We start from the raw sequence: 114,243 nt of genomic DNA on the forward strand, positions 1-114,243 counted from the left end.
GCTGCGTGACGAAGCGGGACTGGCCCGGGCGGCGCTTGTCGAGTTCGGCCTGGATTTCATCGCGCGTGAAACGGATACCCGGCGGACAACCATCGACCACGCAGCCGAGCGCCGCGCCATGGCTCTCGCCCCAGGTGGTGACGCGGAAAAGATGGCCGAACGTGTTGTGAGACATGGAAAGTGCCCTGCCCGGCATCGAAACCGGCTGAAGCCAGCCTTCTATTGGCGTTTTCCACAGTGGTCAAACTGTGATCCGACGGATTTAGTTTTGACACATTCGGTTGGTTTCTGCTCTCCTCCATTCGCCGTTGAGGATCCGCCGCCACCCAGGCCGGCGCAATGACCAAAGAGGACGATGATGCGTACCCTGATTGGCGCTGTTGCCGCCACGCTGCTGCTCTCCACCGCCGCCTTTGCCGGGCAGACCGAAGGCCTGATCAAGAAGATCGACAAGGACGCGCTGACACTGACGCTGGACGACGGCAAATCCTACAAGCTGAATGCCGAAACCGATCTCGATGCGCTGAAGCCGGGGATGGACATCGTCATTGCTTACGATGTGACCGATGGCGAAAACGTCGTCACCGACATGCAGCTGCCGGGTGACAGCGACACGAACTAGGAGTTGGCGTCACCGGGCGAGCCACTCCAGGCTCCTGCCTTCAAGTTTGAGCACGCGATCCTGCGGTATCTCCAGGTTCGCGGCCTCGTCCTCGGCCATATCGAGCACGAAGCGAAACAGGGTGCGCATGACGCCCCCGTGCGTCACGCAAATCGTCTGCCCCCGAAGCTCATCGAACCATGGCTTCACCCGTTCGAGCAGCATCTGGTAACTCTCCGCGCCTTCACCTGGCGGCTGAAAATTCCACTTGTCCAGTGCGCGGGATCGGCTCGCGCCGGGCGACTGCCTCTCAAGCTCGGCGAAGGTAAAACTCTGCCAATCGCCGAAATTGACTTCAATCAGTCTGATATCGGTTCGATAGGCGAGCGGATCGAGCCTCATGGCGGCGCGGATGCGTTCCATCGTTTCGCGCGTGCGTCTCATCGGACTGGCGACGAAGTCGAATTCCTGGGGAGCGCCGACGAGTTCGGCCAGCCGATGCCCGTTTGCGCTCGCCTGTTCGCGGCCGAGAGCATTGAGATCGGTATCGGCCTGGCCCTGAAGCCGGAACTCGGCATTCCACGCGGTCTGGCCGTGGCGCACGATATAAACCAGCGGGTACATCAGCTCTTCCGGAGATCGGGCCAGGGCCTGGAAGGAGGAAAGGCGGGGAGACCTAATCCTTGACCGTCGAAATATCTGGAGCGTCGACCGCTTTCATGCCGACGACGTGGTAGCCGGAATCGACATGGTGCACTTCGCCGGTGACGCCACGCGACAGGTCGGACAGGAAATAGACGCCGGAATCGCCGACCTCTTCCTGCGTGACCGTCTGCTTCAGCGGCGAATTGTATTCGTTCCACTTCAGGATGTAGCGGAAGTCGCCGATGCCGGAGGCGGCAAGCGTCTTGATCGGGCCGGCCGAGATGGCATTGACACGAATTTTCTTGGCGCCAAGGTCGACAGCGAGATAACGCACGCTGGCCTCCAGTGCCGCCTTGGCGACGCCCATGACGTTATAGTGCGGCATGACCTTCTCGGCGCCGTAATAGGTCAGCGTCAGCAGCGAACCACCCTCGGTCATCAGCGCTTCGGCGCGCTTGGCGATGGTGGTGAAGGAATAGACCGAAATGTCCATGGTGCGCAGGAAATTGTCGCGCGTCGTCTCGACATAGCGGCCGGTCAGCTCGTCCTTATCGGAAAAGGCAATGGCGTGCACGAGGAACTCGAGCTTGCCCCAATGCTTGGCGACATTGGCGAAGACCTCGTCCAGGCTCGCCGGATCGGTTACGTCGCAATGGCCGGCGACAAAGGCGCCCAGTTCCGCCGCCAGCGGCTCGACGCGCTTCTTGAAGGCTTCGCCCTGATAGGTCAGCGCTATCTCGGCGCCGTGATCGACGCAGGCTTTGGCAATGCCATAAGCGATCGACCTGTTGTTGGCGACGCCAAGAATCAGGCCGCGCTTGCCGGCCATCAGGCCCTGTCCACCCGCCATATGCGTGTTCTCCGCAAGATATCTGCTTTGTGGAGTGCCTATCGCACAGGCACAGAGCCCCTTCAAGCGTTCAAACCGGACAGTTCGGGGGACAAAAGCTCACGATCAGCCTTTTTGGCCGCGCAACAGCGATTCCAGCGCGCTGTCGCCGCCTTCCGGCAGCATGATGCGCACATGGGCATAGAGATCGCCATGGCCCCCGGCCTTCTCCGGCAAGCCCCTGCCCTTGAGCCGCAGGACCTTGTCCGAGCTCGACCAGGCGGGAACGTTGACCGCAAGCCTGCCTGTCGGCGTCTCGACCGGCACCTTGGCGCCCAGCACCGCATCGGCCAGCGAAACCGGCAGGTCGGCGTGCAGGTCACGGCCTTCGATGCGGTAACGTGGATGCCGGCGGATATGGATCTTGACCAGTGCGTCGCCGGGTTGGCCCGGTCCCTGCTCGCCCTGGCCCTTCAGCCGGATGGTCTGGCCATCCTCGACATAGGCCGGCAGCTTGACCGCAACCTTGCGGCCATCCGGGAACATCGCCGTCACCTTCTCGGCATTGGCCGCTTCCTCGATGGTGACGTCGAGCGTGACGTTCAGGTCGGCTGCTGTCGCCGTCTGGCGGCGGTCGCCCGCGCCTGGCCCGCGCGCGCCTGAAAAGGCATCGCCGAAGATCTGGCTGAAGATATCGCTATTGCCGTCGAACGGATCGCCGCCCGGACGGCCCGAGCGGAACTCGAATCGCGAGCCTCCGGCGCCCTGTTGCTGGCGGCGGAACCCGGCAAAGGGGTCGCCACCGCCCGCCGCGCCTTCAAAACCCTGGAAACGCGGCTTGCCGTCGGCGTCGATCTCGCCACGATCGAAAGCCGCACGGTTCTTCTCGTCGCCGATGACCTCATAGGCCTGATTGGCCGCGGCAAAACGGTCCTTCGCCTTGGGATCATTCGGATTCTGGTCCGGATGATGCTTCTTGGCGAGTTTCCGGTACGCCGATTTTATGTCCTTGGCCGATGCGTTCTTTGCAACGCCCAGCACCTCATAGGGGTCGCGCATGCTTCCTGCCCTGGAAATGAGTTGAGTCCATACTTGCCCCCTATATGCGCTCGCATAGGAACAAATTCCAGTAGCGGACCTTCATATCGACGGCGGAAAATCAGAGTGCCTTGAAGCCCTGCATGCGCCAGCCGCCGGCACCGGCAAGACAGAGTTCGCCCTGGAACATGGCAACGCCGTCAAAGCTTTCGCGCGAAACCTTGAAGCGGCGGCAGGTCTGGCCGCTGTCCTTCAATTCCGCCAGTTCGGTGATGGAGCCGCGCGAGCCGGTGCCGGTGTTCGCCCACGGCACCGCCTGGCCGCCGAGTTGCTCGATATCGGCGGACGATACCGCATTGCCGATCGTCGTCTGGTCGGAGTCGCGATCCGAATCGGCCGGCTTGGGCGAAGCCGATGTGCTGCTGGTCAGGATCGAGCGGTCGACTTCGGCCTTTTCCAGGCTAAAGCCACCTGCACCGCAGGCCGCGAGCGGCAGTGCGACTGCCACGATCGCCGCTTTCGTGCTGGCTGAAGCGATAACGCCCCATTGCCTGCTGTCAAAAGCTTGCGCGATACGCGACAATCGGCAACCTCCCTGGTCTCGTGACAATTTGAGAAAAACTATGAGTGACACAGAGTTAACAAGCAGTGACTTTACCGAGGCGGCCGAGCCGTTTCGCCTCTTTGCCGCATGGCTGGACGACGCTACCAAGAGCGAAATCAACGATGCCAATGGCGTGGCATTGGCGACCGTCGATGCCGAGGGCATGCCGGACGTAAGGATGGTGCTGCTCAAGGGGTTCGATGAAAGCGGCTTTGTGTTCTACACGAATTTCGAGAGCGCCAAGGGCCAGGAGATTCTTGGCAGCATGAAGGCGGCGATGTGTTTCCATTGGAAATCGCTGCGCCGCCAGGTGCGCATTCGCGGTCCGGTGGAGCTCGTCAGCGATGCGGAAGCCGACAGCTATTACGCCACGCGGCCACGCGGCAGCCGCATCGGCGCCTGGGCGTCGAAGCAATCGCGCCCGCTGGAAAGCCGCTTCGCGCTGGAAAAGGCGGTCGCAGAATACACGGCGCGTTATGCCATCGGCGAAATCCCGCGACCGAAACATTGGTCGGGCTTCCGGATCGTGCCGAAGACGATCGAATTCTGGCACGACCGGCCGTTCCGGCTGCATGACCGCGTGGTCTTTTCACGCAACGCGGCAGGCGGCTGGGACAAGGCCAGGCTCTATCCCTGAAAAAACCTTCAGCCCTTTTTCCTGGTCATGAATGCCGTGAGAGCGGCGCGCGCCTCGTCGGATTTCAGCCGCTCGCGGAAATGCTCGCTCTCTATCCCGATGCGGGCAACCAGATCGTCGCGTGAGCCACGCATCAGGTCGCGCGCGATCTTGAGCGCTTGCGGTGGCTTGGCCGCGATCTGGCCGGCCGCTGCAAGCACCGAAGCCTCCAGCCCACCTTCCTCGACCACCTCGTAGATCAGCCCGGCGGCCTTCGCGCGCTCGGCCGAAAAGCCCTCACCGAGACCGAGCAGGGCGAAAGCACCCTGCTGGCCCAGGATGCGGGGCGCCAAAAGGCTCGACCCTGCCTCGGGCACGAGGCCGAGATCGACGAAGGGGGTCCGAAACACGGTGCGCGGCGTGGCGAAAGTCAGGTCGCAGTGCAGGTTGATCGTGGTGCCGATGCCGACCGCGATACCGTCGACGCCGGACACGATGGGCTTTTCGACCCCGGCCAGGGCGATCAGGAAATCCCAGACTTCCGTGCCGCCATCGCCGCCGGTGGCCACGACCATGAAATCGGCAAGGTCGTTGCCGGAGGAAAAGGCGCCCGGCACGCCGAGAAAGACATTAACGCGGACCGCCGGATCGGCGTCGCCTTCGGCAAGGGCCGCCGACATTTTCGCATACATGGCACGCGTCAGCGCGTTCTTCTTGTCCGGCCGGTTCATGCGGATGATCTGGATGGCGCCCTGGCGGTCGACGAGAATGTGGTCTGTCACGGTGTTTTCCTTGTGAAGGTCAGGCGGAAATCAGTGCCTCGGCGGCAGCAGCCAGGCTGACGGCGCCATCGATGACGCGCTCCTTCAAAGCGCTGGCTTCGCCAAGCAGGTTCTCGGCGAAGAAGCGGCAAAGCGCGATGCGGCCTTGGTCGGCAAGAGCGGCCCGCGCCAGATAAGCGCCGCCGGCGGCAAGCGAGATCAGCCGGAGATACGGTGTCGCGCCAGCCAGCGCCTCCTCCGTCCGGCCCTCGGCCGACAATTTCTGCAGGAAACGCGTCGCTTGCGTCAAATCGGAGAGCGCCTGATCGAGAGTGTCGGCGGTGCGGCCAAAACCTTCGAGGTTCGACGTTCGCACCGCATTCGCGATACCGGCCAGTTCGTCGATGTAGCCATGCACATGCTCGCCGCCGCCAAGCGGCAGTTTTCGGGTCACCAGGTCGATCGCCTGGATGCCGTTCGTGCCTTCATAGATCGGCGCGATGCGCGCGTCGCGATAGTACGCGGCCGCACCCGTTTCCTCGACGAAGCCCATGCCGCCATGCACCTGGACGCCAAGCGAGGCGACTTCCACGCCGACATCGGTCGAAAACGCCTTGGCGAGCGGAGTCAGCAAATTAGCACGGTCGCGCCAATGCATCGCCTCGCCGCCAGACGACACGCGCGCCATGTCGATGGCATGGGCACAGGAATAACTGATCGACCGCGCGATCTGGGTTAGCGCCTTCATGGTCAGGAGATTGCGCTGCACGTCGGGGTGATGGACGATCGGCGCCATGCCGGCGCCGGCGTAATCCGCCGCCTTGCCCTGGCGGCGTTCATTGGCATAGGCAATCGCCTTCTGGGTCGCTGCTTCCGCGACCGCGACACCCTGCATCCCGACAGCAAGACGCGCATTGTTCATCATGGTGAACATGCAGGCGAGGCCCTTGTTCTCCTCGCCGACCAGCCAGCCGATGGCGCCAGGCCTGGCGCCTTGAAAACCGTCGCCATAGATCATGGTGCAGGTCGGCGAGGCATGGATGCCGAGCTTGTGCTCAAGGCCGGAACAGAAGACGTCGTTGCGCGCGCCGAGCGAGCCATCGTCGCCGACCAGGAATTTCGGCACCAGGAACAGCGAGATGCCACGCGTTCCGGCCGGCGCATCGGGAAGCCGCGCCAGCACCAGATGGATGATGTTGTCGGTGAAATCGTGCTCGCCGTAAGTGATGAATATCTTCTGGCCGAAGAGGCGGTAGGTGCCGTCGCCGGCGGGCTCGGCGCGGGCGCGCAAGGCGGTGAGGTCCGATCCGGCCTGCGGCTCGGTCAGGTTCATCGTGCCCATCCATTCGCCGGAGACGAGCTTTGCCAGATATGTCGCCTTGAGTTCCTCGGAAGCGTGCTTGTCGAGCGCCTCGACCGCGCCCATGGTCAGCGTCGGGCCGATGCCGAAGGCCATGGCGGCGGAGTTCCACATTTCGAGTGCGGCGACGCCGAGCATGGTCGGCAGCGCCTGGCCGCCATACTCTTCCGGCCCGGAGAGCGCATTCCAGCCGCCTTCGATCCAGCGGCGATAGAGTTCCTTCCAGCCCGGCGGCGTGGTCACCGCGGCATCCCTGAGCACGGCGCCATGTTCGTCGCCGATTTTATAAAGGGGGGCCACCTCCTCGGAGGCGAAACGGCCCGCCTCGCCAAGGACGGCGTCGACCAGATCCTCGCTGAGATCTCCGAACGCTCCCGCATCGATGGCGGATTTCATGCCGGCCACATGCTTCAGGGTGAACGCGATATCCTCGACCGGTGCCCGATACATGCCGCTCGATCCTCCCTTATGCATCGACCCCGCCGACCCTAGAGCCAGTGCCGCCGCAAAACCATCCGCCTTTGGGCGGTCTCCCACCGCCTTTTTACGTAAACGTCAAATTTTTTCACGCTGATTTTGCAATCAGGCAGGGCTGTATTAAATTCGACAGATGCCGGACCAAATCGACCGGCGACAGAAAACCAGCGACCGAACATTCCCATGCTTGCCAGACCTGACGCCTATCGCTGCATCGAATGCGGTTTGCCCTATCGGGCAACGGGGTTTTCCTATTATCACGGGGACCTGGCAAACGGTGCCGCCTATTGGTCGGATCGCGGCATATTGTGCTCGCCGCGGTGCTCGCTTGCCCACCACCGCAAACGCGCCGCCGAAGGTACGCTGCAACAGGAGCCCGCGCCCGACCCGTTCGAAGTTCAACCGTTCAACCAGCGCTAGCTTATCCCGCAACAGCGTCCGAGAAGCATTTTCTTAACCATAGCGGTCCAGGATTTGCCTTTGATCAACGGGGATTCCCTGTTTTGAAAAGGACGGCGCGCCTCCTTCGCCGCACGGCGCTTCTCGCTTTCGCGGCAGCGATTGTGCTGGGCACGGCGGCAAAGGCTTCGGACTTCTCCGAGCCGTGGAAGAGCGCTAACCGCGCGCTCGTCATCGACGCCTACGAATACAATTCCATCGACTGGGCCCAGCTTGCCACCGACAAGCGCATCGTCGCCTTCATCAACAAGGCTTCCGATGGCATGCCGCCGCCCTATTTCTGTTTCGGCGGCGACACCGACGTGAAACTGTGCAAGGCACTGTGGAAACGCCACGCGGTGACGCGCGAATTGTTCCAGACACGCAGGGTCGTGGCCAAGGCGCTCGGCATGAGATGGGGCGCGTATCATCTCGCCCGTCCCGGCAATCCGGTCGAGCAGGCCAACAATTTCCTCGATTTCGCCGACCCCGCGCCGGACGACCTCATGGCCCTCGACATCGAGGGCATCGATCCCTCGCAATGGATGTCGCTCGACGATGCCGAGGAGTTCGCCCGCCAGGTGCATCGGCGCATCGGCCGCTTCCCGGTGCTCTACACCAACGGCAAGACCGCCCAATATATCGCCGACAACCGCTACAAATACCGACTCTTGTCGCGGCTGCCGCTTTGGTACGCGCGCTATAAGCCTGACATCGACGTGCATTTTCCGATGGGCAACTGGCAGGGCTACGCGCTCTGGCAGTTCTCGGCGCAGGCCAATTGCGGCCGCTTCCGTTGTCCCTACAGGGTTGCCGGCACACCCGACAACATCGACGTCAACGTGGCGCCCACGGATGCCGTCACTCTGCGCCAGCAATGGCCTTTCGGTGGCCTGATCGACGTGCCTGCCGATTATCTTGCCAGCGTACCAGTGCCGCTCTCGCGGGAAGCCGCGCTCGCCGGCAAGGCCACCATCATTTATGCCGATGTGGCGACGCCGCCGACCTTCGAGGAAATAGTCGCCGTGCTTGGTTCGCGCTGGTCAAAATTTCGCGACGGGTTCCGCATGCCAGTCGTGAAGACGGTGCCGCGACGGCCGGGGTTCGGCATTGTCCAATATGTGGCCTGGAAGCGGGGCGGGCAGCGTTCCCCCGAACAGCTTGACGCCGCCTTTGCCGCGGCCGACCCGGTCAGCACCGCTTCGACAACCCTCGACCGAGGTCAGCGATAGCCGCCACCCGGTCGGAGCTTCAGCCGGCCTGCTCGCGCGCCACGGCCTGCCAGCCTATGTCGCGGCGGCAAAACCCGTCCGGCCAGTCAATGCGGTCGAGGGCGGCATAGGCCCGCGCCTGCGCCTCTCCGACCGTGGCGCCGCTCGCCGTGACATTGAGCACACGGCCGCCGTTGGCGACCAGCGCACCGCCATTGATTGCGGTGCCGGCATGGAAAATCTGGACGCCTTCACCGGCGGCGTCCTCGACGCCGCGGATGACGGAGCCTTTCTCCGGTGTGCCGGGATAGCCCCTGGCCGCCATCACGACGGTCAGCGCCGCCTCGTCACGCCAGCGCACCGACATATGCGCGAGCTGGCCATCGGTCGCGGCATTGAGCAGCACCAGCAGGTCATCCCTGAGCCGCATCATCAGCACCTGGCACTCGGGATCGCCGAAGCGGGTGTTGTATTCGATCAGCTTCGGCCCGCTTTCCGTGATCATCAATCCGGCGAACAGAATCCCGGCGAAAGGCGCGCCAAGCTCGGCCATGCCGCGCATCGTCGGCTCGATGATCTCGCGCATGGTGCGCTCGATCATGTCAGGCGTCATTACCGGGGCCGGCGAATAGGCACCCATGCCGCCGGTGTTGGGACCGACGTCGCCATCACCGACGCGCTTGTGGTCCTGCGCGGTGCCGAAGGGAAGCGCCGTGGTGCCGTCGCAGAGGCAGAAGAAACTCGCCTCCTCGCCGGTCATGAATTCCTCGACCACCACCTCCGCGCCGGCAGCACCAAAGGACCCGTCAAAGCAGGAAGCGAGTGCCGCCCGTGCCTCGTCCATCGTCATGGCGACGGTGACACCCTTGCCAGCTGCGAGCCCGTCGGCCTTGATGACGATCGGCGCGCCTGTCTTCTCGACATAGGCCTTGGCCGAGGCCAGGTCGCCGAACCGGCCATAGGCGGCGGTCGGAATGTTGTACCGGGCGCAGAGGTCCTTGGTGAAACCCTTCGAGCCTTCCAGCCGCGCGGCGGCCTTCGAAGGCCCGAAGACGCGGATGTTTTCGGCGCGCAGATCATCGGAGATGCCGGCGACGAGCGGCCCTTCCGGGCCGACCACGACGAGATCGATTTTTTTCTCCCGGCAGAAGGCAACGACCGCGGCATGATCGGTGATATCAAGCTTAATCAGTTCGGCCTCGCTGCCGATGCCCGGATTGCCGGGGGCCGCGTAGAGCTTGGTCAGCAGCGGCGAAGCGGCGATCTTCCAGGCCAGCGCATGTTCACGGCCGCCGGAGCCGAGAAGAAGAACGTTCATGGCCACCTCTTGATGCCGCCTATCCCATAGAGAGAACAACCCGCTATTGCTCTCTGGGCGACGGGTCAAGGCATCAGGGTGGATTGCGCACGGGAACGTTATCCCTGTCGAATAGGGCGCCAGCCACCGCCGCCCCCTATTCCGGCACCCGTTCAGCCCTGAAAGACCACCGGAAACCAATCCTCGCGCAGCTTCTGTCCCGGCTGCATGCCATGGCCGTGATAGGGCGGCGAGGTGCGGCCCGGTCGCTCGACATAATGGGCATCGTCGCCGACCCAGCGCAGCGACAACGCCCGGCGCCGGGCCGCGGTCATATTGCCGCGCGCGCCGTGTGCCGTCCTGAAGTCGAACAGGATGGCGTCGCCCGGCTCCATCTCCCATTCGATAACTTTCATCGACGGATCGGTGTCGGGATCGGGCACCGGACGGTAATCGCCCTCGGCGGCGTAAAAATTGCCATCGTCCAGCCAGCGTACCGGCAGGATCATCTTGTCCCATTTGTGCGAGCCGGCGATCAGGCGCAGCGTCGCTTCCTTCACCGGATCGATGGGGATCCAGAAGCTCACCGTCTGCTGGCCGTCGACAAAATAATAGGGGATGTCCTGGTGCCACGGCGTCGGTTTCTGCGTACCGGGCTCCTTGACCAGCACATGGTCGTGGAAGAACTGCGCGGTGCGCGACTGCATCACCGCGGCCGCCAGTCGCGCCGCCGGCGAATTGCGCACGACATCGACGAATTCAGGGATGCGCTCCCAGTTGCAGTAGTCGTCGAAGAAGCTGCCCTTGCCGCCAGCGATGTCGGACGCGGTGGCGCTGCGGCTCCGCATGTTGCGCTCGATGCCGGCGGCAATCGTGTCGACCCAGCCCTTGAAGGCGCCGCGGATGCAGACCGCGCCGTCACGCTGGTAGTCGGCGATTGTCCGCGCATCGATGATTTCGGTGTCGATTGGCTGCGCTGCGGTTTGGGAAGCCATGGTGTCCTCCTCTCAGGATCGAGGCCACTATCGCAATCTCCTCTCATTCAGTAAAATAATAACTTCTCATCTGACACATAGGTTTTGGCTATGAGCCTTACGCTCACGCAACTCCGCTATCTCATTGCCGTCGCCCGCCATGGCAGCGTTACCGGCGCGGCGCGGGCGATCAACATTTCGCAGCCGTCGATTTCAGTGGCCATCGACGCCATCGAAAGGGATTTCGGCCAGAAGCTGTTTGTGCGCCAGCGGGGAAGCGGCGTTTCGCTGACCTCGTTCGGCCGTGTCGTGGTAGCGAAGGCAAAGCAGGTCCTTGCCGAGACCGACGAACTCATGAGCCTGGGTTCGGGCAATTCAGCCATCGGTGGCGAGCTGGTGCTCGGCTGCTTCGAGGATCTGGCGCCCTTCTTCGCGCCGGGCCTCATCCGCGCCTTCTCCGAACGTCATCCAGCGGTCGCGGTTGTCGTCCGTGACGAGACGTTCGAGACGCTCGGGCGACGCCTGGCGGATGCTACCGTCGACCTCGGCCTCAGCTACGATCTCGGCCTGCCGTCGCATTTCGCCCGCATCCTGTTGCACGAGCTTCGGCCGCATGCGCTGCTGCCGGCGGGCCATGCACTGGCGGGCCGCCCCGAGGTCAGCCTGGCGGATCTGGCCGCCTACCCGCTGATCACGACCGACCAGCCGCATAGCTGGCAGCATATGCTCGACCTGTTCCGCGGCCGTGGCCTGTCGCCGGTGGCCGACATGCGAACAAGTTCGTTCGAACTCCAGCGCAGCATGGTGGCCAACGGCTTCGGCGTCGCGGTCAGCTATACCCGCCCGCATGGCGACCGCAGCTATGACGGCTTGCGCCTCGTCTGCAAACCGCTGTCGGATCCGCTGCCCATGCAGCGCATCATTCTCACCCATGATACGCATCAGCGCGTGTCGAATGCGGCGCTGACTTTCATCGCGGTGGCGAAAGTCTGGTTTTCCACACGCGACATCTTCGCGTCGTGACGGTTGGCGGGCCGCCGCTCCTCCGCTTGCCGCTTGACGGTTTCCGCCGCTGCTGCCACTCCATGCCGATGGAACCTGTCCAGTCGAAAGCGGCCCAGGGTCGCGTCGCCGATGCGCCGAACCGCCATTGGGTCTATCGCGTGCTGCCGCGCGCGATCTGGCCCTATGCGCAGCTGGCGCGGTGGGACAGGCCGATCGGCTGGCAGTTGCTTTTGTGGCCATGCTGGTGGTCGGCGGCACTTGCGGCGAGCGCCTATCCGCGCCCAGGCGACCCGCTGCTCTCGCTGCTGCCGGCGCCCTTGTACCTTGTGCTCTTCCTGATTGGCGCCATCGCCATGCGTGGCGCCGGGTGCACCTATAACGACATTGTCGACCAGGACATCGATAACCAGGTCGAACGCACCCGCTCACGCCCGCTACCGTCCGGTCAGACCACGCGCCGGCGGGCCTGGCTGTTTCTTGTCCTGCAGGCCCTGGTCGGCTTGGCGGTGCTCCTGCAGTTCAACAGCTTTGCCATTCTGCTCGGCGTCTGCTCGCTGGCGATCGTCGCCGTCTATCCATTCATGAAGCGGATAACCAACTGGCCGCAACTGTTTCTCGGCCTCGCCTTTTCCTGGGGCGCGCTGATGGGGTGGGCGGTCGAGTTCGGTGATCTCGATGGCCCCGCCATCATGCTCTATATCGGTTCGATCCTGTGGGTGATCGGCTATGACACGATCTATGCCCACCAAGACAAGGAAGACGACGCCATTGTCGGCGTGCGTTCGACCGCGCGGCTGTTCGGCGACAACACCAAGGCATGGCTCGCGGGGCTCTATGGCGGTACGCTGATCTGCTTCGCCATCGCCTTCGCCTCGGCGCAAGCCCCGGTGGTGGCACTGGCGGGATTGATCGCCGCCGGCGCCCACATGGCGCGGCAGATCGCGGTTCTGGATATCGACGATCCAGACCAGTGCCTGCGGCTGTTTCGGTCGAACAACCAGGTCGGCTGGCTGATTTTCCTCGGCCTGATCGGCGGCGCGCTGTGGGTGACGCTGAAGCCGCTGATGTAGCGGCTTTCCTTCTCCCCGTCTCTATACGGAGAGAAGGTGGCGGTGTCCGGAAGAGGGGCAGCGCCTACCTTTGGAGGCGAGGCGAGGGCTCATCGACGAACCAGCGCACACGCAATTAAGGCCAAAAAATCATGCCAGCGCTGCCCCTCATCACCCTGCCGGGCACTTCTCCCCGTATAGTGACGGGGAGAAGAACGCTAGTCTCTTGAAATGATCTCCTCGCCGCCGATCACCAGCCTGAGGCCGAGGTCACCGGCTCTGCGGCGGGCAAGGAAGCGGGGGCGGCGCATATTGGAAACGCGGCCCTTGCGGCGCTCCCGCGGCGGCAATGTCTTGATGGCGGCGCCGAGCGATTCTTCCAGGGTGCGGGCGACGCCATCGGATTCGATCAGCAGCATCGGCAGACGGTAGGCGTCGGCCCAGGCGCGCCAGTCGGCGGCGACGTCTTCGAGATCGTCGGCCACCAGCAGCGGCACCGACAGCATCGGATCGTTGTGCAGGAGTTCCAGGGTCACCGTGACATTGCCTTCCGGATCCTCCATCGCACGGGCAGCGACGCCGCGAAATGCATTGGCGGGCAGCACGATGATCGCCGGCAGGCCGCTCATCTCGAGCAGGCGGCGGATCACGGCGCCGCGCTGGTCGATGGTGAAGGTTACGTCGCCATAATCGTCGCGCGTGGCATAGCTCACCACCTGCGGCAGGCGGAATGGGTCGAGACGCATGTTGCGTCCCGCCCAGACTGGCTTCAGTCCAGTGTTCACGTTCATAGAGCGCCTTCCTGTCTGTCTCCTGAGAGCCGGTGTCCGGTTCTCTCCGGGCCAGTTTTCCCGGCCTCGTTATGGGGAAACAGTAGCGCCGGCTCCTTACCGCCGCGCTTAAGAAAGTCGGTTAAATTTTGCTGATCTCAGGGATGGTTATCGGAATGCCACCAGCCACAGGATGTTGAAAGGATCAGATAACCTTACCAGGATTCATGATGCCCGCCGGATCGAAGGCAGCCTTTACCCGGCGCATCAGATCGATGGCCATCGGCGGCGCGGTGGCGATCAGTTCGTCGCGCTTCAACTGACCGATGCCGTGCTCGGCCGAGATCGAACCGTGCAGGCTGCGCACCACGTCATGCACGGCCTTGTTCATCGCATGATAGAGCGCCAGGAACGCCTCGTCGTCGCCGTCGACGGGCCGTGAGATGTTATAGTGGAGATTGCCGTCTCCCATATGGCCGAAGCAGACCACGCGGGCGCCGGCGCTCACTGACGCCACCGCGGCGGCGGCCTCCGCGATGAAGCGCGGTATCGATGCGATCGGCACCGAAATGTCGTGCTTGATCGAAGCGCCTTCCGGCTTCTGTGCCTCGGGCAACAGCTCGCGAAAATCCCAGAAGGCATCGCCCTGCCCGAGGCTGGCGGCGATGACGGCATCGCCGACGAATTCCTGCTCTAGACCCGCCGAAAGCACATCCTCGATCAGCGCCCGAGAATCCTCCGCTGAGCGGCCGGACGATATCTGCATCAGCACGTACCAGGGCCAGTCTTCGGCCAGCGGCCGCACGACGCCCTGGGCGTGCGCAAGGGTAAAGTCATACGGGCGCTTGCCGATCAGTTCGAAGGCCGTGAGTGCGGCCCCGGCGCGGTCCATGGCCAGGCTGAACAGGGAAAGGGCGGCTTCGGGCGACGACAGGCCGACGAAGGCGACGTCCCTCCCCTTCGGCTTCGGGAACAGTTTGAGCACGGCGGCGGTGATGACACCGAGCGTGCCTTCGGCGCCGACGAACAGGTCCTTCAGGTCGTAGCCGGTGTTGTCCTTCTTCAGTTTGCGCAAATCGTCGAACACCTCGCCGGTCGGCAGCACCACCTCGACGCCGAGGCACAGTTCGCGCGCATTGCCATAGGCCAGCACGCCGGTGCCGCCGGCATTGGACGACAGGTTGCCGCCGATCTGGCAGGAGCCTTGCGCGGCGAGCGACAGCGGAAACAGCCGGCCGGCGGCATCGGCCGCTTCCTGCAAGGTCTGCAGGATGACACCGGCCTCGACCGTGACCGTATTGGACAGCACATCGATCTCGCGGACGCGGTTCAGCCGCGATAGCGACAGGACGATCTCGCGACCGGATCTGTCCGGCACCTGCGCGCCGACCAGCCCGGTGTTGCCGCTTTGCGGCACGATCGGCGTTCCGGTCTCTGTCGCCAGCCGCATGATCCGGCTGACCTCGTCGACGCTGCCCGGCCGCAGCACCAGGGACGTCGCGCCATGCCAGAGGCCGCGTCGCTCGATCAGATAAGGCGCGATGTCCTGCTGGTCGCGCAGCGCATATTTGTCGCCGACGATCGCCGCGAAACGATCGATGAGAGCGGGATTGAGTGTCTTTGCGGTCGCGGTCATCTGGGAAAACTACGTTGTGGGCTGTGCGTTGTCACGAGGAGCGGCGGCACGGGAGAGCCGGTCGTTGATGGCCTCGCCGAGCCCGTCAAAGGGAATTGGCTCGACGGCGATAATCCGCGCGCCGCTACGGTCCAAATCCTGCATGTAGGCAAAGAGATTGCTTGCCGCTTCACGCAAGTCACCTGACCGGGAGAGGTTGAGGAAAGCGGTTGCGCCGCGCCAGCCTTCCGCGCGCTGGTCGCCGAAGGCAAGCAACGCTTCTCCTTCACCAACCGTGCCGGCATTGAGCCGAACAGCCGCGCCCGGTGCGTAGTGCGAGGCAAGCATGCCCGGCGCCTCGACGCCGGCAATGCCGCCGCGCAGCAGCTCCATGCGGATGGCCGCCACGATCTCGTCGGCGGCAATGCCGCCGGGCCGAAGCAGGCGCAACCTTTCGCCTTCGGCCTTGACGATGGTCGATTCCAGCCCGACCGGCGTGGCGCCACCATCGACCACCAGTTTGATGCGCCCGCCTAAATCCGCAGCCACCGCCTGCGCCGTCGTCGCGCTGATCTTGCCGGATGAGTTGGCGCTGGGCGCGGCAAGCGGTCGGCCAAGCCTGGCGATCAGGTCGCCGCCAAAACCCCTCGGCATGCGCACGGCGATCGTGTCGAGCCCGGCCGTGACCAGCGGATGAATGCTGTTGCCGGGGCGCTGTGGCAGTACCAGCGTCAGCGGACCCGGCCAGAAGGCAAGCGCGAGCTTCCTAGACAGCGGATCGAACGAGGCGATGCGCTCGGCCATCGCCATGTCGGCGACATGGGCGATCAGCGGATTGAAACGCGGCCGCCCCTTGGCTTCGAAAATGCGCGCCACGCCAATGCCGTTGGTGGCATCGCCGGCAAGCCCGTAGACGGTTTCCGTCGGGATGGCGACGACATCGCCGCCCAGGAGCAGCGCCAACGCCGGTTCCATCGCTTCGCCGACGGCAAGTATTTCAGCCACTCTCGTCACCTCGCGGATGCCGGCTGCGTAATACGACGGGGCCGCCGGGGCAAGCGGGCATTGGCAATTCATCAATTCCTAAAATGCTATCTTTCCACGAAAGCCGGCATCAATCGCCGAGTACTATCGTGCGGCTTCTGGGCAATGGGAGCTATGTCGGTGTCTGTTCGTATCTGGGGAGCGCTTGCCATCACTTTGGCCTCAATGGGTGGCGGGGCTCAGGCCTCGTCGCTGGTCTTTCCCGGTGCGCCGGCCTCGACACCCTCCATCCTTGCGCTGAAGGCGGCCGACGGCAAGGCGAGCGATGTTGTGTCCGTCGTTGTGCTTGGCGAGCCTGACGTCACCTACGAAAAGGTCGCGGCAATCCCCGGCAAGGCCGAGGCGAGCCACTCCTTCGCGCAGAGCCCGATGATCATTAGGGGCGGCGTCGTCGGCGGCGCTTTCTCGACACCCGTGCAGGCCAAGGTGCCGGCCGCGGCAACGGCCCCAGCCACCCCAACCGCCCCCGCCACGGCGACAGCCTCGGCAGCCCCCGCGCCGGCAGGGCACGGGAAAGCAGCGGCACCGGCGGCAGCCGCGCCGCCTCCGCCAGCCCACCAGCCTGCTTCAGGAGCCGGCAAGGTCAAGTAGCGACCACGCAAACCGGACGGGCAAAATGCGCAGCGGCTTGACGGCGGTCTGGCGTCCTGCGCACCACTGTCCGGCGAATTTCGTCTAGAGTATCTTGCTGGCGGCCCTGCGGCTGATTTTTCGCCAAGTGGCTCCAGCGGACGCAATTGCATCGTTCAAGGCAGAGGGGGTTGCTCATGAAAAATTCGAAGACCGTTACCGTGGCAGGGCTTCTGCTGGCGTCATTGCTTGGTGGCGTGGCCCAAGCGGACGACATGCTGGGATCCTACGTCGCGCGCATTTCCGATCGCGATCACCAGGCGAGCGACGGCTATGCGCTGGATGGCGCCGCGCAGATGGTGCGGCAAGACCGCGCCAACTGGCACAAATTCCATCGCCGCGACGGCGACGACGAGGGCGACGCCTGGTTTAGGACCAACGACCAGCGCGCCGACCTGCAGCGCATGCTGGAGCGCCCTGGCGCGATGAGTTCCTCGACCAAGCGCGCCATCGTCAATGGCGAGCCGCTGATCCAGGTCGACGTCTATGAAAACAGCGTGCGCGTCAGCATCCTGGAGAACTGATCAAATCAATTTGGGAAGACGGCGGAAGGGGGGCGCGAAAGCGCCGCCCTCGAGAACCTGTTAACTGAAAAATCAGGCTGCTTCTTCCTTGTCGTCGTCGTCTTCGGACTCGCCGTCTTCGGATTCTTCGGCGTCATCGCCTTCGGCCTTCACGGTGTCATCGGCGTCGTCTTCGTCAGACTCTTCGCCGTCTTCATCGTCGCCTTCCTCGTCATCGCCATCTCCGTCTTCGTCAGACAGATCAGCGGCTTCGACCGTGATCGCAGCGGCGTGATCGAGGGCGGTTTCGGAAGCGGATTCAAGCGGCTCGGCAGGAGCCGAGGTTTCTTCTGTCACTTCGATTTCGTGATCGGAATTCATGGAAGCCTCCGTTGGGGTGGGGAACACGCCCCTTTTGCCACGGAGAGATCATCGTCATATGACTGTAAGCCGGCTCGAAGGGCCGGCCGGAACATATTTTTCCAGGGGCCTGAGGCCCCTCTATCCCGGCGTGATCTCAGGACAAACGGAAACCGTTTGTCCTGAGAAAATCGGTGCCGACTTTTCGGAAAAGTGCTTCTCAACCAGCGATTTTCGAGAAATCCGCGACCTGACCGGTAGCCGTGCGAATGCGCGCGAGCAGCGCCAGTCGGTTGGCACGCACGGACAGGTCCTCATCATTCACGAGAACATGCTCAAAGAATGAATCAACGGGTTCACGCAACACGCTAAGCGCCAGCATGGCAGCCGAAAAGTCTTGGTTTTGAATCGCTTCGCCGGCTTGCTTCTCGGCCTGATTCACCGCGGCAAACAGCGACTTCTCCGCATCTTGCTGGAACAACGCCGGCTCGACGGTTTCGGCGACCGCCGTTTTCTTCTTCTCCTCGGCCGCCAGAATGTTGGCAGCACGCTTGGTACCGGCGAGCAGGTTCTTGCCGTCCTCGGTGTCGAGGAAAGAGCCGAGCGCCTCGACGCGGCGCACGATCTGCAGGAGGTCATCGGACTGTGGAGTAATGACCGCATCGATGAGGTCGTGGCGCGCGCCCTGGTCGCGAAGGTAGACTTTCAGGCGATCGTGGAAGAAGGCGAGGAGGTCTCGATCCACAGACTTCCCGTCGCCGACTTGCCCGCGCCCGTGCGCATGGTCGCCGCCTGACTCGGCCTGCTCCCTGGCGTGCCTTTCATCGATCTGGTCAACAGTGGTCTTTCGATGTTTGGCCATGGTGGAAAGAAGCGATAGCGGTGTTCCATTCTCCAGAGTCAGCCTCACCATCCCAAGCGCGGCTCTGCGCAATGCGTAGGGGTCCTTCGACCCAGTCGGCTTTTCATCGATGATCCAGAAACCAACCAGCGTATCAAGCTTGTCGGCGAGCGCCACGGCGACCGACACTGGATCGCTCGGCACATAATCGGACGGCCCTTGCGGCTTGTAGTGCTCCTCGATGGCCGCGGCCACGGATGGATGCTCGCCCTGCAGCAGCGCATATTTGCGGCCCATCGCCCCCTGCAATTCGGGAAACTCGCCGACCACTTCGGTGGTGAGATCGGCCTTGGCGAGAACCGCCGCACGGCCCGCGAGCGTGGGATCGGCGCCAACGACCGGCGCCAATTCCTCCGCCAATCGCTTGATGCGCTCCACCCGCTCGCCCTGCGTGCCGAGCTTGGCGTGAAAGGTCACGTTGAGATGGTCGAGCCGGGCCATGCGCTGGTCGAGCGGCTTTTTCAGATCGAGCCCGAACTTTTCGGCCGATGCCTGGAGTTGGTCAAGGTCCGGCAAATCGCCCTGGTCGGTGGTCCAGAAATAGAGCGCATCCGACAGGCGGGCGCGCACCACCTTGCCGTTGCCGTGCGCGATTTCCTTGCCGCCGTCACTGGCTTCGATGTTGGCGGTGAGAATGAAACGGTTGGAGAGCGCATCGCTTTCCCCCTGCGGCCGCGTCACAAAGCATTTCTGGTTGGCGCGGATGGTCAGGCGGATCACCTCCGCCGGAATGGCCAGGAAAGCCTCTTCGAACTCGCCCATCAGCACGACAGGCCACTCGACCAGCCCCGACACTTCTTCAAGCAGCCCCTCATCCTCGACCAGGTCGAGCCCGTTGGCGAAGGCGAGGTTGCGGGCGTCGGCGAGGATGATCTCCTTGCGACGGTCGGCGTCGAGCACGACCTTGCCCGCCTCCAGCTTGCCCACATAATCGTCGAAGCGGCGCACGGTGATTTCGCCGGGCGCGAGGAAACGGTGGCCGTAGGTGATGCTGCCCGAACGGATGCCGTCGATCTCGAAATCGACCACCACCGGCTCCTCGGTCTCGGGGCCGAAGGTGCACAGGATCGACTGCAGCGGGCGCACCCAGCGCAGCGAGCCCGGCTTGGCCGAGGCCGGTCCCCAGCGCATCGACTTCGGCCACGGAAAATCGCGGACGATGTCAGGCACCAGTCCGGCGATGATCTCTTCGGCCGCCCTGCCCGGCTTCGAAATATGGGCGACGTAGAAGTCGCCCTTCTTCGGGTCGGAATGGACATGCGCCTCGGCGATCGAAGACAGGCCGGCCTTGCGCAGGAAGCCCTGGACCGCCTGTTCTGGCGCCGATGTCGACGGACCCTTGATTTCCTCGTGAATGTCTTTTGAGCGCGCGGTGAGCCCGCGTATATCGAGCGTAAGGCGCCGGGGCGTCCAATACTCACGCGCCGCCTCATAGGTGAGACCCGCCTCGACCAGGCCGTCGGTGAGCATCTTCTTCAAATCGCCCGCCGCCTTGCGCTGCATGCGGGCAGGAATTTCCTCGGAACGAAGTTCAAGAAGCAGGTCAGGCATCGGGGTCAGCTCATGCGGGAGAGTGGTCCGGGCGGGGCATAGCAACTCGGCTGGCCGCTGTCACCCTTTCCAGAAATTTTGGCCACTCTGTCGGGACGAGCCGAACCCGCCCGTCCTTGGATCAAAGATTTCCATGAACCGAAAGCTGCGCTGAAGCGACCCACGCTCAGGCAGGGAACTATTGGCTGAACGACGATGAAAACGGCATCCAGACTTCTTCAGATCCTTGCGCTCAGCGCCTGCTTCACCGCGCAGGCCCACGGCGCCTTCTCGATGCCGGGCGTGCGGCAGGCGCTACGGACAATGGCTGGCCAGAGCGGCCAGATCCTGCCGCCGATCCATGCTTCCCTCGGAATGATCGAGGACGCTTGAGGCTCAGGCCGCCAATCCACCGGCCTGCGTCTTCAAGAACGCCTCGCCGCAGGCCTTCGCCAGATTGCGCACGCGCAGGATGTAGCTCTGGCGCTCGGTGACAGAGATCACGCCACGCGCGTCCAGCAAATTGAAGACATGGCTGGCCTTGATGCACTGGTCATAGGCCGGGAAGACCATCTTGTGCATCGGCAGATTGTCGTTCGACGCCGGCGCGCCGGCCTCGAGCAGCGCCTTGCACTCGGCCTCGGCGTCCTCGAAATGCCTGAGCAGCATCGCCGTGTCGGCGTATTCGAAATTGTGGCGCGAATATTCCTGCTCGGCCTGCAGGAACACATCGCCATAGGTCACCTTGTCGGCGCCCTCGCGGCCGTTGAAGTTGAGGTCGTAGACATTGTCGACGCCCTGCACATACATGGCCAGGCGCTCCAGGCCGTAGGTGAGTTCCCCCGCCACCGGCGCGCATTCGATGCCGCAGACCTGCTGGAAATAGGTGAACTGCGACACCTCCATGCCGTCGCACCAGCATTCCCAGCCAAGCCCCCAGGCGCCCAAAGTCGGGCTTTCCCAATCGTCCTCGACGAAACGTATGTCGTGCAGCAACGGGTCGACGCCGATTGCCGCCAGCGAGCCGAGATAGAGCTCCTGCAGATTGGGCGGATTGGGCTTCAGGATCACCTGGTACTGGTAGTAGTGCTGCAGCCGGTTTGGATTCTCGCCATAGCGGCCGTCCTTGGGACGGCGCGAAGGCTGGACATAGGCGGCGTTCCAGCCCTTGGGGCCTAGCGCGCGCAGCGTCGTTGCCGGATGAAAGGTGCCGGCGCCGACCTCCATGTCATAGGGCTGGAGGATGACGCAGCCATAAGCCGCCCAGTAATTGTGCAAAGTGAGGATCAGCCCCTGGAACGAGCGGCTGGGATGCATATGGGCTGGGATTTCAATCGTCACGGTGGCCTCGGCGACACAGGCTAGCTTGCGGCCACGTCCTAGAGACACGGCGGCGAAGCGTCAAGCAAGGCGCGCGCCCGCGACCTTTGCAGGACCGGTCGAAAGCTTTGCGAGCGGCTGGCCCATTGCCGGACGTGGCGACCTGCGCTCTCTTCGAAGCCCTGTATCACCCATGTCAACGACGACAGGTCAAGCCATGTCCAACCCCGTCACCATCCGCCCCGTCACGCGCCAGGATTTCGACCGATGGCTGCCGCTGTGGGACGGCTACAACGCTTTCTATGGCCGTTCGGGCGAGACGGCGCTGGCAAGCGACATCACGGCAATGACGTGGTCCCGCTTCTTCGACGCCTATGAGCCAGTGCATGCGCTGGTCGCGGAAAACGAAGGCGAGTTGCTTGGCCTCGTCCACTACCTGTTCCACCGCAGCACGACGGCAATCGCGCCGAACTGCTATCTGCAGGATCTTTTCACCAACGAAGCCTCGCGCGGCAAAGGCGTCGGCCGGGCGCTGATCGAAGGCGTCTACGAGCGCGCCCAGGTGGCCGGTTCCGGCCGAGTATACTGGCTGACGCATGAAACCAATCACGCGGCGATGAAGCTTTATGACAAGGTCGGCGAACGCTCTGGCTTCGTCGTCTATCGAAAGATGTTCTGAGCGCGTTCTGAGCAGACGGACATCAAAACGAAAACGGGGCTCCGAGAGCCCCGTTCGGATTCCAAAAAGGCGTCTCACCCCTTCGGGGCGGGAACCGGCTCCGGCTTGACCTTCGGGGTCTCCTGCGCCGTGTTGGACTCGATCGGCGGCAGGCCCTTCATCAGCTTCTGTTGCAAGGAGGCAAGCACGTCGGGATCCGGCTTCAGGTCGCGGGCCTGGTTCCATTGGAAGGTGGCTTCCAGCTTGCGGCCGACGCGCCAGTAGGCATCGCCGAGATGGTCGTTCAGAACCGGATCTTCCGGCTTCAGCGAGACCGCGCGTTCCATTTCGCGCACCGCGTCATCGAACCGGCCGAGGCGGAAATAAGCCCAACCCAGGGAATCGACGATGTAGCCGTCGCTCGGCTTGAGATCGACGGCCTTCTGGATCATCTCCAGGCCTTCCTTCAGGTTGGTGTTCATGTCGACCCAGGAATAGCCGAGATAGTTCAGCACCTGCGGCTGGTCTGGCTGCAATTCCAGCGCCTTGCGGAAATTCGGCTCGGCCTTTGGCCATTCCTTCAGCCGCTCATAGGCGATGCCGCGCTGGTAGAAGATGTTCCAATTGGCGGCGGTCGGTGTCTTCAGCACCTCGACGGCCTTGTCGTAGAGATTGGCGGCGGAGCGGAAATCCTCCTTCGAGGAGTAGACACCGCCGAGCGCCAGATAGGCGCGCATGTCGTTGGGATGAGCTTCGACGAAGGCCTTCAGATGCGTGATCGCCTCGTCATGGCGGTCGAGATCGGCAAGGTTGAGGCCAAGCTGCAGGTCCGAAATCTCCTTCAGCGGCGAAGAGTCGGGGATGCGCCGATAGAGCGCGATGGCGCCCTCGCCGTTCTTCAGCTGTTCGGCCACGGCGGCGAGTTGCACGAGGGCAGCGTCGCTGTCGGGCTTCAGGGCCAAGGCATATTGCAAATAGAGGCGCACGAATGGCTCGCCGCCGCCACGGTTGAGCGCGGTGGCAAGATCGAGCAGGATTTCGGAAGCACCGTCGGACGGACCGGACACGAAGGGCGCGATCTTGTCGCCCTTGCTGATCCTGTCGCGCAAGGCGACGATTTCCAGCTTGCCCGGCGAGAACGCCTCGGCCTGGTCGAGAACCGACATCGCCTTGGCCTTGTCGCCCTTACGGGCCAGGAACGAGGCATAGGCCTGCGCATTGCGCATCCAGGTTTCAGGCGCCGCACCGCCGGCGGTGGTGTCCTGCATCGTCGCGGCATAGATAGCCTCGGCCTTTTCAGGCATACCAGACGCATCGGCGATCAGGGCGCGGTGGAAGGATTTGAACAGGCCGAACCAGTCCGGCCCCTGCAGCTTGTCGATCGAAGCCATCGCTTCGCTGGCCTGGCCGGCACCTTGCTCGGCCCAGCCGGACATGACGCCGGAGATCAGCCGATCGAGATCGGATTCCAGCGACAGCTTGAGCCAGTACTGTGCCTTGGTGAAATCCTTCTTGTGGAAGGTGTCGACCGCCAGCGCCAGGCGCGAGAAGCGCTCGACATCGGGCACTTCCTTGAGCTTGTCGGCATAGACCAGCGATTCGTCGAAGCGGCCTTGAGCGATCAGCGACAGCATCAGGCTCTGCTGCAGGGCTGTGTCACCAGGATTGAAGGCCAGGGCTTGCTTGTAATAGGCGATGGCGCTGTCGAGGTCGTTGTCGCCCTCGGCGATCCTGGCAGCCAGATAGGCGCCCGAGAATGACGAGATCTTGACCGGTTCGGTGGATTGCTTGGCATAGGCCGGCAATGCCGAAATCGCCATGCCCGTCACAATTGCCAGCCTTGTCAGCCAGCGCGCACGTCCTTGCTGCATCATATCCCTTTCAGCCAGGCGCCATCTCCGCGTCAGCGGATCGACCCAGACTCGATCTTTCCAGGCAAAGCATGGCCTTTTTGGGGTCGCGCTTCAATCCGCCTGAAATTCACAATCGGGTCACCCGATTAACAAACCATGGCTAAATGGGACGGTTTTGCGCGTCAACAGGCCGCCGCAGCCGCGTATCGCGATAGCCGCCGCTTGCCACCGCGCCGCACAGCCCGATCCATTCGCAGCCGCCGCACGCCTTGCGCACGTGGCCGGTCGAAAACGCCTGCCGCAGCCTTGTCAGGATGGCGGCATCGAGATCGAGGCGGATGCCGTGCCGGATCGGCCGAGCCAGCAGCGCTTCCACGTCTTCCGCGGCCTGCCGGTCCCGTCCGGCCGCACTGTCACGCAGGCAGTGCGGTTCCGGCTCGCCAAGCAACGGAGCGCAGATGTCGTCTGGTCCGGAAACGAGGAGGATGTCCTCGCCCCGGCTCAAGCGCTCCGCGATCCCGTCATAATTGGCGGTGAAAGCGGGGCTGTACCCCTTGCCCACATAGGTGAGCAGGCAAAGGAGATGGTGGGCGCGCAGCCTGACCGTCACGGCTTGGGCAAGTTCATCTTGCCGTGCGGGAGCGCCATCAGCGTCGCGGCGCCAAGCGCCGATTTCAGCAACCCGCCGACGATGAACGGCACGAAGCCGAAGGTGATGGCCTTCTCGGCGCCGATCATGACGGCAAGCCAGGCTGTGCCGAGAGCCAGGCAGGCAAGATTGCCGAGCAGCATGGCGGCGAAGGCAGGCAAAACCCTGTTGCCGTTCCAGCCGCGCTCGGCCAACCAGCCGACCAGTGCGCCGGTGACAGGAAAGGTAAAGAGATAGCCACCCGTCGGGCCCACGAAATGCTGAATGCCGGCAGCGCCGCCGGCCAGGACTGGAAAGCCGACAGCACCTTCGACCAGCCATGCCGCGATCGTCACCGCGCCAAGCCGCCAGCCATAGAGTGCGCCAATCAGCGTCACGGCGAAGGTCTGCATGGTCACCGGAACTGGCACCATCGGAACCTCGATGTAGGAGGACAGCGCCAGCAACAGCGTGCCGAGCACGACGGCGCCGGCCCGCCAACCGAGCGATCGCTGCTGGAGACGCAGCGGGCTGAAGGACGGTCTGGCGGACGAGAATGCGAGGTTGGTCATAGGCTTCCCTTCGGTCGATCCGAAATTATAGATAATTTTTGCCTTCGATCTATTATCGAATCCACATTTCTGGAGCGATAGCAAGCCTAGGCTTGGGAAAAGATCGTTCAACCCACGATCGCGAAAGCTTCGCGCGTGGCGCCGGAGGCTGTCCTGACCGGCTTGCGGCCAATCCATTGGACATGCCGTCCCAATGTTGTCGCGGCCGATTCGGTGTTCCCCTGCCGCAAGGCGGTGAGGATCGCCCGGTGGTCCTGGTCGGTGCGCGTCTCCCACTCCGAGCGCCAGGCCGCGAACAGGAAGCGGGCGCTCGCCGCGTGCAGGTCGTCTATGGTGGCAAGCAGGCGGGGCATGCCACAGGGCGTCAGGATCAGCCGGTGAAAGGCGCGATTGGCCTCCTCCCACGACCTGACGTCATGGGATTTGTCGCCGGCTTTTGTCGCCTCCTCGGCCTGGTCGAGAATGGCCGAGGTCAGATGCGGCGCGGCTTGGCGCAGTGCCAGCACTTCGAGTGCGGCCCGCATTTCGGCGACCTCCTTGACCTCGCCCAGATCGAAGGCCGCGACACGCACGCCACGACGCGGCTCACTGACGGCGAGGCCCTGCGCCTCGAGTCGGCGAAAGGCCTCGCGCACGGGAACGTGGCTGGTGTTGAATTCCTCGGCGACATGATCCTGCCGCAACCTCGCCCCTGGCTCGATCGCGCCGGAGATGATGCGATCCGCCAAAACCTTGCCGATGCGGACCGCGATGGTGTCGTCAGTGCCCTTGGCCATGTTTTATAGATAATTTGCGACTGGGCTGCTTGTCGAGACGGCAGGGCGAATTCACAGGCGTCTTTTCACTGACGGCCCCGGTAGCAAGCCGTCAGGCGCTCAGTTCACGCGGCTGATGCAGAAGTCGATGACGTCGATCAGCGCCGATTTCTGCGGCGTCTCTTCCAGCGGCGCCAGCGCGTCGCGGGCGATCTCGCCGAAATGGCGAGCGCGCCCGATCGTGTCGGCAATGGCGCCGTGGCGGGTCATCAGGCCGATCGCCTTTTCCAGCCCGGCGTCGTCGGTGACATTGTCCTCGATGGCGCGCTTCCAGAAGGTGCGTTCGGCCTTGCTGCCGCGCCGGTAGGCGAGGATGACCGGCAAGGTCACCTTGCCCTCGCGGAAATCGTCGCCGACATTCTTGCCCAGATCCTTGCTGGTGCCGCCATAGTCCAGCGCATCATCGATCAGCTGGAAGGCAAGGCCGAGATTCATGCCGTAGGAACGCAGCGCCGCACGGTCGTTGCGGGTCGCCTGGGCGATGACCGGGCCAACCTCGGCGGCGGCCGAAAACAGCGCGGCGGTCTTGGCCTTGATGACGGCGAAATGCTCGTCCTCGGTGGTTTCGAGGTTCTTGGCGGCGGCCAGCTGCATGACCTCGCCCTCGGCGATGATCGAGGCTGCGCTGGACAGGATGTCGAGCGCTTCGAGCGAGCCGACATCGACCATCATTCGGAAGGCCTGGCCGAGCAGGAAGTCGCCGACCAGCACGCTGGCCTGGTTGCCCCAGATCATGCGGGCGGTCTTCTTGCCGCGCCGCATGCCGCTTTCATCGACCACGTCGTCATGCAGAAGCGTGGCCGTATGCATGAATTCGACCGAAGTGGCGAGCTTGACGTGGCCCTCGCCGGCATAGCCGAACATCTGCGCCGCAGCCAGCGTCAGCATTGGCCTGAGCCGCTTGCCGCCGGACGAGATCAGGTGATTGGCGACCTCGGGGATCATCTCGACGTCGGAGCCGGCCTTGGACAGGATCAGCTCGTTGACACGTCCCATATCGGCAGCAGTCAGATCGATGAGATCCTTGATGGAGGCGGGCTCCCGCTTCCCGTTTTCGATGTTGAGAACGACACCCACGACAATCACTCCCGTCTTGGTATAACGCGTGCGACGGCACCCTTAGTCCCGACAAGACTCTAGGGCCGCTGGCACGGCCACGGCAAGTGGCGAATTGGCGCGGCGGCGGCGACAGCGTGTCAAGGCAGGGAAATGCGGGAATGCGGCCGCACGTTTACATGCACGCCGCAACCTGCGAGTTTCTTGCGATGATAGAGCTCATCCGCACCAACGACGCCGTCATCATCTCCTTTGTCGAATCGCTGATGCGCGATGCCGGGATCGGCTGCTTCGTCGCCGACCAGAACATGAGCGTGCTCGACGGCTCGCTTGGTATCCTGCCGCGACGCGTCATGGTCGATGCCGACCAGGCCGACGCCGCGCGCCGCATCCTGACCGATGCCGGCATCGCCAACGAGATCCGGGGGAAATAATGTCGGCCGCGCCAGCCGCCCTTGTCCCGGATACGCCGGCCCACACGGTCGATGCGTTCCACCGCGGCCGGTTCTGGCTCGTGCAGCCCAAGCATGGCGGCCATCGCGCCGGGATGGATGCAATGATGCTGGCCGCATCCGTACCATCCTCGTTTGGCGGCCGGCTCGCCGATTTCGGGGCCGGCGCCGGTGCTGCCGGTCTTGCGGTGCTGTCGCGCTGTCCGGGTGCCCAGGCTGTGCTGGTCGAACGCGCGCCTGAGATGGCGGCCTTCGCGGCAGCCACGCTTGCCCATCCGGGCAACGCGCACCTCAGCGATCGCGCTGCCGTGCTCGTCGCCGATGTCACCGTGTCGGGCCGCGCCCGGGCCGCCACCGGCCTTGCCGACAATGATTTCGACTTCGTCATCATGAACCCGCCTTTCAACGCCGCCCGGGACCGCGCCACTCCCGAGCCGCTAAGAAAGGAAGCGCATGTCATGGAGGACGGACTGTTCGAAAGCTGGATCCGCAGTGCGGCGGCGGTTGTCAGGCCGCGCGGCGGGCTTGCCGTCATCGCCCGGCCCGAACAGCTCGGCGCCATTCTCGACGCGATTTCAGGCCGCTTCGGCGAAGCCGAGATGCTCGCCGTGCACCCTCGCCCGGACGCGGCCGCAATCCGCATTATCGTGCGGGCAGCACTTGGGGCACGAGGAAAGCTCGCCATCCGTCCGCCCCTGATGCTTCACGCGCGATCGGGCAACGGCCCCGACGAGCGCAGCGAAATGATCACCAACGGGCTCGCCTCGCTGTTCGGAGACTGAGCTGTTGGCGGCCTACACATTGCCGTTGGCCGGGAAATCCCTACATGCCTGCAACCATCGCCGGAGACCACGCCATCGTGAAACGTCTTTTCAACCGCCTGCTGCCGAAGTCCTGGCGCTCCTCCGTCGTCACCGTTCCGGTCATCCGACTGCACGGCACCATCATGGCCGGCGGAGGCCAGTTCCGGCCGAGCCTGTCGCTTGCTTCCACCGCCGGACTGATCGAAAAGGCGTTTTCCTTCGAGGCGCCGGCGGTCGCGATCTCGATCAATTCGCCGGGCGGCTCGCCGGTGCAGTCGCGGCTGATCTTCAAGCGCATCCGCGACCTTGCGATCGAGAAGAATAAAAAGGTCCTGGTCTTCGTCGAGGATGTCGCGGCGTCCGGCGGCTACATGATCGCGGTCGCCGGCGACGAGATCTTCGCCGATCCCTCCTCCATCGTCGGCTCGATCGGCGTGGTGTCGGCCTCGTTCGGTTTCCCGGAACTGATGAAGAAGATCGGCATCGAGCGCCGTGTCCACACCGCCGGCCAGAACAAGGCGGTGCTCGATCCGTTCAAGCCCGAGAAGAAGGAAGACGTCGAGCGGCTCAAGGTGCTGCAGCTCGAAGTGCACGAGACCTTCATCGATCTGGTCAAGGAGCGCCGCGGTACGAAGCTGGCGGACGATCCGGACCTGTTCACCGGGCTGTTCTGGACCGGCAAGCGAGGCCTGGAGCTCGGCCTCGTCGATGCGCTGGGCGACATGCGCACGGTGCTGAAGAACCGCTTCGGGCCGAAGACCCAGCTCAGGCTGGTGGCGCCGCCGCGCGGTTTGTTCGGCCGCTTTGGCCTGTTCGGCTCGAGCAAGGGCTTTTCGGCGCCCGATATCGCGGCGGCTGCCGCCAGCGGCGTCATCAATGCGGCGGAAGAGCGCGCATCGTGGGCGCGCTTCGGGCTTTGAAAAAGCCATGAAAGCGTCTAGCATGGTTGCCCGAAAGACCCGACCGGCCGGTCTTACCGGCCCAGCGTGGTAGGAGTTTGACATGCCGCAGCTCATTTTTTTCGCCGTCGTCGGCGTCGCCGCCTATTTCGGTTACCGCACCTTCGTGCGCGAGGCTGAACGCGTGACGGCCAAGGTGCGGCGCACCGAAAAACAGGCGGCCAACGGCGCGATGGGAACGCTGGTCAAGGATCCGCAGACCGGCGAATACCGGCTGGCCAAGGACTGACCCTCATTTCACTCGCAATCGAGACTGCGGAATCGGGTCAGCGTGTCCGGACATGGGCCGCACCCGCCAAGATAAACCTAGCTTTGCACGTCACCGGCAGGCGCGCCGACGGCTATCATCTCATCGAAAGCCTGGCTGTGTTCACGCGCTTTGGCGACAGGATCGAGATCGCGCCGGCCGACGCCGATGAGTTCAGCGTGTCCGGCCGCTATGCGGCGGACGTACCGCTCGATGGCGGCAATCTTGTGCTGAAGGGCCGCGACGCCCTGCGGCAGGCCGCCGGCGTTCGGAGCACGCCGCCGGTAAGCATCAGGCTCGAAAAGAACCTTCCGGTCGCATCCGGCGTGGGCGGAGGGTCGAGCGACGCGGCGGCCGTGCTGCGCGGGCTGACCGAGAGCTGGGGGCTGGAGCTCGATAGCGCCGAACTGGCGCGGATCGGTCTTTCGCTTGGCGCCGATGTGCCGATGTGCCTGGCGGCAAAGCCGCTGGTCGCGCGCGGCATCGGTGAGGAACTGTCGATGGTGCCGGATTTTTCAGCACTGGGTCTCGTGCTGGTCAACCCGGGCGTGCCGGTCTCGACGACGGAAATCTTCGCCGCACTCTCCCGTCGCGATAATGAGCCGCTGCCGCCGCTGCCGCGCAGCATCGATTTTCACAGCCTGCGCAACTGGCTGGAAATCACCCGCAACGATCTCGAGCGGCCAGCCCTTGCGATGCAGCCCGCCATAGGCAGGGCGCTTTCATGGCTTGATAAGGCCGGATCGGGCTTTTCACGAATGTCCGGATCGGGCGCGACGTGCTTCGGCCTGTTCGAGACCGGCAATGTCGCCAAGCGCGCGGCGGCCGAGATCCGCGACCGCCAGCCCGACTGGTTCGTCGCGGCAACGCGCAGCATGGCGTCGGAGGCTGGGCGAGATGGCCAGAATTGACGAGAGCCGTGCCTTCATTCCGGTGCGCATCGCGGTGCTGACTGTTTCCGACACACGCAGCCTGGCCGACGACAAATCTGGCCAGACACTGGCCGATCGCATTACCAAGGCCGGCCACATCCTGGCCGCCCGCGATATCGTCACCGACGACCGCGAAAAAATCCGCGACGCCGTTCTGGCGTGGTCGCGGGACAAGGCCATCGACGTCGTGATCACCACTGGCGGTACCGGTTTTACCGGACGCGATGTGACGCCCGAGGCGCTGGAGCCGATCTTCGAAAAGCGCATGGACGGATTTTCGGAAGTGTTCCACCGCATTTCCTATGACAAGATCGGCACCTCGACTATCCAGAGCCGGGCGACCGGCGGTGTCGTCAACGCCACCTTCGTCTTCGTGCTGCCGGGATCGCCCGGCGCCTGCAAGGACGCCTGGGACGGCATCCTCGAGCCACAGCTCGATTACCGGCACATGCCCTGTAACTTCGTCGAGATCATGCCGCGCCTGGACGAACATCTGCGGCGCGGCAAATCGGCGTCGTAAGCAACGCCACGCAGAGCCGTTGCAAAAATCACCCCCCAGAGCGGTGCTGCTGCTTCGGCTGCGCTGGCCAGATTTCGGCGTCGAGCCGTCTGGTCGCCAGCCCGCGCGCTAAGGCCTCGGCGCTGCCGGCATTCTTGGACAGCGATGCCGCCTGTCGCTTGCTGATCACCAGTCCGTCGGCGAGCGCGCGGTTTGCCGAAAAGACCCGGGCCAGGAACGGTGGACGGCTGCCCCGCGCCCGCGAGAACCGGGCCGCTATTGTCTGCCTGGCCGTATGGGCGACGACGGCGTCGATCCAGCCCTCCACCAGCCTCGCACCCGGTTCGAGAAACAGCAGCCAGTCACCCTTGGCCTGGCGGATGCCGGCGGCGATGCCCCCGCTCCCCACATAGTGGCAGCCGGCATGCTCGGCGACGCGATGGGTCTGGTCACTGGAGCCCGTGTCGCAGACGACAACCTCACGCACCACGCCCTCGACCGCGCCGCCAATCAGCGTCGCCAGCGTACGGGCGAGCCCCTCCTCGTCATTGTGCGTTTCAATCAGAACACTGAGCATGATTAGCCGAATAGCGGAAAGCGTTGGTCGGCGCCAGTTTTTGCAGCGCACCATAGAAAGTTCTTGATTTGTTCTCATCGATAAAATAGGAATAATTTCATGAACAGAGCGATTCGACACAACATGGACAGTCCATGGGAGCGGGCGAAGATGGAACCGATCATGCGAGCCGACATTGCAGCCTTCGGAGCAGGGCGAGCCGAAATGGCCAATGCAATGATCGAGCAGAGCGGCATGCGGGTCCGTCCGGACCGCAACCGCGGCCGGTCGGCAGGCATCAATCCGTCCGGCCGGTTCGAACCTGTCAGCCGGCATGTCTTCGACGACGGCTGGAGTTCGCTGGAGGAACTTCCTCCCTTCAAGACCGAGGTGCAGGTGGAAAAGCCGCGCACCATCATCACCCGCAACGAATCGCCCGACATCTCCTTCGACCGGTCGATCAATCCCTATCGCGGCTGCGAACACGGTTGCGTCTATTGCTTCGCGCGGCCGACACACTCGTTCATGGGCCTGTCGCCGGGCCTGGACTTCGAATCCAAGCTGTTCGCCAAGCCCGACGCGGCACGCCTGCTCGACAAGGAATTGTCAAAGGATGGCTACCAGCCGCGCACCATCGCCATCGGCACCAACACCGATCCCTACCAGCCGATCGAGAAGCAGTACCGGATCATGCGCGAAATCCTCGAAGTGCTGGAGGCGCGCGGCCACCCGGTCGGCATCGTCACCAAGTCAGCCCTGGTCGTGCGCGACATCGACATTCTGTCGCGCATGGCGGAGCGGGGCTTGGCCAAGGTGGCGCTGTCGGTGACGACGCTTGACCGCATGCTGGCCAGGACGATGGAACCTCGGGCATCGACGCCGACCAAGCGGCTGGAGGCGATCAGGCAGCTTTCGGATGCCGGTATCCCCGCTTCGGTGATGGTGGCGCCGATCATTCCGGGCCTGACCGACCAGGAGATGGAACGCATCCTCGACTCGGCGCACCATGCCGGGGCGCGCGAAGCCGGCTATGTGGTGCTGCGCCTGCCGCTGGAGGTCAGCCCGATCTTCAAGGACTGGCTGCTGCGCCACTATCCCGACCGCTATCGCCACGTCATGTCGCTGGTCCGTTCGATGCGCGACGGCAAGGACTACGATTCGGAATGGGGCAAGCGCATGAAGGGCGCCGGACCCTATGCCTGGCAGATCGGCCGGCGCTTCGAAATCACCGCAAAGCGGCTCGGCCTCAATGCCGAGCGGCGTACGCTGCGGACCGACCAGTTCGTCGCTGCCGGCAAGGACCAGGAGCAGTTGATGCTGCTCTGAACCGAAAATCGCCTCGGCTGTTCATTGCCGCCGTGGCAAAGAAATCCCGTCCGGCCTGCCCCGGCCTGCAGACGGTGCCCTCCCGGTCCGGCGCCCCACCCGACCCGGAGGGACTTGCGGAGAATCGGAGCCGATGCGAACCTCGCCGCAACATGGCTCGCGCGCGTTCTGATTCTCCGCCTCTCTTCGAAATCGTCGAGAAACCCGATTTCTCCTTCGAGACGAAGGCGATGGCCGATGGTTTGTGGCCGGTCGCCGGGATGGACGAAGCCGGCCGCGGCCCGCTCGCGGGTCCCGTGGTCGCGGCGGCAGTGGTGCTCGACCCCGCCAATATTCCCGAGGGTCTCGACGATTCCAAGCGGCTTAGCCACCTGCAGCGCGAAGCGCTGTTCCTGCACATCATCGGCTCCGCTCTCGGCGTCTCGATGGCGTCGATCAGCGCCGAGGGCATTGATGGCACCAACATCCTCAAGGCGAGCCTCGAAGCGATGCGCCGCGCACTGGTCGGGCTGCCGGTGCAGGCTAAGCTCGCGCTCGCGGATGGGCGCGACGTGCCGCCGGGATTGCCCTGCGAGGGGCGCGCGCTGATCAAGGGCGACCAGCGCTCCCAATCGATCGCCGCAGCCTCGATCGTCGCCAAGGTCATGCGCGACCGCATGATGCGCGGCTGCGGCAACCATCACGGCCGCTACGGCTTCGAAGTCCATATGGGCTACGCCACGGTCCGGCACCGCACGGCGATCGAGGCGCATGGGCCAGTGGCTCGGCTGCATCGCACCTCGTTTGCGCCGTTCCGGCTGGGCGGGACTGAAGTGGTTGAGGAAGAGAGCTTGGCCGGGCTGGAGTAAGGCGACGGCAGTGGCAATTCCGATCTTCCCCACGAGGGCGGAGATTGGCCGCTTTGACGCGCCGCTTTCTCCCAAACAAAAAAGCCGCCAGGTTGCCCGGGCGGCTTCGTGTCAGCGACTGAAGAACGCTCAGTTCAGCTTGGCCTTCACATCCTGCAGCGCGGACCTGAACAGGTCGGCTCCGGCCTTGGCGTCAACCTTGGCGGCGAGCAATGCGCGTGCCGCCTCGACGGCTATATCGACGGCGCTGGCCCGCACTTCGGCAACCGCGTCACGCTCGGCTTGGCCGATCTTCTGCTCGGCAAGCGCGGTGCGCCTGGCAACGTAGTCCTCGGTCTTCTTGTGGGCGTCGGCAGCCAGCAGTTCGGCCTCACGCTTGGCGGCCGCGACAATGTCGGCGGCCTCCTGCTCGGCTTCCTTGCGCTTCTTCTTGTATTGGCCGAGCAGTTGCTGGGCTTCGTCGCGCAGCTTGCGGGCCTCGTCGAGCTCACTGCTGATCCTGGCGGCGCGGGCGTCGAGCGCCTTGGCGATCATGCCGGGCACCTTGATGTAGATGGCGATGGCCAGGAAGATGATCAGGGCAATCGTGGCCCAGAGCGTTGCGAGAGATGTAGCGTCCATGATGCGCTCCTCACCGGGCCACGGATTTGACCGCGGCCGCGATCTCGGCCTTGCTGGCCTTGCCGCCAACGAGTGCCTCGACGATCGCCGAAGCGGTATCCTCGGCGATGCTGCCGACTTCCTTCATGGCATCGGCCTTGATGGAAGAAATGCGTGCCTCGGCCTCGCCAAGCTTCTCATCGAGCGCGGCCTCGATCTTCTTGCGCGCGGTGTCGGCTTCCGCCTTCGCCGCATCGCTGGCCTGCTGGCCGATCGAGTTCGCGTTCTTCTTGGCTTCCGCCAGTTCCTGTTCGTAAGCGGCAACGGCGGCGTCGGCCTCGCCCTTCAACTTGGCCGCCTGGTCGAGATCCTGGCTGATGCGGTCGTTGCGGACATCGATGATGCCGCCGACGCGCGGCATCACGACCCGCTTCAGGAACAGGTAGAACAGCCCGAACGTGATCGCCAGCCACAGAAGCTGCGACGGAAACGTCTCCGGATTGAATGGCGGAAACGTGCCGTGCGCTTCGGCAGGCACGCTGGTGCCGGAATGCGTGTCTCCTCCGGTCGCAGCGTGGCTGGTGTCGGCTGATGGCGCGGACTCTTGCGCGAAGGCAGATGTCACGAACATGGACTATCCCCAGATATCAGGCCCGCCGCTTGCGCGGCCGACCTGTCCAATCTTCTCAGTACTCAGCCGAACAGGGCCAGCAGCGCAATGAGAAGCGAGAAGATGCCCAGAGCTTCGGTCACGGCGAAGCCGAAAATCAGGCGGCCGAACTGGCCGTCGGCGGCCGACGGATTGCGCAGCGCGCCCGAGAGGTAGCTGCCGAAGATGTTGCCCAGGCCAATGCCCGCGCCACCCATGCCCAGGCAAGCGATGCCGGCGCCGATGTACTTTGCTGCTTCTGCGTCCATTTGTTCAACTCCTTTGGATCTGAAAATTCCGTTGCTATTCCATCCGGCGTCGTGCCGGAAACCTGATTAGTGCGAAGGATGGAGGGCGTCGTTGAGATACATGCAGGTCAGCACCGCAAAGACATAGGCCTGCAACAGCGCCACCAGCAATTCGAGCGCCGTCAACGCCACCGCCATGGCTAGCGGCAGGATCGATCCCGCAATGCCGAGCGCACCCAGCGCACTGAGGCTGACCACAAATCCCGAAAAAACCTTCAGCGTGATGTGGCCGGCGAGCATGTTTGCGAACAGACGAACCGAGAGGCTGACCGGGCGCGACACGAAGGAAATCACCTCGATCGGAACGACAAGCACCATCATCAGGAGGGGCACGCCCTTCGGCACGAACAGCTTCAGGAAGCCAAGGCCATGCTTCATGAATCCATAGACGATCACGGTGCCAATCACCATGATGGCCAAACCGAAGGTGACGATGATGTGGCTGGTGATGGTGAAGAAATACGGGAACAGGCCGAGCAGATTGGCGACCAGCACGAACATGAACAGCGAGAACACGAAGGGGAAGAATTTCATGCCCTGCGTGCCGGCGGCATCGCGCAGCATGTTGCCGACGAATTCATAGGCCATTTCGGAGACCGACTGCAGCCGGCCGGGAACCAGGCTGCGGCTCGACGTCGTCAGGTACAGGAAGGCCGCGGCAATGACCACGGTCGCGACCATGAACAGCGCGGAATTGGTGAAGGACAGATCATAGCCGCCGATCTCGATCGGAACCAGCTTGATGATATGGAACTGGTGGATCGGATCGACCTTGTCAGCTGCCACGTTCAAACCCCGTCAATGCCGCGCACGGCTAAATTACCATTGCCGCGCCAGGGCGGCTATTTGCTGTCGTCTCGGTCAGGACGCGATTTATCGCCCTGTCCGAATTCCGCCACAACGCCAGCTGAACGCATGACATTGAGCACGCCGGCGCCAAAACCAAGCAGCAGGAAAACGATCAGACCCCACGGCGATGTCCCCGCCATACGGTCGATGATCCAGCCGATGCCGGCGCCTACCACCACCCCGGCGATAAACTCGCTGGATAGTTTGATCGCCTGACCGTATCCGGTCACTGGTTTCGCGTCGTCTTTCCCCTCGAGCCGGTTCGGCAGCCTTGTCGCAAGCGATGCTCCAAGTTCACGCCGACGTCGCTCAAGATCGTCGTCGCGGATTTCGGGGTCATGCTGCTTGCCGCGGCCGGTTTCTCCGGTTCCGTCTGGCCTGTTTTTCTCGGCCATCGCAACCCCCCTGCCCGGGCAGACCGTCACCGTCCGTCCGCTTCTAAAGTCGCCGGCAACATAGTTAGAGGGTTTGCGCCCGTCAAGCCACGGAGGGAAGTTCCGCGCTGTGTATTTTAGGTAGTAAAATCAGATAGTTGCAAAGGTGCGACATCGTGCCCTTTGCGATCGGCGGGATGCGCCGCGCGAATCCCCCCGACAATGGCTCTCCGATCGATCGTGCGACCGCGCGACAAGACGGGCGGGCGGCGGACCGTTCAGCTCCAGCCACCACCATAGGTCCGGTAGAAGATATGCAGGCCGATCTTGGTCATCTTCTGCATCGTGCGGGCCCAGCCGGGATGGACGTAATTGGCATAGTAGTGGGTCGACGATCCCACTTCCGGAATGAAGATCTTGCCAGCGGTGACGGCCATGCCGACATCCTGAGCGGTCTTGTAGGCGACCGGATTGTCGATGCGCTTCTTCCTGCCGTCGCAGGCGAAGGAGAACTGGCAGCGGTTGAACCAGCTGTCGTTCTGGTAGACGACGCCGCAGATCGAATTGGGATAGGCGGGGTTGCGGACCCGGTTGAGGATCACCTGGGCGACGGCGGCCTGACCGCGCACGGCTTCGCCGCGGGCCTCGAAATAAATGCCGTTGGCCAGGCACTTCTGCTCCGGCTTGGAGAAGACGCTGGCCGGAAGCGGATTCTGGATCCATGAATGGTCGCCCTTGGCCATCGGCGGAATGAAGCGGCCGCTGTTGGGCTCTTCATCCTGAAGCAGGGCTTCAAAGGGCGAGGCCTTGGCATAGTCCGGCGCGGATTGCGCATAGGCGGTCGCCAGCACATCGGGATGGTCGTTGTTGACCAGGGCCGCAAGCATGGCCGGCACGCCGGGATCCGGCTTCTTGTCCTCACGCGCATGGAATGCCGCGGCGATCTGGATTTCCTTGCCTTTGATCCGCGGCTTGGCGAAGGCCATTTTCAGATCGCCGTCCATGCTCGGCCGCATCAGCGAGGAGGTCCGCTGGAAGATCGAGCCGGCATTGAAGTTCTTCGGTGGCGCCACGGGAGAGACCTGGACGATGCGGCCCTTCTTGTCGGCGCGCACGACGCGATCCTCGTCGGGCGACCCGCTGACCTTGCCGCCCTTGCCGCGAAACGAGACGGCGCCGACACCGGGAAGGCGAACACCGGAACCCGAGATCGAGCTGGTGACGTCGGAATCGACGAACGGCATCTCGGCGGCGTGGACCGAACCGGCGACGGATTTCTCGACATAGGAATTCCAGCGCGTGGTCGGCGATTCAAGGCCGGAAACGAGGCTGGTCATGTCCTGGTAGGCAGCGACGGTCGGAAAGCCGATCCAGATACCGAGACCAATGATGAACGGAGACACAAGGCTGCGTTTCTCACCGGCGGCGGCCATCAGCCGCTTCAACACACGTCGATGCACGGAACTCTCTCCAGGAACGCAACTGACCCCACTGGAGAGCAAAATGATGCATTAACCTTGATGGGACGTTAACGAGGTCGGTCAGGTTTTCTCGGTCGGCTAGAGGTCGTGGGTTCGAAGTCGGGCGATTTTGCGGCGGCTCAGGCCCGCCGCAGGAAGATCGGCCAGGCGACCAGGGCGCAGGCGGCTGCCGACAGCCACACGCCAGGCCATGACCAGAGGTGCAGCAGCCCTGGAATGGCCACCGGAACCAGGAAGAAGCCGACGAAGACAAAGCTGTTGGCAAGGCTGAGTGCGGTTCCGACATGGCCTGCACCGGCAAGCGTGGCAAGCTCGGTATAGGCAACGCCGTGCCAGGCGGAGACCGAGATGCCGGCAACGACAAGCACCAGGGGCAGGACAGCGATCAGGAAGGATTGGCTGGCAGGCATCGTGGCAGCGGCCAGAACCAGCAGCCAGAGCACCACGAAGGCCAGTGCGCTCAGCGCACTGCACAAGCGAAGAAATTGACGGCGGTTGCCGTGGCGGTCGGTAAAGCGGCCGCTCCAGACGCGCATGACCATGGCGCCGAGCTGTACAACGGCGAGGCTGGCGCTGATCGCCGTCGTGCCAAGCCCGGCGAAGTCGTGCAGGAACACCGACGCGAAAGTGAGGACCGCCACCTGCGGAAAGCAGAGCAGGCCGATGGCGGTCGAGATGCGCCAGACCTCGATGTTGCGCAACGGTGCCGGTCCGGCCACATCAGATGAGACGGCGTCGCCCGCCATCGGCGGTTCGTGCAGCCAACGCCAGGCGAACAGGGCGGAGAGAGCGGATGCCGCCGCCAGAAGCCCGAACACCGCGGCGAAACCGAAAGCCAGGGCAAGCGAAGGCAGGACGAGCGCGCCAAGGCCGCCACCAAGCGGCACCGCCGTCTGCCGGATGCTCATGGCAAAACCACGCTCATTCTGCCGGAACCAGGCCATGATGGCGCGGCCGCTCGAGCCATTGACACTGCCGCCGAGCAATCCCGTGACGAGCAGGCTTGCCGCCAGCAACGTGACATCGGGAATGCTTGAGCTTGTCGGCACGACGAGCATCGCCATCGCAAGCAGCCAGGCCGCCGTTGCACCGAGGCCGACCAGAAGCACGCGACGATCCCCCCAGCGGTCGGTGAGCAGGCCCCATGGCAACTCACTGAGCGCAACCCCCAGGCCAAGAAGACCGAGCGCCAGGCCAAGCTCGGCATTGCTCAAGTGATAGCCTTGGCGAAGCACGACCGCCGTTGCCGGTATGCCGGAGAAAGTGGCCGAGAAACCGGCATTCGCGGCAACCCCGATGCCCAGGACCTTCCAGCGGTGGTTGGGGCCGAAGGTCCGGCCGGCCGCGGTCGTGGCGATGCCTCGCCCGGATAGCTGGCAATCGTTGCGAATGACGGTGGCAGACATGATTCCATTCCCGTGACGCCGGCCAAGCGGCCTTGACGGGAGGCATATAGCGCCATAGCTTCATCCATAAAATCAGGAAGATTTTGATCGATAATCCTGAAAAAAAGGACGATCTTATGCGCCGCGTCACATTCGATCTCGACGTGCTGAGGACTTTCGTCATCGGCATGGAACTGGGAAGTTTTGCCAGGGCAGCTGAGCGGCTTGGCCGCTCGACCTCCGCCGTCAGCGCGCAGCTGAAGAAACTGGAAGAGCAGGCCGATACGCCGATCTTCCGCAAGGCGGGGCGCGGCCTGTCACTGACCGAAGCCGGCGAGACGATGCTCGGCTATGCGCGGCGCCTGATTGAGCTCAATGACGAGGCAGCCCTGGCGATCCGCGACGTCGAACTGGAGGGCTGGGTGCGGCTCGGCCTGCAGGAGGATTTCGGCGAGGCCGTGTTGCCGGAAGTGCTCGGTCGCTTCGCTCGCGCCCACCCTAAGGTTCGGATCGAAGCACGGATTGGACGCAGCCACGAATTGGCCGAGCGTGTCCTCTCCGGCAACCTCGACATTGCGCTCGCCTGGCATGATGGCACGACGCTGCCGTATAGCCGGCATGTCGCCGACGTGCAGGCGCGCTGGATCGGCCCCTCGAAACCGATGGAGGCAGGTCCCCACGATGGCGAGGCGCTGCAGCTGGTCGTGTTCGAGGCGCCTTGCCTGCTGCGCACCGTGGCGACCGAGACGCTGGATCGTGCCGGGCGGCCCTGGCGGATGGCGTTCTCCAGCCCCAGCCTTGGCGGCATATGGGCGGCGGTCGCGGCGGGCCTCGGGCTGACGATCCGCACCGATATCGGCCTGCCCGCGAATGTCCGGGCGCTCGCGCCCGGAATGCTCGGACTGCCGCCGCTGCCGAAGATGGCGCTGCATCTGCATCAGAAAGACGCCGAGCTCGATCCGGTCGCGGCGCGGCTGGCCGGCATCCTGCTGCAATCGGCGTTCGAAGCGTTGCCCGAGGGTGCCGAGATCAAAGAAAACCTGCTGAAAGTCGCTTAGCCGCAGCTCTCGGCGGAGGCGGTTGCCACCCTATCGTCAACGCTTCTTCGCACGGCCGGCGAACGGATTGTCCGAAGTGCGCAGCGCGATGCGGATCGGTACGCCCGGCATGTCGAAGGCTTCGCGCAGGCTGTTGGAGAGATAACGGATATAGCTTTGCGGCATCGCGTCCGGCCGCGAACACTGGACCACGAAGCCCGGCGGCCGGGTCTTGGCCTGGGTGACGTATTTGACCTTCAGCCGGCGCCCGGCGACGGCAGGCGGCGGGTGATGCGTCAGGATGGCTTCAAGCCAGCGGTTGAGCTTGCCGGTCGAAACACGGCTGTTCCAGACCTTGTGCGTCTTCAACACCGCATCCATCAGCTTGTCGAGGCCGCGTCCGGTCTCGGCCGAGACCGGCACGGCCTGGATGCCGCGCGCCTGCGGCAACAGCCGCTCGGTCTTCTCGCGCAGTTCGGCCAACAGTTCCTGCGGGTTGTCGATCAGATCCCATTTGTTGAAGGCGATCACCGGTGCCCGGCCCTCGCGGATGATCAGATCGGCGATTTGCAGGTCCTGCTTTTCGAAGGGAATGGTGGCGTCGAGTACGATGATGACGATCTCGGCGAAACGGATGGCGCGCAGGCCATCCTGCACCGACATCACTTCCAGCTTTTCGTGGATCCTGGCCTTGCGGCGCATGCCGGCGGTGTCGAACAGTTTGATGCGGCGGCCGCGCCAGTCCCAGTCGACCGAAATGGAATCGCGGGTGATGCCGGCTTCCGGTCCGGTCAGCAGCCGCTCCTCGCCGATCAGCGCGTTGATCAAGGTCGATTTGCCGGCGTTCGGCCGGCCGACGACGGCGATGCGCATCGGCTTGGTGTCGTCATAGGATGGCTCGGCGTCCGGATCGGCGATGTCTTCGCCGATCAGCACCTCGCTGGCGGCGGCCTCTTCGTCGTCTGTATCCTCGTCTTCACCGAAGGCGCGCGCCTCGCCGAGCGCTTCGATCACGGCGTCGCGCAGGTCGGGCATGCCCTGGCCGTGCTCGGCAGAAACCGGGATCGGTTCGCCAAGGCCAAGTTCCCAGGCCTCCAGCATGCCGCCCTGGGCGCCCTTCGCCTCGGCCTTGTTGGCGACCAGCACGACCGGCTTGCCGGATTTTCGCACGATCTCGGCAAAGGTCCTGTCATCCGGCAGCAGGCCGGACTTGGCGTCGATGGTGAAAAAGATCAGATCCGCCTCGCGGATGGCGATTTCGGTCTGCGCGCGCATGCGGCCTGGCAAGGTCGAAGCGCCGGCGTCCTCGAAGCCCGCGGTATCGATGACATCGAAATGCAGATCGTAAAGCTTGGCGGCGTGGACGCGGCGGTCACGGGTCACGCCCGGCGTGTCGTCGACGAGCGCCAGCTTTCTTCCCACCAGCCGATTGAAAAGCGTCGACTTGCCGACGTTAGGTCTGCCGATGATGGCGACTTTGAATGTCATCCGACCCTACATCTTCCACGCATGTCGTGGTGCCAAACCGCTGCGCGCCTTGGGCAAGGGGTCACGATGCACTGCCCGACCCGCGGATCAGCTCGGACATCAAGGTCGCCCGCTCGCGCGTGTTGCGCGGGGCGCCATCATCGGCGGCGATCTGATCGAACAGCTTCAGCGCATCCTGGGTCTTGCCTTCCTTCCAGGCGGCAAGGCCAAGCGCCTCGCGCGCGCTGTGGCGCAGCGTGTTGGTGTCCGACGTCAGCGCCTCGACGCGGCTCGACACGTCGGCGAAGGAGCCATGATCGACGAGCAGGAACGCCGCCCTCAGCCGCGCCATGTCGCGCAGGCCCTGGGGAATGGCGGTGTCGGCGGCGACATCGTCGAAGTCCTTGACGGCGGCATCGACGTCGCCCTTGTTGGCCTTGACCGTCGCGGCACGCATGCGAGCGAGCAGCGGATAGGCGCCGTAGCCATCCTTTTCCAGCTGATCGAGCGCGGCCAGCGCGTCATCGTTCTTACCGTCATTGGCGAGCTTCAGCGCCTGCGAGAAGGCATCGCCGGAGCGATTGGCGCGCGTCTCGTCCCAATAGCGATAGCCGACGAAGGCCGCAGTGCCGAGCACCACAAGCACCGCAATGACAAGCAAGGCCGGGCCAAAACGGTCCCACAGCTTCTGCGCCTGCTCGCGACGCATCTCATCATTGACTTCGCGAATAAAACTGTCGTCGGACATCAATCAAACCATTCCTGCCCCGGGCCGGGGCGGTTCATGAGCCCGCGTTTTAGCGAAATTTTGTCGGCATGGAAGGGGTTCGGCCGGAAAATCGGCTATTCCTGGGGCAAACAAATGTTTGTCCCCGGGGCAAACCAATGTTTGTCCCCGGAGCAAACCCACGAAATCCCCAATCGCACAGGCGCCACATTTGCGCGATAGCCGGCTTGCCGACATCCGGAGCCCGTGAATTTGCCAATGCCTTGTTTGTCCCGCGTTGTTTTGTTCTCGCTTGCCTCACTCGCCACCGCCGGCGCGGCCCTGGCCGATCCGCCCGCGCCACCAGCACCGGCAAGGCCGAAGCAGATCGTGATCATCTCCTTCGACAGCGCGCGCGACATCTCGCAGTGGAAGCGCAGCCGGGCGCTGGCCCAGCGCACCGGCGCGCATTTCACCTATTTCCTGTCCTGCGTCTTCCTGCTGTCGCCCGAGACACGCGGCCAATACACCGCGCCTGGCAAGACGGCGGGCAAATCCAACATCGGCTTCGCCGCCTCCAGGCAGGACGTGGCCGAGCGGCTGGAACAGATCGGCCTCGCCGCCCAGGAGGGTCACGACATTGCCAGCCACGCCTGCGGTCATTTCGACGGCAAGGACTGGAGCAAGGCAGACTGGCTGAAAGAGTTCGCCTCCTTCGAGCACATTTTCGAGAACGCCTATGCGATCAACGGCATTGCGCCCGAACCCGAGGGCTGGCGGGAATTCGCGCGGCATGCGGTGGCGGGTTTCCGGGCGCCGTATCTGTCGACTGGCAAAGCGCTTTACGAGGCACTCCCGGCAGCCGGCTATCGGTTCGACGCCAGCGGCGTTTCAATGGGTCCTGCCCTGCCGCCGACCGTTGGCGGCGTCACCCGCTTTTCCCTGCCGCAGATTCCGGAAGGGCCGAAATCACGGCCGGTGATCGCCATGGACTACAATCTGTACGTCCGCCATTCCGGCGGCTTCGAGCGGCCTAGCAACGCCGGCGAGTTCGCGGACCGGACCTATCAGGCGTTTCGCGCCGCCTTCGACGCGCAATATCGGGGCAAGCGCCTTCCGCTGGAACTCGGCTTCCACTTCACGCTGATGAATGACGGCGCCTACTGGAATGCGCTGGAGCGTTTTGCCGGCGAAGTCTGCGTCAAATCAGATGTCGAGTGCATCAGCTTTCGAGATTACATCTCGCGGCAGGATGGCGGCCAGGAGCAGGCGCCGGTTGGCGGCTGAGCCGCCAACCGGCGTTTCGTCAGAGCATCCCTAGGCCGGATCCCCGGCCCCTTGCCTTGCCAGATAGCGCTGGTCGATATCGGGCAACGGCTCGCCTTGCAGCGTCGCCTCGAAGGCGCGCAGGCGTTTGTGCACCGATTGCAGCTCGACGATGGTCGACCATGAGGTAAGCAGGAACTGCAGCGAACCCGTCACCTTGCCGAACGCGTTCGATATCTGGTTCAGCGCGCCGAAGGTTATCTTGTGCGCGACCAGCGACGGGCCCAGGATCAGCAGCGAGAAAATGTTGTCGGCCTGAAGGTAGGTGTACCGGACGACGTTGAAATAGATGTAGTGGAAATAGAGCCGGAAATAATTGTGCCGGACATTGGCGAACAGCTCGGCGGTGGTGGCGGGTTGCGCCCTGTCCGCATGATCCTCGCCATAGACCAGCTCCTTGCGGTAAGCGGCTTCGACGCGCTGGTTGCGGAACTGCAGGCCGGGAAGCTTCATGCCGGCAATCATCACCGAGATCGTGCCGAACAGACACCAGGCAAGTGCCGCGACCACCAATGGCTGCGGGATCGCGCCGATGATCGGCAGTTCGCTGATGTGGGCCTGCAACTGGATCATCACCGGCAGGAAGGCGATCAGGGTCATGATCGACTGGACAAAGCTGGAACCGAGATCCTCCATGATCTGCGAGAACCGCATCGTATCTTCCTGGATGCGCTGCGAAGCGCCCTCGATATGGCGCAGCCTGCTCCAGTTCTCGATAAAGTAGTTGTTCATGGCTGTGCGCCAGCGGAAGATCCAGTGGCTGACGATAAAGGCGTTGACCACCTGCACGTTCATGCCGACCAGGGCCAGCCATGAGAAGTCGGCCAATCCGGTGTAGAACTCGGCGTTCGTCGACTTTCCGGTCCCCGACATCAGCCCCTGTACATAGTCGAAGAACGGGCCGTACCACGCGTTGACGGCGACGCTGACCTGCACGTTGAAATAGATGAAGAACAGGATGACCGCCGTCATCAGGATCGACCAGCGCTGCCATGGGTGCGGCGAATACCAACTCCAGAACGCGTAGAAGATGGCCACGCAAAGCGTGAAGTAGATATAAAACCAGAGGAATGGCTTCGATACGAGAATGGCGATGCCGATGATGGGTGGCGCTCCGGGAGCAGCAGGCGGCATGCCGAAAACCGCCCCCAATTGCTCCCCGCCGAAAAACCAGAACAGGATCGCCGCAAGGCTCCAGATGGCGGCCGAAGAGAAGAACAGCTTCGGCTGCGGGAAGAAGGATACGAACACTGTGGCGAATTCCTCGATCGATGCGCAAATCAGCAGGTTTGAGCCGGCATAAGGTCACACATTAGGGGGAAAGAAAATGCCTGCCCGATGCCGGTGCAGAGCAAGACCACAAATCATGGCGATTTTGGCGCAGCGGACCACGTGACGGCGCCGGAGGCGACCAGGACGGCCGCGGCGACGATCGAGGCGAGGAAGAAATCGCCCGATGCCTGCGCTAAAAGCCCGGCCGCGATCGGGCCGATGATCTGGCCAAGACCGAAGGAGGCGGTCATCAGGGCAAAGATGCGCCGGGGCGACGCAGGGGCCTGCTGCCGGGCGGCGTGCAGGCCAAGTGCCGTGATGGCAATGAACGTGCCGCCGAGCAGCACGCCGCCAAGCAGCGGCCCCATGCGCCCGCCGGTGGCGACGCTCGCGGTAACGCCGACAACTTCGACGAAACATCCCAAGGCATAGGCGGCATAAAGCCCGATCCGCGCCGCTATCTTCTGCCACAGCCAGACCGAAGGAAAACCGGCAAGACCGGCAACCATCCACACCATGGCCTCGAAGACGCGGCTGCCGCCGCCTTGGCGGACGATGGCGACGAGGAAGGTCGCCGTCACCACATAGCCAAAACCGAACAGGCCATAGGCGACGATCACCTTCATCAGCGACCGATCTTTCGGCAGCGCCGGTTCACGGCCGACCTCGCCATTGATGAGCGGACCCTGGTTCACCAGCAGCGCCACGGCGACGAAGCCGCCAGCCGAAATCGCCCCCGACCACAGCCAGCCCTGCGCCCAGCCGGCATGCTCGGTGACCAGCACCGTCATCATCGCCGCCGATATCGCTATGCCGAGGCCGACGCCGCCGAAATGCCAGGCCTGCAGGTCGCCGCGCCCGGCGGCCGCGATATGGCTGAAAACGATGCTGGCCATGAACACCATGACGAAAGCGCTCGCCAGACCGGCCAGAAAACGAATGGCGACGAAGGCGGCCATAGCGTCGGTCAGCCCCATCGAGGCGGCCAGCACGGCGCTGGCACCGAGGGCGCCCAGCATCAGCAAACGCTCGCGTCCATGTGCCCAGCTGCCCGCCGCCGCCAACGCGCCAACGAGATAGCCTAGATAATTCGCCGAGGCGATCCAGCCGGCATTGGCCGGCGACAGATGCAGTTCCTCCATCATGCCAGGCAGGATCGGCGTGTAGACGAAGCGGCCGATGCCCATGGCGACGGCCATGGCGATCATGCCGGCGAAGGCGTAACGCAGCGCTGTCGATTGGGGCGAAGTCATTGCAGTGCACAATAGATGTGCGAGCGGGTGAAACAATCCGCCTCGTGTTGGGCCAGTGCCCTGATCGCGATCGCGCGCTCAGCAGCGATCGCCGAAACCGGCGCTCGGTGAAACGGTCTCATACGCGGTCCGGCGCGCCGTCAACCGGAACGGCACATCACCGAGTTCGCGCTCCGACATCACATCCAGCGCGGGGTGGGCAAGCGGATCGGTCAGCCAACTCAGCGTATCGAAGTCGCAGTCCGTGTCATCCGGCGAAGTGGCCGCGACCAGGGCCTTCAGCAACATGCTCAGCATTTCCGGCTCCATGGGCCTGTTTCCACCCATAAGGTCTGCCGTTTCGATATCCGTTTCAATTGAGATTTCGGCCGGATCGGTTTAGAAAATCTCAAATGGCCATGCTCAACCGCGTTCATCTCAACGGCCTTCGCGCCGTGGAAACCGTCGCCCGTCTCGGCTCGCTCGCCGCCGCCGCCGGCGAACTCAATGTTTCCGTCAGCGCCGTCAGCCAGCAGATCAGCCGCACCGAAAAACAGCTCGGCCAGGCACTGTTCGAGCGCACGACCAGCGGCCTCGTCCTGACCGAATTCGGCGCCGTCTTCGCGGCCCGCCTGGGCACTGGATTTCGCGAGCTTGCCCAGGCCGTGGCACTGGCCGACGAAGCCAGCCAGTGCACATTGGTCGTTTCGGCGGCACCGGCCTTTGCCTCCAAATGGCTGCTGCCACGGCTGTCGCGGCACTTCGACCGGCATCCCAACGTGCTGCTGCGTATCGACGCTTCAGTGCGGCTGGCCAATCTCGATCACTCGGACGTCGACATTGCCATCCGGCTTGGCGACGGCAAATGGCCGGGTGGAAAGGCGGAGCTGCTTTTGGCGCAGGAAGTCTTCCCGGTCTGCGCGCCCGGGATTGCCAGAAAACTTACGTCGATCTGCGACCTCGCCCAGACCTGCGCCATCACCGACGAGCGGGCCATGATCAACTGGGAAAGCTGGTTCGCGGCCGCCGGCGTTCAACCCGTTACCTTCCAGAAAGGCGCGAGCTTCACCGACCCGATGCTGTGCCTGGAATCGGCGATCGCCGGCCATGGCGTGATGCTCGGCTGGCAATTGCTGACGGCCGATGCGCTGGCCGACGGGCGCCTGGTGGCGCCGTTCGGAATTCGCGCCCAGAGCGGCCTCGGCTACTGGCTGGTGACCTCCGCCACCAAGGCCGAGAGCCGCAAGGTCCGGGACTTCATGATCTGGATCAAGGAAGAGATCGCGGCGACGATGGCGCGGTTCGGATCGTCGGTCGCGGAGCCCAGCGGCACGATCACGGTGGAAAGCACCGCGGCACCGGTCTATGTTCAATCGAACATCCCAAGACGACAGGCAGGATCATGACCACACATTCGCGCGGCGTTTCCGCAACGATCGACCCGGTGAAGCTCGACAGGCTGGCGGAAGTCGCCATCAAGGTGGGGCTGCAATTGCAGCCCGGACAGGACCTGGTGCTGACATCGTCGATCGCGGCCCTGCCGCTGACCAGGCGCATCGTCGAACACGCCTACAAGGCCGGTGCCGGGCTGGTGACGCCGATCTTCAACGATGACGAGATGACGCTGGCGCGCTACCGCTTCGGCGCCGATGCTGGCTTCGACCATGCCGCCGGCTGGCTCTACGAAGGCATGGCTAAGGCCTTCTCCAACAACGCAGCCCGGCTTGCCGTGCGCGGCGAGGATCCGTCGCTCCTGTCGGCGCAGGATCCGGCGAAGGTGGCGCGCGCCAACAAGGCCAATTCGATGGCCTACCAGCCGGCGCTGGAGAAGATCACCGGCTTCGACATCAACTGGAACATCGTCGCCTATCCGGATCTGGCCTGGGCCAGGCAGGTTTTCCCCGGCGATGCCGACGATGTGGCGGTCGCGAAGCTCGCCGACGCCATCTTCGCCGCCTCGCGGGTGGATGTGGAAGACCCGATCGGCAACTGGACGGCGCACAATGCGGCGCTGCGCGGCCGCACCGAATGGCTCAACAGCCATGATTTCCATGCCCTGCATTTCGCTGGACCGGGCACCGACCTGACGGTCGGGCTGGCGGATGGCCATGAGTGGATGGGCGGCGCCTCGACCGCCAAGAACGGCATCACCTGCAATCCCAACATCCCGACCGAGGAAGTTTTCACAACTCCGCATGCGCGGCGCGTCGAGGGCCATGTCTCCTCGACCAAGCCGCTGTCCTACCAAGGCACGCTGATCGACGACATCTCGGTGCGCTTCGAGGGCGGCAGGATCGTCGAGGCCAAGGCGTCGAAAGGTGAGGACGTCCTGAAGAAGGTGCTCGACACCGACGAGGGCGCGCGTCGTCTGGGCGAAGTGGCGCTGGTGCCGCATTCCTCGCCGATCTCGGCCAGCGGCCTGTTGTTCTTCAACACACTGTTCGACGAAAACGCCGCCTGCCACATCGCGCTCGGCCAATGCTATTCGAAATGCTTCGTCGACGGCGCCTCGCTCAGCCCTGACGAAATCGCGGCGCGCGGCGGCAACAAGAGCTTCATCCATATCGACTGGATGATCGGGTCGGACAAGATCGACATTGACGGCGTCGCCAAGGATGGCAGCCGCGTGCCGGTGATGCGCAAGGGCGAGTGGGCCTGAGGGGTTCGGCGTAGGGAGGTCGAATGGCTTTCGACCTGATGGTCAAGCGGATTTACGAACCGCCCGCTGCCGATGACGGGCAGCGGGTGTTGGTTGACCGCATCTGGCCGCGCGGCGTCAGCAGGGAGCATGCCGCGCTGGCACTGTGGCTGAAGGAGATCGCGCCGAGCGACGACCTGCGGAAGTGGTTCGGGCACGAGCCGGCACGTTGGGCGGAATTTCGGAAGCGGTACGGGGCTGAGCTCGACGGGAATGGTGAGGCGGTTGCGCAGCTGCGCGGCTTGCTTGGCGAGGGCAAGGTAACGCTGCTCTACGGCGCGCATGATGAGGCGCACAATAATGCGGTGGCGCTGGCGGAGTATTTGAGCGCGGGTTGAGGCGCTCGGACCTTCGCAAACAGGCGGGACAGCGCCCCCCTCTGTCCTGCCGGACATCTCCCCCACGAGGGTGGAGATCGGACGTCGCGACGCTTCCGCCTACTTCCCCACCGTCTGCTCATAAACCTCCGGCTTGAAGCCAACCACCACCCGATCGCCGATCTCCAAGACCGGCCGCTTGATCATTGTCGGCTTGGCCAGCATGAGCGCTTTCGCCTTCTTCTCGTCGAGGCCTTGCTTGTCCGCCTCCGGCAGTTCGCGAAACGTCGTGCTGCCCTTGTTAAGCAGCTTTTCCCAACCGACCTTGCCGACCCAGCCATTCAGCTTGCCCGCCTCGATCCCTTCTGCCCGATAGTCGTGGAAACGATAGGGAAGGTCATGGCTCTCCAGCCAGACGCGCGCCTTCTTGATCGTGTCGCAATTGGTGATGCCGTACACGGTGATGGTCAAAGTGCTCTTCCCTTGGGCTGACAGTCGAATCCGTTTCGCAGCCTAAAACCGCCCTTCCCGCTTGGCCAGCAGCTTGGCCAACATTGCCGTAAATTTGCGCTTGCCAACACTAAGGAAATTACCTAAGTGTTTTCGACCGCTTTGACAACCCGGGGACCGATCGATGACCAGCCTCCAGAGTAGAAATCCAAGCCTCCCGCCGATCGACGGCATTTTTCGCGCGCTTGCCGACCCGACGCGACGGCGCGTGGTCGAGCGGCTGAACAGGAGCCCTGCTTCGGTCAGCGAACTGGCCCAGCCTTTCGAGATGGCCCTGCCATCCTTCATCGACCATCTCAAGATTCTCGAAGGCTGCGGGCTGGTTCGTTCGCAAAAGACCGGACGGGTCAGGACTTACGAGCTTGCGCCTGAACCGTTGAAGCTCGCCGAAAGCTGGCTGGCCGAACAGCGTACAGTTTGGGAACGCCGCCTCGACCAGTTCGATGCCTATGTCATGACCCTCAAGGAGACAGAAAAATGAGCTATCCGTTCAAGCCGGATCCTAGACTGGACCTGACGCTGGAGCGCGTAATCGATGCGCCGCGCGAATTGCTTTGGCGAGCCTGGACGACACCTGAGCATGTCAGGCAGTGGTTCACGCCGAAGCCGTGGCTGATCACCGACTGCGAGATCGACCTCAGGCCGGGCGGCCTGTTTCGGACACGCATGCAGTCGCCCGACGGCAAGGAGGTCAGTGACCGCCACTGCTGCTATCTGGAAATCGTGCCCAACGAGCGGCTGGTGTGGACGGATGCGCTGCTGCCCGGCTATCGACCCTCGGGCGAGCCTTTCATCACCGCGGTCATTTCGCTCCATCAGGATGGCCAGGGTACGCGCTATACCGCCACAGCCATTCACCGTGACCAAGCCACCCGCGACAACCATGAAGAGATGGGTTTCTTCGACGGCTGGGGCACGGTGGCCGATCAACTTGCGCAGTATGTGAAGACGATTTGAACGCTCCCAGCGGCCAGAGGATCGCTCTGGCCGCCGTGCAAATTTTCAACCTTGCCGCAAAGAGAGCAAAGCTGGGAAGACCGATTTCCGGCCTCAGTAGTAAAAGCGCTCTTCGGTGATCTTGCCGTTCTTGACCGTGTACAGGCCAACCTCATCCATGGTGACACGCTCGCCGGTGGCCTTGGGCGTTATGTCAAAGGTGAAGCGCACCGCGAATTGATCGCCGTTGACATAAGGGCCCTCGACCGAGCCGCCATGCACTTCGTGGTTCTCTTGCCACCACTGGCTTTTCTGCCTGAGGGCCTCCTTGCCGTGACTGACGGCCATCGGTCCCTCCATCGCTTCGTAGCTGATGATATCGTCCGCATTGTATTTTTCGGCAGCACCTTCGTTGTTGCCCTGCTTGAGAAGTTCGGTGAACTCCTTGGCGATTTCCGTGACGGTCATTTTTGTTCCTCCTGTTCAGACGCATTGCAAGTAGGGAACCGCTTGCGGACCTGCCATCGCGGACAGGTCGATAGCTGACATGACCCTGTCAGGATGGGGTGTCGCGCGAACCAGCGCGTCCTTCGTTACATCGCAATCAGCGGCCAACGTTCCAGAAAGTCATATTGCGTCAGCCCGCGCAGGCTGTGCACGAGAATGAACTCCCGCGCCACGAAGCTGATCGGCTCGATCGGCAGTTGTGGGATAAGTTTCTGGTCATAGGCAAGGGTCATATGAGGGACGAACCCGTCTGACGCCTTCAGGCCTTCACGCAGCATTTCGGCGCCGAGATTCCCGCTCAGTTCACAAACCGGTCCGTCATCGGCCACAAGCACGAAGGGATGCTTGGCCGGTCGGCCTGTTGTCGCCGGGCGGCCAGGAAAGCTCCTGGCGTGGCGAAAGGTGATCTCAAAAGCAGGCATCTTGACGCGCTGCCCCGATCGGGTGGCCGCAAAGATGATCTTCGACCGCAGCCGCTTGTAGTCCCCGACATGCTGCTGGCTGACATGAAAACGCTCCGGTATCAGCGGTGAGCCGGCTATGCCACATTTGTCGCATAGCCGGCTTTGACAATCAGCAAACCGAAAATAATCCCCTGCCTGCAGAAACACGCCGAAGAAGACACGATCGGGCTTTTTGGGCCGCCTTGGCGGTTCTGGAATTCCGAAATCTAGTTCGCCTTGGTACATTACCTATACGCTCGCCAAGGAACGCCTCCGTTCTGTTCTGGCGCCCAGAACAAAACACGAACAATTCTCTGAGTCAAGTTGGAGTAACCGGACCCTAAGCCCGGTGATGTCCTTGACATCCGGACATCGTGGATGACCCAGTCGGCATATTCGCGGCCACCGCTCGACTGCTTGGATGGGATAGACCTTTGAATGGAATCCGGCGAAAGTGCCGCGCCGACCGGGCCAGCATTTTCGATTCAACGAGGAACCCAACTCATGACCAACCCGACACATCTGCCCGCTGAAGGCTTGTTTGTCGGCCGCGCCAGGAGCGGCGATGCCTCGCACCCCCTGGTCGTCACGGTGCGCGACGGCACCGTCTTCGACATCACATCCAGCGCGGCGCCCACCGTGCGTGACGTCTGCGAATTGGCCGACCCGGCCGGCCATGTGCGCTCGGCCACGGGCAAGCCGATCGGTTCACTCGACGATATCGCGTCCAACAGTTTCGAAGCCACGCGCGACCGGGCAAAACCCTTTCTGCTGTCGCCGGTCGACCTGCAGGCGATCAAGGCTTCCGGCGTCACCTTCGTCGTCAGCCTGCTCGAACGGGTGATCGAGGAACAGGCGCGTGGCTCGGCTGATAAGGCCGACGCCATCCGCGCCGACATTGCGGGTCTGATCGGCCATGATCTTTCGAAGCTCAAGCCCGGTTCGCCAGAGGCGATGGAGATCAAGGCCAAGCTGATTTCGCGCGGCGCCTGGTCGCAATATCTGGAAGTGGGCATCGGCCCCGATGCCGAGATCTTCACCAAGTGCCAGCCGATGGCCTCGGTCGGCTTCGGCGCCGATGTCGGCCTGCATCCGGTTTCGACCTGGAACAATCCGGAGCCGGAGATCGCCATGATCGCCGCCTCGAGCGGCAGGATCGTCGGCGCCACCATCGGCAACGACGTCAATCTGCGCGACGTCGAGGGGCGTTCGGCGCTGCTGCTCGGCAAGGCCAAGGACAACAACGCCTCGGCCTCGCTTGGCCCCTTCATCCGGCTGTTCGACGACACGTTCTCCACCGCCGACGTGAAGCAGGCCGTCGTGCGCCTGAAGGTCGAGGGCGAGGACGGGTTTTCGCTGGAGGGGGCAAGCTCGATGGCCGAGATCAGCCGCTCGCCGGAGGAGCTGGTTGCCGCGGCCATGGGCCCGCATCACCAGTATCCGGACGGGCTGGCGCTCTATCTCGGCACCATGTTCGTGCCGTCGAAGGATCGCGGCGAAAAGGGCAAGGGGTTCACGCACAAGGTCGGCGACATCGTCACCATCTCGTCGGAAAAATTCGGCGCGCTGGTCAACCGCGTGCGGCTGTCGCCCGATTGCCCGCACTGGACCTACGGCGCCAGCCATTTGATGCGCGACCTGGCCAAGGCCGGCCTGCTCTAAGCGGCTCTTTGGGGGCTTTCGCCCTCAGAGACCGCCCAGACGTGATCGGGATAGTCCGCCCGGCTGAGCTCTCGGCGACAATCATCCGACTGCCCGGGAAAAATCATCCCGACTGATGCGATCTGATGGGGTCGCTGATGGCGCCGCGTCAGGCGCCAACTACATCTGCAGATGGAGGCTTGCCATTCGTCGAAAAAGGGAATGCTCTTAGGCATCCGAGCGGCGCTGGCAAAAAGACGCAATCCGGCTGAAGCCGGAACAAGGGACGGATCATCTTCAACCGGGAGGAAATCAAATGCTGACGAGACTAAGACTTGTGCTCTACGGCCTGCTGATCGCGCTGACGGTCATTCCGGCAGCCGCGCAGGCCAAGACGTTCTACTGGATTTCACATGGCGGGCCGGCCGACCCGGTCTGGACCTACTTCCTCGCCGGCGCCAAGCAATGGGCCAAGGACACCGGCAACACCGTCAACACGTCGTTCCACAATGGCGACGTCGCCTCGCAGCAGGAGGCGGTCCGTGCCGCCCTCTCGGCCAAGGCCGACGGCATCGTCACCACCAGCCCCGATCCGGGCAGCCTGGTCGAGATCGTCAAGGAAGCGCGCGCGGCCAACGTCCCGATCATCAACTTCAACACGCCCGATCCCAAGGCCAATTTCAACGCCTATGTCGGCGGTGACAACGTCACTTTCGGCAAGCACTGGGCGCAGTATCTGGTCGACAAGGGCCTGGTGAAGAAGGGCGACTTCGTCTGGATGCCGGTCGAGATCCCCGGCGCCACCTACGGCGTGCAGGAAGAAGAAGGCATCAAGAGCGTCTTCGGCCCGCTCGGCATCACCTATGAAGTGACCGAAGCGACGCTCGACCAGGCCGAGGTGATCAACCGCATGGTCGACTACCTCACCGCCCACAAGGGCAAGGTCAACGCCATCATCGGCCTGGGCGACCTCGTAACCGGTTCGATCAAGCGCGTGCTCGACCAGGTCGGCGTCAAGCCGGGCGAAATCCCGGTGGTCGGCTGGGGCAACTCGCTCGACACCACCCAGGAAGTGCTGAACGGCTATGTCAATGCCGGCCAGTGGCAGGATCCGCAGGCGACCAGCTATGTGGCGCTGTCGCTCGCCAACATGGCGGCCAGCGGCATTCCTCCGGGCTTCAACGTCATCACCGGCGCGCTCTATGAGAAGGACACCGCGGCGGTCTACGACAAGATCCTGTCCGGCAAATAATCCGCGATCCCCTGGCGCCGCGCGTTTTCGCACGGCGCCAGATATCTTCCTGCGCCGTGGCATGCCACCCGATGCGGTGGAGCTCGCGGCCCGTCCCAACCATGTCGCGGGTTCCCAGTGGAAAATCATTCGCTCATCCAACGCCTGATCGCGCGGCCGGAATTCGGACCTTTCATTCTGCTCATCGTGGAGATCGCCGTTTTCTGGGGTTTCAACCACGACTTCCTGTCGCCGCAGAACATCTCCAACACGCTGGCCTTCACGGTCGAGCTCGGCCTGATCGCGCTGGCGATGACGCTGTTGATGACTTCGGGCGAATTCGACCTCTCCGTCGGGTCCCTGTTCGGCTTCTCGCCCGTGCTGATGTGGACGCTGTTCAATGCCGGCGTCACCTCGCTGGAAATGGGCTTCCTTGTCGCGCTGGTGGTTGCCGCCTTGATCGGCCTGGTCAATGGCTGGTTCGTCACGCAGCTCAAGATCCCGTCCTTCCTGGTGACGCTCGGCATGCTGCTGGTGGTGCGCGGCAGCGCGCTTTTCATCACCGACGGGTTTCCGCAGCGCACCTGGAGTGCCGAAGGCAGCTGGCTGGCGGAGGCTCTGGTCGGCGACTTCTTCATCGGGCCGTTCCGCATCTACATGTCGCTGTTCTGGTTCATCGCCGCGGCGATCGCGCTCGGCTATGTCCTGACGCAAAGCCGGACCGGCAACTGGATCCAGGCGGCGGGCGGCAATCCCAACGCGGCGCGTGCCCGCGGCGTCAATGTCAATCGCGTCAAGGTCGGCCTGTTCGTCCTGTCGTCGGTCATGGCCTCGCTTGCCGGCGTCATCTCCTCGCTGCGCACATCCGCCGCCAACCCCAACAGCGGCACCGGCTACGAGCTCGAGGTGATCGCCATGGTGGTGATCGGCGGCACCGCACTCACCGGCGGGCGCGGCACCATCATCGGCACCGTGCTCGGCATCCTGATCCTGCGCGTGATGCGCAACGGCATCGTGCTGATCGGCGTGCCCGGCCTTGCCTACAACATCTTCATCGGCGCGATCATCCTTGGCATGATGGCGTTGCATTCATGGCTGGAACGCCGACACCAGGCGGGGACTTGAACCATGGCCGAGCCATTGATCCGCATGCACAACATCCGCAAGTCCTATGGCCGCGTGCAGGCGCTGGTGGACGCCAATTTCCATGTCAACGAGCGTGAGATCGTCGGCCTTCTGGGCGACAATGGCGCCGGCAAATCGACGCTGATCAAGGTTCTCTCCGGCGCGGTGCCGCTGACCAGCGGCGATATCTTCATCCGCGGCAAGAAGGTCACCTTGCGCGATACCAGCGACGCCATCGCCCACGGCATCGAGACCATCTACCAGGACTCCGCCCTGGTCACGCAATTGTCGATCGCGCGCAACCTGTTCCTGGGTCGAGAACCGATCAAGCCGCCGCGCTTCCTCAACCGCATGGACCAGGACGCCATGAACACGGTCGCCCGCGATCTGCTCAAACAGGTCGGAATCTCCAAGAACATCCCGCCGACGACACCGATCGGCTCGCTCTCCGGCGGCGAGCGGCAGGCGGTCGCGATCGCGCGCGCCATGCATTTCGACAGCGACCTGATCATCCTCGACGAGCCGACCAACAATCTCGGCGTGGCCGAGACCCAAGGCGTGCTCAGCTTCGTGCGCAACGCCCGCGATTCCGGCCACTCCTGCATCTTCATCGCGCACAACATCCACCATGTCTTCCAGGTGGTCGACCGCATCGTCGTCATGCGCAGGGGCAAGGTGGTCGCCGACGACATCGATCCGAAGACGACAACCGTGACGGAAGTCGAGCGCATCATCACCGGCATGTCGGACAAGGACATCCGCGACGCCCTCGCCGACGGCAAGCCGGCGCACTGAGGACGTACGAAGCGACGTGTAGGGTTGCGGCATGAAGGCTACCGTCTCCGACATCGCCAGGAACTGCGGGCTGTCGACCGCGACGGTCGACAGGGTGCTCAACAACCGGCCCGGAGCGAGTGCCGCCAACCGGCAACGCGTCATGGAGGCCGCCAAGCAGCTCGGCTATCTGCCGGTCGCCGACCAGGTGACGCTTCCCTCGAGGCCCGCAAACCTGGAATTCTTCCTACCGATCGGCTCGAACGACTTCATGCACGACCTGGCAAAGCACATCGAGGACTACGCCTCGCGCCTGCCGCTGGTGGCGTCCTGCCGGATTCACAATCTCGCCGGTATCTCGCCCAATGCCTTGCAGACCGCGGTCGAAAAGCTGTCGCTGCGCGCCAACGGCGTCGGTGTCATCGCGGTCGATCATCCCAGGACGCGCAACATCCTGCGCGACATGGTCGAGGCCGGTATCCGGCTGGTGACGCTGGTGTCCGATATTCCGGCCGCTCCCCGCTCGGCCTATGTCGGCATCGACAACCGCGTGGCGGGACGGACGGCGGCACTTTTGATGGGACGCTTTCTCGGCGGCCGCGAGGGGCAGCTGGCGATGGTCGTCGGTTCGCGTTCCTATCGCGGCCATGAAGAGCGCGAGATGGGCTTCCGCTCCGTGCTTGGCGAGGAGTTTCCCAACCTCACCGTCAGCAGCGCCGTCGAGATCAATGACGAGCCCGACGCCAGCTATACCGCAACCATGAAAGCGTTGCGCAACGAGCCGGAACTGCTCGGCATCTATTGTGTCGGCGCCGGGCGCTCCGGCATTGCCAAGGCGATCCGGGAAACCAGGCCCAACCGCAAGCCGGTCTTCATCTGCCACGACCTGACCAGGGAGACACGCGGCTACCTCGTCGACGACCTCGCCGACGTCGTCATCGACCAGAACGCCAGGCTGATCGCGGAGCAGTCGGTGATCCAACTGCTCGGCTCGATCGCATCATCGGCGCCCTATCTCACCCGCAAATTCATCGAGCCGCGACTGATCTTCCGGGAAAACGTACCCGTGCAGTGAGATCCCGCATCTCCTGGGGAACCTGACCGCCCCTGCAAATCTGCACAGCAGCTATGCACAATTCATTGTTGCCGAATCATTGGGCAACTCGTACGTTCTGGTTGTCGGCCATCTACTCCTCCCAGATGCGATGCCGACGCTGAATGGGGTGCACCTCCTCCCGCGCCACATTCGAAATCGAGCCCGCTGCCACCTCCTCCCGGCAGCGGGCTTTTTTCGTTCAGTCAACGGGAAATAGCGTGCTGCCTATAGGGCAGCAGACATCGTTTCGGTCACGCGACCGCAAAATCACCAGCAGCCACGGCAATACTTAACCGGCGGCAGTGCCCCGGAAGGAAACGATCAGCCCTTCAGCCATCCGCACGAACTGCGTGCTCGGGCCCTCGGCACCGACGGTCTGCACACTGACCCGCGCACCTTCAAACAGCAGCGACAGCGTATCGGCGAGAAGCTCGGCCTGGCCGATGCCGGCATCCCGGCAGAGCCCGACCAGGCGTTCGCGCTGGGCTTCCTTGAGTTCCTTGATGACGCGCCTTGCCGGATGATCGGGTTCGGTCAGCTCGGCGGCGGCGTTGGCCATGTCGCAGCCACGGCCGTCGGTGTTGAGCATGGCGGCGGCCTTGCGAACCCAGGCATGAAGTTGAGCGAGTTTGTCGCCCGGATGCTCGGCCTCGAACGTTTCCCACATCGCGCCGGCTTTCAGTGCGTTGGCGCGCAGGCATTCGACGATCAGTTCGTCCTTGGATTCGAAGTGACGATAGAGCGTCATCTTGTTCGTGCCGGCAGCCTCGGTGATGGCGTCGACGCCGACGCCCTTGATGCCGTGCTTGTGGAACATGTCACGCGCCGTCTCCAGAATTCGATCCCGGGGACGAGAGCGCTCCACGACGCCGTCTGTCATCATGATCTCCTTTCGTTTCCAAAAAACCCCTCGGCCACCTCTTGACTAGGGTGTTACCGGTCTGTAACTTCCTGAATGTTACTTACTGGTAACACCTATATCGTCCGTCGTCAATAACAAGGTCGTGAACTGGTCCTACCAGATCGAGATGGACGAAAAGATTGCCAATCATGCGGCCTCGGCCGGTGAAGAGATGAAAAACGGTTCGTGAGCACGGGCTGCGAATCGACAGACAAGGAGCCGGCCAATGCCACAGCGCCGCGATCTTACCATAGATGAGGCCGTCCGGGATCCGATGATCCGGCTGGTCATGAAGGCAGACGGGGTCGACCCCCGCGCCTTCGAGAACATGTTGCGCTCGCTTGCCGATGGGCAGCGTCGCGAGGTGCCGTTGCTGCGTTCACGGGAAGGGTCCCGGGACGGGCGCGGGCAGTTGTCCAGGGTCGCCAGCGCCTTCGGGCGGGCAAGAGCGGCCGGAGAGGCGTGCGTGTCGTGGTAAACTTCTTCATCCATCGTCCGATCTTCGCCTCGGCGATCGCCATCATCATGGTGCTCGCCGGCACGATTTGTTATTTCCTGCTGCCCGTCTCGCAATTTCCGGACATCACACCGCCGCAAGTCGTCGTCAGCGCCCACTATCCGGGCGCCAGCGCGCAAGTGGTGGCAGACACGGTGACGACGCCGCTGGAGCAGCAGATCAACGGCGTGCAAGGCATGACCTACATGTCCTCGACGAGTTCCAATGACGGCTCGTCGACCATCACCATCACCTTCGATGTCGGTTATTCCCTGAGCACGGCCGCCGTCGACGTCCAGAACCGCGTCTCGCAGGCGGCCTCGTCGCTGCCGGCGATCGTCAACCAGGGCGGCGTGACGATCAAGAAGCAGAACCCGAACTTCGTGCTCATCGTCAACTTGACCTCGCCCGACCATTCGGTCGATCCGGTGGCGCTCTCCAACCTTGCCTATCTGCAGGTGGTGGATCCGCTGAAGCGGCTGCCTGGTGTCGGCGACGTGCAGATTTTCGGCGAACGGCGTTATTCGATGCGCGTCTGGCTCGATCCGGACAAGCTCGCCAATCTCGGCATCACCGCGGTCGATGTGCAAAATGCCATCGCCGAACAGAACGTCCAGGTGGCGGCCGGCAAGATCGGCCAGTCGCCGGCGCCCGCCGGCACCGCCTTCGAGATGCAGGTCAACGCCGTCGGACGGTTGAGCGACCCGAAGGAATTCGGCGACATCGTCGTGCGTGCCAACACCGACACCGGTTCGCTGGTGCGGCTGCGCGACGTCGCCCGTATCGAGCTTGGCGCCCTGCAATATTCGTCCTCGGCCTTTTTCGGCAAGGACCCGACCGTGGTGCTCGCCGTCTATCAGATGCCCGGCTCCAACGCGCTCGATCTGCAGCAGCGCGTCAAGGACAAGATGCAGGAACTTTCGGCCCGTTTTCCCAAGGGCGTCGACTATGCGATGCACTACGATACGACGCGCTTCGTCTCGGCTTCGATGCATGACGTGCTGATCACGCTTGGCGAAGCCCTGGTGCTCGTCGTCGCCGTGGTGTTCATCTTCCTGCAGAGCTGGCGCACGACCATTATTCCGACCATCGCCATTCCGGTGTCGCTGGTGGCGACGCTCGTCATCATGGAGATGATGGGTTTCTCGCTCAACATGCTCTCGCTGCTCGGCATGGTGCTGGCGATCGGCCTTGTCGTCGACGATGCCATCGTCGTGGTCGAGAACGTCGAACGACAGCTCGAGGCCGGACTGAAGCCGCTGGCGGCGACAAAGGCCGCCATGGCCGAGGTCACCGGCCCGATCATTGCGACCACCGCCGTGCTGATGGCGGTGTTCGTGCCGGTTGCCTTCATTCCCGGTGTTTCCGGCAAGCTATACAACCAGTTCGCGCTGACGGTGGCGATCTCCGTCGGCATCTCCGCCTTCAACTCGTTGACGCTTAGCCCGGCGCTCAGTGCAGCCTTCCTGCGCCATCGCGGCGAAACGCAATTCTTCCTGTTCCGCTGGTTCAATACGGGCTTCGACAGACTGTCGCATGCTTATGCCCATGGCGTGCGCATCCTTATCCGGCTGCGCTGGATCATGCTTGGCCTGTTCGCCGCCGGCCTGGTCGCCACCTACTTCGTTTGGCAAAAGCTGCCCTCGACCTTCCTTCCGGTCGAGGACCAGGGCTATTTCTTCGTCGTCATCCAGCTGCCCGACGGCGCTTCGCTGGAGCGTACCGATGCGGTGGCCCAGAAGGCGCGCGACATCCTGCAGGCGACGCCAGGCGTCGACATCGTCGGCTCGATCAGCGGCCTGAACTTCCTTACCAGCGCGGCGCAGTCGAACTCGGCGGTCGAGTTCGCCATCCTCAAGCCGTGGGAGGAGCGTGGCCCCGACCAGAGCGCCTCGAAGCTCGTCGGCGACGTGCGTGGCAAGCTGATGCAGATTCCGGAGGCTTTCGCGCTCTCCTTCGATCCACCCTCCATCCCCGGCATCGGCACCACGGGCGGCTTCGAATTCGTCGTCGAGGACCTCACCGGCCGCGGCAGCACGGCCCTCAACGACGCCACGCAAGCGGTGATCGCCGAGGCCCGCAAGCAGCCTGAAATCAATCCGCAGCAGCTGTTTTCGCCGTTCTCGACCTCGACGCCGCAGTTCAACTACGATCTCGACCGCGCCAAGGCGAAGCTGCTCGGCCTCAACCTGCCCGACGTCTTCAACACGCTGCAGATCTATCTCGGCTCGCTCTACGTGAACGACTTCAACCTGTTTGGCCGCACCTTCCGGGTAACCATCCAGGCCGACAAGGATTCACGTGCCGGTGCAGCCGACATTTCACGGCTCTATGTGCGCAATGCCTCCGGCGGCATGGTGCCGCTCAGCACGCTGGGCAAGCTGGTGCCGTTCGTCGGCCCGGAAACCGTGCCGCACTACAACAACAACGCCTCGGCCACCATCAATGGCGGCGCCGCTCCCGGTTATTCGTCGGGCCAGGCGGTCGCCGCCATGGAACGGGCCGCGGCGACCGCGCTGCCCAGGGATTTCGGTTTCGAATGGACCGGCATCACTTTCCAGGAGCTCAAGGCGGGATCGATCGCGTCGGTGGTCTTTGCCCTCGCCATCGTCTTCGTCTTCCTGATCCTGGCGGCGCAGTACGAGAGCTGGGCGATGCCCTTCATGGTGCTGCTGGCGGTGCCGCTCGCCCTGTTCGGCGCGTTCGCCGCACTTTGGGTACGAGGCATGCAGATCGACGTCTATTCGCAGATCGGCTTCGTCATGCTGATCGGCCTGGCGGCCAAGAACGCGATCCTGATCGTCGAGTTCGCAAGACGGCGGCGCGAGGAAGGCCTCAGCATCGTCGAGGCATCGATGGAGGCCGCCCGGCTGAGACTGCGGCCGATCCTGATGACCGCGTTTGCCTTCATCCTCGGCGTGGTGCCGCTGATGATCGCCACCGGCGCAGGTGCCGCCAGCCGCCAGTCCATCGGCACCACCGTGTTCGGCGGCATGGTCGCCGCGACCATCCTGTCGCTGGTGTTCGTGCCGGTCTTCTACGCGGTCATCGAACAGCTGCGCGAACGGCGCGGCGGCGACGAGCCCGCTTCTCAACACACTGAACCAACGGCCAAACCCGCCTTCCCTCCCCTGGCGGAAGCGGCCGAATAAGATTGGAGAATCATCATGCGTAAATGGAAAATCGCGTTGGGAACGGCTGTCGCGCTGGGTGCGATCTCGGTGGCCAGTGTCCACCTGCTGGACATGGGCAATCTCAGCCTGAATGCCGGCACGGCCGGGGCCGCGCCGGCTCCAGCAGCGTTCGTCATGCCGGTGCCGGTGGCGAACGTGGTCAAGAAGACGATCCCGATCTATCTCGACTATGCCGCGCGGACCGAGCCGATCCGCAGCATCACGCTGCAGGCACGCGTCCCCGGCTATTTGCAGGAACAGACGGCGCAAGACGGCGCCGACGTGCGGCAAGGCGACCTGCTCTACAGGATCTCGCCCGATGACTTCCAGGCCTCGCTCGACCAGGCGAAGGCACAGGTTCAGCGCGACACGGCGACCCTCGATTATGCACGTTCCAATCTCGGCCGCGGTACCGAACTCGCCAAGAGCGGCTACCTGGACAAGGACAGCTTCGACCAGCGCACCAGCACCTTGCGCGAGGCGCAGGCGTCGCTGGCGCTGAACCAGGCGGCTGTGCGCACGGCCGAGCTCAATTTGAGCTACGCTGAAATCCACGCGCCGTTCGCTGGACGTCTGGGCCGCAACCAGGCTTCCGTGGGAACGCTGGTCAGCGTCGCCGGCACCGTGCTCAACACGCTGGTGCAGCTCGATCCGATCTACGTCACCTTCAATCCGAGCGAGACGGACCTGGCGCAGATCGAGGAAGCGCGTGCCGCCGGCCCGATCGAGGTCGAGGTCCTGCTTCCCGGTGAGACCGAGGCCCACCAGAAGGGCGAGCTCACCTTTATCGACAACACGATCGATCACTCGACCGGCACGATCACCGCACGCGCCACAATCGGCAACGCCAAGTTCACGCTCTTGCCTGGCCAGTATGTTCGCGTGCGGCTGCACGTCAAACAACAGCCCGATGCGCTGATGGTGCCGCAGGTCGCACTGGGATCGAGCCAACTCGGCAAGTATCTCTATGTCGTCGGCAAGGGCAATACGGTCGACCAGCGGCTGGTTTCGCTGGGGCCGACCAGCGGCGACATGGTCGCCATCCTCAGCGGCGTCGCTGAAGGCGACCAGGTGATCACAGGCAATCTGCAGAAGATCGGCCCCGGAATGCCGATTTCGCCCCTGCCACAGAAACCGGCTACCTGACTCCCCCGCAGGCCCGGTTTCCGCGCGGCGCCCCCGACCTTTTCTCAGGTCGCGGGCGCCGTTTTCACGAGCAGGCCGACCAGAGCGGCGACATTGGCGCGGTCGGCCTTGGCTGGCGGCATGAAGGCGCAATAGGGATGACCAAGGCGCACCGAGACCGATGACAGCGCGATCAGGCGCCCTGCCTCCAGATCGGCCTGCGCCATCACCCGCTGGCCGAGGGCAATGCCCAGGCCGAGCCTCGCCGAGGCGATCGCCAGGCTGGACAGGCCGACGCGGCGGCCATGCGACGGGTCGGGCGACCGGCTGGATCCGCATGCCGCGAACCAGTCGGTCCAACTCGGGTGCGAGGCATAGTTCGGTCCCCAATTGGTATGGATGAACTGGCTCTCATGCAAATCGGTGAGCCTCGCATCGCCATTGCCGTGCCGCTGCCAGAATTCCAGCGCGCAGACCGGCAGCACCTCGTCATGGACCAGGCGGACCATCCGCAGGCCGGGATAGTGATAGTCGCCATAGCTGATGCGCACGTCGACATTCTGGCGCACCAGATCGATCGGATCATCCTCGGCTCGCACATCGATCGCCATATGCGGGAAGGCATCCAGGAGTACGGCCAGCCTCGGCGCCAGCCACAGCTCGGCAAGCGAGAACGGCACGCTGACGACTAGTCGCGTCCTCAGGCCCCCTTCCAGCATGCGCTGGCCGATCGCGGCAATGTCGCCGAGCGCGCGCGCCGTCTGCGGATAGATGGCGTGCCCGGCATCGGTCAGCGCGATGCGGTTGCCCGTGCGCACGAAAAGCTGCTTGCCGAACCAGGCTTCGAGATTGCGGATCTGCTGGCTGACCGCCGCCGAGGACACGCCGAGCTCGGCTGCGGCCAAGGTGAAGCTGCCTGACCGGGCCGCGACCTCGAAGGCCTTGATCGCATTCAGCGGCGGCAGCCGGTCCAAATCAGGCTCCTGAAGTTTTTCTTGGCCAATCCTAATAATTTCCGGTGTTGAGAGAAAGAATATTTTGCCGTCTTCTGTGCCTAACGTTGGAGCACATGACATGAAAGACATTCTCGATCTCGACCGCTATCCGCTCGACCGTGAAGGCAGCGTCGAATGGAACCGCCTCGTCGGACAGTCGATCGCGGCGCTGGAAGCCGACGGCATGTTCAATCTCGAAGGTTTGTTGAAGCCCGGCGTCGCCGAACAGGCGGTGCGGGAGATCAAGCCGGTCATGGACACGCAATCCCATGTCCACAAGCGCATGCACAACATCTACTTCAAGCCGAGCATTCCCGAACTGGCGCCCGATCATCCCGCATTGCGCAAGGTCGAGACCGTCAGCCACACGGTCTGCGCCGACCAAATTCCCGGCAGCACGGTGATGGCGATCTATGAGTATGAGCCGCTGGTGCGTTTCCTCGCGGCGACGATGGGCAAGGCAAAGCTGCACGTCATGGAGGATCCGCTGGCCCGCACCAATGTCATGGCCTATCGCGCCGGCGAAGCGCTGAACTGGCACTTCGACCGCTCGGAATTCACCACCACCTTGCTGCTGCAGCAGGCGCAACGCGGCGGCGACCTCGAATACCGCACCGATCTCAGGTCGGATGACAACCCGAACTACGAGGGCGTCGCCCGGCTGCTCGAAGGACGTGACCCCGACGCCAGGATCCTGCGCATGAAACCAGGCACGCTGAACGTGTTTCGCGGCAAGAACACCGCGCATCGTGTCACCACGGTCAAAGGTGAACGCGAACGGATGATCGCGGTGTTCTCCTACTATGAGAAGCCAGGCGTGATGTTCAGCGAGGAGGAGCGCGTCGGCTTCTATGGCCGTGCGGCTTGACCCAGCCCTTCGCACCCCGGCCCGGGCCGCGAAGCGAAGATAAGAATTCGAGCAGAGCCTCTTGTTAGATTGTCGACAATCTGATTGTCTCTGCTCTGTTCTCGCGGGAGTGGGCCGGATGGTGAAGACGGAATTCAGTCCGATTGCCGACACGACACGCCGTGCCGAAATCGTGGCGCTGCTCAGACGCGCGATCCTGACCGGTCAGCTCGAGCCAGGCCAGAAGCTCAACGAGCTCAGGATTTCCGAACAGATGCGGGTCAGCCGCGCCCCGCTGCGCGAGGCGATGCGCGAGCTGGTCCAGGAAGGCATACTGACCAGCATTCCCTATGCAGGCACCTTCGTCATCAATGTCACCGCCAAGGACATCGACGACGTCTATTCGCTCAACAAGGTGCTCGACGAATTCGCCATCGAGCGGACGTGGGAACTGCGCGACCAGCGCTTTTTCGATGAGCTCGACCGGCGCCACGAGGCGGTGAAGCAGGCGACGCGCGACCGCGACACCACGCGCCAGATCGAGACCGCGCTGCAACTGCATGGCCTGATCCATGAATGGGCCGACAATTCAGTGCTCTTGGAAACCTGGCAAAGGCTGACCAGCCGTTTGCAGATGTACTTCGCCCTGCACCAGCAGGCGCGCAAGGAAGCCGTGCCCGCCGAAGACGTTCATGAAACCTATGTGGCGCTGCTCAAGGGCGACGACATGCGTGCCGCCCAGCGCCACGCACGCGAGCATATCGACCACGATTTCGAAGAGCTTCTTGCCTACGCGCGCGACCTCGAAAAGCGTTCGTCGAAAGGCGCCTGACCCTCCCCCATCGCGGATAATGGATACCCCACGTGCAAATCGAAACCATCAAAGCCTATCACGTCGTGCAGCCTTTCGTAGACGGCCCCTATCGCATGTCCAAGGGGCGTGTGGCCGACTGCTTCGACGCTGTGATCGTCGCCATCAGCTCGGACAGCGGCTTGACCGGCTGGGGCGAGATGGCGCCGCTCGGCAATTTCTACTCGCCCGCCTTCCCGGCCGGCACCCGCGCCGGCGTCCCGGAAATCGCGCCGCATCTCATTGGCCACGATCCACGTGGGCTGGCGAGCATCGGCCGGCTGATGGAGACGGTGTTCAAGGGCCATCCCTACATCAAATCGGCGCTCGACATGGCCTGCTGGGATCTCGCGGCGCGTGCCGCCGGCGTGCCGCTGGTGACGCTGCTCGGCGGCAGGGAAAGCGACACGGCCGAACTCTACAAGGTCGTCACCCATGGCACGGTCGATCAAATGGCCGCACTTGCCAAGCGCATCGTCGAGGACGGTTTCCGCCGGCTCCAGGTCAAGGTCGGCGGCAATGTCCATGACGACGTCGAGCGCGTCACGGCGGTCGCCGCCTCGGTGCCGAAAGGCACTGTCATTTTCTGCGACGCCAATGCCGGGTGGACACCATACCAGGCGCGGCAGTTCACTGACGCGACGCGGGCGATCGACTATACGTTCGAGCAGCCCTGCACGACGATCGACGAAAACATGTCGGTGCGCCGCATGCTCGACAAGCCGATGGTGCTCGACGAATCCGTCACCTCGCTGGAGGCGATGCTGGAAATCCATCGCCTCGGCGCGGCGGACGGGCTGACACTGAAGATCTCGCGGCTCGGCGGCGTCACCAAGACCCGGCTGATCCGTGACGTCGCCGTCGATCTCGGCTTCATGATCACGGTCGAGGATACCGGCGGCGCCGAGATCGACACATCCGCCATGGCGCATCTGTCACTGTCGACGCCGGAGGAGCGTCGGCTGCATGCGATCGCCTTCCATGAATGGGTGACGGTGCGCACCGCGTCGAACGCGCCGCCGGTCACCGGCAGCCGCATGGGTATTCCCGCCGGCCCAGGCCTTGGCATCGACGTCGTTCCAGACCTGCTCGGCAAGCCCTTCTTCGAAGTTGGACGCTGAGATGAAGATCCGCGGCATCAAGGCCACGCCGATCAATCTTCGCCTCGAAGCGCCTTATGCCTGGGTGTTCGGCGAACTCGACGGTTTTTCGCCTGTTATCGTCGAAGTCGAGACCGAGGACGGCCTTGTCGGGCTGGGCGAAGCGCCTACGCCGGCAGCGGCCGCCATCATCAATGATGTTCTTGCCCAGCGGCTGGTCGGCCGCGACGCCTTCGACATTGCCGGCGCCGAACATGTCTGCCTGCCGTTCTGGACCGGCGTGCAGTCGATCAACGACCGCACCCGCATCATGGCCTTCGGCGCCATCGAGATGGCGCTTTGGGACCTGCGCGGCAAAGCCTGGAACCAGCCGCTCTATCAGTTGCTCGGCGGGGCCGTGCGCAAGGACATCCCGTTCACCGACTACTTCTCGCTGCGCGGCGATGGGGATGGTGTCAAGGGCGAGACGACGCCGGAAGAAGTCGCCGACTATTGCGTGGAACTGCACGAGACGCATGGAACGACCTTCTTCGAAGGCAAATTCTCGACCGAAGATCCGAAAGTCTCGCTGAGAATGGTCGAGCTGCTCCGCGAAAAACTCGGCGACGAGGCGATGATCCGCATCGATTCCAACCAGGCCTATTCGCTGGCCACGGCGCGGCGGCTAGCACGGCCGCTGGAAGAGCTCGGCGTGCGCAACTGGGAAGATCCGGTGGCGACATCGGAGGAGATGCGCCAACTGCGCCGCCATTGCTCGATCCCGTTCTCGACCCACAATATCGACATCGCGCGCGCCATGGACCTCAAGGTGCCGGATGCATTCGTCGGCAACCCGACCGCGCATGGCGGCATCGGCCGGATGCTGCGCTTTGTCGGCGCCTGCGAGCACGCGGGCATCGATTTCTGGTGCTACAGCGGCGACAGCGGCATCGGCAGCGCGGCCTACCTGCATCTGTGCGCGGCCCTGGGCTGGATCCGGGAGCCGAACCAGTCGCTGTTTCGTATGCAACCTATGGATATCACCGAGGAGGGGCCGTTTTGCCCCAGGAACAATACGGTGCGTGTCCCGGAAGGTCCCGGTCTTGGTGTCACCTTGTCGCGGAAAAATCTCGCGGCCTGCCATCGCGACTTTGCCGACAACGGCCCTTGCAACAAATATCATGACCCGGCCAAGCCAGGGACATATCGCCGTTTGCCGCTGAACTAGGAGAACGACACGGGAAAGGAGACGTATTTCAAGAACAAGAGTCCGCCGCCGCGATCGATGGCGACGGCAGGACCGGACGGGTGGAAGCATTGCCTCAAGAAAATCTGACCCCCGCGCCGCAAGGATCGGATGGACCAGGGAAAACCGCATGCTACAGTCCGGTCGACTGACAACGTTGATGGCCGGGACAGGAGAACTCCACGGACTTCGTCAACTGAAAAACGCATTCATCAAACCATAAGAAACAGGGGAAGGGTTAAAACCCATGATCAAGAACTACCGCATTCTCGACCTGATCCGGCGCAATCGCTCGCCGCTTGAAAATCACCTGATCGACGGCCTCGTCGACGGCCGTGTCAGCCGCCGCGACTTCATCCGCCATGGCAGCCTGCTTGGCCTGTCGCTGCCGCTGCTTGGAGGCATCACCACGGCTGCCGGCCTTGGCGGCATGCCATCGCTGGCCCGCGCCCAGGGCGCACCCGGCGCCACCATCCGTGTCGCCAGCAGCGTGCCGGCGGCAGCCATCGATCCCGTCACGATCGCCGACGCCGGCGGCCTGCTGATCATGCAGCAGGTTGCGGAATTCCTCTGTGTCGACGGCCCCGACCTGGTGCTGCAGCCCGCATTGGCCGAGAGCTGGAAGCCGAACGACAACGGCTCGGTTTGGACCTTCAAATTGCGCAAGGGCGTGAAATTCCACAGCGGCGGCGAAATGAAGGCCGAGGACGTGGTGGCGAGCATCGACCGCCTGGCCGATCCGGCAAACTCGTCCAACGCGCTGTCGGTGTTCACCGGTATCCTGTCGAAGGGGGCCAGCAAGAAGGTCGACGACTACACCGTGGAATTCCACCTCGACGCGCCGAACGGCAATTTTCCCTACATGGTCTCGTCGGACAATTACAACGCCGTCATCATCCCGGCGGACTACAAGGGCGACTACGAGAAGAGCTTCGATGGCACCGGCCCGTTCAAGGTGGAGAAATACACGCCGAAGGTCGGCGCTTCCTTCGTCCGCAACGAGAACTACTGGGGAGCGAAGGCGCTGCCTGACCGTACCGAGTTCACCTTCTTTACCGACGTGCAGCCGATGATCCTGGCGCTGCAGGGTGGGCAGGTCGACGTCATCAACCAGATGCCGGTGCTGGCCGGCGTGGCCCTGCTCAACGATCCGGGCTTCGAAATCCTCAGCCTGAAGTCGTCGGCTCACCAGCAACTGCATCTGCGCTGCGACGATGGCCCGTTGAAGGATGCACGCGTGCGCCGCGCCATCGCGCTCTGCCTCGATCGCGACAAGCTCACCGCCGGCCTGATGAAGGGACGCTCGGCGCTTGGCAATGACAGTCCATTCGCCGCGGTCTACCCCTCGACCGATACAAGCATACCGCAGCGCAAGCAGGACATCGCACAAGCCAAGCAGCTCATGGAAGCGGCCGGTGCCGGCAAGGGCTTCAAGATCACGCTGACCACCGAGCGCTATCTCGAAATCCCCGAATATGCCCAGCTCATCCAGAACTGGGTCAAGGAGATCGGCATCGAGCTCGAACTCAACATCCTCGACCAGAGCGCCTATTATGGTGACGCGGTGTTCGGCAAATCGAACTGGCTGGATTCGGTGATGGGCATCACCGACTATGGCCATCGCGGCGTGCCGAATGTTTATCTTGCCGCTCCCCTGAAGAGCGACGGCACCTGGAATGCCGCGCACTTCAAGAACAAGGACTACGACGCGCTGGCGACCAGCTATATCGCGGCGCTCGACCTCGAGGCGCAGAAGGCTGACGCCGGCAAGATCCAGAAGCTTCTGCTCGAGGAAACGCCTGTCATCTTCGGCTATTTCTACGACTACCTGACGGCGACGTCGAAGGGCGTGGCCGGCGTGCAACCGACAGCCATGTCGCAGCTGTTCCTCGAAAAGGCATCGAAGGCGTAAGCGAAAAGGGAAAGCCAGTCCTCTAACAGCCAGCTCCCCAGGGGGCTGGCTTTGCAAGGAGTCTTAGCCATTCTCTCCTTCTTTGCGCGGCGTGTGTCCCTGTCGCTGGTGACGCTGTTCCTGCTCAGCATCATGGTGTTCCTGGGCGGCCAGGTCCTGCCTGGCAATGTCGGGCGCGCGATCCTCGGCCCGTTCGCCGACCAACGCGCGGTCGACGCGCTCAATCACACGCTCGGCGTCGATCGCCCGCTGCTCACCCAGTACTGGAGCTGGATATCGAACTTCGTCCAGGGCGACATGGGCACGTCCTACATTTTCCGTTCGCCGGTGGCGCCCTTCGTCATCGGTGCGCTTGGCAATTCGATGAAGCTGGCGGGGGTCGCCTTCGTGCTGGTGGTGCCGATCGGCATCCTCGGCGGCGTCATTGCCGCACTCAACCTCAACCGCCCGCTCGACCGTATCATCAGCCTCGGCGGCCTGTCGGTGACGGTGCTGCCGGAATTCGTCACTGGCATCATCCTGATCCTGATCTTCGGCGTGTGGCTGCGCTGGCTGCCGATCTCGGCCGCGTGGCCCAGGGATGCCGGCTTCTTCACCCAGCTCTATTACCTGATCCTCCCGTCGCTGCCGCTGTTCCTGGTGCTGTTCGGCTATATCGCGCGCATGGCGCGTTCCGGCATGATCGAGGCGCTCGATTCCGACTATACGCGAACCGCCGTGCTCAAGGGCCTGCCCTGGCGCACTGTGATCTGGCGCCATGTGCTGCGCAATGCGCTGTTGCCGACCATCACCGTCATCGCGACCCAGACCGGCTATCTCATCGGCGGCCTTGTCGTGATCGAGACGCTGTTCCGCTACCAGGGCATCGGCTCGCTGATCTTCACCGCCGCGCGCGGCAAGGATTTTCCGATGCTGGAATCCGGCATCCTCACCATCGGCATCGTCTATGCGGTGGCCACATTGATCGCCGACTTCCTCTACTCCGTGCTCAATCCGCGCATCCGCCTGGGGTCAGACCAATGAGCGCCGTCCAGACCCCCTCCCCCGCGCAGGACGACATGCGGCGCCGCGGCCCGCTGGCAGAAGTGTTTTTTTCACTGCTGCGCTCGCGAACGTTCCTCGTCGGCATCGCCATCGTGCTGTTCTGGGTTGCCTGCGCGCTGTTTGGCGAACATTTTGTCCCCTACGATCCGCTCGCCGACGACATCATCAACGCGCTGGCGCCGCCTTCGCGCGAACACTGGTTCGGCACCGACCAGATCGGCCGCGACGTGTTCTCGCGCGTCATCGTCGGTTCGCGCGATATCCTCACCGTCGCGCCCCTGGCGACCTTGCTGGCGACGGTCGCCGGCACCGCGCTCGGCCTGCTCACCGGCTATTTCCGCGGCCTCGTCGACGATGTCGTCAGCCGCATCCTTGAAGCCTTCATGGCGATCCCCGTGGTGATCGTGGCGCTGCTTGCCATCGTCGCGCTGGGCACATCCAAGACCACCGTCATCATCGTCATCGGCCTGAGCTTCGCGCCGATCATCGCACGTACCGTGCGTTCGGCGGTGCTGGCCGAGCGCGAGCTCGACTATGTCGCCGCCGCACAGCTCAGGCATGAGAGCGCGCTGCATACGATGTTCGTCGAGATCCTGCCCAACGTCATCCCGCCGATCCTGGTCGAGACCACGGTGCGGTTGGGCTACGCCATCTTTGCGGTCGCTACCCTCTCCTTCATGGGCTTTGGCATCCAGCCGCCGTCACCCGACTGGGGGCTCTCCATTTCCAGCAATTACGGCATGATCGGCGGCGGCTTCTGGTGGACGGTGCTGTTCGACGCGCTCGCCATCGCCTCGCTGGTGATCGGCGTCAACCTGGCCGCCGACGGCGTGCATGGGGCCTTCAATGACTGAACCCGCCAATACAACGACAGGGAAGGCAAAGGACGCGCTCGATATCACGGACCTGTCGGTCGCCTACCGGGTCGCCGGCCGCAATCGCGCGGTGCTGCGCGATCTCAGCCTCACCATCGGCCAGGGCGAGGCTTATGGGCTGGTCGGCGAATCCGGCTGCGGCAAGTCGACGGTAGCCCTCACGGTGGTGCGCTATCTCCCGCGCAACGGCTCGATATCGGGTGGCGCCATCTCACTCGACGGCCAGGACGTGATGAAGCTCGACGCGGAGGCGCTTCGGCGCGCGCGCGCCGAAAGCGTCTCCATGGTCTATCAGGACCCGGGAAAGGCGCTGAACCCGTCGATCCGCATCGGCCGGCAATTGACCGAAATTTTCGAGCTTGGCGGCATCACGGGCCAAGCTGCCACCGGTCGCGCCATCGCCATGCTGAACCGCGTGCGCATCTCCGATCCGCCAAGCGTCATGCAGCGCTATCCGCACCAGCTGTCGGGCGGCATGCAGCAGCGCGTGGCGATCGCCATGGCGCTGGCCAACGATCCCTCGATGCTGATCCTCGACGAGCCGACTACCGGCCTCGACGCGACGGTCGAGGCCGAGGTGCTCGACCTCATCGCGCAGCTCAGGCAGGAACTGTCGGCCTCGATCCTGTTCATCAGCCACAACCTCGCCGTCGTCTCCAACATGTGCGACCGGGTCGGCGTGCTCTATGCCGGCATGCTGGTCGAGGAAGGACCGACCGATGTCGTCTTCAACGATCCGCGCCACCCTTACACGGTGGCGCTGTTGCGTTGCCTGCCGCGCGGCGGCCAGCGCAAGGACCAGGGCCGGCTCGACACCATCCCGGGCTTCCTGCCCGGCATCGGCGCTGACATCAAGGGCTGCGCCTTCGCCGACCGCTGCGCGCTGGCCACCGACCGCTGCCGCACCGAATTGCCGCCGCTCTATGATCTGACCGACGAGCGCGGGAGGCGGCTGTCGCGCTGCCACTACCACGACCAGGCGCAGGCCCTGCCACGTACCACGCCCGCCAACGTGGTGCCCGCACCGAAACCCACAACGGCGCCGGTGCTGCGCGTCGCCGGACTGAACAAGACCTACGCCAGCCACGGCCATGCACTGCGCGCAGTCAAGGACGTTTCGCTCGATCTCAGGCCCGGCGAGACGCTCGGGCTGGTCGGCGAATCCGGCTCGGGCAAGACCACCTTCGCCAGGCTGCTGCTCGGTCTGGTGCCTCCCGATGAGGGCGGCACCATCGAGCTCGAGGGCAAGGCGCTGGCGCCGAAGCTGGAGAACCGGGGCGACGACCAGGTCAAGGCGATGCAGATCGTCTTCCAGAACCCGGACTCCGCCCTCAACCGCTCGCATTCGATCCGCCATCTGATCGGCCGTGCGCTGAAGCGGCTGGCGGGCTTGAGGGGTGCCGCACTGGAGGCACGCCTCAACGATCTCGTCCGCTCGGTGCGGCTCACCGACCGGCATCTGGTGGTCAAGCCGCGCCAGCTTTCGGGCGGACTGAAGCAGCGCGTCGCCATTGCGCGTGCCTTCGCCGGCGATCCACGCATCGTCGTGTGCGACGAGCCGACCTCGGCGCTCGACGTTTCCGTCCAGGCGGCGATCCTCAACCTGCTCGCCGACCTGCAGGCCAAGGAAGACGTCAGCTACATCTTTATTTCGCATGACCTTGGCGTGGTGCGTTATCTCTCCGACAAGATCGCCGTGCTCTATCTCGGCCGCATCATGGAGATCGGCCCATCGGAGGACGTTTTTTCCGGACCGCATCACCCCTACACCGAGGCGCTGCTATCGGCCGTGCCCAAGCTCGGTCAGACCGAGACGGCACGCATCCGGCTCGATGGCGAAATCCCCAGCGCCACCAACCCGCCATCGGGCTGCGTCTTCCACACGCGCTGCCCACGCAAGATCGGGCCGATCTGCGAACAGCAGGAGCCGCCGCTCGCCGAGGCCGAGCCGGGGCATTCGATCCGTTGCCACATTCCCTATGCCGAGTTGAGGCGGCTGCAGAAACCGGCGGCGGTCGCAGCCCTGCCGGCGTAAGCGGCCCGCATCCATCACGCCTGGCCGGTCATGCTGAAGGAGCGGTCCCCCTCGGCAAAGCCCCGATCACCGGTCCAGTCCCTTGCCAGTGTCCGCAATCCGGTCAACGCGACGTCGAGCACATCCGACGATGCGGGATTGCTGGGATAGGCGAGATAGATCGGCCGCTGAAACACAGGCGCATCCTCGATGCGTTTCATCTCACCGTTCTCGATGTAGCCGCTGACGGCACTGAGCGGCAGATAGGCCGCGGCTTTTTGCGACAACACGTGCTGCAGGCCGATGAAGACCAGCCCGGCCGAGATTGCCGGCTGCACCATGCCGGCGAAGGCACGGTCGTGCTCGATGCGGAATTCGAGCCCCCAATCCATCAGGATGTAGTTCTGCGTCCACGGTCCTGCCTGTGCGGAATGCTGGACAAGCACGACCTGATCGACGGCCAGCGTCTCGTAGACGATGCCGGGATGCGGCCGCGGCAGATAGAGAATGCAGATGTCGAGCAGTCCTTCGGCCAATTGGTCGATCGCCAGGTCGGGAAAGCTTCCTTCGAGCCGCAGCGCCACGTTCGGCCGCTGGGCCCGCATCCACGCGATCCATGGCGAGGTGACGCGATCCCAGAGATAGGCGGGCGCGGTGAAGCGCAACAGCGACTCGTAACCGTCGGGAACAGCGATGTCCTGCCGCGATTGCTCCCAAGTGCGGGTGATGGAGGAGGCGTGCGGGAGGAACTGCCAGCCAGCCGGCGTTAGCGTGACGCCGTCGCGATCTCTTACGAAAAGCCGGCGCCCCAACTGCTCCTCCAGCCCCCTTATCCGGGCGCTGACCGTTGACTGCGCGAGATTGAGCCGGCTGGCCGCGACCGTGAAACTGCCATGCTCGGCGACCTCCAGGAAGCTGCGCAGGTTTTCGGTATCCATGCCATCACTCTAGCATCGAAAATTTCGATGGGCCTCATCAAAAAATATCGCTTTCCGGTCGCGGTCAACAATGACCTAAATGGCCATTCTCCCGAGGGCAAGCGAGGAATGCAGCCATGCCAAGGCATTTCATGACGATCGACGCCGCCCGCAAAAGCCTCACGGAAATCGAAAATTCCGCTGTCGACGAGTTGCTGGCAGGCAGGCTCGACCGGCGTGATTTTCTCCGCCACGGCAGCATGCTTGGCTTGTCGCTGCCGTTGCTTGGCGGCATTTTGGGAGCGGCCGGTTTCGACACGCGGAAGGCCAGCGCCGAGGGCAAGCCGGGCGGCACGGTGCGCGCCGGCGTGGCGACGCCAGGCGGCGCCATTGATCCCGTCACCTACTATGACAGTGGCAGCTACCAACTGGTTTTCCAGACCGCCGAATTCCTCTGCGTCACACAGCCGGACCTCACGCTGAAGCCGGTTCTGGCGGAAAGCTGGTCGCCCAATGCGGACGGCAGCGTCTGGACCTTCAAGCTGCGCAAGGGCGTGAAATTCCACAATGGTGAGGAATTCAAAGCCGATGACGTCGTCGCAACGTTCGACCGGCTGGCCGATCCCAACGGCGCCTCCAACGCGCTGTCGGTGTTCAAGGGCCTGTTGTCGAAGGGTGGAACCCGGAAGGTCGACGATCACACCGTCACCTTCCATCTCGATGCGCCGAACGGCAGCTTTCCCTATTCGGTGTCGATCGACAATTACAACGCCGTCATCCTGCCGGCGAGCTACAAGGGCGATTACGAAAAGACTTTTGAGGGTACCGGGCCGTTCCGGATGGAGACCTATACGCCGAAGGTCGGCGCGACCTTCGTGCGCAATCCCGACTATTGGGGCGAGAAGGCATTGCCCGACCGGCTCGAATTCAAGTTCTACGGCGACGTGCAGCCGCGCATCCTGGCGCTGCAGGCCGGCGAGGTCGACATTCTCGACGCGGTTCCGCTCGATGTCAGCCAGGTGGTGCTGAACAGCCCCGACATCATGGTGCTGCGCGTCGCCTCGACCGCGCATCGCCAGTTGCACATGCGCTGCGACATGGCGCCCTTCACCGACAAGCGCGTGCGCCAGGCGCTGGCGCTCAGCGTCGATCGGTCCAAGCTGGTCGACGGACTGTGCCGCGGCATGGCGGCGACCGGCAATGACAGCCCGTTCGCGCCGGCCTTTCCCGCAACCGACAAGTCGGTGCCGCAACGCACGCAGGATATCGCCAAGGCCAAGCAACTCATGGAGGCGGCGGGGCTTGCCAATGGTTTCGACATCACACTGACGACGTTGCGCTACTCCGATATCCCCGGCTACGCGCAGCTGTTCCAGAATTTCGCCAAGGAGATCGGCGCCCGCATCTCGCTCAACATCGAAGACCAGGACAAATATTACGGCAAGGCCGTATTCGGCCAATCGGACTGGCTGGACAGCCCACTCGGCATCACCGACTACGCTCATCGTAGCGTGCCGAATGTGTTCCTCAAGAGCCCGCTGGTCAGCGACGGCCCCTGGAACGCGGCGCATTTCAAGAGCCCTGCCTATGACGGCATGGTCACCAGCTATCTCAAGGCGCTCGATATCGGCGCGCAGCGCGCGGCAGCCGCCGACATCCAGAAACTGCTGCTCGACGAGACACCCATCATCTTCAGCTACTTCCCCGATCTCTTGGTTCCGGTGCGCAAGAATGTCAGCGGCTTGCCGCCGATCGCCGCCGGGCTGCTGCTCGATCGGGTGTCGCTGGGGTAGATGCTGCCAAGATCATGCTCGGCAGGCAGAAGCAATATTGGGCGGCTCCGTGTTTCGGGCGGTGAGGCTATCCGGCAACAGGCCCGCGACGAACGATGGGGGGCCATCGCTCCAACGGTTCGACACCGGCAAACGCCCACCGTCCGGAAGCCCTCGCCGGCCGTCGGCCCAGCGTCATATCGTCCTAACCACGCGCCGACCTCCGGCCACGACAGACAGAAACAGGAGACTACCATTCGCAAGCCTCATCTGCGCGGTCGCGGACCGCATTTCCCCGTGCTCGACACTATCGAGCAGTACGAGTTCGAGCCCGGCTATGTCGCCTTCACCATGCCGTCGCTGAAGCGGCTGCGGGTCCAGGTCGGCTCGATGACCGTTGCCGACACCACCAAGGCATTGGTGTTGTACGAATCCGATCATCTGCCGGTCTACTATTTCCCGATCGAGGACGTGCGCGAGGAGTTCCTGCTGCCCTCAAAGACGACGACGGAAGATCCGTACAAGGGCGTTGCCACGCACTACTCGCTCAATACAGGCATCACCTTGGTCGAAGACGGTGCATGGCGCTATCTCGATCCGGTCAAGGGTTGTCCGCCGATCGCGGGCTACATGTCGTTCGTGTGGAGCAAGATGGGCCACTGGTTCGAGGAAGACGAGGAGATCTTCGTGCACGCCCGCGACCCGTTCCGCCGCGTCGACTGCCTGCCGTCGTCGCGGCGCGTCCAGGTCATCCTCGATGGCGAGCAGGTCGCCGATTCACGGCGCGGCGTGTTCCTGTTCGAAACCGGCCACCCGGTGCGCCACTATCTGCCGATCTCCGACACGCGGCTCGATATGTTCGCGCCCAGCCGTTACATCTCACGCTGCCCTTACAAGGGCATTTCCAACTATTATCACGTGACCACGCCCAAGAAACGGCACGAGAACATGGTCTGGTACTATCCGGAGCCGGTGCACGAGGCAGAACGCATCAAGGGACTGGTCTGCTTCCACCATGAACTGGTCGACAAGATCCTGGTCGATGGGGTCGAGATCTCAAAGGAAGCCACGGCCGCGTCCGACGGATATTTCTGAGCTCCAGGCCACTTCGCCTGTAGTCTGAAATTAGGTCGCCGGCCTGGCGTTAGTCGTTGCGCGGCATGAACGTTGGTATATATATTTTCATCCTATGAAACCGCGCTGGCGAGATGGGGCTTGCCAGGCGATGGCCGAGAGCAATTCCGCCGGAAATGCTCGGGATCATGGGACCTTGATGGCTCGCATGTTGCAGGGCGCCGCAGGACTGACAATTGATCCGCGGACGATCGCCATCGCGGCGATCGATCGGCCATGAGACTGGCTGTCTCGGCAGCGTCCGTCCTCACCGAAATCGAGCATCATCGCGCCTGTGCCGGCTTTGGTCCCGACATGGCGAGAACGGTCTTGCACAACCGCCGGCCTTTCCAACACAATCAAGAAAAGACGCAACAAGGGAACGACCAATAACCGTCACAGCTTGAAGGAGAACCAAGCAATGCCATTTCGCAGTGTGATATCGAAATTCTCAGTGGGAGCTTTTGCACTTGCCGCGGCAAGTGTCCTGACGCCGACAGCGCAGGCAGCGGCGCCGGAATCCAACGACCCGATCAAGATCGCGCTGTTCGACTGGACCAGCGTCAATCTCAACGCCAAGATCCTCGGCGGCATCCTGGAAAAGCTCGGCTATACCGTCGAATACCCGACCGCCGACTATCTCTCCAGCCTGACAACCGGCCTCACCAATGGCGATATCGATGTCGGCCTGGAATTCTGGGATACGACGGCCGGCGAAGCGATGAAGGCCTCCGATGCCACGGGCCAGACCGAAAGGCTCGGCAAGCTCGGCCCGAAGGCCAAGGAAGAGTGGTGGTTTCCCGAATACATGAAGGAGAAATGTCCGACCTTGCCGGACTGGCACGCTCTGCTCGACGCCACCTGCGCGGCATCGTTCTCGACCGCCGAGACGGCGCCAAAGGGGCGCTATCTCGGCGGCCCGGTGACCTGGGAAGGCTTTGACGACGAGCGTGTCGCGGCGCTGAAGCTGCCCTTCACCGTGATCCATGCCGGCACTGATGCCGCGATGTTTGCCGAGTTGGATTCCGCCTATCAGCGCAAGGCGCCTATCATGCTGTGGATCTATTCGCCGCATTGGGCGCCTGCAAAATACAAGGGCGAATGGGTGCAATTCCCCGAATACACGCCCGAATGCTACACCGACCCGAAATGGGGCGTGAACCCGGACGCCAAATACGACTGCGGCAAGCCGCATGGCGAGATCTGGAAGTATTCCTGGAACGGCATGAAAGACAAATGGCCGGTCGCCTACAAAGTGGCCAAGGCCTACACGATCGACACCGACGAGTTGAACAAGATGAGCGGCGAGATCGATCTTGACGGCAAGACGCCGGAAGACGTCGCCGCCGCCTGGATCGCCGCTCACGAGGCAGACTGGAAAGCCTGGGCGCAGTGACCTTCGACTGGAAAGGGAGGCCCGGCTGTTGACCGGCCGGACCTCAATTCCTGATGTTCCAGAAGGGCGACTGAATGACGGAAGCGATTGAACAGGCATCCGACTCGACGGATGCCCGCCCGATAAAACTTGCTTGCCGCAACCTCTGGAAATTGTTCGGCTCGAACGCCGCCAATTTCATCCGCGAGCGTGAGGGCAAGGCCAGCATGGCGGAGGTCTCGGCGGCAGGCCTTGTGGGTGCGGTGCGCGCCGTCGACCTCGATATCCGCCAGGGCGAGATCTTCATCATCATGGGCCTGTCCGGCTCCGGCAAGTCGACGCTGGTGCGCTGCATGTCGCGGCTGGTCGAGCCGACACATGGCAAGGTCGAATTCGAAGGCAAGGACCTGCTCAAGATTTCCGATGCGGCCCTGATCGAGCTCAGGCGCCATCGCATGGGCATGGTGTTCCAGAATTTCGCGCTGTTGCCGCATCTCAACGTGCTCGACAACATTGCCTTTCCTCTGAGTATCCAGGGACAGGATCGGCCGACACGCGAGGCGCGCGCCCGGGAAGTCATCGAACTCGTCGGTCTGCGCGGCCGCGAGCATTTCTATCCGCGCGAACTGTCGGGCGGCCAGCAGCAGCGCGTCGGCATCGCCCGCAGCCTCGCCACCAAGCCGGAGATCTGGTTTCTCGACGAGCCGTTCTCGGCGCTCGATCCGCTGATCCGCCGCGAGATGCAGGACGAGCTGATGCGGCTGCAGACCATGCTGCACAAGACCATTGTCTTCATCACCCACGATTTCGACGAGGCCATCAGGCTGGCCGACCGCATCGCCATCATGAAGGACGGCCAAGTCATCCAGATCGGCACGCCGGAGGAACTGGTGGTCAATCCGGCGACCGACTATGTCGCCGAGTTCACCCGCGACGTCGACCGCGCCAAGGTGATCTCGGCGCGCAGCCTGATGCGTAGCTGCGATGGCGCCGAGCACGGCGGCACGGTGGCGCCCGAGGCCAAGATATCGAGTTTTTCGGCCAGCATCGTTGCCGCCGGCAAACCCTTCGCCGTGATCAACGGCACCGGCATGCCGATCGGCGAAGTGACGCCGCAAGCGGTGATCGATCTTCTGGCTGGCATCGAGCGAGCCGGCGCATGACGGTAACCGCAAACGCCAGCCGGACAAGGCCGCCGATCCAACGGTGGCTGGTGATCTGGGTGCTCGCGCTTGCCGCCGTGCTGGTGATGTTCCTGCTGCAGGACAGGCTGCCATGGGCCGTCAACTACCCGGTCGAGGCGGTCGTCCCCGTCGCCGACTGGGTCAGCGCGCTGATGGGCTGGATCAAGTCGAACCTGTCCTGGCTGACGCGCTCGGTCACCGCGGTGCTCGGCGTGCCGCTCGACTTCGCGCTCAATCTCTTGGCCAAGAATTTCAAGTTCGGCCATGGCGCCGACGCTTTCGTGCTGCCGCGTTTGTCCTGGGTTGGCGTCTGCGCCGTCGCCTTCCTCGCCGGCCATGCGGCAGGAGGCAGGAAGCTCAGCCTGCTGGTTGGCGGATGTTTCCTCTACATCGCGCTGTTCGGCCAGTGGACCAGTGCCATGCTGACCCTGGCGCTGATCTCGATCGCGGTGCCGTTCTGCATTCTCACCGGGCTGTTCGCCGGCATCTGGGCCTGGCGCAGGCCGTGGGCCGAGCGGCTTGTGGTCTCCCCAGCACTTGACCTGATGCAGACGATCCCGACCTTCGCCTATCTCATCCCGATGCTGCTGCTGTTCGGCAACAGCCCGGTCTCGGCGATGATCGCCACCGCCATCTTCGCCACGCCGCCGATGGTGCGGGCGACGATGCTGGGCCTGTCCCGGGTGCCGTCCGAGATCGACGATTTCAGCGAGATGGCAGGCTGCACGGCGCGGCAGAAATTGTGGCGCGTGCTGCTGCCGTCGGCGCGGCCGACACTGATGGTCGGCGTCAACCAGGTGATTATGCTGGCACTCAACATGGTGATCATCGCCTCGATGATCGGCGCCGGCGGCCTAGGCTACGATGTGCTTTTGGCGCTACGTGCGCTCAAGGTCGGCGAGGCGATGGAAGCCGGGCTTGCCATCGTCGCGCTGGCCATCGCGCTCGACCGGCTGAGCCAGGCCATCGCCCATAAGCAGGGGAAGGGCAATGTCCACCAGTCCGCGAACCCGGGGTTCTGGCGCCGCTACCCCAATCTGACGCTCGCCATTGCGATTCTTGCCGTCACCACTCTGCTCGGCCTGTTCGTACCCGCCTTCGCGGCCGTGCCCAAGGCGATCACCTTCACCACCGCGCCACTGTGGAAAGCGGCGGTGAACTGGGTGACGATCAACTTCTTCGATCTCATCGAAGCCTTCCGCGTGGCGCTGATCCTCAATGTGCTCAATCCGCTGCGCGCCTTCTGCGAAGGCTTCCCCTGGCTGGGCGCGGTGTTCCTGCTCGGCCTTGCCGGCTACCAGCTTTCCGGCCTGCGGCTGGCCGTCCTGGTGGCAATGCTGACCGCTTTCTGCGCGGTCACCGGCCTGTGGGAAAAGACCATGGCGACGGTCTATCTCTGCGGCATCTCCGCCTTCATCGCCTGCCTGATCGGCATTCCCATCGGCCTGATGGCTGCCCGCAGCGACCGTTTCGAAAAGATCGTCACACCCGTCATCGACACCCTGCAGGTGCTGCCGTCCTTCTGTTTCATCATCCCGGTCGTGATGCTGTTCAGGGTTGGCGACGTGACGGCGATGATTGCAACGATAGCCTTCGCCGTGGTGCCGGCGATCCGTTACACCAATCACGGCATAAGGCAGGTGCCGCCGGCACTGATCGAGGCAGCGAAAGTGTCGGGCTGCACCCCGCGCCAGACCTTTTTCCGCGTGCAACTGCCGCTGGCGCTGCCGGAGATCATGCTCGGCGTCAACCAGACCATCCTGATGGCGTTGGCAATGATCATCATCTGCGCCATGGTCGGCACGCGCGATCTCGGCCAGGAAGTGTTCATCGCGCTATCGAAAGCCGATTCCGGCCGCGGCATCGTCGCCGGCCTCGCCATCGCCTTCATCGGCATCGTCGCCGACCGGCTGTTCAATGCCTGGACGGCAAAGGCGCGGGCAAGGCTTGGATAGCGGCGGCGGCCTACTCGGCCGCCACCCCTTTCACCTCGAGATAGCTTTCCATTGAATCGTCCAGCGCCTGCAGCCAGGGCGTGTGATGCAGCGGCGCCATGGTGCCGGTCATCAGCGAGCGATAGGAATGATCGCGGAAGCTCATAATGTCTTCGGCCTTGTGGTGCTCCCACTCCATGAAGGTCTGGTTGACCGCCTCGACGTCGAAGCCGGGATAGTCGGTCTGGTCCATCAATTCCTTGGTGTAGTCGCCCTGGAACCAGATCATCTGCTCGGCGTCCTCCAGCGTCTCCTCGCGGGCGCGCCATTTGGCGCCATGCGCTGCCATCGCCTCGGCCGACGGCAGCTTGATGCGGCCCATGATGACGTCGCGCGCGAACCAGGCCTGCGCGTCGAACATGTTGAAGGTGTAGAACTGGTCCTGCATGCCGATATAGGACAGCTTCGGGTTCTTCTCCCAGACAACGCCCTCGTAGAGGTCCAACGGCCACATGCGGTTGGCGGTCTTGAGCTTGAGATCGTCGGTCAGGAACGGGAAGGAATGGAGATAACCGGTGCACAGGATAATGGCGTCGACATCCTTGGTCGTGCCGTCCTTGAAATGCGCCGTCTTGCCGACGACCTTTTGCAGCAGCGGCACTTCCTTCCAATTCTCGGGCCATTTGAAACCCATCGGTTTGGAACGATAGCTGGAGGTGATCGACTTGGCGCCATATTTGTAGCACTGCGAACCGATGTCCTCGGCCGAATAGGAGCGGCCGATGATCAGGATGTCCTTGCCCTTGAACTCCATCGCGTCCCGGAAATCGTGGCTGTGCAGGATGCGGCCGTTGAAGGTCGAGAAGCCCTCGAAATAGGGCACGTTGGGCACAGAAAAATGCCCCGAGGCGACGACGACATTGTCGAACTCTTCCGAATAGGTCACGTCGTTGGTGCGGTCATGCGCGGTGACGGTGAATTTCTTCGTCTCGTCCGAGAAGGTGACCATGCGCACCGGGCTGTTGAAGCGCACCCATTTGCGCAGGCCCGACTTCTCGACGCGGCCCTTGATGTAGTCCCACAACACCGCACGTGGCGGGTAGGAGCCGATCGGCCGGCCGAAATGCTCCTCGAATGTGTAGTCGGCGAATTCCAGGCATTCCTTCGGCCCGTTCGACCAGAGATAGCGGTACATCGAGCCGTGCACGGGATCGCCATGTTCGTCGAGGCCGGTACGCCAGGTGTAGTTCCACAGGCCACCCCAGTCGGACTGCTTTTCGAAGCAGACGATCTCGGGAATCTCGGCGCCCTTGTCGGCCGCCGACTTGAAAGCCCTGAGTTGGGCCAGACCGGACGGTCCGGCTCCGATGACGGCAACGCGAGTGTTCATTCCGGGCCTCCTTTTTTGATTTCCCCAGCGAAACAAATTTCACTGGCAGTGACAGTAATTGGCCTCTTGGTGCTGTCAACAGACATCTGCTGGAACGGCGTTTGCGCGCAGTGGATTCCTGGCGGGAAACCCGCGGGCGTCGCGATGGTCGCACTGCCGCGCGCAACATAAGATGGCTTGCCGTTGCGGTTGCGCTCCTGTATCGGCACCTGACATGTTCACCTTGAGTGAAATAATCCTGACGATGGGGGCGACATGGCAAAGGCTAATTCGGATTCCAAGGCTCCCGCGAGCGCAAAGGCAAAGCCGTCGCCGAAAGTGTCGGCGGACGGCAGGACCATACGCGCGCCGTTGACACAAAACCCGCACGCTATTCGCGATACCCGCGAAAAAGTGCTGGAGGTCGCGATCGGCCGCGAGGTGCGGGCCTTCCGCAAGAAGCTCGGCATCACCGTGGCGGATCTCGCGGTCGCCACTGATATTTCGCTGGGCATGTTGTCGAAGATCGAGAACGGCATCACCTCTCCGTCGCTGACCACCTTGCAGGCACTGTCGCGGGCGCTCGGCGTTCCCGTCACCGCCTTCTTCCGCCGCTTCGAGGAAGAACGCAGCGCCGTCTTCGTCAAGGCCGGCCAAGGCCTCGACGTCGAGCGCCGCGGCACGCGCGCCGGCCACCAGTACAATCTGCTTGGCCATATCGGTTCGAACACCAGCGGCGTCGTCGTCGAGCCCTATCTGATCACGCTGACCGAGGATTCGGACGTGTTCCCGACCTTCCAGCACGAAGGCATGGAGTTCCTTTACATGCTCGAGGGCGAGGTCGTTTACCGGCACGGCAGCAACCTCTACCCGATGAAACCCGGCGACAGCCTGTTCTTCGACGCCGACGCACCGCATGGACCGGAGCAACTGACGAAACTGCCGATGCGTTATTTGTCGATTATCTGTTACCCGCAGGGCAGTGCGGGGTAGGCGGGCCGCCGCAGCCCCTCACCCGGATTGCCCCTAGGGCAGAGGAGCCCGACGCCAGCGTTGGCGATCTCTTCTCCCCTCGGGGAGGTGGCCGCGAAGCGGCCGGATGAGGGGGCTTTTAATCCGGTCCGAACCCCGGGCTCGTCGGGCTGCCATCGTCCAGCTTCGACAGCCATTCGACCAGTGTCGGGCGAAAGCGCGTGAGGCCTTTGTAGCTGGCGAGTTCCTCGGGTAGGTCGCGGATGACGCGGTGCAGGCGCCGTGCCCATTTCGGCTGCGTCACCAGCTCGTCCATCTTGATCAGGTAGCAGCGGATCGGAAAGACGATGCCATTGGAGCGCGGCAGCCGCCAGAAGCTCTGCAGTTCGACCCGCAGATGCACCTTGTCGCCGACATTCTCCGACGTCACCGTCGTGCGGTCCGGACCCCATTTGTGATAATTCTCCGGGCTGGTGTCCAGCCGCGGATTGATGGTCATCGTCCAGTTCAGGCGCCGTGCCGGCTTGCCCTGCTGGATGTTGGTGAGGAACTTCAGCGCGCGCGTGAAAATACCCTTCTCATGCGCCAGCGGCACAGGCGCGTGCCATTCGAAGAAATTCATGCCGATGTCGAAATCGAGCGACCAGTCGGCCTGGGTGGTGACCATGCCGGCGTCCATCCATAGATTGCCGTCGCGCTGGTCGAGGATGCAGAAATCGCCCTGGCTCTGGCGGGTGATGTATTCCATCGGCCCATAAGGCAAAGTCGAGGTGTCGCCGAAGGTGAAAGTATCATCGATGCCGAGCGGCCGGTTGATCCAGCGCCAGCGGTCGCCGTCGCGCGTCAGCGTGAAATGCTCGGGATAGCCCAGCGCCTGCTGCTCCATCAAAAGCTCCAGCAGGTCCCAGCCGGCGAGCGTCATGTGCGGCAGCGACTGGCAGCGCAGGGGATCCTCGGCCAGCACCAAGGCGCGGTCCTGCATCTCGGCGACATAGTGTTCGTCGACGTCGATCAGGTTTTCGAGCACCGAGCCTTTGGGGCCGACGACATGCGGCTCGATGTTGACCGCGTACATGTAGCTGTCTTCATGGAAGGGGAACGGAAACCGCCTGATGTGCTCGGGGCTGTTCTTGAAAGTGAAGTCGTCGCGGAACGTTTCCTTGCGGAAGGTGATGCCCATTCTCGCCTCCTACCTTTCCAAGACCAGCGACCTGCCCTCGAAGCGCGACACGCACGGCATGATCTTCCTGCCCGAACGGTGCTCTTCCTCGCTCAGCCAATGGTCGTTGTGGATGAATTTGCCGTCACACGAGATGACGTTGGTCTCGCACTGGCCGCAGACGCCGCCACGACAAAGATAGGGCGGATCGACGCCGGCGGCTTCGATGGCTTCCAGCAGGCTCTGCTGCTCGCCGACGCGGATGGTCTTGCCGCTGACGGCAAGCGTCACGTCGAATGGCAGGCCGGGCTGCGGCGCCGCGAAATGCTCGTAGTGGACGGTCTCCGGCGGCCATCCGAGGCTAGCTGCGCGGTCGCGCACCCAGTTGATCATGCCGGCCGGGCCGCAGACATAGAGGTGCGTCCCGAGCGGCTGCGAGGATAGCAACCGGTCGAGTTCGATCCGCTCCTCAAGGTCATCATGGTAGAGCCGAACGCGACGGCCGTAGCGTTCCCGCAGCACGTCGGCATAAGTGCCAAGCGAAGCGGTGCGGCAGGTGTAGTGCAGTTCGAAATTACCGCCCTCCCCCGCCAGTTGCGCGGTCTGGGCCATGAACGGCGTGATGCCGATGCCGCCGGCCAGCATCAGGTGTTTCTTGGCGCGAAGATCGAGCGAAAAAAGATTGACCGGATAGCTGATCACCATCTCCAGGCCCGGCTTGACCGACCTGTGCATGAACAGCGAGCCGCCGCGACCGACGTCGTCGCGGCGCACCGAGATGGTGTATTCGCGCGTGTCTAGCGGCGAGCCCATCAGCGAATAGGGATTGAGCCTTGTGCGCTGGCCATCGCGCATCTCGACCACGACATGGGCGCCGCCGGAAAAGGTCGGCAACAGCTCGCCATCACGCCGGCGAAAATGAAAGCGCGTGACCAGCTCATTGACCGGGACGACATCGCTGACGACGACGTCGAGCTTGGTGGTGCCGGTGCTCATCGAAATATCTCCTCCATCGGAGGAATTTCACTGCGATCTTCGGCATTGATGCAGACGCCCTGGAACGCGGCAAGGCGCCGGGAATAGTGATCGCGCACGAGAAGCAGCAGGCCACAATGCGAGCAGGTCGCCGGCTGCGTCGTCACATTCTCGGTGATGCCCTTGCAGTGCACGCACTGCATGCGCCGTGCCAGCGAGCCGCGATGCTCGGTCTGCATGGAGGTGTGGTCGATGCCGGCTTCGAGCGCCACCTGCATGGCCTGCCCGATCAGCCCTTCGGTGCCGGCGAGATAGAGGCGCAGACCCATATGCGCGTTATCAAGCGTCTGCTTCAGACGCGGCAGCAGACTGGCGAAGGACGGGGCGGTGTGAAATTGCGCCGGCTTCAACCCTTCGAGGGCAGCAATATATTTGCCGTCAGGACCGGGAATGAAGACGATCTCGGCACAATCGAAAAAGCCAGGTGGCGCGGTTCGGGCCATATCGGTAATCGCCAGCGCGCCTTCGGCGTCGGCGATGAACAGATGATGCCTGCCAGGCTGCGGAGACAGGGTTCCGTAAATGGGCCGGCTGATGATGGTCTTGGCTGCCATTCTCTCTTTGTGCCTCGAAAACCTTCGCTGTCGATTATGCCTCAGCCTTTCGCCGTGCGCTTGGTCTTCTTGGGATCGTCGAACGGCAAGGGCTGCGCCGTCGCCTTGATCGATCCGCTCTTGTTGCGGATCTCGAGCGTGGTGTCCTTGACCGCGCAGTCGACGTCGAGCCGGGCAATGCCCATCGATTTCTCGACCAGCGGCGAATACATGGCGCAGGTGACAACGCCGACCTTTTTGCCGTCGCGATAGACCGGAGCGCCCTCGTCCGCCGGCTCCTTGCCGTCGAGCAGGACGCCATAGATCTTGAAGCGCTCCTTGCCCTTCAGGCGATAGTGCTCCTCGGCACCGCGAAAGCCGGTCTTGCCGGGGCTGACGGTAAAGTCGAGGCCGAGCTCCCAAAGCGTATCGCCGGGGCCTTCATTCTCGAACGGATACTTTTGGGAATTGTCGTAGGGGTAGAACAGCAGGTAGCTTTCGACGCGCAGCATGTCGAGCGTGGTGAAGCGGCAGGGAATGATGCCGGCGTTCTTGCCCTCGTCGAGAATCCTGTCCCAGATCGTGCCGGCGTCCTGGCCACGGCAGAAGATCTCGTAGCCGCGTTCGCCGGTATAGCCGGTGCGCGAGATCATGACGGGAAAGCCGAACAGCTGCGTCTGCATGTGATGGAAGTAGTTGAGGTCGCGGATGCCGGGCACGTGCTTGGCCAGATAGTCGACCGCTGTTGGCCCCTGCAGCGACAAATCGTGCAGATTGTCGTCGAAGCGCAGCGACACGTCCCGTCCCATCGCCGCCCGCTGCAGTTCCTCATGGCCGGTACCCGAGCCGTGCACCACCATCCAGGAATTCGGTCCCATGCGGTAGAGGATGCAGTCGTCGGTGAATTTTCCCGCCTCGTTCAGCATGCAGGCATAGGCCGACTTGCCGGGATAGATCTTTTCAACGTCACGCGTGGTGGCGAGGTCGATCAGATGCGAGGCGTGCGGCCCTGTGATGTGCACCTTCTTCAGGCCGGAAACATCCATAAGGCCGGCCTTGGTGCGGATGGCGATATATTCCTCGTCGGCATCCTTGTCGTAGGTCCAGGCGGTGCCCATACCGCTCCAGTCTTCGAGTTTCGAACCCAGCGCACGATGGCGATCCGCCAGGGTCGAAAATCTCCAGGATGCCGTCATCCGCTCGTCCTCCATTCGAAAATGCTGCTGTTCCCTGCTCCCGTGCGCCAGGCCGGGAGCTTGGTCGAATATTGATCGCAAACGCGAGAGGCCCGCAATCCCCTAAAAGCAAATAATTTCATTGTCAGGCAAAATCGGCAGGTCGAAGCAAGCGGTTAACTCAGCGTAAATTCGTCTTGACAATTGCGAAATTCGGCCTGAATTTATGAAAAAAATTTCACTCTCTTGAAAGAGAGCGGCGGGCGGTGGATTCGGAACCGGGCGTCGGCAAAGAAGGGGAAAACCGATGGCAGACCTGCAGCAGCGCATCGAGGCGCTGTACCGCTCCGACTTGCGCGGATCCGCGCTCCTGATCATCTGCCTGTGGGCGACGATCCTCTTCGTCCTCTTCATGACATGGCCATACATTCCGCAGGGCGGCATCAAGGCCGTCGTCGCCATTGCCGCCGCCGCCGTGCTCATCTTCAACACGGCAGCCATCCTGGCGATGGTCAAACACTACAAGGAAGACAAGGAATTCATCTACGGGCTCGACATCAAGAACGCCGACGCATCCCGCAACCGCAAGTCCTGAGGGGAGAAACAATGTCCCGCTATACGCCGCCGGAGCAGAGCAAGGCCGGGCAAGTCTTCGACATCGCCGTTGTCGTGGTCGCCATCTTCGTGGCGCTGTGGCTGCCGCTGAAGCTTGGTCTTGCCGGTGCCGCAAAATCAATCGACGCGCTCGACGCCAAGACCTGGGAAGCACTCGGGCAGAATCCGACCATGGCGTCGATCTGGGAAAAGCTCGGCTATACGCCCGAGACCGCGCACGACGTCATCCAGAACCGGTTCCACTACATCATCGACTGGCCGACGCTGATCATCATGGCGGCCGTCCTGATCGGTTATTTCGTGTTCCTGTTCCGGGCATCCGACCGCGAATATCGCGATGTGATCAACGAGAAGTTCGACGACAGGTAAAGTTTGGCGACGAAGAATTTGGGGACACGATCATGTGGGTGGCACTCTCTTACGCATGCTGGGGCATCTCGATCGTGCTCGCGCTGTGGATGCTCTACGACTGGTTCAAGGTCGATACGAACTACTCCGAGGACGTCTTGACCTCGTCGCGTGAAGGCGAGCTTGAAGCCGCTTCCGAAAAACACCGGATCTGAGTGGGGATTGATCGATGACGGTCGCGCTTGAAAACACCACCACCACCACAATTCACGGCGACCGGGTATCGCTGCTTCGGGTGCTTGGCCCGGCCCATGTCTGGGCGCTCGGCGTCGGCATCGTTCTGGTCGGCGAGTTCACCGGCTGGAATTTCTCGGCCGACAAGGGCGGCGCGCTGGCTGCCCTGATCGTGTGCTGGGTCGTCGGGCTGCTCTACACCTCGGTGGCCATGATCGATTCCGAGGTGACGTCGACAGTGGCCGCCGCCGGCGGCCAGTATGCGCAGGCCAAGCACATTGTCGGGCCGTTGATGGCGTTCAACGTCGCGCTGTTCCTGGTCTTTGCCTATACGATGCTGGAAGTGTCCGATGCCATCCTGCTCGGCGACACCATCGTCGCCAAGGCGGGTGTGGAAGGGCTGACCCACAATTCCTTCATCGCCGCCACCATCGTGGTGCTGGCCTGGCTCAACTATCGCGGCGTACTGATGACGCTCAACGTCAACTTCGTCATCACGGCCATCGCCTATGTCTCGATCGTCGTCCTGTTCTTCTCGGTCAGCCCGTGGACGCAAGGCGCGGTGCTGAAGCTCAACGAACTGGTCACTCCAGGCAACGCGCTGCCCTATGGCTGGATCGGCGTCATCGCCGCCTTCCAGTTCGGCATCTGGTATTATCTCGGCATCGAAGGGACCACCCAGGCCGCCGAGGAAGTGCGCTCGCCGGCACGCTCCCTGCCCTACGGCACCATGGCCGGCATGATCACGCTGCTCATCGCCGCCGCCATGACCTGGTATGTCTGCGCCTCGCTGATGCCTTGGGAGTATCTCGGCATCACCTATTATCCGCTGTGGGACGCCGGCAAACTGACCGGCAGCCCGCTGCTTGAGAACCTCCTGTTCATAGCGACGCTGCTCGCCGCGCTTGCCTCCGCCAATGGTTGCATCAATGACGCGGCGCGCGCCTGGTTCTCGCTCGGCCGCGACCGCTATCTGCCGAGCTGGTTTTCGGCGGTGCATCCGAAATACCGCACGCCCTATCGCTCGATCCTGTTCCTGCTGCCGATCGCGCTGGCCTTCGCCTTTATCGCCGACCTCAACCAGGCGATCACCTTCTCGATCCTGTCGGGCGTGCTGCAATACACCTTCATGAGCATCAACATCATGATGTTCAGGAAGAAGTGGCCGCTGGGCTCGATCCGCCGCGGCTACACGCACCCCTTCCATCCGCTGCCGGCAATCGTCCTGTTCTGCCTGTGCGTGGTGACCTTCTTCGCCATCTTCCTCGGCTTCGGCTCGCAGTTGATCGCCATGGTCGCCTTCTATTTCCTGATTTCGCTGTGGTTCCATTTCTATCGCTACAAATTCGTGCGGCGTGGGGACCAGTTCACCATGCCGTGGCCGAAACCACAGGGCTATTGATGGGAGTAGGCCCGCCCAGCATCTGGACGGGCCTTGCACGATAAAATGTCAGACGTGACATCAGCACTGCTTGCCGGGGCAATTGTCCTGGCTCTCGTCCTTCACTTTGCGTGGCAGGCGCGCCGCAGCCGCGACAGGGCCTCGGCAGCGCTGGCCGCCGATGAGGCGGGCATTCGCGCCGTCGTCGCGGATGCAGACAATGTCTCGGACGGCACCGCCGGCGTCATCACCTGGGAAGGATCATGGAACGGCCAACGCGTGCAGGTGCGCACCATCGTCGACACGCTGGCGACGCGGAAACTGCCGGCGCGCTGGCTCAGCGTTTCGATCACCGAGAAGGTCTCGGTACCTGCCATTTTCGACATGATGATGCGGCCGGGCTCGCCGACGACGTTCTCCAATTTCGACCATCTCCAGCATACGCTGCCGAAGGCGCCCGGTTTTCCGGCCGAGGCGGTGCTGCGGACAGACCGCAGGGGCACACGGTTCCCGCAGAGCATCATCGCCGGCCATATGGAACCGTTTTCAGAAGGCCGCGCCAAGGAGCTGCTGATCACGCCGAACGGAGTGCGCATCGTGTGGCTGCTGGCCGAGGCCGAGCGGGCACGCTACGGTGTCTTCCGGCAAGCCGCGTTCGGTGACACACGGATCGATTCTGCGCTGATCGAGCGGTTGCTCGTATCACTCTCGGATCTGCGCGACGCCATCAACCGAAGCGAACGGCAGGCCGCATGAGCACTTCAGACACTTCGCCGGCGCCAGTGAGCCCTTATCTCGTCCTGGGCGCCGCAATCGTGCTGCCGGCAAGCGGCCATGTCATTCTGGGCATCCCGGTGCGCGGACTGCAGTTTCTTTTCTTCATGGTCGTCCTGGCCTGGGTGACCGCCAGGATTTCACCGCCGGACGCCAGCTTCGTCGGCCGTCACGCCGGCGGCTTCCTGATCTATGCGCTGTCGATCCTCGACGCCTACAAGATCGCCCGCATCCGTACCGCCAAATGGGCTCATAATGCCCGGACGGAAGGAAACGATACGCAGAGCGGCATTGAGCCGCATACGTAACCAGAGGAAAATTTCTTTCATGCCATTGAATTAGAGGATTTCATTCGGTACATCATCTTAGTCACAAACGTCGGGAGGCTGACATGTGCGGAATCGTTGGACTTTTCCTGAAGGACAAGGCGCTGGAGCCGAAGCTCGGCGCGATGCTGTCGGAGATGCTGGTATCGCTCAGCGATCGCGGCCCTGACAGTGCCGGCATCGCCATCTATGGCGCGACATCCGGCAACGAGGCCAAGATCACCATCCAGTCGCCGAAGCCGGAACGCGATTTCCGCGGCCTGGACGCCGAACTCGCGAAGGCCGTCGGAGCGCCGGTGAGCATTGCGGTGAAATCGACCCACGCGGTGGTCAGGACCACGCCGGACAAGGTCGACGCGGCGCGTGAGGCCCTCCAGTCGCTCAGGCCCGACATCCGCATCATGGGCGCCGGCGAAGCGGTGGAAATCTACAAGGAAGTCGGCCTGCCCGAAGCCGTCGTCGATCGCTTCGACGTGCGCAAGATGACCGGCACGCATGGCATCGGTCATACCCGCATGGCGACGGAATCGGCAGTGACGACGATGGGTGCGCATCCTTTCTCGACCGGTGCCGACCAGTGTCTTGTGCACAATGGTTCATTGTCGAACCACAACAATGTTCGCCGCGAATTGATCCGCGAAGGCATGAAATTCGAGACCGAGAACGATACCGAAGTGGCGGCCGCCTACCTTTCCTCGCAAATGGCGCATGGCAAGAACCTCGGCGAGGCACTTGAAGGCACGCTGTCCGACCTCGATGGCTTCTTCACCTTCGTCGTCGGCACCAAGAATGGTTTTGGCGTGGTGCGCGATCCGATCGCCTGCAAGCCCGCCGTGATGGCCGAGACCGACCAGTATGTCGCCTTCGGCTCGGAATATCGCGCCCTGACCAAACTGCCGGGCATAGACAATGCGAGGGTCTGGGAACCGGAGCCCGCAACCGTTTATTTCTGGGAGCATTGAGTTCATGCCGGCAACCTCCAAGGCAACGCGCGACAGCCATGCGCGCGTCTTCGACCTCGACGTCCTGTCGCTGCGCGAACTCAATCAAGCGCTCCACAATCTGGCTCCGGGTTCGAACGAGACGGCGTGGGAAGTGCTCAACCCGAAGGGGAGCCATTCGGTCGCCGTGGGTGTCGATCATCCTGTCAGCATCGATGTGCGCGGCAGCGTCGGCTATTACTGCGGCGGCATGAACTCCGGCAGCGCCATCACCGTGCACGGCTCGGCCGGCCCCGGCGTTGGCGAGAACATGATGTCGGGTTCCATCGTCATCAAAGGCGATGCCAGCCAGTATGCCGGCGCCACCGGCAAGGGCGGGCTGCTGGTCATCGAAGGCAATGCCTCGTCGCGCTGCGGCATCTCGATGAAAGGCATCGACATCGTCGTGCATGGCAATATCGGCCATATGTCGGCCTTCATGGCACAGTCCGGCAACCTCGTTGTTCTGGGCGATGCCGGCGATGCACTGGGCGATTCCATCTACGAGGCGCGGCTCTTCGTGCGCGGCAAGGTCGACAGTCTCGGTGCGGACTGTATCGCCAAGGAGATGCGGCCCGAGCATCTTGAACTGCTGCAGGGTCTGCTCGACCGCGCCGGCGTGACCGGCGTCAAGCCGTCGGAGTTCAAGCGCTACGGCTCGGCGCGCACGCTCTACAATTTCAATATCGACAACGCCGACGCGTATTGAGGCAGCATGACCTATCGCAACCCGCCGACGACGCCGCGCAAATCCGCGACCTTCGACGACTACACGCTCTCCGAAATCCGCCGCGCCGCGGCGACCGGCATCTACGATATCAGAGGTGCCGGCGCCAAGCGCAAGCTGCCGCATTTCGATGACCTTCTGTTCCTCGGCGCCTCGATCTCGCGCTATCCGCTGGAAGGCTACCGCGAGCGCTGCGACACATCCGTGGTGCTCGGTTCGCGCCACGCCAAGAAGCCTATCGAACTGAAGATCCCGATCACCATTGCCGGCATGAGCTTCGGCTCGCTGTCCGGTCCCGCCAAGGAAGCGCTCGGGCGCGGCGCGACGCTGTCGGGCACCTCGACCACGACCGGCGATGGCGGCATGACAGAGGAAGAGCGCGGCCATTCCAAGCAACTGGTCTATCAGTATCTGCCCTCGCGCTACGGCATGAACCTGCGCGACCTGCGCCGCGCCGATGCGATCGAAGTGGTCGTCGGCCAGGGCGCCAAGCCCGGCGGCGGCGGCATGCTGCTCGGCCAGAAGATTTCGGATCGTGTCGCCGAAATGCGCACGCTGCCCAAAGGCATCGACCAGCGCTCGGCCTCGCGCCACCCCGACTGGACAGGCCCGGACGATCTCGAGATCAAGATACTCGAACTGCGTGAAATCACCGACTGGGAAAAACCGATCTACGTCAAGGTCGGCGGCGCCCGGCCCTACTACGATACAGCGCTTGCGGTGAAGGCCGGCGCCGACGTTGTCGTGGTCGACGGCATGCAGGGCGGAACGGCGGCGACGCAGGAAGTGTTTATCGAGAATGTCGGCCAGCCGACGCTCGCCTGCATCAGGCCGGCGGTGCAGGCGCTGCAGGATCTCGGCATGCACCGCAAGGTGCAGCTCATCGTCTCAGGCGGCATCCGCAACGGCGCCGATGTGGCCAAGGCGCTGGCGCTCGGCGTCGACGCCGTGTCGATCGGCACCGCGGCACTCGTTGCGCTCGGTGACAACGATCCCCGCTGGGAGGCGGAGTACAACGAACTCGGCACCACATCGGGCGCCTATGACGACTGGCATGAGGGCAAGGACCCTGCCGGCATCACCACGCAGGACCCCGAACTGATGAAGCGGGTCGACCCCGTGGCCGCCGGGCGCCGGTTGGCGAATTATTTGAAGGTGATGACGCTGGAGGCGCAGACCATCGCCCGCGCCTGCGGCAAGAACAGCCTGCACAATCTCGAACCCGAGGACCTCGTCGCATTGACGATCGAGGCTGCCGCCATGGCCGGCGTGCCGCTGGCCGGCACCAACTGGATACCGGGGAAGAACGGCTTCTGATCAACAAAGGGCCGAAGGCCATATGCTCTAGGGCCGACAATCGATAAGAAATGGGGAACTTCAGTGACAGTTGATCTTGCAGAGTTCGCAAGGGCGAAAAACGTCAAATATTTCATGATTTCCTACACTGACCTGTTCAGTGGCCAGCGTGCCAAGCTGGTACCGGCGCAAGCCATCGCCGACATGCAGAAGGACGGTGCCGGCTTTGCCGGGTTCGCCACCTGGCTCGACCTCACGCCGGCGCATCCCGACATGCTGGCGGTGCCGGATCCAGACTCGGTCATCCAGTTGCCATGGAAACCGGAAGTCGCCTGGGTCGCCGCCAACTGCATCATGGACGACAAGGACGTCGACCAGGCGCCGCGCAACACACTGAAGCGGCTGATCGCCGAGGCAGCCGCCGACGGCATGCACGTCAAGACCGGCGTCGAGGCCGAGTTCTTCCTGATCTCGCCGGACGGCAAGACGATCTCCGATGAATACGACACGGCATCGAAGCCTTGCTACGACCAGCAAGCGGTGATGCGCCGTTACGATGTCATCGCCGAGATCTGCGACCACATGCTGGCGCTCGGCTGGGGCGCTTACCAGAACGACCACGAGGACGCTAACGGCCAATTCGAGATGAACTGGGCGTTCGACGATGCGCTGCCGACCGCCGACAAGCATTCCTTCTTCAAGTTCATGGTCAAGTCGATCGCGGAAAAGCATGGGCTGCGCGCCACTTTCATGCCCAAACCGTTCCAGGGCCTGACCGGCAATGGCTGCCATGCCCACATCTCTGTCTGGGACAAATCGGGCAAGACCAATGTCTTCGCCGACAATTCGATGGAGCTCGGTCTTTCCGCCAAAGGCAAGAACTTCCTTGGCGGCATCATGAAGCACGCTTCGGCGCTCGCCGCGATCACCAACCCGACGGTCAATTCCTACAAGCGCATCAACGCGCCGCGCACCATTTCGGGCGCGACCTGGGCGCCGAACACGGTGACCTGGACCGGCAACAACCGCACCCACATGGTGCGCGTGCCCGGCCCCGGCCGCTTCGAATTGCGCCTGCCCGATGGCGCTGCCAACCCCTATCTCCTGCAGGCGGTCATCATCGCCGCCGGCCTCGACGGCATCCGCTCGAAGGCCGATCCGGGCAAGCGCTACGATATCGACATGTACCAGCATGGCCACACGGTGAAGGGCGCGCCCAAGCTGCCGCTTAACCTGCTCGATGCGTTGCGCGAGTTCGACAAGGACAAATCGCTCAAGGCGGCGCTGGGTGAGGAATTCTCGTCGGCATATCTAAAGCTGAAGCACCAGGAATGGAATTCCTATGCTTCGCACTTCACGCAATGGGAGCGCGACCACACGCTGGACATCTAGAGCATCGGACCGAAAAGTGTGACACGGTTTTCGGCAAAGGCGATGCGTCAAGAAAGTTCCTGTTTGGGGCGAGCGACCTCGGAATGAACGTATGAAATACTCGATCTTCTCGCTCGCCCGCGCCGCTCTTTCCGGCCACAAGAACTGGCAACGCACCTGGCGCGACGCCGCGCCGAAGGACCGCTACGACGTGGTGATCATCGGCGGCGGCGGCCATGGGCTGGCCACCGCCTGGTTCCTGGCCAGCGAATTCGGCATCAAAAATGTCGCGGTGCTGGAAAAGGGCTGGATTGGCTCCGGCAATGCCGGCCGCAACACCACTATCATCCGCTCCAACTACGGCCTGCCCGGCAATACCGGCTTCTACGAATTGTCGATGAAGCTTTGGGAACGGATGGAGCAGGACCTCAACTACAACGCGATGGTCAGCCAGCGCGGCGTCATCAACCTCTACCATTCCGATGCGCAGCGCGACGCCTATGCACGGCGCGGCAACACCATGCGCATCAACGGTATCGACGCCGAACTGCTCGACCTGGCGGCGGTCAAGAAGATGATCCCGTTCCTGAACTTCGACAATGCGCGCTTTCCCGTGCAGGGCGGGCTGCTGCAGCGGCGCGGCGGCACGGCGCGGCACGACGCGGTGGCCTGGGGCTACGCCCACGCTGCCAGCGAACTCGGCGTCGACATCATCCAGAATTGCGAAGTCACGGGCTTTGTCAGGGACGCCAACGGCAAGGTGACTGGTGTCGAGACCTCGCGCGGCAGGATCGGCGCCGGCAAGGTCGGCATGGCGGTGGCCGGGTCCTCATCGCGCGTCGCGGCGATGGCTGGCCTGCGGCTGCCGATCGAAAGCCATGTGCTGCAGGCCTTCGTCTCGGAGGCGATCAAGCCGCTCATTCCCGGCGTCATGACGTTTGGCGCCGGCCATTTCTATGTCAGCCAGTCCGACAAGGGCGGGCTGGTCTTCGGCGGCGACATCGACGGCTACAATTCCTATGCCCAGCGCGGCAACATGCCTGTCATGGAAGATGTCTGCGAGGGCGGCATGGCGCTGATGCCGATGATAGGCCGCGTCCGGCTGCTGCGCCAATGGGGCGGCATCATGGATATGTCGATGGATGGCTCGCCGATCATCGACAAGACACCGGTCGACGGGCTCTACCTCAATGCCGGCTGGTGTTATGGCGGCTTCAAGGCGACACCCGGCTCAGGCTTCGTCTTCGCCCATCTGCTTGCTCGCGATGAATCGCACGCCGAGGCCGCCCGCTTCCGGCTCGACCGGTTCCGGTCTGGTGCTGTCATCGACGAAAAGGGCCAGGGCGCCCAACCGAACCTGCACTGAGGACAGTCGAAAAACATGCGTATTGTCTGTCCCTTCTGTGGTGAACGCGAGCTCGGCGAGTTCACCTATCTCGGCGACGCCAAGCCGGTGCGGCCGGCGCCTGGAGCGTCGGAAGATGAGGTCTACGATTACGTCTATCTGCGCGACAACATCGCCGGCGTGATGGATGAGAACTGGTATCATGGCGGCGGCTGCCGGGCCTGGCTGAAGGTCACCCGCAACACGCTGACGCACGAGATTTCGGCGGTTGAACCGGCAGCGGGTGCCGGGGCGAGGCAGGTTGCGAAATGAATATTTCCTGCCAACTCGGCGCCGCCTCTCACCTGCCTGCCGGCATCCTCTCCCCGTATAGGGACGGGGACAGGGGTGCTGCCGTCCCCGGTTTCGCCGATCGCCAGCGCTGCAAGAAGGAAGCCAACTTAGCGGCCAGCCCCCTTCTCCCCGTCACTATACGGGGAGAAGTGCCCGGCAGGGCGATGAGGGGCAGTGCTGCCCTCCGCCATGACATCGAATCGACGAGAGGCTGGACATCGTGACCTCTCAACCCCATCGTCTCACATCCGGCGGTCTCGTCGACCGTTCGGCGCCGCTGAATTTCAGGTTCGACGGCAAGAGCTTCTCCGGTTTCAAAGGCGACACGCTTGCCTCGGCACTGGTTGCCAACGGCGTCAAGCTGGTTGGCCGCTCGTTCAAGTACCATCGCCCGCGCGGCATCCTGACCGCGGGATCGGAAGAACCTAACGCGCTGGTGGAGCTGCGCAGCGGTGCACGGCGCGAGCCGAACACCAAGGCGACGACAGCGGAGCTCTATGAAGGGCTCGACGCCGCCAGCCAGAACCGCTGGCCGTCGCTCGCCTTCGACGTGATGTCGGTCAACCAGCTGTTCGCGCCGATCTTCGTCGCCGGCTTCTACTACAAGACCTTCATGTGGCCGGCGAAGTTCTGGGAAGCGATCTATGAGCCGGCGATCCGCCGCGCCGCGGGTCTCGGCCGTGCAGCCGGCATTGCCGACCCGGATCATTACGACAAGGCCTGGGCGCATTGCGACGTGCTGATCGCCGGGTCCGGCCCGACGGGCCTCGCAGCCGCCCTCGCAGCAGGCCGCAGCGGCGCCCGCGTCATCCTGTGCGAAGAGGACTTTGTTCCCGGCGGGCGCCTGCTTGCCGATGGCGGCATGATCGACGGCATGCCTGCCGACGAATGGATCGCGCGCACGCTCAGTGAGCTTGCCGCCATGCCTGATGTCCACATCATGACGCGCACGACGCTGTTCGGCGTCTATGATGGCGGCACCTATGGCGCGATCGAGCGCGTCAGCGACCATCTGCCCTCGCCGCCGGAGCACCAGGTGCGCCAGCGGCTATGGCGCATCGTGGCCAAGCGCTGCGTCGTCGCGGCAGGCGCGCTCGAACGGCCAATCGTCTTTGCCGGCAACGACACGCCGGGCGTGATGATGGCGTCCGCCATGCGCAGCTATATCGCACGTTATGCCGCGGCACCGGCGAGACGCATCGCGCTGTTCACCAACAACGAGGACGGCTGGCGCACCGTCGAGGCAGCGCTCGGGGCGGGACTGCAGGTCGCCGCCGTGATCGACGCGCGCGCCGAAATCTCTTCCGAGCACCGCTCGCTTGCCAGCAAGGGCGGCTTTGCGGTTCTGCATGGCTCCGTCAGCGGCATCGATGGCGGCAAGAATGGCGTGCGCAAGATTTCCGTCTCACTCACCGGCGGCGCGCGTGCCGAAGTGGAAGCCGACGGGCTTGCCGTTTCCGGCGGCTGGAACCCGGCGGTCGGGCTCACCTCCTATCATCGCGGCCGGCCGAAATGGCGCGACGATATCGCCGCCTTCGTGCCCGACGGCGCGCCTCCGGGAATGGTCGCGGCTGGTGCCGCCAACGGCGCCTTCGGGCTTGGCGCCTGCTTGCGCGAAGGATTTGCGGCGGGCGCGGCTGCGGCACGTGATGCCGGACACGGCAATGGCTCAGGCTCCACGCCGGTGGCCGACGACGAAGCCTTTTCACTGGCGCCGCTTTGGCACGTTGCCGGCAAAGGCAAGGCTTTCGTCGACCAGCAGCATGATGTCACCGCATCGGATATCGAGCTGGCGCAGCGCGAAGGGTTCGAATCGGTCGAGCACCTGAAGCGCTACACCACGCTCGGCATGGCGACCGACCAGGGCAAGACCTCGAACGTCGCCGGCCTCGCCATCATGGCGGCGATCACGGGCAAATCCATTCCCGAGACCGGCACGACAATCTACCGGCCTCCCTATGTGCCGGTCGCCATCGGCGCCTTCGCCGGCCATCATCGCGACGAGAATTTTCACGCGACGCGGCTGACGCCGTCGCATCATTGGGCCGCCGAACAGGGCGCGATCTTCGTCGACACCGGCCTGTGGAAGCGCGCGCAATGGTATCCGCGCGCCGGCGAGAAGGATTGGCTGGAATCGGTGACCCGCGAGGTCAAGGCGGTGCGCTCAGGCGTCGGCTTCTGCGATGTCTCGACGCTGGGCAAGATCGACGTGCATGGCGCGGACGCCGGCACCTTCCTCGACCGCGTCTACATCAACACCTTCTCCACTCTTGCGGTGGGAAAAGCGCGCTACGGGCTGATGCTGCGCGAGGACGGCATCGTCTATGATGACGGCACCACGTCGCGGCTGGCCGAGGACCACTATTTCCTCACCACCACCACGGCCAAGGCCGGGCTGGTGATGCAGCATCTCGAATTCTGCCGGCAGGTGCTGTTTCCGGAACTCGATGTGCAGTTAACCTCGGTCTCCGACCAGTGGGCGCAATTTTCCATTGCCGGACCCAAAACCCGCGACCTGTTGAAAGAGATCGTCGATCCCTCGGAAGACCTTTCCAACGAAGGGTTCCCCTTCATGGGCGCGCGCGAAGTCGCGTTGCGCGGCGGCGTCAAGGCGCGACTGTTTCGCATCTCGTTCTCGGGCGAAATGGCGTTCGAGATTTCGGTGCCGGCGCGCTACGGCGAGGCGATGGCGCGCAATCTGATGATTGCGGGCAAGCCGTTCGGCGTGACGCCTTACGGCACCGAGGCACTCGGCGTCATGCGCATCGAAAAGGGTCACGTCGCGGGTCCGGAACTCAGCGGCACGACCACCGCGGCCGATCTCGGCCTCGGCAAGATGATGTCGACCAAGAAGGATTTCATCGGCCGCGTCATGGCCGGACGCGAGGCGCTGATCGCAGCGGATCGGCAGGTCGTCGTCGGCATCAAGCCGACCGACAAGGCCCGGCGCCTGCGTTCCGGCGCGCACATAATTCCGAAGGGGCAGACACCCGGGCCCGACAACGACCAGGGCTACGTCACCTCGGTCTGCTTTTCGCCGACATCAGACCAATGGATCGGGCTTGCACTTGTCGAGCGCGGCCGCGAGCGGTTCGGCGAGATCGTGCATGCGCACGATCCGCTACGCGGCGAGGATTACGATTTGGAACTGTGCAACCCTGTCTTCTATGACCCGGATGGAGGGCGCCAGCGTGGCTGAGTTTTCCTGGGAGACCCGCAGCCCTCTCCACCGCGCACTCGTCGCCGGTCCACACGGCGCGCGAGGCGACGCCGGCGTGACCCTGAGCGAGATCCGCAATTTCGACCTTGTCCAGGTGATGGCCCGGCGCGGCAAGACGGCCGAGATGGCGAGTGCCGCGAACGCGCATTTCGGCGTGACGGCGCCGGAAACACCGAAGACGGCCGCAGCAGCCGAAGCCACGCTCATCTGGTCGGGACCGGATCAGTTCTTCGTGCTGTCGAAAGGCAGACACACGGTGGAGTCGCTGGCCCCGGTTTTCGCGACCTCGGCTTCGCTCTCGGACCAGTCACATGCGCGGGTGTTGATCAGCATTTCCGGCAACAAGGCGCGCGCCCTGCTCGCCAAACTGTCGTCGATCGATCTGTATTCGGCGGCGTTCCCGGTCGGAGCCGCGGCAACCACCTCGATGGATCACACCAGCGTCACGCTGTGGCGTGGCAATGATGCGCCGGACGGACAGGCTGTTTTCACCGTTCTGGTGTTTTCGACCTTCGCCGAAAGCCTGTGGCACACTATGCTGGACTCGGCTGCCGAGTATGGTGTCGAGATCGGGCATTCGGAGGACTTGGCGTAGCACTGCGCTTCTTCCCCGCCTTGCCAAACTCCGCTCCGCTGCTATTCTTGCTGCTAAAATAATTTCACGCACAGGCAAACTTGTTTCTCGAACCGCAAGGCTGAGATGAGCCAGTCGCCCTACCCCACCGTGACAGCCGGACCGCCCAGGCCAAGCCTGATCCTGCGGCCTGGCCAGATCGCGCTGCCGGCCGGCATGGAGCGCTATACCGTACAGGGGAATGGCGCGGTGCTGATCGAGGTCGAGGCCGGCGATACGATCACGGTTCGCAACGTCGAGGGAGGCCAGGCCTGCGAGCTGCTGGCTTGGGACAGGTCAGGCGCCAGCGATCCCGGCATTCTCAGTGAAAAATCCAACAGCAATGCCGCCGGCATCAAGGCGCTGCTCACCGAGGGCGACGACAGTCTTTCGGCGGTGCGCCGCGGCCTCGAACGCCGCCAGGTTCAGCTTGGGCAGGCCGAGGCGGTGCGCGTGTTTGGCGGCATGACACCAGCCGGTACCGAGCAGGCATTCACAGTCGCGCGCGACGGCGCGATGCTGATCGCCGCACCCGGCGGTCCGATGCTGGTCGACGGGCACGACACAGTGACGCCGCTCAGCGTCGTCGTGCGGCGCAACACGATCCGCCTGAAAACGAAATCCCGGCTTGCCGATCCATTGGCCGATCCGGTGCTCGATTTGCGCGTTCATTCGGCGACGGCGGAATCGTATTTCGTCAAGGCGGGCGACTATCTGCAGATCATCGATGTCGACGGGCGCCAGTGCACCGACTTCCAGTGTTTCTCGGCCCGCAAGCTGGACAAGGGGCTCGACCATCCGCTCGACGTCACGACGACGCGCACGCTGATGGGCGCGAGCTATCCGATGCCCGGCCTGCATTCGAAATATTACGACCAGGACATGGAACCGCTGGTTGAGGTGGTGCAGGACACGTGCGGCCGGCACGATGCCTTCGCGCTCGCCTGCGCGGCGAAATATTATGACGACATCGGCTATCCCGGCCACACCAACTGCTCGGAGAACTTTAATCGCGCGCTGGACGGCAAGGGCGTCAATCCCCGCGCCGGCTGGATGGCGATCAACTTCTTCTTCAACACGGCGATCGACGCCCATGGCGTCATGGTGTCGGACGAGCCATGGTCGCGGGCCGGCGACTATGTTCTGCTCAGAGCGCTGACCGACATCGTCTGCGTCTCCTCGGCCTGCCCCGACGACACGACGCCGGCCAATGGCTGGGACCTGACCGACATCCACGTGCGGACCTATTCCGGCCAGCACAAATTCTCGCGAGCGATCGCCAGACGCATGACGCCTGATTCGGAACCGAAAATGACCCGCGAGACAGCTTTCCATTCGAGCTTTGCCAAACACACACGCGACTTCGTCGAGTACAGGGGCTATTGGCTGGCCAATTCGTTCGCCAGGGAAGGCGCCATCGCCGAATATTGGGCCTGCCGGCAGGATGCCGTGATCATGGACCTGTCGCCGCTGCGCAAGTTCGAAGTGACCGGCCCGGATGCCGAAGCGCTGCTGCAATATACGCTGACGCGTGACGTCAAGAAGCTCGGCGTCGGCCAGGTCGTCTACTCCGCCATGTGTTACGAACATGGCGGCATGATCGACGACGGCACGCTTCTGCGGCTCGGCAAGGACAATTTCCGCTGGGTTGGCGGCGACGATCTGTCCGGCGAATGGCTGCGCGAGACGGCGACAAAACTCGGCCTCAACGTGCTGGTGCGCTCGTCCACCGACCAGATGCACAACATCGCCGTGCAAGGGCCAAAGAGCCGCGCCATCCTGAAGGAGGTGATGTGGACCTCGCCGCTGCAGCCATCGATCGAGGAACTCGAATGGTTCCGCTTCGCCGTCGCCAGGATCGGCGGCGGCAACGGCATCCCCGTCCTCGTTTCACGCACCGGCTATACCGGCGAACTCGGCTACGAGATTTGGTGCCATCCGCGCGACGCGCAAAAAGTCTTCGACGCGATCTGGGAGGCCGGCCAGCCGCATGGGCTGAAGCCGATGGGCCTGCAGGCGCTCGACATGGTGCGCATCGAGGCCGGACTGATCTTCGCCGGTTACGAATTTTCCGACCAGACCGATCCGTTCGAGGCTGGTATCGGCTTCACCGTGCCGCTGAAGAGCAAGACCGACGATTTCATCGGCCGCGAGGCGCTGATCCGGCGCAAGGATCATCCGCAGACAAAGCTGGTCGGCCTCGACATCGACAGCAATGTCGCCCTCGGCCACGGCGACTGCGTCCATGTCGGGCGCGCCCAGATCGGCGTCGTCACGTCGGGCATGCGCTCGCCGGTGCTGAGCAAGAACATCGCGCTGGCGCGGCTCGACGTCGCTCATGCCGCTGTCGGCACGGAGGTCGAGATCGGCAAGCTCGACGGCCACGCCAAGCGGCTGCCGGCTCGGGTCGTGGCCTTTGCCCACTACGATCCGCAAAAGACCAAACCACGTTCCTGACCTGCCCTTTTGGGACTCGCAAAGCGCCCGCCGGCCGCACCGCCGGACGCTTTGATGTCCGCGCGCGCAAGCGTGATGTGCATGGTTTCACAAATCGCTTGACGTGACGCCGCGCCGGATCAATCTTCACTCCTAAGAAAAAAATACGACTGAGTGGAAACACTGCGGCCGGAACGATCATTTGCCGGGGAGTAAGTTTCGCGTAGCCGAGACACCACTGGCGGGGAACATCGAAAAAGGGGAACTCATCCACATGAGCACAATAAGTACGGTCCTGGACCAGCCTGCCGAAAGCAAGCTGCTCAGGCATATCGACTGGCGCGGCGCCTTCTGGGTGGCGAGTGGCGTTCCGGCGCTGGTCCTGTTCTCGATCGGCGGCATTGCCGGCACGACGGGAAAGCTGGCGTTCCTGATCTGGACGGTGTCCATGATCATGGGCTTCCTGCAATCCTTCACCTATGCCGAGATCGCCGGCCTGTTCCCGAACAAGTCCGGCGGTGCCTCGATCTACGGCGCCACCGCCTGGCTGCGCTACTCCAAGTTCATCGCGCCGTTGTCGGTGTGGTGCAACTGGTTCGCCTGGTCGCCGGTGCTGTCGCTCGGCTGCTCGATCGCCGCCGCCTATATCCTCAATGCGCTGGCGCCGGTGCCGCTGTTCACCGAGGCCTCGCCCGATGTCGTCGCCTACATCGCCGCGCACGCCGGAACGGCACCTGCCGACGCCATCACCGCGGTGACCGCCGCCGCGACGCCGGCGATCCGCAACTGGACTCTGTGGAGCCACACGCTAGGCCCGGTGTCCTTCACGCTCAATGCCACCTTCTTCATCGGCGCCGTGCTGATGCTGATCATCTTCTCGATCCAGCATCGCGGCATCCTGGGCACTGCCAGCGTGCAGAAATATATCGGACTGCTGGTCATTATCCCGATGCTGATCGTCGGCGTGGTGCCGATCTTCACCGGCCAGATCGACTGGTCGAACTTTTCGCCGCTGGTGCCGCTCGCCGCCGCCTATGCACCTGAGCCCGGCTCCTGGAACATCGCCGGCTGGACATTGGCGCTCGGCGGCATGTTCATCGCCGCATGGTCGACCTACGGGTTCGAAACCGCCGTCTGCTACACGTCGGAGTTCAAGAACCCAGGTACCGATACGTTCAAGGCCATCTTCTATTCCGGCCTGCTCTGCATGCTTTTGTTCATCCTGGTGCCCTTCACCTTCCAGGGCGTGCTGGGCTTGAACGGCATGCTGGCAACACCGATCGTCGACGGCTCCGGCGTGGCCGATGCGCTGGCCGGCATGGTCGGCGGCGGCAGGCTTATCCACAGCCTGCTGGTGATGCTGATGATCCTGGCGCTGGTGCTGTGCATCATGACGGCGATGGCCGGCTCGTCGCGCACGCTCTACCAGGGCTCGGTCGACGGCTGGCTGCCCCGTTATCTCAGCCACGTCAACGAGCACGGCGCGCCGACGCGGGCCATGTGGACCGATCTCTGCTTCAATCTGGTCGTGCTGGCGATCGCCTCGGCCGACGCGACGAGCTTCTTCTTCATCCTCGCCGTGTCGAACTGCGGCTACATCATCTTCAATTTCCTCAACCTCAATGCCGGCTGGATCCACCGCATCGACAACGGCCATATCGCACGGCCGTGGAAAGCACCGAGCTGGCTCTTGGGGATCGGGGCGATCTTCGCCTACGTCAACGCGATCTTCATGGGCGCAGGCGCCAAGGTGTGGAACCCGATGGCGCTGTGGGCCGGACTGATCACGGCGGCGCTGATCATCCCGGTGTTCTGCTTCCGCCACTACATCCAGGACAAGGGCAAATTCCCCGACCACATGCTGGCCGATCTCGGCATGGCGGGAGCCGACCTTTCGGTCAAGAAGGCGGGCATGCTGCCCTATCTGACACTGGTCGCCGGCGTGGCGGTCATGCTCATCGCGAATTGGGTGTTCGTCATCTGATGGTCTGACTGCGGCCTAAATCATTGCATCAAGGAAAACCGGCCGGTCGCAAATCGACCGGCCGGTTTTTTATTCCGCCGCCAACGGCAGTTGCGGCCGTTCGATGCCTTCGATCTCCCCTGGCTCCGGCGCCTGCTGGTCGGTCTTCGCCTTCTTCGGCTCGCGGCCGAAGAAGAGCGCATAGCCCGCCGGCAGCACCAGGATGGTGAGCACGGTGGCGACCAGAATGCCGCCCATCATGGCATAGGCGAGCGGTCCCCAGAACACGCCGCGCGAGATCGGGATCAGTGCCAGCACCGCCGTCATCGCCGTCAGCACGATCGGCCTGAAGCGGCGCACGGCCGAGCCGACGATCGCTTCGGAACGGTCCATGCCCTTGGCAATGTCCTGGTCGATCTGGTCGACCAGGATGATCGAGTTGCGCATGATGATGCCGAGCAGGGCGATGACACCGAGGATGGCGACGAAGCCGAACGGTGCACCGCTGATCAGCAGAGCCGCGGCCGCGCCGATGATGCCGAGCGGGCCGGTGGCCAGCACCAGCATCGCCTTGCCGAAGTTCTGCAGCTGGATCATCAGGAGCACGACGATGATGGCCAGCATGATCGGCGCCTTGGCGGCGATCGAAGCCTGGCTTTCGGCTGAATCCTCCGCACCGCCCTGGATCTCGATCTTGTAACCGGGCGCCAGGCCGTCACGCAGGCCCTGCATGTCCTTGTACATCTTGGTGACGACGTCGTTGGACTGCACGCCGTCTGGCAATGTGGCGCGCACGCTGATCGTCGGCAGGCGGTCGCGCCGCCATTCGATGCCTTGCTCCAGCACAGGCACCACCTTGGCCACCTGCGACAGCGGCACGAAGCCGCCGAAATCGGTCGGGATATAGACCGAGTCGACCGACGACAGCAGGCTGCGGCTGGCATCCGGCTCGCGGGCGACGATCGACACCGTCTCCTCGCCGTCGCGGAAATCGTCAAGCGGCGCGCCGGACATCGTCGCCTGCAGCATCTGGCGGATGCGCTGCGAGGTGACGCCGAGCGCACGGGCACGATCCTGATCGATGACCAGCTTCATCGCCGGAACGGGCTCCAGCCAGTCGTCATGGACGGCGCCGAGCAGGGGATCCTGCCGGAACTTCGCCTTCACCTGGTCGGCGATGCGGCGCACCTCCTGGCGGTCCGGACCCATGACGCGCATCTGCACGGGCCACCCGGTCGGCGGTCCGAGGAACAGGCGGTCGACCTTGGCACGGATCGACGGGAAGTCTTCGGCCAGAACCGTGCGCAGCTTGACGATCAGCCGCTCGCGCGCCGGCTCGTCATTGGCCATGACCAGCATCTGGGCGAAGTTCGGGTTGCGCAATTGCTGGTCGAGCGGCAGGAAGAAGCGCGGGGCGCCCTCGCCGATATAAGTGGCGATGAAACGCTTGTCCTTGTCGTCCATCATCTTGGCTTCCAGGGCCTTGGACTGCGCCTCGACCTCCTTGATGCTGGTGCCTTCCGGCAGCCAGAGGTCGACAAGAATTTCGGGCCGCGACGATTGCGGGAAGAAATTCTGCGGGATGAACTGGAACGCCCAAAGGCTGGTGCCGAAAGTCGCCAGCGTCATCACCAAAACGATGATGCGATGGCGCACGGCCCAGCTGACCGTGGCACGCAGCCGACGATAGAAGCCTGTGTCGAAGGCGTCGTGATGGCTGCCGGCATGCTTGCGCTGCTTAAGGATCATATAGCCGAGCCAGGGCGTGAAATAGACCGCCACGAACCACGACACGATCAGCGCGATGCCGACGACATAGAACAAGGTGCGCACATATTCGCCAGCCGTCGAAGCAGCGAACCCGACCGGTATGAAGCCGGCGGTGGTGATCAGTGTGCCGGTCAACATCGGGAAGGCGGTCGAGGAATAGGCGAAGCTCGCCGCCTCGATCTTGACCAGCCCCTCCTCGAGCTTGCGCTCCATCATCTCGACGACGATCATGGCATCATCGACAAGCAGGCCGAGCGCGATGATCAGCGCGCCCAGCGAAATGCGCTGCAGGTCGATGCCGATCTCGTACATGATGGCGAAGGTGGCGGCGAGCACCAGCGGTATGGCGATGGCGATGACCAGCCCCGAGCGCCAGCCGATCGACAGGAACGAGACGACGAGCACGATCAGTAGCGCTTCGCCAAGCGCATGCATGAATTCGCTGACGGCATCCGTGACGACGCCCGGCTGGTCGGAAATCTGGTCGACCGAAACGCCATAGGGCAACGCCTTCTCGAAGCGCTTGTAGGTCGCCTCGACATCCTTGCCGACATCGGTGACTTTAAAACCCTTGGCCATGACCACGCCAAGCTGCACGCTGTCGTGGCCATTGAAGCGGTATTTGCGCTGGAAGGGGTCCTCCAGGCCCGAAGTGACGGTGGCGATGTCGCCCAGCCGGGTGATCTGGCCGCCGGCGCGCAGGCGCAGTTCGCGGATGTCGGCCGCCTTGGCGACGTCGCCTTCGACCGAGATGCGCACCGAATTGACGCCGGTGTCGACGGAACCCGAGGGGTCGACGTTGTTCTGGCCCTTGATCGCGTTCTGCAGGTCGGTCAGCGTCAGGCCGCGTTCGGCCAGCGCCTTGGACGAGACATCGATATAGAGCTTTTCCGGCTGGTCGCCGATGATGACGGCCTTTTCGACGCCGGGCGTCGTCAAAAGCATATCGCGCGCCTGGATGGCGAACTTCTTCAATTCGGGAAAGGAGAAGCCGTCGCCGCTGATCGAATGCAGGGTGATAAACGTGTCGCCGAACTCGTCGTTGAAATACGGGCCGAGCAGGCCTTGCGGCAGGTCGCCCTGGATATCGCCGACTTTCTTGCGCACCTGATAGAAAGCATCCGTCACTTCGGCGGCGTTGGTGTCGCCCTTGATCTGGACGGTGATGATGGCGCTGCCGGCGCGGGTGAAGGAACGCACGAAATCGAGATGCGGCGTCTCCTGCAATTTGCGCTCGATCTTGTTGACGACCTGGTCCTCCATCTCCTGGATCGAGGAGCCCGGCCAGATCGCCTGCACGACCATGACGCGGAAGGTGAAGTCGGGATCCTCCTTCTGGCCCATGCGCATCAAGCCGAGCGCGCCGGCTATGATGATCAGCCCGAACAGGAAGCGCGCAATGGAGGGATGGCCGATGGCCCAACGCGACAGGTTGAAGGGACGCTTTTCTTCAGTGGGGGTCGTCATCGGAAGTGGTCCACTTTGCTTGGTTGCCGACGCTTGGTGCTTCGAAAAAGGGGCTTCGAGGAAGCGCGCGCGGAACGAAATCATCTGCGTTCGATACTGGCTTCCGGGCGGCGTTGCTCTTCGAGCGGAGAGACACTCATCGCGGTGGGACGCGAGGGTCGATGCGGGGGTACATCGGCCTTGACGTCTCGACCTTCGGGCACGCCGCCCGGAAACCTGCGGCCGCGGGAACGCGCGGCCGACCTGTCTGTCGTCAGCGCAACTGGCTGGCTTCGTCGCCCTCGGCCGAGGCGGACTGCTGTGCGGTGCCGCCGGGGAGTTTCACCTTCAGGTTCTCGGTCATGAACTGCGTACCGGCGGCGACCACGACGTCGCCCGGTTTCAATCCCTCCGCGACACGCACGCCGTTTGGGGCGAACTCGGCGACCTTGACGGGACGGGCATGCACGGTGTCGGCGCCACGATCGACCGTCCAGACGATTGACTGGCTGTCTTTCTCGGCGAGTGCACTGAGCGGGATGGACACGAGCTGCTTTTCGTTGGCCGCCGACGCCTCGATATTGGCGGTCATGCCGAGCAGCACGCGCGGGTCGTTGGGCAGGCTGACGCGGACGGCAAAGGTGCGCGACTGCGGATCGGCGCTGCCGGCGACCTCACGGACCTTGCCGTCGAGCTTCAGCCCATCGTCCGACCAAAAGCCCGCCTTGACGTCCTTGCCCGGCTTGAACTCGGCGATCTCCATTTCCGGAACCGCGATCAGCACTTCCTTTTCACCGTCGACCGCGACGGTGACCACGGGCGTGCCCGAGCCGACCACCTGGCCGACATCGGCGTTTACCGCCGTGACGATGCCATCCCTGTCGGCCTTGAGGTCGGTATAGCCGACCTGGTTCCTGGCCTGGGCAAGCGTAGAGCGGGCGGAGTCGCGCGTGGCGATTGCCTGGTCATAGGTCAGTGTCGCCTGTTCGAGCTGCGATTTCGGCGCGAAGTTCTTGGCGAAAAGCTGTTCGGCGCGCTTACGGGCGAGTTCGACCGTCTCGACCTGCCGTTCAGAGGCATCGAGTGCCGCCTGCGCGCTCTTGACCGACAGGTCATAGTCGGAGGGATCGATGCGAGCGAGCACGTCGCCAGGCGCCACGTGCTGGCCGATGTCGACGAGACGCTCGGTGATCTTGCCATTGACCCGGAAACTAAGCGTGCTCTCGGTGCGGGCGCGCACCGATCCGGAATAGGACAGCGTACGGGTGTCATGCGCCTGGGCGATCTCGACGACCTTCACCGGACGGATGATGTCCTTCACCTCGGCTTTTTCCTGCGAGCAGCCGGCAAGCCCCAGCGACGCGACGATCAGGCCGGCAGTTGGCAGCTTGCGAAGGATGGAACTGGGCAAAAACATTTCGGTACTCCCGACTGGAGACGGACTGTCGACACCGGCACCGGCTGGCGACGGCTATTTCAAGGCTCTGATGGCGTAATCGATGAGGTCGTCGGGCATTGCCCGATTGGTCTTGGCGAGGCACTGCGCCACCATCTGCGGATGGCACAGGATGACGGTGGCGGCACCGAAGCAGCGCGATGCGGTCACCGGGTCCTGCTTCCTAAACTCGCCGGCCTCGATGCCCTCGCCGATCACCTCGGCGAAAAGATCGTGAATGCTGTCGACATGCTTGTCGATGACGCCCCAGTCCCGCTCGAGCGCGACGATGACCATCTCGTGGACCTTCTGGTCGTCGAGCATGACCTCCATCGTCAGCTTGTATTGTGCATGCACATAACGACGCAGCCGCTCCTCGGCGCTGATCGGCAGGTGCATGATCTCGTAAGCCATCTTGTAGCTGGCGCCGAGCATCCGGCCACATACGGCTTGGTGGATTTCAACCTTGGACGCAAAGAAACGATAGATGTTGGCCGGTGACATGCCGAGTTCGCGGGCGATGTCGGCGACATTGGTCTTGCCGTAGCCATAGTGCCGGAACAGGCGCTCGGCGCAATCGAGTATGCGCGTTACATTTTCCTGTCGGGCGACGTCGGCGACGATGTTGGCGGCTTCGGACATAGCTCTCTGTCAAATAACGAGTGACGAATTTCGATTTTCATCACTCGTAAATCTAAATGAGCGAGGTGTCAACGCGGATTCGGTGTACGCGTACGATAGGTGACAATTGGTGACATCCAGTAGACGTCACAAGGCGCCCTCAGGATGCGGACCATTGAAAATATTCTCTCGAAAATCCCGGAGGCTTCAGGCGACCTTGGCCATTTCCCGCAGCCGGAACTTCTGGATCTTGCCGGTCGAGGTCTTCGGTATCTCGGCAAAGATCACCGCTTTCGGCACTTTGAAGCGGGCGAGCAGCGTCCGGCAGTGCTCGATGATCTCGGCCTCGCTCGCCTCCTTGCCCGGCTTCAGTTCCACATAGGCGACAGGCACCTCGCCCCATTTGTCGTCATGGCGCGCCACGACGCCGCAGGAGGCGACGGCGGGATGCTTGTAGACCGCTTCCTCGACCTCGATCGAGGAAATGTTCTCGCCACCGGAGATGATGATGTCCTTGGAGCGGTCCTTGAGCTGGATATAGCCATCCGGGTGCATGACGCCGAGATCGCCCGAGTGGAACCAGCCGCCGGCGAAAGCCTCGTCAGTCGCCCTGCGGTTCTTCAGGTAACCCTTCATGACGATGTTGCCACGAAACATCACCTCGCCGATGGTCTCGCCGTCGGCGGGCGTCTCGGCCATGGTCTCGGGATCCATTACCGTAAGGCCTTCGAGCGCGGCATAGCGCACGCCCTGCCGTGCCTTCTTGCCCGCCCTCGCCCCTTTGTCGAGTGCGTCCCAGCCATTATGCCATTCGTTGACGACAGCGGGACCATAGGTCTCTGTCAGGCCGTAGAGATGGGTGACGGCAAAGCCGGCATCGGCCATGCCCGACAGCACGGCTTCGGGCGGCGGGGCGGCCGCCGTGTTGAAGGTGACAGTTTGCGCAAACGCGCGCTTGTCCTCGTCCTTGGCGTTGATCAGCACCGACATGACCACCGGCGCCCCGCACAGATGGGTGACGCCATGATCGGCGATAGCGTCATAAATGGGCTTCGGCCGCACCCAGCGCAGGCAGACATGCGTGCCGGCCTGGACGGCGAGCGTCCAGGGAAAACACCAGCCATTGCAGTGGAACATCGGCAAGGTCCAGAGATAGACCGCGTGCTTGGCCATGCCGGCATGGATGGTGTTGGTGTAGGCCATCAGCGCAGCACCTCGGTGATGGTAGACGACGCCCTTGGGATTGCCTGTCGTGCCCGAAGTATAATTGAGCGAGATGGCGTCCCATTCGTCGTCCGGCATCGACCAGGCGAACGCCTCGTCGCCATTGGCGACAAAGGCCTCATAGTCCACCGTGCCGACCCTCTCGCCTTTCGGATAGGGCGCGTCGGTGGCGTATTCGGGATCGTCGTAGTCGATGACCAGCGGTTTGACCACGGCCAGACCGAGCGCTTCCCGCACCACGCCGGAAAACTCGCAATCGACGATCAGCACCTTGGTCTCGGCATGGTCGAGTTGGAAGGCAATGACGGCGGCGTCGAGACGCGTGTTGAGCGAGTGCAGCACCGCCTTGGTCATCGGCACGCCGAAATGCGCTTCCAGCATCGGCGGCGTGTTCGACAGCATGACCGTCACCGTGTCGCCCTTGCCGATGCCATGCTTGTGCAGGGCCGAGGCGAGCTTCAACGAACGGCGCCAGAAATCGCGGTAGCTGATGCGCTGGCTGCCATGGATGATGGCGACATGGTCGGGATAGGTTCTTGCCGCGCGCTCCAGATAAGTGAGCGGCGTCAGCGGCTGGTGGTTGGCGGCGTTCCTGTCGAGATCCTGTTCGTAGGGATTGGCCATCCCATTCTCCCCAAAGTCTTTTCGAGCTTTCTAACCTTACGCTCGTCGTCACGCTATCCCCCTGAAGGGCTGAGAATGCTATCCTGCACCGACTTGCTAGAATGGGGATTTCGATTGTGCCGCGCCGGCAGGAGATCTCTTCCCGTCTATTCCAAATTTGACTTTTGTCGAGAGCCGTGACTAATGTCAGCCAAGGAGGCGGCATGGCGATCCGACCGGCAGAACAGCTCATCCACAAGGCGGCCTGGCTTTACTATGCCCATGGGCTTCGCCAGGACGAAGTGGCCAATCAACTAAACATTTCGCGCGCCTCCGTCGCC

The 114,243-nt window shown here is 63.3% G+C and carries 111 protein-coding genes (2 of these 111 only partly in view); 63 read left to right on the top strand and 48 right to left on the bottom strand.

Annotation, left to right across the window (positions count from 1 at the left end; all coding sequences use genetic code 11):
* Nucleotides 1-175: the 5' portion of a chorismate synthase gene (aroC, locus tag LB516_RS11915; protein ID WP_224719608.1), read on the bottom strand. The gene continues 941 nt to the left of window position 1, outside the view; only the first 175 of its 1,116 coding nucleotides appear in the window; its start codon is at nt 173-175; the stop codon falls past the left edge of the window.
* 183 nt (nt 176-358) lie between these two features.
* Here aroC and LB516_RS11920 point away from each other — a divergent pair, with 183 nt between their 5' ends.
* Nucleotides 359-622, top strand: a complete 264-nt coding sequence (locus LB516_RS11920) for a DUF1344 domain-containing protein (protein WP_015318816.1) — start codon at nt 359-361, stop codon at nt 620-622.
* Nucleotides 623-631: 9 nt separating this feature from the next.
* On the opposite strand, the gene LB516_RS11925 is transcribed toward LB516_RS11920, so the two are convergent.
* The 4 genes from LB516_RS11925 to LB516_RS11940 all read right to left on the bottom strand — a co-directional run bounded on the left by LB516_RS11925 (nt 632) and on the right by LB516_RS11940 (nt 3,696).
* Nucleotides 632-1,225, bottom strand: a complete 594-nt coding sequence (locus LB516_RS11925; protein WP_140661424.1) for a histidine phosphatase family protein — start codon at nt 1,223-1,225, stop codon at nt 632-634.
* Nucleotides 1,226-1,277: 52 nt separating this feature from the next.
* Nucleotides 1,278-2,096, bottom strand: a complete 819-nt coding sequence (fabI, locus tag LB516_RS11930; protein ID WP_224719609.1) for an enoyl-ACP reductase FabI — start codon at nt 2,094-2,096, stop codon at nt 1,278-1,280.
* A gap of 105 nt (nt 2,097-2,201) precedes the next feature.
* Nucleotides 2,202-3,134, bottom strand: a complete 933-nt coding sequence (locus LB516_RS11935; RefSeq protein WP_015318819.1) for a DnaJ C-terminal domain-containing protein — start codon at nt 3,132-3,134, stop codon at nt 2,202-2,204.
* Nucleotides 3,135-3,234: 100 nt separating this feature from the next.
* Nucleotides 3,235-3,696, bottom strand: coding sequence for an RT0821/Lpp0805 family surface protein (locus LB516_RS11940; RefSeq protein WP_015318820.1), 462 nt, complete (start codon nt 3,694-3,696; stop codon nt 3,235-3,237).
* Between the two features lie 40 nt (nt 3,697-3,736).
* On the opposite strand from LB516_RS11940, the gene pdxH reads away from it, so the two are divergent.
* Nucleotides 3,737-4,354: a pyridoxamine 5'-phosphate oxidase gene (gene pdxH, locus LB516_RS11945; protein WP_140617306.1), complete on the top strand. Its 618-nt coding sequence runs from the start codon at nt 3,737-3,739 to the stop codon at nt 4,352-4,354.
* Nucleotides 4,355-4,362: 8 nt separating this feature from the next.
* On the opposite strand, the gene LB516_RS11950 is transcribed toward pdxH, so the two are convergent.
* Both LB516_RS11950 and LB516_RS11955 read right to left on the bottom strand, forming a co-directional pair.
* Nucleotides 4,363-5,115, bottom strand: coding sequence for a crotonase/enoyl-CoA hydratase family protein (locus LB516_RS11950; RefSeq protein WP_224719610.1), 753 nt, complete (start codon nt 5,113-5,115; stop codon nt 4,363-4,365).
* A gap of 19 nt (nt 5,116-5,134) precedes the next feature.
* A complete protein-coding gene (locus tag LB516_RS11955; protein WP_224719611.1) occupies nt 5,135-6,904 on the bottom strand; it encodes an acyl-CoA dehydrogenase family protein in 1,770 nt (589 codons plus the stop codon).
* 210 nt (nt 6,905-7,114) lie between these two features.
* Here LB516_RS11955 and LB516_RS11960 point away from each other — a divergent pair, with 210 nt between their 5' ends.
* Both LB516_RS11960 and LB516_RS11965 read left to right on the top strand, forming a co-directional pair.
* Nucleotides 7,115-7,351, top strand: coding sequence for a hypothetical protein (locus LB516_RS11960; protein WP_224719612.1), 237 nt, complete (start codon nt 7,115-7,117; stop codon nt 7,349-7,351).
* A gap of 83 nt (nt 7,352-7,434) precedes the next feature.
* The gene (locus tag LB516_RS11965) at nt 7,435-8,601 is read left to right on the top strand and encodes a glycoside hydrolase family 25 protein (RefSeq protein ID WP_411969387.1); all 1,167 of its coding nucleotides are present in this window, start codon (nt 7,435-7,437) and stop codon (nt 8,599-8,601) included.
* Between the two features lie 19 nt (nt 8,602-8,620).
* Here LB516_RS11965 and purD read toward each other — a convergent pair whose 3' ends face one another.
* Entirely contained in the window at nt 8,621-9,898 is a 1,278-nt protein-coding gene (purD, locus tag LB516_RS11970) for a phosphoribosylamine--glycine ligase (protein WP_224719613.1), read from the bottom strand.
* Nucleotides 9,899-10,050: 152 nt separating this feature from the next.
* On the bottom strand, nt 10,051-10,872 hold the full coding sequence (locus tag LB516_RS11975; protein ID WP_224719614.1) for a phytanoyl-CoA dioxygenase family protein: 822 nt from the start codon (nt 10,870-10,872) through the stop codon (nt 10,051-10,053).
* Nucleotides 10,873-10,962: 90 nt separating this feature from the next.
* Between LB516_RS11975 and LB516_RS11980 the strand changes: the two genes are divergently transcribed.
* The gene (locus LB516_RS11980) at nt 10,963-11,874 is read left to right on the top strand and encodes a LysR family transcriptional regulator (RefSeq protein ID WP_140617312.1); all 912 of its coding nucleotides are present in this window, start codon (nt 10,963-10,965) and stop codon (nt 11,872-11,874) included.
* Between the two features lie 68 nt (nt 11,875-11,942).
* On the top strand, nt 11,943-12,926 hold the full coding sequence (gene ubiA / locus LB516_RS11985) for a 4-hydroxybenzoate octaprenyltransferase (RefSeq protein ID WP_224719750.1): 984 nt from the start codon (nt 11,943-11,945) through the stop codon (nt 12,924-12,926).
* Nucleotides 12,927-13,123: 197 nt separating this feature from the next.
* Here ubiA and LB516_RS11990 read toward each other — a convergent pair whose 3' ends face one another.
* From LB516_RS11990 to LB516_RS12000, 3 genes are all read right to left on the bottom strand, one after another.
* Nucleotides 13,124-13,690: a DUF6101 family protein gene (locus LB516_RS11990; RefSeq protein ID WP_041163896.1), complete on the bottom strand. Its 567-nt coding sequence runs from the start codon at nt 13,688-13,690 to the stop codon at nt 13,124-13,126.
* A 190-nt stretch (nt 13,691-13,880) separates the two neighbouring features.
* Entirely contained in the window at nt 13,881-15,311 is a 1,431-nt protein-coding gene (locus LB516_RS11995) for an FAD-binding oxidoreductase (protein WP_224719615.1), read from the bottom strand.
* Between the two features lie 9 nt (nt 15,312-15,320).
* The gene (locus LB516_RS12000; protein WP_224719616.1) at nt 15,321-16,295 is read right to left on the bottom strand and encodes an L-threonylcarbamoyladenylate synthase; all 975 of its coding nucleotides are present in this window, start codon (nt 16,293-16,295) and stop codon (nt 15,321-15,323) included.
* 153 nt (nt 16,296-16,448) lie between these two features.
* On the opposite strand from LB516_RS12000, the gene LB516_RS12005 reads away from it, so the two are divergent.
* Nucleotides 16,449-16,925, top strand: a complete 477-nt coding sequence (locus LB516_RS12005) for a hypothetical protein (RefSeq protein ID WP_224719617.1) — start codon at nt 16,449-16,451, stop codon at nt 16,923-16,925.
* 176 nt (nt 16,926-17,101) lie between these two features.
* On the top strand, nt 17,102-17,488 hold the full coding sequence (locus LB516_RS12010; protein ID WP_015318834.1) for a hypothetical protein: 387 nt from the start codon (nt 17,102-17,104) through the stop codon (nt 17,486-17,488).
* A 72-nt stretch (nt 17,489-17,560) separates the two neighbouring features.
* Here the strand turns inward: LB516_RS12010 and LB516_RS12015 are convergent, their stop codons facing one another.
* Nucleotides 17,561-17,848: a hypothetical protein gene (locus LB516_RS12015; protein WP_015318835.1), complete on the bottom strand. Its 288-nt coding sequence runs from the start codon at nt 17,846-17,848 to the stop codon at nt 17,561-17,563.
* A 199-nt stretch (nt 17,849-18,047) separates the two neighbouring features.
* Nucleotides 18,048-20,279, bottom strand: coding sequence for a glycine--tRNA ligase subunit beta (gene glyS, locus LB516_RS12020; protein WP_224719618.1), 2,232 nt, complete (start codon nt 20,277-20,279; stop codon nt 18,048-18,050).
* 195 nt (nt 20,280-20,474) lie between these two features.
* Here glyS and LB516_RS12025 point away from each other — a divergent pair, with 195 nt between their 5' ends.
* Nucleotides 20,475-20,651, top strand: coding sequence for a hypothetical protein (locus LB516_RS12025; RefSeq protein WP_224683293.1), 177 nt, complete (start codon nt 20,475-20,477; stop codon nt 20,649-20,651).
* Nucleotides 20,652-20,654: 3 nt separating this feature from the next.
* Here the strand turns inward: LB516_RS12025 and LB516_RS12030 are convergent, their stop codons facing one another.
* A complete protein-coding gene (locus tag LB516_RS12030; RefSeq protein ID WP_140661436.1) occupies nt 20,655-21,599 on the bottom strand; it encodes a glycine--tRNA ligase subunit alpha in 945 nt (314 codons plus the stop codon).
* Nucleotides 21,600-21,795: 196 nt separating this feature from the next.
* Here LB516_RS12030 and LB516_RS12035 point away from each other — a divergent pair, with 196 nt between their 5' ends.
* A complete protein-coding gene (locus tag LB516_RS12035) occupies nt 21,796-22,257 on the top strand; it encodes a GNAT family N-acetyltransferase (RefSeq protein ID WP_015318839.1) in 462 nt (153 codons plus the stop codon).
* 74 nt (nt 22,258-22,331) lie between these two features.
* On the opposite strand, the gene LB516_RS12040 is transcribed toward LB516_RS12035, so the two are convergent.
* The 5 genes from LB516_RS12040 to LB516_RS12060 form a co-directional block, all read right to left on the bottom strand.
* Nucleotides 22,332-24,107, bottom strand: a complete 1,776-nt coding sequence (locus LB516_RS12040) for a tetratricopeptide repeat protein (protein ID WP_140724901.1) — start codon at nt 24,105-24,107, stop codon at nt 22,332-22,334.
* Between the two features lie 142 nt (nt 24,108-24,249).
* Complete coding sequence (locus LB516_RS12045; RefSeq protein WP_224683296.1) at nt 24,250-24,699, bottom strand: DUF1284 domain-containing protein; 450 nt, start codon at nt 24,697-24,699, stop codon at nt 24,250-24,252.
* Entirely contained in the window at nt 24,696-25,289 is a 594-nt protein-coding gene (locus tag LB516_RS12050) for a biotin transporter BioY (RefSeq protein ID WP_224719620.1), read from the bottom strand. The genes LB516_RS12045 and LB516_RS12050 overlap by 4 nt, the downstream gene beginning before the upstream one ends.
* 107 nt (nt 25,290-25,396) lie before the next feature.
* Nucleotides 25,397-26,065: a GntR family transcriptional regulator gene (locus LB516_RS12055; RefSeq protein WP_015318843.1), complete on the bottom strand. Its 669-nt coding sequence runs from the start codon at nt 26,063-26,065 to the stop codon at nt 25,397-25,399.
* A 99-nt stretch (nt 26,066-26,164) separates the two neighbouring features.
* Complete coding sequence (locus LB516_RS12060) at nt 26,165-27,181, bottom strand: polyprenyl synthetase family protein (RefSeq protein ID WP_015318844.1); 1,017 nt, start codon at nt 27,179-27,181, stop codon at nt 26,165-26,167.
* A 188-nt stretch (nt 27,182-27,369) separates the two neighbouring features.
* Between LB516_RS12060 and LB516_RS12065 the strand changes: the two genes are divergently transcribed.
* The 6 genes from LB516_RS12065 (at nt 27,370) to moaB (ending at nt 31,073) form a co-directional block, all read left to right on the top strand.
* Entirely contained in the window at nt 27,370-27,594 is a 225-nt protein-coding gene (locus LB516_RS12065; protein WP_015318845.1) for a DUF2007 domain-containing protein, read from the top strand.
* The gene (locus LB516_RS12070) at nt 27,594-28,394 is read left to right on the top strand and encodes a tRNA1(Val) (adenine(37)-N6)-methyltransferase (RefSeq protein ID WP_015318846.1); all 801 of its coding nucleotides are present in this window, start codon (nt 27,594-27,596) and stop codon (nt 28,392-28,394) included. The genes LB516_RS12065 and LB516_RS12070 overlap by 1 nt, the downstream gene beginning before the upstream one ends.
* Nucleotides 28,395-28,471: 77 nt before the next feature.
* Nucleotides 28,472-29,335 carry a S49 family peptidase gene (locus tag LB516_RS12075; RefSeq protein ID WP_224719751.1) on the top strand — a complete coding sequence of 288 codons (864 nt, stop codon included), beginning with the start codon at nt 28,472-28,474 and terminating at the stop codon, nt 29,333-29,335.
* An 82-nt stretch (nt 29,336-29,417) separates the two neighbouring features.
* Complete coding sequence (locus tag LB516_RS12080; RefSeq protein ID WP_015318848.1) at nt 29,418-29,603, top strand: membrane protein; 186 nt, start codon at nt 29,418-29,420, stop codon at nt 29,601-29,603.
* 5 nt (nt 29,604-29,608) lie between these two features.
* On the top strand, nt 29,609-30,532 hold the full coding sequence (locus LB516_RS12085; RefSeq protein ID WP_015318849.1) for a 4-(cytidine 5'-diphospho)-2-C-methyl-D-erythritol kinase: 924 nt from the start codon (nt 29,609-29,611) through the stop codon (nt 30,530-30,532).
* Complete coding sequence (moaB, locus tag LB516_RS12090; protein WP_015318850.1) at nt 30,519-31,073, top strand: molybdenum cofactor biosynthesis protein B; 555 nt, start codon at nt 30,519-30,521, stop codon at nt 31,071-31,073. Before LB516_RS12085 ends, moaB begins: the two co-directional genes overlap by 14 nt.
* 28 nt (nt 31,074-31,101) lie before the next feature.
* Here the strand turns inward: moaB and LB516_RS12095 are convergent, their stop codons facing one another.
* On the bottom strand, nt 31,102-31,629 hold the full coding sequence (locus LB516_RS12095; protein WP_015318851.1) for a glycosyltransferase: 528 nt from the start codon (nt 31,627-31,629) through the stop codon (nt 31,102-31,104).
* Between the two features lie 150 nt (nt 31,630-31,779).
* Between LB516_RS12095 and LB516_RS12100 the strand changes: the two genes are divergently transcribed.
* Complete coding sequence (locus LB516_RS12100; protein ID WP_041163509.1) at nt 31,780-32,934, top strand: PA0069 family radical SAM protein; 1,155 nt, start codon at nt 31,780-31,782, stop codon at nt 32,932-32,934.
* Between the two features lie 152 nt (nt 32,935-33,086).
* Nucleotides 33,087-33,782 carry a ribonuclease HII gene (locus LB516_RS12105; RefSeq protein WP_015318853.1) on the top strand — a complete coding sequence of 232 codons (696 nt, stop codon included), beginning with the start codon at nt 33,087-33,089 and terminating at the stop codon, nt 33,780-33,782.
* A gap of 129 nt (nt 33,783-33,911) precedes the next feature.
* Here the strand turns inward: LB516_RS12105 and LB516_RS12110 are convergent, their stop codons facing one another.
* The 7 genes from LB516_RS12110 to LB516_RS12140 form a co-directional block, all read right to left on the bottom strand.
* Entirely contained in the window at nt 33,912-34,403 is a 492-nt protein-coding gene (locus tag LB516_RS12110; RefSeq protein ID WP_015318854.1) for a F0F1 ATP synthase subunit B, read from the bottom strand.
* 10 nt (nt 34,404-34,413) lie between these two features.
* The gene (locus LB516_RS12115; protein ID WP_224719621.1) at nt 34,414-35,013 is read right to left on the bottom strand and encodes a F0F1 ATP synthase subunit B; all 600 of its coding nucleotides are present in this window, start codon (nt 35,011-35,013) and stop codon (nt 34,414-34,416) included.
* 62 nt (nt 35,014-35,075) lie between these two features.
* Complete coding sequence (locus LB516_RS12120; protein ID WP_013896722.1) at nt 35,076-35,300, bottom strand: F0F1 ATP synthase subunit C; 225 nt, start codon at nt 35,298-35,300, stop codon at nt 35,076-35,078.
* 66 nt (nt 35,301-35,366) lie between these two features.
* Nucleotides 35,367-36,125, bottom strand: a complete 759-nt coding sequence (locus LB516_RS12125; RefSeq protein ID WP_140617330.1) for a F0F1 ATP synthase subunit A — start codon at nt 36,123-36,125, stop codon at nt 35,367-35,369.
* Nucleotides 36,126-36,181: 56 nt separating this feature from the next.
* A complete protein-coding gene (locus LB516_RS12130; RefSeq protein ID WP_140661441.1) occupies nt 36,182-36,583 on the bottom strand; it encodes an AtpZ/AtpI family protein in 402 nt (133 codons plus the stop codon).
* Between the two features lie 257 nt (nt 36,584-36,840).
* On the bottom strand, nt 36,841-38,022 hold the full coding sequence (locus LB516_RS12135) for a cell wall hydrolase (RefSeq protein WP_140788090.1): 1,182 nt from the start codon (nt 38,020-38,022) through the stop codon (nt 36,841-36,843).
* 140 nt (nt 38,023-38,162) lie between these two features.
* A complete protein-coding gene (locus LB516_RS12140; RefSeq protein WP_224719622.1) occupies nt 38,163-39,449 on the bottom strand; it encodes an MFS transporter in 1,287 nt (428 codons plus the stop codon).
* Nucleotides 39,450-39,565: 116 nt separating this feature from the next.
* Between LB516_RS12140 and LB516_RS12145 the strand changes: the two genes are divergently transcribed.
* Nucleotides 39,566-40,486, top strand: a complete 921-nt coding sequence (locus LB516_RS12145; RefSeq protein ID WP_224719623.1) for a LysR substrate-binding domain-containing protein — start codon at nt 39,566-39,568, stop codon at nt 40,484-40,486.
* A gap of 36 nt (nt 40,487-40,522) precedes the next feature.
* On the opposite strand, the gene der is transcribed toward LB516_RS12145, so the two are convergent.
* Together der and LB516_RS12155 are read right to left on the bottom strand one after the other, a co-directional pair.
* On the bottom strand, nt 40,523-41,953 hold the full coding sequence (der, locus tag LB516_RS12150; protein WP_224719624.1) for a ribosome biogenesis GTPase Der: 1,431 nt from the start codon (nt 41,951-41,953) through the stop codon (nt 40,523-40,525).
* A 61-nt stretch (nt 41,954-42,014) separates the two neighbouring features.
* Nucleotides 42,015-42,680 (bottom strand): tetratricopeptide repeat protein, encoded by a 666-nt coding sequence (locus tag LB516_RS12155; protein WP_140715064.1) that lies wholly within the window; start codon nt 42,678-42,680, stop codon nt 42,015-42,017.
* 237 nt (nt 42,681-42,917) lie between these two features.
* Here LB516_RS12155 and LB516_RS12160 point away from each other — a divergent pair, with 237 nt between their 5' ends.
* Entirely contained in the window at nt 42,918-43,925 is a 1,008-nt protein-coding gene (locus tag LB516_RS12160; protein ID WP_224719625.1) for a polysaccharide deacetylase family protein, read from the top strand.
* 30 nt (nt 43,926-43,955) lie between these two features.
* Here the strand turns inward: LB516_RS12160 and sbmA are convergent, their stop codons facing one another.
* From sbmA to LB516_RS12175, 3 genes are all read right to left on the bottom strand, one after another.
* Nucleotides 43,956-45,215, bottom strand: a complete 1,260-nt coding sequence (gene sbmA / locus LB516_RS12165) for a peptide antibiotic transporter SbmA (protein ID WP_015318863.1) — start codon at nt 45,213-45,215, stop codon at nt 43,956-43,958.
* A 113-nt stretch (nt 45,216-45,328) separates the two neighbouring features.
* Nucleotides 45,329-46,489, bottom strand: coding sequence for a YbfB/YjiJ family MFS transporter (locus LB516_RS12170; protein ID WP_224719626.1), 1,161 nt, complete (start codon nt 46,487-46,489; stop codon nt 45,329-45,331).
* A 78-nt stretch (nt 46,490-46,567) separates the two neighbouring features.
* Nucleotides 46,568-46,798 (bottom strand): hypothetical protein, encoded by a 231-nt coding sequence (locus tag LB516_RS12175; RefSeq protein ID WP_224719627.1) that lies wholly within the window; start codon nt 46,796-46,798, stop codon nt 46,568-46,570.
* Between the two features lie 83 nt (nt 46,799-46,881).
* On the opposite strand from LB516_RS12175, the gene LB516_RS12180 reads away from it, so the two are divergent.
* The 3 genes from LB516_RS12180 to LB516_RS12190 are packed head-to-tail and all read left to right on the top strand — an operon-like array spanning nt 46,882 to nt 49,504.
* The gene (locus tag LB516_RS12180; RefSeq protein WP_140617340.1) at nt 46,882-47,874 is read left to right on the top strand and encodes a LysR substrate-binding domain-containing protein; all 993 of its coding nucleotides are present in this window, start codon (nt 46,882-46,884) and stop codon (nt 47,872-47,874) included.
* Nucleotides 47,871-49,127, top strand: coding sequence for an aminopeptidase (locus tag LB516_RS12185; protein ID WP_224595801.1), 1,257 nt, complete (start codon nt 47,871-47,873; stop codon nt 49,125-49,127). Before LB516_RS12180 ends, LB516_RS12185 begins: the two co-directional genes overlap by 4 nt.
* 23 nt (nt 49,128-49,150) lie before the next feature.
* Entirely contained in the window at nt 49,151-49,504 is a 354-nt protein-coding gene (locus tag LB516_RS12190; protein WP_015318868.1) for a DUF488 domain-containing protein, read from the top strand.
* Between the two features lie 99 nt (nt 49,505-49,603).
* On the opposite strand, the gene LB516_RS12195 is transcribed toward LB516_RS12190, so the two are convergent.
* Nucleotides 49,604-49,954, bottom strand: coding sequence for an ArsC family reductase (locus LB516_RS12195; protein ID WP_140661447.1), 351 nt, complete (start codon nt 49,952-49,954; stop codon nt 49,604-49,606).
* A 163-nt stretch (nt 49,955-50,117) separates the two neighbouring features.
* Here LB516_RS12195 and LB516_RS12200 point away from each other — a divergent pair, with 163 nt between their 5' ends.
* Both LB516_RS12200 and LB516_RS12205 read left to right on the top strand, forming a co-directional pair.
* Nucleotides 50,118-50,474: an ArsR/SmtB family transcription factor gene (locus tag LB516_RS12200; RefSeq protein ID WP_140661448.1), complete on the top strand. Its 357-nt coding sequence runs from the start codon at nt 50,118-50,120 to the stop codon at nt 50,472-50,474.
* Complete coding sequence (locus tag LB516_RS12205) at nt 50,471-50,950, top strand: SRPBCC family protein (protein ID WP_140661449.1); 480 nt, start codon at nt 50,471-50,473, stop codon at nt 50,948-50,950. The genes LB516_RS12200 and LB516_RS12205 overlap by 4 nt, the downstream gene beginning before the upstream one ends.
* 93 nt (nt 50,951-51,043) lie before the next feature.
* Here the strand turns inward: LB516_RS12205 and LB516_RS12210 are convergent, their stop codons facing one another.
* Nucleotides 51,044-51,397: a nuclear transport factor 2 family protein gene (locus LB516_RS12210; RefSeq protein WP_140617345.1), complete on the bottom strand. Its 354-nt coding sequence runs from the start codon at nt 51,395-51,397 to the stop codon at nt 51,044-51,046.
* 125 nt (nt 51,398-51,522) lie between these two features.
* Complete coding sequence (locus LB516_RS12215) at nt 51,523-52,125, bottom strand: 2'-5' RNA ligase family protein (RefSeq protein ID WP_140823360.1); 603 nt, start codon at nt 52,123-52,125, stop codon at nt 51,523-51,525.
* Between the two features lie 258 nt (nt 52,126-52,383).
* On the opposite strand from LB516_RS12215, the gene LB516_RS12220 reads away from it, so the two are divergent.
* The 5 genes from LB516_RS12220 to LB516_RS12240 all read left to right on the top strand — a co-directional run bounded on the left by LB516_RS12220 (nt 52,384) and on the right by LB516_RS12240 (nt 57,725).
* Nucleotides 52,384-53,541, top strand: a complete 1,158-nt coding sequence (locus LB516_RS12220) for a fumarylacetoacetate hydrolase family protein (protein WP_224642983.1) — start codon at nt 52,384-52,386, stop codon at nt 53,539-53,541.
* 295 nt (nt 53,542-53,836) lie between these two features.
* Nucleotides 53,837-54,772 (top strand): substrate-binding domain-containing protein, encoded by a 936-nt coding sequence (locus LB516_RS12225; RefSeq protein WP_140715080.1) that lies wholly within the window; start codon nt 53,837-53,839, stop codon nt 54,770-54,772.
* 117 nt (nt 54,773-54,889) lie between these two features.
* Complete coding sequence (locus tag LB516_RS12230) at nt 54,890-55,876, top strand: ABC transporter permease (RefSeq protein WP_015318876.1); 987 nt, start codon at nt 54,890-54,892, stop codon at nt 55,874-55,876.
* 3 nt (nt 55,877-55,879) lie between these two features.
* Nucleotides 55,880-56,671, top strand: a complete 792-nt coding sequence (locus LB516_RS12235; RefSeq protein WP_015318877.1) for an ATP-binding cassette domain-containing protein — start codon at nt 55,880-55,882, stop codon at nt 56,669-56,671.
* 31 nt (nt 56,672-56,702) lie between these two features.
* Complete coding sequence (locus LB516_RS12240) at nt 56,703-57,725, top strand: LacI family DNA-binding transcriptional regulator (RefSeq protein WP_224719628.1); 1,023 nt, start codon at nt 56,703-56,705, stop codon at nt 57,723-57,725.
* A gap of 310 nt (nt 57,726-58,035) precedes the next feature.
* Here LB516_RS12240 and LB516_RS12245 read toward each other — a convergent pair whose 3' ends face one another.
* Entirely contained in the window at nt 58,036-58,626 is a 591-nt protein-coding gene (locus LB516_RS12245; RefSeq protein WP_015318879.1) for a TetR/AcrR family transcriptional regulator, read from the bottom strand.
* A gap of 492 nt (nt 58,627-59,118) precedes the next feature.
* Between LB516_RS12245 and LB516_RS12250 the strand changes: the two genes are divergently transcribed.
* Complete coding sequence (locus LB516_RS12250) at nt 59,119-62,295, top strand: efflux RND transporter permease subunit (RefSeq protein WP_140617599.1); 3,177 nt, start codon at nt 59,119-59,121, stop codon at nt 62,293-62,295.
* A 15-nt stretch (nt 62,296-62,310) separates the two neighbouring features.
* A complete protein-coding gene (locus tag LB516_RS12255) occupies nt 62,311-63,462 on the top strand; it encodes an efflux RND transporter periplasmic adaptor subunit (protein ID WP_015318882.1) in 1,152 nt (383 codons plus the stop codon).
* A 44-nt stretch (nt 63,463-63,506) separates the two neighbouring features.
* Here the strand turns inward: LB516_RS12255 and LB516_RS12260 are convergent, their stop codons facing one another.
* On the bottom strand, nt 63,507-64,415 hold the full coding sequence (locus tag LB516_RS12260) for a LysR substrate-binding domain-containing protein (protein WP_224719629.1): 909 nt from the start codon (nt 64,413-64,415) through the stop codon (nt 63,507-63,509).
* A gap of 100 nt (nt 64,416-64,515) precedes the next feature.
* Here LB516_RS12260 and LB516_RS12265 point away from each other — a divergent pair, with 100 nt between their 5' ends.
* The 8 genes from LB516_RS12265 to LB516_RS12300 all read left to right on the top strand — a co-directional run bounded on the left by LB516_RS12265 (nt 64,516) and on the right by LB516_RS12300 (nt 74,324).
* On the top strand, nt 64,516-65,304 hold the full coding sequence (locus tag LB516_RS12265) for a 2OG-Fe(II) oxygenase (protein ID WP_224719630.1): 789 nt from the start codon (nt 64,516-64,518) through the stop codon (nt 65,302-65,304).
* A 118-nt stretch (nt 65,305-65,422) separates the two neighbouring features.
* Nucleotides 65,423-66,115, top strand: a complete 693-nt coding sequence (locus LB516_RS12270) for a GntR family transcriptional regulator (protein WP_224719631.1) — start codon at nt 65,423-65,425, stop codon at nt 66,113-66,115.
* Nucleotides 66,116-66,147: 32 nt separating this feature from the next.
* Nucleotides 66,148-67,254 (top strand): mandelate racemase/muconate lactonizing enzyme family protein, encoded by a 1,107-nt coding sequence (locus tag LB516_RS12275; protein WP_224719632.1) that lies wholly within the window; start codon nt 66,148-66,150, stop codon nt 67,252-67,254.
* Between the two features lies 1 nt (nt 67,255).
* Entirely contained in the window at nt 67,256-68,440 is a 1,185-nt protein-coding gene (locus tag LB516_RS12280; protein WP_140878072.1) for a mandelate racemase/muconate lactonizing enzyme family protein, read from the top strand.
* A 265-nt stretch (nt 68,441-68,705) separates the two neighbouring features.
* Nucleotides 68,706-70,370, top strand: a complete 1,665-nt coding sequence (locus tag LB516_RS12285; protein WP_224719633.1) for an ABC transporter substrate-binding protein — start codon at nt 68,706-68,708, stop codon at nt 70,368-70,370.
* Nucleotides 70,371-70,439: 69 nt separating this feature from the next.
* Complete coding sequence (locus LB516_RS12290) at nt 70,440-71,393, top strand: ABC transporter permease (RefSeq protein WP_224595943.1); 954 nt, start codon at nt 70,440-70,442, stop codon at nt 71,391-71,393.
* Entirely contained in the window at nt 71,390-72,268 is an 879-nt protein-coding gene (locus LB516_RS12295) for an ABC transporter permease (protein WP_224595764.1), read from the top strand. Before LB516_RS12290 ends, LB516_RS12295 begins: the two co-directional genes overlap by 4 nt.
* A complete protein-coding gene (locus tag LB516_RS12300) occupies nt 72,261-74,324 on the top strand; it encodes an ABC transporter ATP-binding protein (protein ID WP_224719634.1) in 2,064 nt (687 codons plus the stop codon). Before LB516_RS12295 ends, LB516_RS12300 begins: the two co-directional genes overlap by 8 nt.
* A gap of 14 nt (nt 74,325-74,338) precedes the next feature.
* On the opposite strand, the gene LB516_RS12305 is transcribed toward LB516_RS12300, so the two are convergent.
* Nucleotides 74,339-75,241 (bottom strand): LysR family transcriptional regulator, encoded by a 903-nt coding sequence (locus tag LB516_RS12305; protein WP_140617358.1) that lies wholly within the window; start codon nt 75,239-75,241, stop codon nt 74,339-74,341.
* 116 nt (nt 75,242-75,357) lie between these two features.
* On the opposite strand from LB516_RS12305, the gene LB516_RS12310 reads away from it, so the two are divergent.
* The 5 genes from LB516_RS12310 to LB516_RS12330 all read left to right on the top strand — a co-directional run bounded on the left by LB516_RS12310 (nt 75,358) and on the right by LB516_RS12330 (nt 82,619).
* Nucleotides 75,358-77,013: an ABC transporter substrate-binding protein gene (locus tag LB516_RS12310; protein WP_224719635.1), complete on the top strand. Its 1,656-nt coding sequence runs from the start codon at nt 75,358-75,360 to the stop codon at nt 77,011-77,013.
* Nucleotides 77,014-77,289: 276 nt separating this feature from the next.
* Nucleotides 77,290-78,087: a DUF427 domain-containing protein gene (locus LB516_RS12315; RefSeq protein WP_015318895.1), complete on the top strand. Its 798-nt coding sequence runs from the start codon at nt 77,290-77,292 to the stop codon at nt 78,085-78,087.
* 439 nt (nt 78,088-78,526) lie between these two features.
* Nucleotides 78,527-79,501 (top strand): ABC transporter substrate-binding protein, encoded by a 975-nt coding sequence (locus LB516_RS12320; RefSeq protein WP_015318897.1) that lies wholly within the window; start codon nt 78,527-78,529, stop codon nt 79,499-79,501.
* Nucleotides 79,502-79,575: 74 nt separating this feature from the next.
* Complete coding sequence (locus LB516_RS12325) at nt 79,576-80,643, top strand: glycine betaine/L-proline ABC transporter ATP-binding protein (protein ID WP_224719636.1); 1,068 nt, start codon at nt 79,576-79,578, stop codon at nt 80,641-80,643.
* Nucleotides 80,640-82,619, top strand: coding sequence for an ABC transporter permease (locus LB516_RS12330; RefSeq protein WP_224719637.1), 1,980 nt, complete (start codon nt 80,640-80,642; stop codon nt 82,617-82,619). The genes LB516_RS12325 and LB516_RS12330 overlap by 4 nt, the downstream gene beginning before the upstream one ends.
* Before the next feature lie 10 nt (nt 82,620-82,629).
* On the opposite strand, the gene LB516_RS12335 is transcribed toward LB516_RS12330, so the two are convergent.
* A complete protein-coding gene (locus LB516_RS12335) occupies nt 82,630-83,988 on the bottom strand; it encodes an NAD(P)-binding domain-containing protein (RefSeq protein ID WP_140617364.1) in 1,359 nt (452 codons plus the stop codon).
* A 255-nt stretch (nt 83,989-84,243) separates the two neighbouring features.
* On the opposite strand from LB516_RS12335, the gene LB516_RS12340 reads away from it, so the two are divergent.
* Nucleotides 84,244-84,960: a helix-turn-helix domain-containing protein gene (locus tag LB516_RS12340; RefSeq protein WP_015318901.1), complete on the top strand. Its 717-nt coding sequence runs from the start codon at nt 84,244-84,246 to the stop codon at nt 84,958-84,960.
* A gap of 118 nt (nt 84,961-85,078) precedes the next feature.
* Here the strand turns inward: LB516_RS12340 and LB516_RS12345 are convergent, their stop codons facing one another.
* Genes LB516_RS12345 through LB516_RS12360 form a run of 4 tightly spaced genes read right to left on the bottom strand, consistent with a single transcriptional unit; the run spans nt 85,079 to nt 88,862 of the window.
* The gene (locus tag LB516_RS12345; RefSeq protein WP_140823372.1) at nt 85,079-86,119 is read right to left on the bottom strand and encodes a heme-dependent oxidative N-demethylase family protein; all 1,041 of its coding nucleotides are present in this window, start codon (nt 86,117-86,119) and stop codon (nt 85,079-85,081) included.
* Between the two features lie 9 nt (nt 86,120-86,128).
* Nucleotides 86,129-87,094 (bottom strand): PDR/VanB family oxidoreductase, encoded by a 966-nt coding sequence (locus LB516_RS12350; RefSeq protein WP_140715114.1) that lies wholly within the window; start codon nt 87,092-87,094, stop codon nt 86,129-86,131.
* A complete protein-coding gene (locus LB516_RS12355) occupies nt 87,091-87,687 on the bottom strand; it encodes a dimethylamine monooxygenase subunit DmmA family protein (protein WP_140617368.1) in 597 nt (198 codons plus the stop codon). Before LB516_RS12355 ends, LB516_RS12350 begins: the two co-directional genes overlap by 4 nt.
* Before the next feature lie 41 nt (nt 87,688-87,728).
* Nucleotides 87,729-88,862, bottom strand: coding sequence for an aminomethyltransferase family protein (locus LB516_RS12360; RefSeq protein WP_224719638.1), 1,134 nt, complete (start codon nt 88,860-88,862; stop codon nt 87,729-87,731).
* Nucleotides 88,863-89,148: 286 nt separating this feature from the next.
* Here LB516_RS12360 and LB516_RS12365 point away from each other — a divergent pair, with 286 nt between their 5' ends.
* From LB516_RS12365 to LB516_RS12440, 16 genes are all read left to right on the top strand, one after another.
* Nucleotides 89,149-89,436: a hypothetical protein gene (locus LB516_RS12365; protein ID WP_140617370.1), complete on the top strand. Its 288-nt coding sequence runs from the start codon at nt 89,149-89,151 to the stop codon at nt 89,434-89,436.
* 11 nt (nt 89,437-89,447) lie between these two features.
* Nucleotides 89,448-89,825, top strand: coding sequence for a hypothetical protein (locus LB516_RS12370; RefSeq protein WP_224719639.1), 378 nt, complete (start codon nt 89,448-89,450; stop codon nt 89,823-89,825).
* A gap of 32 nt (nt 89,826-89,857) precedes the next feature.
* Nucleotides 89,858-90,019 carry a hypothetical protein gene (locus LB516_RS12375; RefSeq protein ID WP_015318908.1) on the top strand — a complete coding sequence of 54 codons (162 nt, stop codon included), beginning with the start codon at nt 89,858-89,860 and terminating at the stop codon, nt 90,017-90,019.
* 14 nt (nt 90,020-90,033) lie between these two features.
* Entirely contained in the window at nt 90,034-91,440 is a 1,407-nt protein-coding gene (locus LB516_RS12380) for an APC family permease (protein WP_140507951.1), read from the top strand.
* A gap of 45 nt (nt 91,441-91,485) precedes the next feature.
* Complete coding sequence (locus LB516_RS12385) at nt 91,486-92,175, top strand: hypothetical protein (RefSeq protein WP_181166354.1); 690 nt, start codon at nt 91,486-91,488, stop codon at nt 92,173-92,175.
* Nucleotides 92,172-92,501 (top strand): hypothetical protein, encoded by a 330-nt coding sequence (locus tag LB516_RS12390; RefSeq protein WP_140724656.1) that lies wholly within the window; start codon nt 92,172-92,174, stop codon nt 92,499-92,501. Before LB516_RS12385 ends, LB516_RS12390 begins: the two co-directional genes overlap by 4 nt.
* 83 nt (nt 92,502-92,584) lie before the next feature.
* On the top strand, nt 92,585-93,481 hold the full coding sequence (locus tag LB516_RS12395; RefSeq protein WP_015318912.1) for a class II glutamine amidotransferase: 897 nt from the start codon (nt 92,585-92,587) through the stop codon (nt 93,479-93,481).
* 4 nt (nt 93,482-93,485) lie between these two features.
* Nucleotides 93,486-94,208, top strand: coding sequence for a GXGXG domain-containing protein (locus LB516_RS12400; RefSeq protein WP_140661474.1), 723 nt, complete (start codon nt 93,486-93,488; stop codon nt 94,206-94,208).
* A gap of 6 nt (nt 94,209-94,214) precedes the next feature.
* Complete coding sequence (locus tag LB516_RS12405; protein ID WP_015318914.1) at nt 94,215-95,543, top strand: FMN-binding glutamate synthase family protein; 1,329 nt, start codon at nt 94,215-94,217, stop codon at nt 95,541-95,543.
* 63 nt (nt 95,544-95,606) lie between these two features.
* A complete protein-coding gene (gene glnT / locus LB516_RS12410; protein ID WP_015318915.1) occupies nt 95,607-96,914 on the top strand; it encodes a type III glutamate--ammonia ligase in 1,308 nt (435 codons plus the stop codon).
* 91 nt (nt 96,915-97,005) lie between these two features.
* Nucleotides 97,006-98,259, top strand: coding sequence for a sarcosine oxidase subunit beta family protein (locus tag LB516_RS12415; protein ID WP_140617374.1), 1,254 nt, complete (start codon nt 97,006-97,008; stop codon nt 98,257-98,259).
* Nucleotides 98,260-98,274: 15 nt separating this feature from the next.
* Entirely contained in the window at nt 98,275-98,550 is a 276-nt protein-coding gene (locus LB516_RS12420; protein ID WP_140617375.1) for a sarcosine oxidase subunit delta, read from the top strand.
* A 241-nt stretch (nt 98,551-98,791) separates the two neighbouring features.
* Complete coding sequence (locus LB516_RS12425; protein ID WP_224719640.1) at nt 98,792-101,770, top strand: sarcosine oxidase subunit alpha; 2,979 nt, start codon at nt 98,792-98,794, stop codon at nt 101,768-101,770.
* Complete coding sequence (locus LB516_RS12430; protein WP_140878185.1) at nt 101,763-102,386, top strand: sarcosine oxidase subunit gamma; 624 nt, start codon at nt 101,763-101,765, stop codon at nt 102,384-102,386. The genes LB516_RS12425 and LB516_RS12430 overlap by 8 nt, the downstream gene beginning before the upstream one ends.
* Nucleotides 102,387-102,491: 105 nt before the next feature.
* Nucleotides 102,492-104,861, top strand: a complete 2,370-nt coding sequence (locus LB516_RS12435; RefSeq protein WP_224719641.1) for a DUF1989 domain-containing protein — start codon at nt 102,492-102,494, stop codon at nt 104,859-104,861.
* 253 nt (nt 104,862-105,114) lie between these two features.
* A complete protein-coding gene (locus LB516_RS12440; protein WP_015318922.1) occupies nt 105,115-106,824 on the top strand; it encodes an APC family permease in 1,710 nt (569 codons plus the stop codon).
* Between the two features lie 69 nt (nt 106,825-106,893).
* Here the strand turns inward: LB516_RS12440 and LB516_RS12445 are convergent, their stop codons facing one another.
* The 4 genes from LB516_RS12445 to LB516_RS12460 form a co-directional block, all read right to left on the bottom strand.
* A complete protein-coding gene (locus tag LB516_RS12445; protein ID WP_224719642.1) occupies nt 106,894-110,040 on the bottom strand; it encodes an efflux RND transporter permease subunit in 3,147 nt (1,048 codons plus the stop codon).
* A gap of 253 nt (nt 110,041-110,293) precedes the next feature.
* Nucleotides 110,294-111,436, bottom strand: a complete 1,143-nt coding sequence (locus LB516_RS12450) for an efflux RND transporter periplasmic adaptor subunit (RefSeq protein WP_224719643.1) — start codon at nt 111,434-111,436, stop codon at nt 110,294-110,296.
* A 54-nt stretch (nt 111,437-111,490) separates the two neighbouring features.
* Complete coding sequence (locus LB516_RS12455) at nt 111,491-112,096, bottom strand: TetR family transcriptional regulator (RefSeq protein WP_015318925.1); 606 nt, start codon at nt 112,094-112,096, stop codon at nt 111,491-111,493.
* A gap of 186 nt (nt 112,097-112,282) precedes the next feature.
* Nucleotides 112,283-113,923 (bottom strand): acyl-CoA synthetase, encoded by a 1,641-nt coding sequence (locus LB516_RS12460; protein WP_224719644.1) that lies wholly within the window; start codon nt 113,921-113,923, stop codon nt 112,283-112,285.
* 203 nt (nt 113,924-114,126) lie between these two features.
* Here LB516_RS12460 and LB516_RS12465 point away from each other — a divergent pair, with 203 nt between their 5' ends.
* A protein-coding gene (locus LB516_RS12465) for a sugar-binding transcriptional regulator (protein WP_140715138.1) crosses the window boundary here: on the top strand, nt 114,127-114,243 show its beginning. The gene runs 849 nt beyond the window's last position; the window shows 117 of its 966 coding nt (coding positions 1-117); it begins with the start codon at nt 114,127-114,129; the stop codon falls past the right edge of the window.

It is taken from the genome of Mesorhizobium sp. CO1-1-7 (genome assembly GCF_020164885.1).
In the GTDB taxonomy this organism is placed as follows: Bacteria; Pseudomonadota; Alphaproteobacteria; order Rhizobiales; family Rhizobiaceae; genus Mesorhizobium; species Mesorhizobium australicum.

Excerpts from the sequence above, each read along its gene's own strand:
- LB516_RS11920 (WP_015318816.1), top strand. The coding sequence starts at position 359 with ATGCGTACCCTGATTGGCGCTGTTGCCGCCACGCTGCTGCTCTCCACC.
- LB516_RS11925 (WP_140661424.1), bottom strand. The coding sequence starts at position 1,225 with ATGTACCCGCTGGTTTATATCGTGCGCCACGGCCAGACCGCGTGGAAT.
- fabI (WP_224719609.1), bottom strand. The coding sequence starts at position 2,096 with ATGGCGGGTGGACAGGGCCTGATGGCCGGCAAGCGCGGCCTGATTCTT.
- LB516_RS11935 (WP_015318819.1), bottom strand. The coding sequence starts at position 3,134 with ATGCGCGACCCCTATGAGGTGCTGGGCGTTGCAAAGAACGCATCGGCC.
- pdxH (WP_140617306.1), top strand. The coding sequence starts at position 3,737 with ATGAGTGACACAGAGTTAACAAGCAGTGACTTTACCGAGGCGGCCGAG.
- LB516_RS11955 (WP_224719611.1), bottom strand. The coding sequence starts at position 6,904 with ATGTATCGGGCACCGGTCGAGGATATCGCGTTCACCCTGAAGCATGTG.
- LB516_RS11960 (WP_224719612.1), top strand. The coding sequence starts at position 7,115 with ATGCTTGCCAGACCTGACGCCTATCGCTGCATCGAATGCGGTTTGCCC.
- purD (WP_224719613.1), bottom strand. The coding sequence starts at position 9,898 with ATGAACGTTCTTCTTCTCGGCTCCGGCGGCCGTGAACATGCGCTGGCC.
- LB516_RS11975 (WP_224719614.1), bottom strand. The coding sequence starts at position 10,872 with ATGGCTTCCCAAACCGCAGCGCAGCCAATCGACACCGAAATCATCGAT.
- LB516_RS11980 (WP_140617312.1), top strand. The coding sequence starts at position 10,963 with ATGAGCCTTACGCTCACGCAACTCCGCTATCTCATTGCCGTCGCCCGC.
- ubiA (WP_224719750.1), top strand. The coding sequence starts at position 11,943 with ATGGAACCTGTCCAGTCGAAAGCGGCCCAGGGTCGCGTCGCCGATGCG.
- LB516_RS11995 (WP_224719615.1), bottom strand. The coding sequence starts at position 15,311 with ATGACCGCGACCGCAAAGACACTCAATCCCGCTCTCATCGATCGTTTC.
- LB516_RS12005 (WP_224719617.1), top strand. The coding sequence starts at position 16,449 with ATGTCGGTGTCTGTTCGTATCTGGGGAGCGCTTGCCATCACTTTGGCC.
- LB516_RS12010 (WP_015318834.1), top strand. The coding sequence starts at position 17,102 with ATGAAAAATTCGAAGACCGTTACCGTGGCAGGGCTTCTGCTGGCGTCA.
- LB516_RS12015 (WP_015318835.1), bottom strand. The coding sequence starts at position 17,848 with ATGAATTCCGATCACGAAATCGAAGTGACAGAAGAAACCTCGGCTCCT.
- glyS (WP_224719618.1), bottom strand. The coding sequence starts at position 20,279 with ATGCCTGACCTGCTTCTTGAACTTCGTTCCGAGGAAATTCCTGCCCGC.
- LB516_RS12025 (WP_224683293.1), top strand. The coding sequence starts at position 20,475 with ATGAAAACGGCATCCAGACTTCTTCAGATCCTTGCGCTCAGCGCCTGC.
- LB516_RS12035 (WP_015318839.1), top strand. The coding sequence starts at position 21,796 with ATGTCCAACCCCGTCACCATCCGCCCCGTCACGCGCCAGGATTTCGAC.
- LB516_RS12040 (WP_140724901.1), bottom strand. The coding sequence starts at position 24,107 with ATGCAGCAAGGACGTGCGCGCTGGCTGACAAGGCTGGCAATTGTGACG.
- LB516_RS12050 (WP_224719620.1), bottom strand. The coding sequence starts at position 25,289 with ATGACCAACCTCGCATTCTCGTCCGCCAGACCGTCCTTCAGCCCGCTG.
- LB516_RS12055 (WP_015318843.1), bottom strand. The coding sequence starts at position 26,065 with ATGGCCAAGGGCACTGACGACACCATCGCGGTCCGCATCGGCAAGGTT.
- LB516_RS12065 (WP_015318845.1), top strand. The coding sequence starts at position 27,370 with ATGATAGAGCTCATCCGCACCAACGACGCCGTCATCATCTCCTTTGTC.
- LB516_RS12070 (WP_015318846.1), top strand. The coding sequence starts at position 27,594 with ATGTCGGCCGCGCCAGCCGCCCTTGTCCCGGATACGCCGGCCCACACG.
- LB516_RS12080 (WP_015318848.1), top strand. The coding sequence starts at position 29,418 with ATGCCGCAGCTCATTTTTTTCGCCGTCGTCGGCGTCGCCGCCTATTTC.
- moaB (WP_015318850.1), top strand. The coding sequence starts at position 30,519 with ATGGCCAGAATTGACGAGAGCCGTGCCTTCATTCCGGTGCGCATCGCG.
- LB516_RS12095 (WP_015318851.1), bottom strand. The coding sequence starts at position 31,629 with ATGCTCAGTGTTCTGATTGAAACGCACAATGACGAGGAGGGGCTCGCC.
- LB516_RS12100 (WP_041163509.1), top strand. The coding sequence starts at position 31,780 with ATGGAACCGATCATGCGAGCCGACATTGCAGCCTTCGGAGCAGGGCGA.
- LB516_RS12105 (WP_015318853.1), top strand. The coding sequence starts at position 33,087 with ATGGCTCGCGCGCGTTCTGATTCTCCGCCTCTCTTCGAAATCGTCGAG.
- LB516_RS12110 (WP_015318854.1), bottom strand. The coding sequence starts at position 34,403 with ATGGACGCTACATCTCTCGCAACGCTCTGGGCCACGATTGCCCTGATC.
- LB516_RS12115 (WP_224719621.1), bottom strand. The coding sequence starts at position 35,013 with ATGTTCGTGACATCTGCCTTCGCGCAAGAGTCCGCGCCATCAGCCGAC.
- LB516_RS12120 (WP_013896722.1), bottom strand. The coding sequence starts at position 35,300 with ATGGACGCAGAAGCAGCAAAGTACATCGGCGCCGGCATCGCTTGCCTG.
- LB516_RS12130 (WP_140661441.1), bottom strand. The coding sequence starts at position 36,583 with ATGGCCGAGAAAAACAGGCCAGACGGAACCGGAGAAACCGGCCGCGGC.
- LB516_RS12140 (WP_224719622.1), bottom strand. The coding sequence starts at position 39,449 with ATGTCTGCCACCGTCATTCGCAACGATTGCCAGCTATCCGGGCGAGGC.
- LB516_RS12145 (WP_224719623.1), top strand. The coding sequence starts at position 39,566 with ATGCGCCGCGTCACATTCGATCTCGACGTGCTGAGGACTTTCGTCATC.
- der (WP_224719624.1), bottom strand. The coding sequence starts at position 41,953 with ATGACATTCAAAGTCGCCATCATCGGCAGACCTAACGTCGGCAAGTCG.
- LB516_RS12155 (WP_140715064.1), bottom strand. The coding sequence starts at position 42,680 with ATGTCCGACGACAGTTTTATTCGCGAAGTCAATGATGAGATGCGTCGC.
- LB516_RS12160 (WP_224719625.1), top strand. The coding sequence starts at position 42,918 with ATGCCTTGTTTGTCCCGCGTTGTTTTGTTCTCGCTTGCCTCACTCGCC.
- LB516_RS12170 (WP_224719626.1), bottom strand. The coding sequence starts at position 46,489 with ATGACTTCGCCCCAATCGACAGCGCTGCGTTACGCCTTCGCCGGCATG.
- LB516_RS12175 (WP_224719627.1), bottom strand. The coding sequence starts at position 46,798 with ATGGAGCCGGAAATGCTGAGCATGTTGCTGAAGGCCCTGGTCGCGGCC.
- LB516_RS12180 (WP_140617340.1), top strand. The coding sequence starts at position 46,882 with ATGGCCATGCTCAACCGCGTTCATCTCAACGGCCTTCGCGCCGTGGAA.
- LB516_RS12185 (WP_224595801.1), top strand. The coding sequence starts at position 47,871 with ATGACCACACATTCGCGCGGCGTTTCCGCAACGATCGACCCGGTGAAG.
- LB516_RS12190 (WP_015318868.1), top strand. The coding sequence starts at position 49,151 with ATGGCTTTCGACCTGATGGTCAAGCGGATTTACGAACCGCCCGCTGCC.
- LB516_RS12200 (WP_140661448.1), top strand. The coding sequence starts at position 50,118 with ATGACCAGCCTCCAGAGTAGAAATCCAAGCCTCCCGCCGATCGACGGC.
- LB516_RS12205 (WP_140661449.1), top strand. The coding sequence starts at position 50,471 with ATGAGCTATCCGTTCAAGCCGGATCCTAGACTGGACCTGACGCTGGAG.
- LB516_RS12210 (WP_140617345.1), bottom strand. The coding sequence starts at position 51,397 with ATGACCGTCACGGAAATCGCCAAGGAGTTCACCGAACTTCTCAAGCAG.
- LB516_RS12215 (WP_140823360.1), bottom strand. The coding sequence starts at position 52,125 with ATGTACCAAGGCGAACTAGATTTCGGAATTCCAGAACCGCCAAGGCGG.
- LB516_RS12220 (WP_224642983.1), top strand. The coding sequence starts at position 52,384 with ATGACCAACCCGACACATCTGCCCGCTGAAGGCTTGTTTGTCGGCCGC.
- LB516_RS12225 (WP_140715080.1), top strand. The coding sequence starts at position 53,837 with ATGCTGACGAGACTAAGACTTGTGCTCTACGGCCTGCTGATCGCGCTG.
- LB516_RS12235 (WP_015318877.1), top strand. The coding sequence starts at position 55,880 with ATGGCCGAGCCATTGATCCGCATGCACAACATCCGCAAGTCCTATGGC.
- LB516_RS12240 (WP_224719628.1), top strand. The coding sequence starts at position 56,703 with ATGAAGGCTACCGTCTCCGACATCGCCAGGAACTGCGGGCTGTCGACC.
- LB516_RS12245 (WP_015318879.1), bottom strand. The coding sequence starts at position 58,626 with ATGACAGACGGCGTCGTGGAGCGCTCTCGTCCCCGGGATCGAATTCTG.
- LB516_RS12255 (WP_015318882.1), top strand. The coding sequence starts at position 62,311 with ATGCGTAAATGGAAAATCGCGTTGGGAACGGCTGTCGCGCTGGGTGCG.
- LB516_RS12265 (WP_224719630.1), top strand. The coding sequence starts at position 64,516 with ATGAAAGACATTCTCGATCTCGACCGCTATCCGCTCGACCGTGAAGGC.
- LB516_RS12270 (WP_224719631.1), top strand. The coding sequence starts at position 65,423 with ATGGTGAAGACGGAATTCAGTCCGATTGCCGACACGACACGCCGTGCC.
- LB516_RS12280 (WP_140878072.1), top strand. The coding sequence starts at position 67,256 with ATGAAGATCCGCGGCATCAAGGCCACGCCGATCAATCTTCGCCTCGAA.
- LB516_RS12285 (WP_224719633.1), top strand. The coding sequence starts at position 68,706 with ATGATCAAGAACTACCGCATTCTCGACCTGATCCGGCGCAATCGCTCG.
- LB516_RS12295 (WP_224595764.1), top strand. The coding sequence starts at position 71,390 with ATGAGCGCCGTCCAGACCCCCTCCCCCGCGCAGGACGACATGCGGCGC.
- LB516_RS12300 (WP_224719634.1), top strand. The coding sequence starts at position 72,261 with ATGACTGAACCCGCCAATACAACGACAGGGAAGGCAAAGGACGCGCTC.
- LB516_RS12305 (WP_140617358.1), bottom strand. The coding sequence starts at position 75,241 with ATGGATACCGAAAACCTGCGCAGCTTCCTGGAGGTCGCCGAGCATGGC.
- LB516_RS12310 (WP_224719635.1), top strand. The coding sequence starts at position 75,358 with ATGCCAAGGCATTTCATGACGATCGACGCCGCCCGCAAAAGCCTCACG.
- LB516_RS12320 (WP_015318897.1), top strand. The coding sequence starts at position 78,527 with ATGCCATTTCGCAGTGTGATATCGAAATTCTCAGTGGGAGCTTTTGCA.
- LB516_RS12325 (WP_224719636.1), top strand. The coding sequence starts at position 79,576 with ATGACGGAAGCGATTGAACAGGCATCCGACTCGACGGATGCCCGCCCG.
- LB516_RS12330 (WP_224719637.1), top strand. The coding sequence starts at position 80,640 with ATGACGGTAACCGCAAACGCCAGCCGGACAAGGCCGCCGATCCAACGG.
- LB516_RS12335 (WP_140617364.1), bottom strand. The coding sequence starts at position 83,988 with ATGAACACTCGCGTTGCCGTCATCGGAGCCGGACCGTCCGGTCTGGCC.
- LB516_RS12340 (WP_015318901.1), top strand. The coding sequence starts at position 84,244 with ATGGCAAAGGCTAATTCGGATTCCAAGGCTCCCGCGAGCGCAAAGGCA.
- LB516_RS12345 (WP_140823372.1), bottom strand. The coding sequence starts at position 86,119 with ATGGGCATCACCTTCCGCAAGGAAACGTTCCGCGACGACTTCACTTTC.
- LB516_RS12350 (WP_140715114.1), bottom strand. The coding sequence starts at position 87,094 with ATGAGCACCGGCACCACCAAGCTCGACGTCGTCGTCAGCGATGTCGTC.
- LB516_RS12355 (WP_140617368.1), bottom strand. The coding sequence starts at position 87,687 with ATGGCAGCCAAGACCATCATCAGCCGGCCCATTTACGGAACCCTGTCT.
- LB516_RS12360 (WP_224719638.1), bottom strand. The coding sequence starts at position 88,862 with ATGACGGCATCCTGGAGATTTTCGACCCTGGCGGATCGCCATCGTGCG.
- LB516_RS12365 (WP_140617370.1), top strand. The coding sequence starts at position 89,149 with ATGGCAGACCTGCAGCAGCGCATCGAGGCGCTGTACCGCTCCGACTTG.
- LB516_RS12370 (WP_224719639.1), top strand. The coding sequence starts at position 89,448 with ATGTCCCGCTATACGCCGCCGGAGCAGAGCAAGGCCGGGCAAGTCTTC.
- LB516_RS12375 (WP_015318908.1), top strand. The coding sequence starts at position 89,858 with ATGTGGGTGGCACTCTCTTACGCATGCTGGGGCATCTCGATCGTGCTC.
- LB516_RS12380 (WP_140507951.1), top strand. The coding sequence starts at position 90,034 with ATGACGGTCGCGCTTGAAAACACCACCACCACCACAATTCACGGCGAC.
- LB516_RS12385 (WP_181166354.1), top strand. The coding sequence starts at position 91,486 with ATGTCAGACGTGACATCAGCACTGCTTGCCGGGGCAATTGTCCTGGCT.
- LB516_RS12390 (WP_140724656.1), top strand. The coding sequence starts at position 92,172 with ATGAGCACTTCAGACACTTCGCCGGCGCCAGTGAGCCCTTATCTCGTC.
- LB516_RS12395 (WP_015318912.1), top strand. The coding sequence starts at position 92,585 with ATGTGCGGAATCGTTGGACTTTTCCTGAAGGACAAGGCGCTGGAGCCG.
- LB516_RS12400 (WP_140661474.1), top strand. The coding sequence starts at position 93,486 with ATGCCGGCAACCTCCAAGGCAACGCGCGACAGCCATGCGCGCGTCTTC.
- LB516_RS12405 (WP_015318914.1), top strand. The coding sequence starts at position 94,215 with ATGACCTATCGCAACCCGCCGACGACGCCGCGCAAATCCGCGACCTTC.
- LB516_RS12415 (WP_140617374.1), top strand. The coding sequence starts at position 97,006 with ATGAAATACTCGATCTTCTCGCTCGCCCGCGCCGCTCTTTCCGGCCAC.
- LB516_RS12420 (WP_140617375.1), top strand. The coding sequence starts at position 98,275 with ATGCGTATTGTCTGTCCCTTCTGTGGTGAACGCGAGCTCGGCGAGTTC.
- LB516_RS12435 (WP_224719641.1), top strand. The coding sequence starts at position 102,492 with ATGAGCCAGTCGCCCTACCCCACCGTGACAGCCGGACCGCCCAGGCCA.
- LB516_RS12440 (WP_015318922.1), top strand. The coding sequence starts at position 105,115 with ATGAGCACAATAAGTACGGTCCTGGACCAGCCTGCCGAAAGCAAGCTG.
- LB516_RS12445 (WP_224719642.1), bottom strand. The coding sequence starts at position 110,040 with ATGACGACCCCCACTGAAGAAAAGCGTCCCTTCAACCTGTCGCGTTGG.
- LB516_RS12450 (WP_224719643.1), bottom strand. The coding sequence starts at position 111,436 with ATGTTTTTGCCCAGTTCCATCCTTCGCAAGCTGCCAACTGCCGGCCTG.
- LB516_RS12455 (WP_015318925.1), bottom strand. The coding sequence starts at position 112,096 with ATGTCCGAAGCCGCCAACATCGTCGCCGACGTCGCCCGACAGGAAAAT.
- LB516_RS12460 (WP_224719644.1), bottom strand. The coding sequence starts at position 113,923 with ATGGCCAATCCCTACGAACAGGATCTCGACAGGAACGCCGCCAACCAC.